Source organism: Methylobacterium sp. FF17 (genome assembly GCF_025813715.1).
GTDB classification, from domain to species: Bacteria; Pseudomonadota; Alphaproteobacteria; order Rhizobiales; family Beijerinckiaceae; genus Methylobacterium; species Methylobacterium flocculans.
The window spans coordinates 1,195,586-1,308,060 of record NZ_CP107532.1; the positions used below are offsets into that span (position 1 = coordinate 1,195,586).

Here is a 112,475-nt window from a genome sequence, read left to right on the forward strand (position 1 = left end):
GGCGTCCGGCGGCGTCGAAAGCCCCGCCACACTGTGTCGTCCCAGAGCGACGCAGCAGAACCCGAGCGCCGGAAACACAGGTTCGGCGAGGTCCCGCTCTGGCAGCGGCTCTAAACTCCGGGCTCAGCTGCGGTCCCCCCGGAATGACACCGCTTGCCATCTCCGATCGCCCTGCCTGAAAGTCTCGACGTTGCAGACCGACGGAATCGGAATCCGTAAGACTCCTCGAAAACCTCGCGCGCCAGGACATCGCGGCGGGCGTTTCCCACGCGAAAACGGCCCGCGCTCCGGCGGGTCATGCCGCGCGGCTCTGCGCGTCGGCCTCCTCCCCGGGGCGCGCTCCCGGGCAAGCGGCGCCACCGGAACCGCGCGGGCGCGGGTGCCGGCCCGGTGTGGACGCCTACTCGGCGGCCGCTGCCGGAGCCGCCGGGGCGGCCGGAGCCGCCGGGGCCTGCTTGCCCATCTTCGAAGCCGTGCGCACGATGGCGAGGACGTCGCGCCGCAGCTGGTCGTCCTCGATCAACGCGTAGGCGCGCAGCAGCTCGATGGCGCCCTGCGCACTCAGGAAGCCGAAGACGTCGGACTGCGTCCCGCCGACCTCGTCCTCCTCGAAGAAGGCCGAGACCGGCACCTCGAGGAGACGGGCGATCTCGCGCAGACGGCCGGCACCGACCCGGTTCTGGCCCTTCTCGTATTTCTGGACCTGCTGGAAGGTCACACCCACGGCAGTGCCGAGGGCGGTCTGACTCAATCCGCGCGCCTTGCGCAGGGCGGTGATCCTCAATCCGACGAGGCGATCGACGTCGGTGGTCTGCTTAGGCATCATCTCTCGGTTCAGTCCCTATAGAAAAGCTTGGCCCCGGCCCGGACCTGTCACCAGGGCAACCAGCTTTGAACGCTTTCGTACGAACTCGTGCAGGATTCCGTAAGTTCACTCGCCAGGAAATCATGGCCTCCTCCCGTCGATTGGGCAAGCGGTCACAAACTATCCTTGACAGCAATCGAGTGCCGCCGGGTGTTTTACTCCGCGTCAGCATCAAAAATGCCCGTTCTGACAGCTTGACCACACCGTCGGCCCCCAACGCAAGCCAGATGCTGCGGTTTCCCGGACCGGCGCCCGGTCCGGCCCCTTTGCGCGGCCGATGCGCCCCGGCCGTGGCCTTTGGCGTGCGCCCGCCCCAGGTTAGACCGTCGGGCGGGACGTCCCGGACAGCACAAAACCCCAGGTGGATCATGTATATCGCGATGAACCGGTTCAAAGTCGTCAAGGACGCGACGCAAGATTTCGAGCAGGTCTGGCTGGGCCGGGACTCGCATCTCGGCGAGATGCCGGGCTTCGTCGAGTTCCACCTGCTGCGGGGTCCGGAGCACGAGGACCACGTCCTCTACGCCTCTCACACGATCTGGTCGTCGAAGGCCGACTTCGAGGCCTGGACCCGCTCGGAACAGTTCCGCAAGGCCCATGGCCGGGCCCCCTCCACCAAGCCGCTCTATCTCGGTCATCCACAGTTCGAAGGGTTCGAGACCATCCAGACCGTGGCGCGGCCCGCCTCGGAAGCGGTGGCCTGACGGACCAGGCACCCGGCGGCCGGCCTCGGGTCGGCCGCCATCGGACCTGCGAACGCATCGACCGGCCCCGGAAACCGGTGATTCCGCGCCGAATAAACCGTTTCGTTCAGTTAACGTTCGGTTACGGCACGCTATCGGACAGTCCACGGCAAGGCACAGCCTCAAGGATTGGACGCTTCCCCCACGGGCCTCGCACCGGTCCCGCGCGATCTCGCGTGGGGACGGCACGGGGCCGGGCGGCGTCTTCGAGGCTGGGAAGAACCGGCGTGTTTGCGTGTCGGGGGGTCCGAACCTTGCGGATATCCCCCGGAAACCGGGTCGGGCGGGCGCTTCCGTTCCAACCCGGGACAGTCACCGCATCAGGCTGGGACATGGCGCTCCAGATGTTTCACGATCGCATTCCCGACGTCTTCGAGAAGCTTCCGGTGCCCCGGTCGCGGCGCGAAGTCTGGGCCGCGCTGCTGCCGCGCCGCCGGCGCGCCGCGTTCCGTGCCGGCCTGTCGGCGGCGACGGCGCTCGCCGACCTCGTCGGGATCCTGGGCATCGCCGCGCTGGTCGACGTCGCCTATTACCTCTCTCTGCACGGCGGGCTGCCGGCGGTGAGCACCAGCGGCAGCTTCGAGCTCGCCGCGCTCGTCGCCCTGTTCGTCCTGCTGACCAACCTCGTGCGCGAGGATTACAGCGTCGAGACGCTGCTCACGGACCGGCCGCACCTGACCCGGGTGGCGGCGGTCTGGGTCGGCGCCTGGGCCATCGCCCTGGTGATCGGCTTCGCGACGAAGACGACGCAGGATTATTCCCGCCTCGTCTCCCTCGGGATCTTCGTCACCGGCCTGCCCGGCCTGATCCTCGTGCGCGCGGCCATGCTGGGCGTGGTGCGCCGGGCGGTGACGCCGGCCTCCGCCTCGATCAACCGGGTCCACCTCGTCGGCTACGAGGAGGATATCACCCGCTTCTACGCCAACAACGACGCCGAGGCCCTCGGCCTGCGGGTGATCGGGACGAGCTACCTGCGCCGGATCGATCCGTTGGGCGACGACACCTCGCGCCGGGCCCAGCTGTCGGAGGACCTCGATCTGGCCGTCTCGGTGGTCCGCTTCCTGCGCCCCGACGACGTCTTCGTGCTGGTGCCGTGGTCGGAGGCCTCCGACATCGAGCGCTGCATCGACGCGTTCCTGCGCGTGCCCGCCGCCCTGCACCTGCGCCCCGGATCGGTGATGGACCGCTTCCCCGACCTCAAGCTCGCCCGGGTCGGCCGCCTCTCCGGCATCAATATCGGCCGCCGCCCGCTCTCGATCGGCGAATTGTTCCTGAAGCGCTGCCTCGACGTGAGCCTGGCCCTGGTGGCCCTGGTGCTGCTCGCGCCGCTGTTCCTCGTGGTGGCCGTGCTGATCCGGCTCGACAGCCCCGGCCCGGTCTTCTTCCGGCAGAAGCGCTACGGCTTCAACCAGCAGCCCTTCGGCGTGTTCAAGTTCCGCAGCATGCGCACCGACGGCGACACCGTGTTCCGGCAGGCCACCCGCAACGACAACCGCATCACGCCCATCGGGGCGCTGCTGCGCCGCTCGAACATCGACGAACTGCCCCAGCTCCTCAACGTGCTGCGCGGTGAGATGTCCCTGGTCGGGCCCCGCCCCCATGCGCTCGCCCACGACCGCAGCTTCGAGAACCGCATCGCCCTCTATGCCCGCCGCCACAACGTGATGCCGGGCATCACGGGCTGGGCCCAGGTCAACGGCCTGCGCGGCGAGACGCTGACCGATCTCGACATGGAGCGCCGCGTCCAGCACGACCTGCACTACATCGACAACTGGTCGGTCTGGCTCGACATCCGGATCATGGTCATGACCGTGTTCTCGCCCCGCGCCTACCGGAACGCCCGCTGAGGCCCGGCCGCACGGACGAATCCGCGGCGATGAACGCAACCGAAGCGTACGGCTTCCTGCGGCGAGGATGACGGTCGTGGCGAACTGGCTCTCAGGCAGCAGTGCGATGGCGCGGGACATGCGCGCCCGCGATTGGTCGGCCACCCCGTTCGGACCCATGGCGCAGTGGCCGCTGCCGCTGCGCGTCGCGCTGAGCCTGGTCCTCGACCACCCGCTCCCGATGGTGCTGTGCTGGGGGCGGGACCTCATCATGTTCCACAACGACGCCTACCGCCCCCTGCTCGGCCGAAAGCCCGACGCGCTCGGTCGTCCCTTCCTGGAGGTCTGGGACGAGGCGTCCGCAACCGTCGCCCCGCAGATGCACCGCGCCCTCGCGGGCGAGGCGACCCGGCTGGAGGACGCGGCCTTCACGCTGCAGCGGCTCGGCCATCCGGAGGACGCCTACTTCAACTACACCTTCAGCCCGGTCCGGGACGAGGCGGGGTCCGTGGTCGGCGTGCTCAACACCGCCTTCGAGACGACGGAGCATGTGCTCGCCCGGCGGCGGGGCGCCGCCGAGCAGGACGCCCTCCGCGAGAGCGAGGAACGCCAGGCCTTCCTGCTCACCCTCAGCGACGCGCTGCAACCGCTCTCGGATGCCACCGACATCCAGCAGGCGGCATCGGACCTGCTCGGCGAACACCTGGACGTCAGCCGGATCATGTACGCCGAGGTGTACGGGGTGGGCGACGATGCGGAGGTCATCATCCGCAGCCAGCACATCCGCGAGGGAGACCGCTTCCCGGAGCGCTTTCCCTACAAGATGGTCAGCGAGGGGTTCGCCGACGAGACGTTCCAGGCCAACGGGCGCGTGGTCGTCGCCGACGTCGCCTCCGACCCGCGGCTCCGTGAGGATGTGCGGCAGGTCTGGCTGGCGGGCGGCATCGCCGCGCAGGCCGCGGTGCCGCTGCTGAAGAACGGGCGGGTGGTCTGCGCGATCGGCGTGCATTCCAGCCGCCCCCGGGACTGGTCGTCCGCCGAGGTCACGCTCATCGCGGAGGTGGCCGAGCGCACCTGGGCGGCCTCCGCGCGCGCGCGCGCGGAGGCCGCCCAGCGCGAGACCAAGGCCCGCTTCGCGCAGTTTGCCGCCTCGGCCTCGGACGCGCTCTGGATGCGGAACGCCAGGACGCTCGCCATGGAGTACGGCAGCCCCGCGATCCAGGCGATCTACGGCGTGCCCCCCGAGGCGATCCTCGGCCCGCCCCGGCGCTGGGCCGCCCTCATCGTGCCCGAGGATCGCGCCGCCGCCCTGGAACGCCTGGAGCAGGCCCGGAACGGCCAGTCCGTCACGCACGCGTTCCGCATCGTGCGCGGCTCCGACGGAGCCTTCCGCTGGATCCAGGCCACGAACTTCCCCCTCTACGACGAGCAGGGCCGGATCGCGCGCGTCGGCGGCATCGAGCAGGACATCACGGACGCCCGGCAATCGGCCGAACACCAGGCGATCCTGCTGGCCGAACTGCAGCACCGGGTCCGCAACCTCCTGGCCATGATCCGCTCGGTGGTCGCCCGGACGGGCAACACCGTGGACAGCGTCGCGGAGTACCGCGACCGCCTGGAGGGCCGCCTGCGCGCCCTGGCCCGGACCCAGACCCTGCTGACCCGGACGGCCAATGCCGGCGTGGACCTCGCCACCCTGGTCCGCGAGGAGGTCGAGGTCCAGGCGGAGCACGACGGGCAGTTCCGCCTGTCAGGCCCCCCGCTCCTGCTGGCGCCGAAGGCCGCGGAGGTGCTGACCCTGGCCGTCCACGAACTCGCGACGAATGCGCTGAAGTACGGGGGCCTGGCCGAACCGAACGGCCGTGTCACGGTTGCGTGGAAGGTGGTCTACGAGAGCGGGGAGCCATGGCTGCGCTTCGACTGGATCGAGGACGGCGGCACCGCCGTCGCGCCTCCGCGGCGCCAGGGATTCGGCACGGAGCTCATCACGCGGCGCGTGCCCTACGAACTGCACGGGCGGGGCCGGCTGGATGTCGAACCGGCCGGCGTGCGCTGCCGCCTGGACTTCCCGCTGGTGTGGGGCGACAGCATCCTGGAAACCGATGCCGCGACCTTGCAGACCACGATTTCGGGAGGCGAACTGGACATGACCGGTGAAGCGAACCTTTCCGGCGCGCGGGTGCTCGTCGTCGAAGACGACTACTACCTGGCCCTCGATACCCAGCGGGCCCTGCAGCAGGCCGGCGCGGTCGTGCTCGGCCCCTGCCCGGACGAGCGCACCGCCCTGCAGGTGATCGAGCATGACAGCCCCGGCTACGCCGTGGTCGACATCAACCTGGGACAGGGCCCCGCCTTCACGGTGGCAACGGCCCTGCAGGGCCGGGGGGTCCCGTTCGTGTTCGTCACCGGCTACGACGACGTGGTGATCCCGGCCGCCTTCTCGGAGGTGGCGCGACTTCGCAAGCCCGTGGAGCTCCGCCAGGTCGTCCGCGCCATCGCCCAGAAAGCCGCCGACGCCCCGTCCTGAGACCGCTCATCGGCTGCAGGGCCCGGACCCGCTGCGGCGCCCCGGAACGACAGCGTGGTGCCATCTGCAGGCGCCCTGCCGGGAAGGAAGCGGGGACCCGCGGGTTTTTCCAGAGGTGGGGCGGCGAGAGCCTTCCGAGAGAACGTCGTCGTGCGGATCATCCCGGTTCGCTCGTGAAGCACCACCGCGCTCCCTCTCCTGGAAGGAGAGGGTTGGGGTGAGGTGTAGTCCATCTCCGAAGAGGTCACGCACCTCACCCTGTCCCTCTCCTTCCAGGAGAGGGAACCCGCGGGTGTCTCCAGAGCTGGAGCGGCGAGAGCCTTCCGGGAGAACGACGGGATGCATGCCATCCCAGTTCGCGCGTGAAGCACCACCGCGCTCCCTCTCCTTCGGGAGAGGGTTGGGGTGAGGTGTGGTCCATCTCCGAAGAGGTCACGCACCTCACCCTGTCCCTCTCCTGCCAGGAGAGGGGACCCGGGGGTGTCTCCAGAGCTGGAGCGGCGAGAGCCTTCCGGGAGAACGACGGGATGCATGCCATCCCAGTTCGCGCGTGAAGCACCACCGCGCTCCCTCTCCTGGAAGGAGAGGGTTGGGGTGAGGTGTGGTCCATCTCCGAAGAGGTCACGCACCTCACCCTGTCCCTCTCCTGCCAGGAGAGGGGACCCGCGGGTGTCTCCAGAGGTGGAGCGGCGAGAGCTTTCCGGGAGAACGACGGGATACACGCCATTCCTGTTCGCTCGTGAAGCACCACCGCGCTCCCTCTCCTTCGAGAGAGGGCACCCGCGGGTGTCTCCAGAAGTCTGGCAACGAGAGCCTTCCGGGAGAACGAGGGAAGACGCCATCCCGGTTCGGTCGTGACACGCTACAGGGCCCCCTCTCCGAGGAGAGGGAACGCGTTGCGGGCGCGGCCCCGAAGCCACGAGCCGGATCCGATCTGAGCTCCCCGCAAGCTCGGCACCGAGGCGCAGCAGGACCACGTCATCGAGGCCGCCTGCGGAGGCTGGGTGCAGCGACGATGAAGCGGCTTTGACGGCAGCGATCAAACACATCACGCGGCTCGATAAGCCGGATAGATCCTAGGATTGATCTATTCTGCTCTTCTCGGAGACAGGTCGTACGGGAGACATGACGACACTGAAATCAAGCCGGATCATCACGAGGCCTTGATCATCCGCGACCTCGAGACGCCACTCCGCACATGAACAGATATGCTCGAAGTTTTCCGAGATCATCCGCCCGGCCAGCCAGATAGCCTCAAGCTTGGCCTCGTTCAAGTTATTCAGATCCGTCCCGACCTGATCAATCGTCGTTCTTCCGTCGTAAACATTGAAATGGAAGCGCGGCATGTCCCGCCTCATCTGTGTGGAGGCGGGAGCTCTTGCGCTCTCACTCGCGAGCATGCCTTGGATGGGGCGCGCGATTGCCTGCACCATGAGCAGGTATTCTTTATGCTGCTACTTCATGCGTTGGTTCGATGGCGGGGTCGACGCTGTGTCGCACCTGGGGAGGCGAACGATATCGTCATTTGAGAAGCGTTGGTCTCACGGCGAACAGTTCGGATACGTCGCTTCGACGTCATGACCCCATTCGACCTCCGATGCGGAGGCCTCGATGATGCTCTCGCCGCTACCCACGAATCCGATAAAAGCACGGGCTATTATCAGCCGTACATCGCCTTCAGGGCCGCCATTTTCCAATCATATCGCATTCACTTCGCAGGATTGTCCTGATTTTCGACAGCTGCGCAAACCTATGAGGGTCTTTCCCAAACGAGGGTGATGACACTCATCTTCCCGTCGACATTGAATTTGAACGGCGGTGTCTTCAGAATGAGTTTTTTGTCGCTGTATTCGACCTCACGAACCTGAGACGTCCCGGTCCACACCTCGTTCCACGACGTGTCGATCTTGTGGACGACCTTCTTTCCGTCGAACGCATATTCGCCGGCATACGCGAAGAAGGTCTTGTGCAGCTTCACCCGGTCTTCGTCGGTCATCTTGTCATTCGCGACCGGCTTCTCACGCCCTTCAAAGGCGCAAACGACCATCATTCGCCCGTCCTGGCCGTAATGCAGCCAGCCGGTCGGACGAGGACCGCCGTAGGCATCGATGACCTCGTTCGTATCCACCAGTTTTCGCGTCGCCGAAGCCAGTCGCCACGTGCCGTGTATCTCTTGCGCATCGATGGCGAACGAGGGTGCCGCCGTGAGGAAAGTGGCAGCCACCGCAATGAATCGTTTCATGGAGCCCTCCCATATCGTGTGATTCGCCGACGGCGATCAACGCGATGGTATGCGCGGGGGCCGTGGCCCGCTATCGGGAACCCGATTTCGCCCGGGGTGCGGGGGGCCTCGCCGTCGCGCCCCAGGCATGCCGCGCGTGACCGCGGGCGGCCGCCTCAATCCCCGGCGGGGCGGCTCAGGCAGGCGCCGCACTCGCCCTCCACCTCGAGGATGCGGCTGATCGGCCGGAAGCCCGCCTTGGCCAGGGTCCGCCCGAGCTGGTCCTCGACCTCGGGGGCGGTGGTCTCGTCGATGGTGCCGCAGTTGCGGCAGATCAGGAAGACGAGGCCCGCCCCGTCCGTATGGGAATGCCCGCAGGACACGAACGCGTTGCGGCTGGCGATGCGGTGGACGAGGCCGTGCTCGGTGAGGAAGTCGAGCGCCCGGTAGACCGAGACCGCCGCCACCCGGCGCCCGGGCTCGCTCAGGGCCTCGGCGATGTCGTAGGCGCCCATCGGCCGGGTCTGGCCCGCCACCGCCGCCAGCACGTCCCGGCGCAGGCGCGTGAACTGCAGGTCGCGCTCCCGGCACAGGCGCTCGGCCCGCGCGAGCGCCGCCTGCGCGCCGCCGCAACCGTGGTCATGCGTCGCCGCATGGTCGTGCATGATCTGCCCCGCGAACCATCTGCCCCGCGAACCCGGCCCGTTGAACTGCCCGAGTGTTACGATGTATCATCACCAACATAGGCCGGCGCATCCGTTCGGGCAAATGATCCATCCGTGACCCGGCTCCGACGCATGCCCGCTCCCCCGCGCCCCTCGCTGTTCCAGGCCGGCGCCGCCCTGCGCTTCGCGGCGGCCCTCCTCCTGGTCCTCCTGCTCTGGGCCGCCATCCTGTGGGCCTCCCGATGAGCTGCGACCCCCCCGGTGCGATCGCCCTGCGCGGCCTGACCTTGGGCTACGACCGCCATCCGGCCGTACACCACCTCGACGGGACGATTCCGCGCGGCGCCCTCCTCGCCCTGGTGGGCCCGAACGGCGCCGGCAAGTCGACGCTGCTCAAGGGGATCGTCGGCGAGATCCCCTGCCTGGAAGGACGCATCGAGCGCCCGGGCCTGGCCGACGGCATCGCCTACCTGCCCCAGGCCGCCGAGATCGACCGGAGCTTCCCCCTGAGCGTCCTCGACCTCGTCGCCATGGGCCTCTGGCGCCGCCTCGGCCCCTGGCGCAGCGCCCGGCCCTACCGGCCCCTGCTCCTGGACGCCCTCGCCAAGGTCGGCCTCGGCGGCTTCGAGAACCGGCTGACCGGCACGCTCTCGGGCGGACAGTTCCAGCGCGCGCTGTTCGCCCGCCTCATCGTGCAGGACGCCCGCGTCCTCCTCCTCGACGAGCCCTTCACCGGCGTCGACGGGCGCACCACCGCCGACCTCCTGGCGCTGATCCACGCCTGGCACGGCCAGGGCCGGACCATCGTGGCGGCCCTCCACGACATGGCGCAGGTCCGCCGGCACTTCCCGCAGACCCTGCTCATCGCCCGCGAGCCGGTGGCCTGGGGCGCGACCGAACGGGTGCTCACGCCGCACAACCTCGCCCGCGCCCAGAGCCTGTCGGAGGCCTGGGACGAGGATGCGGCCGTCTGCGGGGGCCATGCATCGTCCGATGCGGCGCCGGGGCATGCCCACGCGCATCACGATCATGCCCACGCGCAGCATGATGCACCGTCCCATCCGGCCCGCGACCACGGACACGCCGCGTGATCGACCTCCTGTTCGGCCCCTTCATCGAGTTCGGCTTCATGCGCCGGGCCCTGGTCGGCTGCCTCGCGCTCTCGCTCTCGGCGCCCCCCGTCGGCGTCTTCCTGATGCTGCGGCGCATGAGCCTGATGAGCGACGCCATGAGCCACGCCATCCTGCCGGGCGCGGCGATCGGCTTCCTGGTGGCCGGACTCTCGCTGCCCGCGATGACCCTCGGGGGCCTCGCGGCCGGCCTCGCGGTGGCGCTGCTGGCCGGGCTCGTCACCCGCTCGACGATCATCAAGGAGGACGCAAGTCTCGCTGCCTTCTACCTGATTTCCCTGGCGGGCGGGGTGCTGCTGGTGTCCCTGCGCGGGTCGCAGGTCGACCTCCTGCACATCCTGTTCGGCAGCGTGCTGGCCCTCGACGATCCGGCCCTGTGGCTGCTCGGCGGCATCGGCACCGTCACCCTGTTCGGGCTCGCCGCCCTCTACCGGCCCCTCGTGATGGAATGCGTCGACCCGCTCTTCCTGCGCACGGTGAGCCGCGCCGGCGGACCGGTCCACTACGCCTTCCTCGGCCTCGTGGTGATGAACCTGGTGGGCGGGTTCCAGGCGCTCGGCACCCTGCTCGCCGTAGGGCTGATGCTGCTGCCGGCCATCGCCGCCCGCTTCTGGGCGTCCGACCTCTCCGGCATGATCCCGGTCTCGATGGGCATCGCGATGCTGTCGAGCGTGATCGGGCTGAGCGTCTCGTACCGGGCCGACGTGCCGACCGGTCCGGCCATCGTGCTGGCCGCCGGCGGGCTCTACCTCGCCTCGATGCTGGTGGGCCGCCGCGGCGGCCTCGTCCACCGGCTGTTCCGCGCCCGCCACCTGGAAGCCTGATCCTCCAGGAAGCCTGATCCCGCTCGGGAGCCTCCGGCGGGAATTCTACAGGTTGAACAGGCTCATGAGGCCGGAGATGATGGCGTAGACGAAGCCGGCGTTGAGGAGGACGCCGATCGCCCCGATGGCGAGGCCGCCCAGCACCACGACACCGTCACGCTCGACCAGACCGAGGCCGACGAGGCAGATCGCCAGCCCGAGGGGGATCTGCCCGACGATCGGCGCAGCCACGATCAGGGCGAGCGACAGGGTCAGCAGCAGCAGGCCCACGCCCCGCATGCCGATCCCGGTCTCGAACAGGCTCATGCGCGGGCGCGACCAATGCTCGAGGCGACGCAGCAGGGGCACGGCGCGGCTGGCTGCGCGCTCGACATCCCGGCGGGCCACCGAGCGCCGCAGCAGCGCGCGCGGAAGCCAGGGCGAGGCCATGCCCGCCGTGATCTGGATCGCGACGAGCAGGAGCAGCAGGCCGCAGACCAGCGGAATCGGCGGCGGCATCGGCAGGCAGTTCGGCAATCCGAGGATCACGATGAGGAGCGCGAAGGCGCGATCCTTCAGGACGGCGACGATGTCACCGACTGTCAGGCGCTCTCCCTCCTGCTCGGCGAGCACGGTGAGAACCTCGGAAGTTCTGGCAGCAGGTGACAAGAAAGCTCGGCCATTGGCGACTGTCCTGAGGCGGGCTGTAGCCGAGTTGACCACTCAGGCCAAGCGGCGCGTCCGCGCGTGCAGCGTCTGAACCCGCTGCGATTCCCGTGGACGATCCCCGAGGCTGGCCACGATGGCCCATCACAGAGAACGATCTGAGGCTGCACTCATATTTCCCCGACAATCCGTGAGGTTTGAATATTTGTGGAGATCGAGACACGGTCCTCGTTTATAGTTGATATATCCATAACTTAGCCTCGTTTCGACCGATCCTTGGTTGCTTATCAAGCAAAAAACCCGGACAAAAAACCATCGCATCCGCATCGATTCGGATAGGCCATGGTATCGATCGCGGCCTGGAGGTCCGGCCGGGCTTTCCGGATCGGCCTCCTCGCGGGCCTGACGAGCCTCCTCGCACCGGCCTCTCCCGGACTGGCCGGTGCGTCCTCGCCGGCCTCGCTCCTCCTATTCGGCAGCCTGGAGGCGAGCCCGTCCGTCTTCGTCACCACCGGTGCGAAGGTGGCACTGGACCGGATCGACCGGGAGGGCTTCGTCGCCCTCGGCAGCATCGGCGCCAGCCGGCGGCAGGAGGGTACGCTCAATCGCGAGATCGCGACCGGCGCCCTCGTCTTCGGCTATCAATGGTTCCAGGACTGGGGGGTCGTGTCCGCCTATGCGGGGCCGGAAGGCATGGCGGAGGCAGTGACGGGCTGCAGCTGTGCCCGCATCCTGCCGCCGCGGTTCGGACTGCGCCTTCACGGTGAGGTCTGGGCCCGGCCGAGCGACGAAACCCTCCTGACCGCCACCCTCATCCTCGGCTCAACGCGCGCCAGCGCCTGGGGTCGTCTCGCCTGGGGGTATCGGATCGGGGGCGCCTATCTCGGGCCCGAAGCGGCGCTCTACCTCGACGGCACCGGCTACACGAAATGGAACCTCGGGCTGCACGCGACCGATTTCGCCCTCGGCCGATTCAGCCTGCGTGTCTCCGCCGGGCTGCAGCAAGCCAGCGCGCGGGAGGATACCAGCCCTTACGTCGGACTTACGCTCTGGACCCCCTGGTAGGGGTACGCGAACGGCGGGGTGGCGCCTGGAGTTCGAACGTGCCCTGGCGGGGGGCGACGGGGCGGCTCAGCCCATTCAGGAAATCTTCCGCCTGCGCCCGGATCTCCGCCCGCCGCGACCGCTCCATGCGTTCGAGAGTCCGGTAGGGCATCGCCAGGCGGGGGTTTCCCGAGAGCCGGTCGGCATGCGTGATCAGGAAATTCCAATAGAGATAGTTGAATGGGCAGGCCCCCGGACCGGTCTTCTTCGCGACGTCGTGGACGCAGGACCGGCAGTAATCCGACATCCGATTGATGTAGGCGCCCGAGGCCGCGTAGGGCTTCGAGCCCATCACGCCCCCGTCCGCCCAGAGCACCATGCCGTGGACGTTGGGCAACTCCACCCACTCGTAGGCGTCGGCGTAGACGACGAGGTACCATTCCTCCACCTGAGCGGGGGCGATCCCGGCGAGCAGGGCGAAGTTGCCGGTCACCATCAGGCGCTGGATATGATGGGCATAGGCGTGGGTGCGGGTGTCGCCAATGCACTGCGCCAAGCAGTTCAGGTCGGTCTCGCCGGACCAGTAGAACCACGGCAGATCGCGGGTCGCCTCCAGCGCGTTCGAGGCCGCGTAGTCCGGCATACGCGCCCAGTAGAGCCCCCGCACGTATTCGCGCCAGCCCAGGATCTGGCGGATGAATCCCTCGACGCAGTGGAGCGGCGCCCTCCCCTCCCGGTAGGCGCGCTCCGCTGCCCGACACACCTCTTCAGGGGTGAGCAGCCCGGAATTGAGGGCCGGGGCGATCAGCGCGTGGTAGAGGAACGGAGCGCCCGCGCGCATGGCGTCCTGGTAGTCGCCGAAGCGGGGCAAGCCGACGGCAAGAAAGTGCTTGAAGGCATCGAGCGCCTCGGTGCGGGTCACCGGCCAGGCGAAGGCGTCCGTATCGCCGAAATGATCCGCGAACGTGGCCTCCACCAGGGCGATGACCTCCCGCGTGACGGCATCCGGCGGGAAGCCGATCCGCTCCGGCGGGACATGCCCCTTCGGCAGGGGCTTGCGGTTCTCGAGGTCGAAGTTCCACTGGCCGCCGGTCGGCTCCGCCCCATCCATGAGGAGGCCGGTGCGTCGGCGCATGCCGCGATAGAACGTCTCCATGCGCAGCGAGCGGCGGTCCCCGGCCCAGGCCGCGAAGTCGGCGCGTGGGCAGAGGAAACGGTTATCATCGCGGATCTCCACGGATACGGCGGCATCGGCGCGCCAATCCTGCATCATCGCCCAGACCCGCCATTCGCCGGGCTCGGTCACGACGACGCGGTCGGGCTCATGACGCGCGATGGCCCGCATCAGCTCGCCGGTGAAGGTGCCGGTATTGCCGGGCGCATCGAGGCGGACGTAATCGACGGCGATGCCTTCCGCCTCCAGCTCGGCCGCGAAGTGGCGCATGGCGGAGAACAGGAAGGCGATCTTCTGCTTGTGATGCCGGACGTAGGTCGCCTCCGCCCGGACCTCGACCATCAGGACGACGTCGTGCTCCGGGTCGAGGTCCGTGAGGCTGGCGATGCGGCAGGTGAGCTGGTCGCCGAGCACGAAGCGAAGGGTGCGGATGGGGGTCAGCCCTTGGTGCGCAGGGCCGAGCGGCCGCCGTCGACCCCGATGATCTGTCCGGTGATCCAGCCGGCCTCGTCCGAGACGAGGAATGCGGCCAGATTTGCGATGTCCTCCGGCGTTCCAAGGCGTTGAAGTGCGTGCATCGCCGCGATTCCAGAGGCGAGCGTCTCGCTCGCGGTGAGCGCGGCGGCCAGGGGCGTCCGGGTCAGAGAGGGCGCCACCACGTTCACGCGGACCTGCGGGCTGAGTTCAGCCGCGAGCGAGAGGGCAAGCCCCTCCACGGCGCCCTTGGCCATGGCGACGGAGGCGTGATGGGCGAAGCCCTGCGCCACAGCCACGGTGGAGAACAGGACGATCCCGGCGCCCGCCTCACCCGCGCCGGCCTTGAGGGGCCGCGCCGCCGCCTGGATCGCCAGGAACGCGCCGAGCGCATTGATGCGGAAATCGGTCTCGGCATCCGCGACCGTGAGCTTGGCCAGCGGACGCAGGTTGATGGTGCCCACCGCGTAGACGAGGCCGCCGATCGTCTCGCCTGCCTCGGCGGTCACGCGCGAGAAGAAATCGGGATCGCAGACGTTGCCGGCCGTGAACGTGGTCTCACCGAGGTCGGATGCCAGCGACCGGAGGCGTCCCTCGTCACGCGCCGCAAGGTGCAGAGCGTATCCACGCCGCCGCAACGCCCGCGCCGTCGCCGCACCGATCCCGCCGGTTCCCCCGTAGACGATGACCCGCTTCATGCCCGCTCCCAATCCGCTCGCGATCGACTAAGTAAGGCGCGAGCCGCAGGCGGGGACCCGTCATGGCGCGGGTTCGGTCGAGCCCTGGGGTCGCAGGCTGGTCAGGAGCGTGATGAAGTTCGCCTTTGCGGGTATCGACTTCCTCGGCGGCGTGTTCGACGCTCTGATCGGGGCGGGTTGGACACCGATCAAGCTGTTCACCCGGCCCTGCGACGGCCTCTACGATCACAACGAGTCCGTCGTCGCGCGGGCGCGTTCGCACCGCATCCCCATGCAGATCTCGCGCCTGAAGGCACCGGACCTCGCGGCCCTGGCCGAGGCGCACGGTACCGATTGGGCCCTCGTCGTGGCGGGCTATCCCTGGCTCGTGAGAGGCTGGGCCGGGAAGGCCGCCTACGGGCTCAACTTCCACCCGTCCCCGCTGCCGGTCGGCCGCGGGCCCTATCCGCTGTTCAAGGCGATCAGCGACGGGCAGGCCGAATGGGGCGTGACCGCCCATGTCCTAGCCGAGGAGGGTTTCGACACCGGTGACATCCTTGTCCAGGAGCGGTTCGCGCTCTCGCCCCTCGAAACGCACGAGACCCTGCTCGCCAAGTGCCAGATCGCCGCCCATCGCATCGCCTCCGGCCCGGTCGCGCGCACGCTGCCGGCCCTGTGGAAGGCGGCCGCGCCGCAGGGTACCGGCTCCTACTGGCCCCGCGTGACGGATGCGGACCGCACGCTGGATTTCCGGACCGAGGTCGAGGCCATCCTGCGCCGGGTGCGGGCCTTCGGCTCTATCGAGACGTTGGCAAGGGTCGGCGAGACCCGTGTCTTCGTCGCGCAGGCCGAGGGATGGCGCGAAGCGCACCGCCATACACCGGGCGCCGTCGTGCACCGGTACCGCCGCCATATCGTCATCGCGGCCCGCGACGGCTACATCCAGCTCAACCGGTGGAGCCCGGTGCCGGCGACGGAAGTAGAGCATCTCGGGCGATAGGCGCTGAGGTCCCGTGAGCAACGTCGTGGCGTTTGCGGACGATCACTTTCGAACGGCGGGCTCTGACCGCTGTCAGGAGTGACGGCAACGCGTCATCATCCTGAGCCTCCTCCGGGCTGGACGCGACTTCGTACGCGACGATGTTTCCGGCTGAGGCCGGTCAGGTTCACCGGGTTTGGAACACCATCGTCATGGCGCGGATGCGTAAGAAGGCCGACCTGCCGACAAAGACCTGCGTCCAGTGCGGCAAACCGTTCGCGTGGCGCAAGAAGTGGGAACGCGTCTGGGACGAGGTGCGCTATTGCTCCGATCGGTGCCGGGCGGAATCCAAGCGCGGCGCACCGGACGCCACGCGGCGGGATTGAGCCTCAGGCCAGTGCGGCAAGGCCAGCGGGCGTGTCGACGTCCTGCGTGACGGCGGCATCCATCGCGAGTTCGAGTACGTCGCTGCGTTCGGCGAGGAGGCGTCCGGCGCCTTGGTCCCCCTGAAGCGCGGCAAGGGCAGAGGCGAGCAGGCGCCGGTTGAGGAGAACGGGATTGCCGCGCTGACCGGCATGGACCGGAACCACCGCCGACGGGGCCGGGTCCGCCCGCCGAAACGCGTCGGCGAGTTGGTTTAGGTGGTAAGGCGTGATGCGCGGCATGTCGCCCAGGAGGACGAGGACAGCGTCCACCCGGTCCGGCAGGGCCGCGAGCCCGACCTGCAGGGAGGTCGAGAGCCCGTCGCCGTGAGCCGGGTTGGTGACCCGAGCGAGATCCAGACCGTCGAGGGCGGGCCCGACCACGTCGGCATGGGCACCGAGCACGGCCACCACCGGCCCGAGCCCGGAGTCGAAGGCGGCCTCCGCCGCGTGGCGCACGAGGGGCTTGCCCCGCCAGGACTGGAGCAGCTTCGGGCTTGCGCCGAACCGGGTCCCACGTCCGGCCGCGAGGACGACAATGCCGATGTCAGGCATCGTCGTCGGCCGTATCGCCGCCGGAGCGCGGCTGAGGGCGCGAGACGATCTCCATGAGGAGGCCACCGACACCGAGCGCAACAATGTCGGCCCGGGTGACCGCGAGCCCCGCGAGCAGCCGGTGCAGCACCCAGTCGAAGCCGTTCTCCTTGGGCGAGCGGGCGCAGCCCGGCGCGCCGATGACCGGTACCCCGGCCACCGCGCCCACGAGCAGCAGGTTGCCCGGGTCGACCGGCATGCCAAGGTGCTCCACGTGGCCGCCCGCCGCCTCAATCCCAACGGGGATCACGTCGCGTCGGTCGGCGATGGCCGAGGCGCCGAACACCACCACGAGGTCCGCGCGATCCGCCTCCACCGAGGCACGGATCGCCGCCGCCACGTCCTCGGCGCGATGAGCCACGCGCGCATCGGTGACGAGGTCCGCCCCCGTCGGGGCGAGGCGACGGCGCAGGTTGGCCAGGGTCTTGTCGATGGTCGCAGGCTTCAAGCCGGACAGGAGCGTCGAGACCACGCCGACCCGCTGCAGGCGGTAGGGTGCCACACTGAGCGACGCCGCGGGCGCGGCGCGGCAGGCCCGCTCCAGGGCCTCGCCCGGGACCGCATAGGGGATGATCTTGACGGTGGCGACCATCTCGCCGGTCACCACGGGCTTGTAGGCGGGAAGCGTAGCCACCGTGATCGCCTCGTCGACGCCGTTCACGGCGTCGATCGCTGTCCGGTCGACCTGCAGGAGGCCGGCGCGCGCCGCGTGGAGATTGCACCGGCCCGTGAAGGGCGGCGCGCGATGCAGGTGGGAGCCGGCGAGGTGCGCGGCGAGGCCCTCGGCCGCCGCATCCTCGGTGACGTCGCCGGGTTCGAGCGTGACGGCGACGAGTTCGGACAGACCCGCCGCATCGAGGCGCAGGGCATCCGCGTGAGGGATGGCTTGGCCCTTCCTCAGAACGACGTCGTGTGCCCGCACCGTATGGGCGGCGATCAGGCCGGCGGCCTCCCGGGTCGGCACGGCACCGAACTTCAAGGCGTCGCCCCGGCGCGGGGGCCGCGCAGGGCGGCGATCACCTGGGCCAGGATCGACACCGCGATTTCGGCTGGGCTGACGGCACCGATATCGAGGCCGATCGGTGCGGCGATCCTGCCGATCTGCGCCTCCGAGAAGCCCCCCTGCGCGAGCCGCGCCACCCGCGCCGCGTGGGTTTTGCGCGAGCCGAGGGCGCCCACGTAGAAGCAGTCTGCATTCAGGGCGGCCACCAGGGCGGGGTCGTCGATCTTCGGGTCGTGGGTCAGGGCCGCCACCGCACAGTAGCGGTCCAACGGCGGGATCGGCCCCTTGAGGGCATCGTCGGGCCATTGCGCCACGAGGTCGATGCCGGGGAAGCGCTCCGGAGTGGCGAAGGCGGTGCGCGGATCGATGACGCTGACCGAGAGGTCGAGGGCGCGGGCCATGGGGGCCAGGGACTGGCTGATGTGAACCGCGCCGATTACCACGAGGCGCACCGGGGGCGCTTGCACGGTCAGGAAGAGATCGCGCCCCTCGACCGAGACGCGGCCGCTCCGGCCCGTGGCGAGGTGCTTGGCCAGAAGATCGGCCAGGGGATCGGACGCGATCTCGGCCTCGGGCACCACGCGCTGCGCGCCGCCATCGAGGTCGGTCACCAGGATCGCGGCCCGGCGTGCCGCACGCTCGGCATTGAGGCGTGAGAGGGTGTCGAGTTGCATGCCGGCGCCCTCAGGTCACGGGCTCGACGAAGACGCGGATGCGCCCGCCGCAGGACAGGCCGACGCGCCACGCCGTCTCATCGGCGACCCCGAATTCGATGACCCGCGCGCGCCCCTCGGCGATCGCCTCGACGCCTTCCGTGATCACCGCCCCTTCGACGCATCCGCCGGAGACCGAGCCGAGAAAATTGCCGCCGCCGTCGACCACGAGGTGGCTTCCCACGGGACGCGGCGCCGAGCCCCAGGTTTCGATGACCGTGGCGAGCGCCACGCCGCGTCCCTCTCGGCGCCAAGTCTCCGCGGCGGCGAGGATGTCGTGATCGGTCGAGAGTATGGACATGATGAACCCTGGATCCCCACGACGCCCCGCGCGGGCACGCGTTCCGGCAAACCCCTGCCAAAGACCTAAGCTCCCCTGCGGCCGCGACAATGCCGCGTCGCGAAACGCTGGATCAGAGCGTGACTTCCCGCACCGACCAGGCAGCCCTATCCTGAGTGCTTCTCAGCGAAGACCGATGGACCTGCATCCCATGACCGCCCGCAGCGCTTCGATCTTCGTCACGGTCCTGACCCTCGCCGCATGGCTCGGCATCGGCGGTGCGCAGGCGCAGATCCGGATCGGGCTCTCGGCGCCGCTGACGGGTCCGGATGCTGCTTTCGGCCTGGGCCTGCGCCTCGGTGCGGAGCAGGCGGTGGCCGACCTCAACAGGGCCGGCGGCGTCGAGGGGCAACGCCTCGTTCTGGTGGTGGCGGACGATGCCGGCGACGGCAAGCAGGGGCTCGCGGTGGCGCGACTGTTCGCGGCCGAGCGTGTCGGGCTCGTGGTCGGTCCCTTCAACGCGGGCGTGGCGGGTCTCGTCCTGCCGGCCTACGAGGAGGCCGGCATCGTCGCGGTGCTGCCGGGGACCAGCGTCACGAGCCTGACAGCGAAGGGCCTCTGGAACGTGTTCCGCACGGGCCCGAACGATGCAGAGCAGGGCGCGCGGGCCGGTGCCTACCTCACCGAGCGCCATGCCGGCCAGCGCATCGGCCTCGTGCACGACAAGAGTCCCTATGGGCGCGGCCTCGCCGAGGCGGTCTCCCGTAGTCTCAAGGGAAAGGGCCAGCCCGAAGTCGCCTTCGAGCCTCTGGCACGCGGCGAGCGGGACGCTTCGGGACTAGCGGCCCGGCTGAAGCGAGCGCGGGTGGACGCGGTGTATTTCGGAGGGCTCGCCCCGGAAGCGATCGTGCTGCTGCGCGGCCTGCGTGAGGCCGGGATGAGCGTGGCCCTGGTGGGCAGCGATGGGCTCCGCGATCCAGCCTTCGCACAGGCAGGGCCGATGGCCGAGGGCACGGTGATGACCGTGGCGCCCGATCCGCGCCGGCTCCCCGAGACGAAGGGCGCGCGTCCCCTCCGGACACCGGAGGCAGACATGGTCGCGCCCCTCGCCTACGCGGCGGTGGAGGTCCTGCGCCAGGGCCTTGCGGGTGCGCCACCCATCACGGGCGGGGTACCGGATGGAAAAGCGGTCGCGCAGTACCTGCACCAGGGCCAACCGATCCGGACGGTGCTCGGCGAATTGGCCTACGACGCGAAGGGCGACCTCAAATCCGACCCGCGCCGCCCCGCCGCCATCCTGCAGGTTTGGAAGCGGACGCCGGACGGACGCCTCGACTACGCGGGGAACGAGGTCGCGTACTGACCAAGCGACCCGACGCGCGCATTTGGATCGGAAGGTCTCCTGCGCACGCGCGAACCAAGTTGCGATCGTTCCGCATGGATCGGGGCTGGATTCCGGAAAAGCTTGCTTCCGAACCACATGAACCTTATGTCGGGGCAACGCTCGCCGGTGTTGCGCATCCGATGGGATCGGACCCGCCGCCCGCCGCGTTTTGCCGAACGGCTTCGTTTTGTGTCCCGGGTCGCCCCTTTTCAGGCCGTCCGGCTGGAGAGTGTGGATGGCGAAAGAAGAGTTGATGCAGTTCGACGGTCTCGTGATCGAGATCCTGCCGGACGCGCGCTACCGCGTGCAGCTCGACCAGGGCCACGAGATCGTGGCCTACACGGCCGGCAAGATGAAGAAGAACCGCATCAAGACTCTGGCGGGTGACCGCGTCACCGTCGAGATGTCACCCTACGACCTGGAGAAGGGACGCCTCGTGTTCCGTCACAAGGACGAGCGTTCCTCGGGTCCCCGCCCGCCGATGCGTGGACAGTTCCGCCGCCGCTGACGCTTCCGGCGCGACACCCGCTCCGAGGACGCAGCTCTAGGACGCCACTAGGAAGGTGCGGCAAGACCGGTTTTCCCGCGTCTTGCCGTTCGTGTCTGGTCTCGGCGACGATCTCCGCATGCTGGCAACTCGGAACGTGGCCGATTGATCCCAGCATGCGTTCGCACGTCTGATCGGCGTCGCGGTCGGCATATTCCGAAGCTGCGAACCGCCTCGGCCAGCCGGAAGCGCCAGACCGGGCGCTGGCGGCGCTTCTCCAGCGAAATTTTCAGATCGCCGAGGAGACGCTTGGCCGACCGGCCTGATGTCCTCGCCCCGGCAACCTCGACACTGTCCCTATTTCCCGAATCGCTCGAATTTCGGGAAGCTGCGCGTCATCAGTGCGCCCGCATCCGAGCGGTGCCCCATCCACTTCTCCAGGATGCTCGCATTCGCGAGCCGCGCCTCGCCGCCGGTCTCGCGCCAGGGCAAGCCCTCGGCCAGAGTGAAGACGTGGGCATCGGTGAGGGTGGTCTGGCGGCAGCGCTGCAAGCGCACGCCCTTGCCGCGCACCATCTCGGGCAATTCACTGAGCGGGAAAACCAGCATCAGCCGGTCGGCGCTGCACACGGCCACGTGGTCGCCGGCAGCCGGTACCAGCACCGCAGCGGTGGCGGGTTCGTCGAGGCCCATGATGCCCTTGCCCTTGCGGGTGTTGGCCACCAGCGCGTCCGCCGGGGCCAGGAAGCCACGCCCGTCGGAGGCCGCAACCAGGAGCTTCGTGCCCGGCTGGTAGGGCAAGGCCGCGACGATCTCGGTACCGTCGTCGAAATCCACCATCAGGCGGATCGGATCGCCGAAGCCGCGCCCGCCGGGCAGCTTGGCCGCCTCCAGGGTGAAGACCTTACCGTTCGAGGCCAGCACAAGGATCTTGGCCGTGGTCTCGCTCGGAAAGGCCAGCTTCAGGCCGTCGTCGCCCTTGAAGGCGACGCCCGAGAGGTCGGCGACATGGCCCTTGAGCGCGCGGATCCAGCCCTTGTTCGAGACGATCACTGTGATCGGCTCGCGCTCGACCATGGCGGCGGCGAAATCGATGCCGGCGGTATCGGGCGGGTTCTCCAGGGTGGTGCGCCGCGCGCCGATCTTGGTCTCGGGGCCGAAGGTCTTCTTCACCGCGCGGATCTGCTTGGTGATGTCGGCCCATTGCAGCTTGTCGGAACCGAGCAGGCCCTCGATCCCCTCCTTCTCCTGCGTCAGCGCGGCGAGTTCGCGCTTCATCTCCATCTCTTCCAGCTTGCGCAACGAGCGCAGGCGCGTGTCGAGGATGGCGTTGGCCTGGATCTCAGTAAGCTCAAACCGCTTCATGAGGGAGGGCTTCGGCTCGTCCTCCTCGCGGATGATGCGGATGACCTCGTCGAGGTCGAGATAGACGATGAGGAGGCCGCCGAGGATCTCGAGGCGCCGGTCGATCTGGCCGAGGCGGTGGCGCGAGCGGCGCTGGAGCACGACACGACGGTGATCGAGCCACTCGCGCAGGGCTTCGGCGAGCCCGATGACGCGGGGGACGAGCCCACCCACCAGTACGTTCATGTTGAGGGAGATGCGCGATTCGAGCTCGGTCAGCCGGAACAGCGATTCCATCAGGATGACGGGATCGACGTTGCGGGCGCGGGGCTCGAGCACGATGCGAACGTCCTCGGCCGATTCGTCGCGCACATCGGCCAGCAGGGGCAACTTTCGCTCCTGCAGGAGCTCGGCGAGCTTCTCGATGAGGCGCGCCTTCTGCACACCGTAAGGGATCTCGGTGACCACAATAGTCCAGGTACCGCGACCCAGATCCTCCTTGGCCCAGCGCGCACGCACGCGAAATCCCCCACGTCCGGTGCGATAGGCCTCGGTAATGGATTCCGCGCTGTCGATGAGGATGCCACCGGTGGGGAAGTCCGGCCCCTTCACGAAGGTGAGGAGCTGGGCCGAGGTCGCCTCCGGATGGCCGATCAGGTAGAGCGCCGCGTCGCAGAGTTCGGCCGCGTTATGAGGCGGGATCGAGGTCGCCATGCCGACCGCAATGCCCTGGCTGCCGTTGGCGAGCAGGTTCGGGAAGGCGGCGGGAAGCACCACCGGCTCCTCCTCCTGCCCATCGTAGTTCGGGCGAAAATCCACCGAATCATCGTCGAGGCCTTCGAGCAGGAGGCGCGCGACCTCCGTCATCCGGGCCTCGGTGTAGCGCTGGGCGGCAGCGTTATCGCCGTCAATGTTGCCGAAATTGCCCTGGCCGTCGACCAGCGGATAGCGCTGCGCGAAGTCCTGGGCCATGCGCACCAGCGCGTCGTAGGCCGCGGTGTCGCCGTGCGGATGATACTTGCCGATGACGTCGCCGACGATGCGGGCGCATTTCTTGAAGGCCGAGGTCGGGTCGAGCTTCAGGAGGCGCATCGCGAACAGGATGCGGCGATGGACCGGCTTCAGGCCGTCGCGCGCATCGGGCAGCGCCCGGTGCATGATGGTCGAGAGCGCATAGGCGAGGTAGCGGTCCTCCAGCGCGGATTTCAGCTCGACGCTCTCGATGCCGTCGGACCCCGATGGCGGCTCGAAGGGCTGGCCCATGGCGAACTCCCGGGCCGTGTCCGACCCAAATCAGAACAAAACGCGAACGCAATCTAGGCGTTCCGCGTGCTCAATGCAACGAAGCGCGCACGCTCCTCCGGGGCCGGGATGGCGCGCGGCACCCAGATGTGCTGATCGAGGAAATACCCCGTCAAGGTAAACCCCTCGGTAACGGCCCGGATGTCCGGCGTCATGGGAAGCGGTGCACCGGATTCGCGCGCGCGCAGGAAATCCGGGAGAGCCAGCAGTCGGTCACGATAGGGCTCGCCGGCCGAGGCGCTGACGGCTCGACCGCTGCGGGGCGAGACGTAGATGAGCGCGTCGTTGCCCCCCGTGGCGGCGCAGACGCCGAGATCGAGTCCGAAGCCGAGCTCGGCCAGGATTGCGAGTTCGAAGCGCACCATCAGGGGTGGGGCGATGTCGGGATCGTGCAGGTGGTCGATGAGCAGGCAGGCCGCCGCGAAGAGTTCGGGATGCGGCTCGCGCTCGGAGAGCAGGCGGAGCAACCCGGAGAGATGGCTCATGCCGTAGAGTGCCAGTCCCGAGCCCATCAGCCGGGCCGCCACCGACTCGATGGGCTCCACCACGAACGCCCCAAGGCTCTCATCGAGGCGGGCCCGCCAAGTGGCGCGAACCCGGTTCCCGGGTTGCAGCACCGGCTGCATCCGCCGCGAGCGCCCGCCATGCACGAGCCCGAGGTGGCGGCCATGATCGCGGGTCATGAGTTCCAGGATGACGCTGGTCTCGCCCTGTCGGCGCAGACCGAGCACCAGCCCGTCGTCGGTCCATTGCATGAGCGTGTCTTACGGAACGCGACACGCGTTGCAAACGCGGCGGAATGGCTGCGATTGCAACAGCCTTGGTATTCCCGCTCAGGATGAAAACGGCTTAGCTCGGCGGGTTCCGATTCGAGAGCGGCCCGTGCGATGTTCCACCTCCGTCCCCGACACGTCCCGCTGCGCGCTCGTCCCGTGGCCATCGCGGGGCTTCTGGCGCTTACCGCCTGTACACCGCGGGTTTCGGTCCCCAGCCCCGCCCCGCCTGGAGCGACGGCTCCCTTGCGCGAGCGCATCGCCGCCCTCGCCCTACGGCAGGTCGCGTTCGGCGCCGTCTCGCTGATCCCGGTGCGGTTCGAGCGCAGTCGGATCTCGCAGCCCTTCCAGGACGGCGGCCGTACCCTCCACTGCATCTCCACTCGGATGAGGGGACGGAATCTCGGCGAGCCCGAGCGGCCGAAGATCGTCGTCCAGGAGCGTGGCGGCGTCCTGAGTGTCGTCAACGAGGACGACGAGGTCTGCCAGGGCCATCGCACCGAGCCCTTCCCCGAACTCGACACCCCCGTTCCCGGCAAGACCTGACGAAGGCCCGGCTTGCACCGCCCGCAACGCAATGGTTCCGTGACGGGATGCCGGACACCCCCCTCGCCCTCAGCCTCGACCTCATCGCCCGCGCGCATCCCAGCCCGGTGGCCGACGACGCCACGGCGCTGGCCCTGATGACCGATGCCGAACTGGCCCCTGGCCTCGCCGCCGCCCTGGCGGCACGGCCGATGCCGGCGGAGGGGCTCTGGGTGTTCGGCTACGGGTCCCTGATCTGGCAGCCCGAATTCGCCTATTCCGAGCGGCGGGTCGGCACGGTACGAGGCTACCATCGACGCTTCTGCCTGCTGCAGCGGCGCTTTCGCGGCAGCGCGGACAATCCCGGCCTCGTCCTCGCTCTCGATGCGGGGGGCACCTGCGAAGGCGTCGCGTTCCGCCTGACCGGCGCGGAGGCCGCCGAGACGCTGCTTCCGGTCTGGCGGCGGGAGATGCGCGGCAACGGCTATCTCGGGCGCTGGGTGCCGGTGGAGACGGCGGCCGGCACGATCCAGGCGCTGACATTCCTGGTGAACCCGCAGAGCGACCGCTACACGGGCCCAATCTCCGAAGAGGCCATCGCCGACCGGATCGCATCCGGGGCCGGCCATCTCGGCCCCAGCGCCGAGTACCTGTTCCGCACGGTCGCCGCCTGCCTCGCCGAAGGCATCCATTGCCCGCACCTGCTGACGCTGCAGGCGCTGGTGGCGGAACGGCTGGAGGACCGGCTACGCACGGAAGGCGTGCGGCCACCCGTCAGCTGATCGCCGGGGCGCACGATCCATGTCCATGCGGCGCGCCACACCGGCGCGCGGCAGCATCGCTTCATCGTGGTCGGTCCGTATGCCATCGCGCATACGGACCGGCCGGAGCTTACGCGAAGTGGAAGTCGGCGACCTTGAGGTTTTTCAAGGCGATGTTCTGCAGGGTGATGGTGTAATCGGCGTCCGCCGTGATGAGCACGTCCGATCCGACCTGAACCGCATGACTCTTCACGGCGGCGAAGTTGCTGAACACGTCCTTGTCGAACTGGATCTCGTCGAGGCCGGCCTTGAAATCCGTGACGATCGATGCGCCCGCCTGTTTCCCGAACACGAAGGTGTCCGAAGCGCCGCCGCCGGTCATCCGATTGTTTCCGCCACCCCCGATCAGCACGTCGCAATTGTTGCCGCCGATGAGGGTATCGTTGCCGTTTCCACCATCGAGGATCGCGGATTCGCTGAGGCCGAAGAACTTGCCCACCACCGTCTTGGAGGTCGAGGCTGACAACGTGTCGTTGCCATCGGTTCCCTGGACGTAGGTCTGGAAGGGGTTCGCGACCGTCATGGTGAGCGTGCTCTTGGTCGTCCCGCCGTTTCCGTCCGACGCCGTGTAGGTGAAGGTGTCCTGCGCCACCAGATCGCAGTTCAGCACCTGCTTGATCAGGCCGGCCAGATCCGTCTTGTAGGCGTAAGACCCATCCGACTTCAGCGTCAGGGTGCCGTAATCACCCCGCAACGTGCCTGCCGAACCAGCAGAGACCGTCGAGCTTCCACAATCGTTGGAGATCGCAGTCACCGAAAGGGTGTCGCGCAGGTCGGCATCCCGATCGTTCGCCAGCACCCCGGAGGCTGCGCCCACCTTCACCGTCGAGCACTGGCCGACGCCGGCGATATCCGCCAGGGCCACCGGGCCATCGTTGGCGCCCGTCACCAGGATGCTGACGGCCTGCGTGTTCGAAGAGCCGTACCCATCGGCGACCCGCACGTCGTAGCTGACGGTCAGCGTCTCGCCCTTGCCCAGGAAATCGAAGGTCTTGTCGGCGGCGCCATAGGCGAACTGAACGCTGCCTGCCCCAGTGCCCGTGCTGTCGGAGACCTGCAGGTCGAGGACGCTCGCCGTCCTCAGCACCGCGACCTAATCGACGCCCAGGGCACCCCCGGACCAGGAGAAATTGGCAGGACCGGCCGTGGCCTCGTGTGTGTCCGACAGGTCGGCATCGGTGAAGCGGAGTTCGCCGCTGGTGGACTGCCGGGCCGCGCTGCCGGTGACCTTCGCAGCCTCCACGATGGAGTGCGGCCCCGAGGCGTCGGAACCCAGCACCACCGCATCGTTCGTACCGACGACGTCGAGCGTCACGGTCGCGGTGCTGAAGCCACCCCGGCCATCACTGACCGAATAGGTGAATTGATCCGTCCCATGCTCGCCCTCGGCGAGGGCGGCCTGGTGCGAGGCCGTATAGGCCAGTTGGCCGGTGGCAGCATCGAAGGCGACGCGTCCCACGGTGCCCGTGGTGTCGACCGCCGTGATGCGGAGGGTATCGCAATCGTCGATCGCGCGATCATTGCTGAGAAGAACCGTCGAAAGCTCCGGCGTCGCGGCGTCGGCGGCGACCTGGACGAGATCGTTGCTCGCACCCGGTGTCACACGAACCGATGTTCCGTCGGCGAAGCTCAAGAGCTCGATGCCGGAAAGCGTGCTCCTCTCGCCGAGGCCATCGATCAGGACCTTGCCGTTGCTGATGGCGATTTCGTAATCCGCAGCGGTCCCGGCGAAATGCGCGGTGTCGTTGCCGCAACCGCCCGTGATCGTGTTCCGGCCCGCACCGCCCCAGATGTCGTCGTTGCCGGTACCCGTATCGATGAGGTCATCGCCAGCGCCGCCATAAACCACGTCGTCTCCCGTCCCACCGTGCACGACGTCGTTGCCGGCCCCGGCATCGATCCAGCTCTTCGTCAGGGCGCCATCGTAGGTGTCGCCGACATAGTTGCGACTGGACAGCCCCAGGGTGATCGTATCGTTCCCGGAACCCGTCACGACCTTGAACCCGATCGTCCAGTAGGGGTCGTTGTTCTCGGCGCCGATGACCACGGTGTTGTTGCCGTTGCCCAGAACGACCTCACCCCGCTTGGACCCGTCCAGTGTGATCGCATGATCCATGTTGTCGGAGAGATGAACCCAGGCATCGCTCCAGTTCTGGAGCACCAGCGACGTGCCGCTGAACTGAGCGACATCGATGCCACGGGTCGAACTCCACGCCTGATTGAGGGTGATGACCGCGCTCGCGTCACCCTGCCAATCCAGCGTCATCATGTTGGAGCCCGCTACCGTGCCGCCGACGGTGCTGTAGCTCGCGAAGCTGACATCACCGGACATCGACGAAAACGTGTTGAAGGTCGCCCCGGTGTCGTCCGTGTTGCTCGCGCTGTTTTGCAAGACGCCAGGCTTCGCATCGTCTGAATAGCTGTAGCGCACAGCAGTTCCCTGCCACAGGGCGGAATGACTCTGCTGATCCGAGGGAGAAAACACCCAGCCCGGCTCTTGAGCCGAGCGAGAAACCGTCATCGATACGAGACTCATTCCAACAATCTTCCCCGCGCTACAAGCAAGCCCCCCTTTATGAAAGCTTTACAGTTGAGTCGATGTGGCGGACTACCGATCGTTAAGCATGATTATTTATGAAATATCTATCGTCCCGAGGGACCTGCCCCCCGGAAAAATTGATGTTCAACCTTTGGAGTCAAGACGCTCATAGCTCGATACCGTACTGCCCAAAGTAGAAGGCAATACGTTCGAGCCTGTTTTGTTTCGCCGACATCTCGGTACGACCGAACACTTTCATGCAGAGGTGTTACAGGCCGGGGAGAACCAATGGTGATCGCCTGCCTCGCTCGGACACCCACGAAGGTCTCAGCCGGACTCGGCGCGCCGTTTCGCGACGCGGACGGGCGCTCTCCGGAGCGCTACGCGGGCCGGAAGATGCCGCCTCCGCTTCGATCGAGCGGAGGTGGGATCAATTCACTTCGACCTGCACCACGCCCGGCACCGCCCTGAGTGCACCGGCGATCTGCGGGGTGGCCTGGTACTTCCCCGGCAGTTTGACCTCGACCTCCCGGGTTCCGTCGAGGAGGAGGATCAGCGAGACTTCGCCCTCGCCGCGCACCTGAAGGCGCTGCTGCACGCTGGGAATAGGGCGCTCGTCGGACAGGTAGACGCGCATGCCCTTCTGGTGCCGGGCCACGGCCACGTCGAGGGGTTCGGCGGTCATGATGCGGGCGCGGACATCCTCACCTTCGAGGTTCGCCTGGAGTTGGAGCACCAGGGGACGGCCCGGTTCCAGGATCTCACGGTACTGACCGAGCCCTTCCGAGAAGATGATCGCCTCGAAATGCCCGGTCTGGTCCGAGAGGATGACGATGCCGAGCTTGTTGCCGGTCTTGGTCCGGCGCTCCGAGCGGTCGAGGACGGAGGCGGCGACGCGGCCGACGCTGGTGGTGCCGGCCCTGACCGCCCGGCAGAACTCGGCCCAGCTCTGCACCCGCAGCTTTCCCAGCAGATCGCCGTACTCGTCCAGCGGATGGCCCGACAGGAAGAAGCCGATCGCCTCGTATTCCCGCTTGAGCTTGTCGGCCATGGGCCAGGAATCGTAGGCCGGTATCCGCAGGGTGACGTCGGCGGCCGTGACGCCGCCGAACATGTCGTCGATGCCCGTGCTCGCGGCCTCCGCCGCCCCTTGAGCGAGCTTCATCATCGGCTCGATGGCCGCGCAGGCGCGCGCGCGGTCGGGCTCGATGGAGTCCATGGCGCCGGCCGCCACGAGGTTCTCAAGAGTGCGCTTGTTGAGCATGCGTGGGTTGAGGCGGCGCGCCAGGCAGGCGAGGTCCTTGAACGGACGCTGCCCCCGCGCCTCCACCAACGCCTCGACGGCGCCTCGGCCCACGCCCTTGATCGCCGCCAGGGCGTAGTGGATGCGCCCCTCATGCACCTCGAAGTTGACGCCCGACCCGTTGATCGAGGGCGGTTCGACGGTGATCTTCAGCCGCTGAGCATCCTGGCGGAACTCGGCGAGCTTGTCGGTGACGTCGATGTCGAGCTGCATCGCGGCAGCCAGGAACTCCACCGGATGGTTCGCCTTGAGATAGGCGGTCTGGTAGGTCAGCAGCGCGTAGGCGGCGGCGTGTGACTTGTTGAAGCCGTAATCGGCGAACTTGGCGAGCAGGTCGAAGATCTCGTTGGCCTTGGCCTTGGTCAGGTCGCGCTCGACACAGCCCTTCACGAAGCGATCGCGCTGGGCGTCCATCTCGGCCTTGATCTTCTTACCCATGGCGCGGCGGAGCATGTCGGCCTCGCCCAGGGAGTAACCGGCCAGGACCTTGGCCACCTCCATCACCTGTTCCTGGTAGACGATGATGCCGAAGGTCTCCTTGAGGATCGGCTCCAGCTTCTCATGCGGATACCAGCTCGCCTCGTTGCCGGCGTCGCGCCCGAGCTTGCGCTCGCAATAGACCGGGATGTTGGCCATCGGGCCCGGACGGTAGAGCGCCACCAGGGCGATGATGTCCTCGAAGCGATCGGCCTGCATCTCGACCAGCGCCTTGCGCATGCCAGCCGATTCCACCTGGAACACGCCGACGGTCTCGCCGCGCTTCATCGGAGCGTAGGTCGCTTCGTTGTCCAGCGGCAGTGAGGCGAGATCGACGATGATGCCGCGTTTCGCCAGCAGGTCGGTGCAGCACCGAAGCAGCGTGAGGGTCTTCAATCCCAGGAAGTCGAACTTCACGAGGCCCGCGGCCTCGACCCACTTCATGTTGAACTGAGTCACCCGCATGCCGGTCTTCGGATCGCGGTAGAGCGGCACGAGCTGTTCGAGGGGGCGGTCGCCGATGACGACGCCGGCGGCGTGGGTCGAGGCGTGCCGGTGCAGGCCCTCGAGCTTCTTCGAGATCTCCATGAGGCGGGCGACGATCGGCTCCTCCTCGATCGCCTGCTGCAGCTTCGGCTCGCCCTCGATGGCCTGGACCAGGGTGACGGGATTGGCCGGGTTCTGCGGTACGAGCTTGGTCAATTTGTCGACCTGCCCGTAGGGCATCTCCAGGACGCGACCGACGTCGCGCAGCACGCCGCGCGCCAGCAGCGTACCGAAGGTGATGATCTGCGCCACCTGCCGCTCGCCGTAGCGCTGCTGCACGTACTGGATCACGCGCTCGCGGCCCTCGACGCAGAAGTCGATGTCGAAATCCGGCATCGAGACGCGCTCGGGGTTGAGGAAGCGCTCGAACAGCAGGCCGAAGCGTAGCGGGTCGAGGTCGGTGATGAGGAGCGACCAGGCCACCAGCGAGCCGGCGCCCGAGCCTCGGCCCGGCCCCACCGGAATGTCGTGGTCCTTGGCCCACTTGATGAAGTCCGACACGATGAGGAAGTAGCCGGGAAACTTCATGCCGACGATGACATCGAGCTCGAAGGCAAGGCGGTCGCGGTAGACCTTCTCATCCATGCCCGGCGCGGTGCCGTGCTGGGCGAGGCGCAGTTCGAGGCCGGCTTGGGCCTGCCGGCGCAGTTCCGCCGGCTCGTCGAGGGGGGGCGCCGCCTCGGCCTCGGGGGCGGCGGCATCGAGGGCAGCCACGACGCCGAAGTTCGGCAGGATGGGCTTGCGGGTGCGCACGCGGTAGGCGCAGCGCATGGCGATCTCGACCGTGGCGTTGAGCGCGTCCGGCAGGTCGTGGAAGAGCTGGCCCATCTCCGCGCGGGTCTTGAAGCCGTGGCGTGGGGTGAGCTTACGGCGGCGATCGTCCGAGACGAGGCGCCCGTCCGCGATGGCAAGCAGGGCATCGTGCGCGTCGTAATCGCCTTCCTTGGCGAAGAAGGGTTCGTTGGTGGCCACGATCGAGAGGCCGTTGCCGTCGGCGAGCCGCAGCAACTCCCGTTCGACCATGCGCTCGTCGGCCAAGCCGTGGCGCAGGATCTCGACATAGAGGTTGTCCTCGCCGAACGCCGCCTTGAGCTGCGCGAGGCGGCCGGCGGCGAGTTCGACCCGACCCGTCCGCAAGGCGGCGTCGAGGGGGCCGGTGGAGCCGCCCGTGAGCGCGATCAGGCCGCCGGCGGATTCTGCCAGCGCCTCGACGCTGACGCGGGGGGCATCACCGAGGGGACCATCGAAATACGCCCGGCTCGCCAGCCGCAGGAGGTTGCCGTACCCGGTCTCGTCCTGCGCCAGCACGACGATATTGGCAGTGCCGGCCTGCCCCTGGCCGACGCGGGCCATCGGATCGGGCGCCTCGAAGGCGACCGTCAGCTGCAGTCCTGGGATCGGCTGGATGCCGGCGCCAGCGGCCTTCTCGGAGAATTCGAGGGCGCCGAACAGGTTGTTGGTGTCGGTGAGCGCCAGCGCCGGCTGCCGGTCGGCGAGCGCGGCCTTGACGATGTCGCCGACCTTCAATGCGCCTTCGAGAAGGGAGAACGAGGAATGGACGTGAAGGTGGACGTAAGCCGGGTCTTTGAGGATGCGCGCCATGGGATCCACCTGAGCGATTCACAGTGAACGAATCCATGCCGGCGCGCCGTCCGCCTCCCGTTTGGCTGTGGAGAGTTTCGGCCTGTGCCCGCACCGCAACGCTATCGCAACGGGCTGAGTGCGACAGCCCAGGCCGCAATGGACACCGCCAGCAGCCCGAAGGCCAGGAACTCGACCGCACCCGTCAGGATCATCCGCTTGAACATGGGCATCGCCTTTCGTTGACGCGCCGATATTTGTTCCTGTTTTGTTCTATGTAAAGTACGATCATCGTCTGGCTGACGTCGTGGTTAACAAAAGCTGACCCAGCCGATTGATTCGCTCGCCAGGAAGCGACCTGCGGTCGGGTAAACCGCGGCAGGATACGCTCACGCGATGCCGACTGAGCTACATAGATCCAGCAAGCTTTTGTTATTCCTGTGCTGAAAACTGGAAATTATGGGGTAGTTCCTACCAATAAACTCCAAAACATAGGGCGATTCCATGATTTGATGACGCGAGTACCAGGACGGTACGGTACCGCGACTGCGGGGGGGCCAGCACGCACCGCGTCGGTCCACATGCAGATTCAGCTCGTCGCTATCGGCTCCCATGGGGATGTCCTGCCCATCCTGGCGCTCGGGGTCGAGCTCACCCGCCGGGGGCGCGAAGTCGTTCTGGCGGCGCCAGCCCCTTTCGCCGCCCTGGCCGCACGGGCCGGAATTGCCTTCCACGCCCTCGGGACGCCGGTCGCCTACGACCGTGCCATCCGCCATCCCGACCTCTGGCATCCGCGACGCGGTGTGTCCGCGTTATTCGCCCAAGTCTCGGATCTCACCGAGGAGACCTACGAGTGGCTGGCGCGGCGGGGGCGCGCGCCGGAAACCCTGGTGGTAGCCTCCAGCCTCAGTCTCGGAGCGCGTGTCGCCCAGGATAAGCTCGACCTGACCGTCGTCACGGTCCACGCCATGCCGCTCCTTGTGGAAAGTCGACACGCCGCCCCCCTCCTGCCTGGCTTCGGGCTCGCTAGACTGGCGCCCTCGCGCCTCCGGCACTGGATCGGACGCGGCGCCGACCGGTACGTCATCGGACCGGCGGCCCTGCCGCGCCTGAACGCTCTGCGCGCGCGTCTCGGCCTCGGCCCAGTGCGGCGGCTTCGGCACTGGTGGAACAGCCCTTCGGAGGTGCTGCTGATGTTCCCGGATTGGTTCGCCGCGCCTCAGGCAGATTGGCTGCCCCAGGTGGTACAGACCGGCTTTCCCATCGTCGATCACCTGGGCGACACGGATACGCTCACCCCGGAGCTCACCGACTTCCTGGAGCGGGGACCCGCCCCCCTCGTTTTCACCTACGGCTCGGCGATGCGGCAGGGGCAGCGTTTCTTTGCGACCGCCATTGCCCTGTGCCGTCGCATGAACCGGCGCGGCGTCCTGATCGTCCCGCAGGGGGATCAGATTCCGGCACGCCTGCCCGACGGCCTGATCCAGGTACCCTATGCGCCTTTGAGCGCGCTCCTCCCGAAGAGCGCGGCCCTGATTCATCATGGCGGCATCGGGACCGTGGCCCAGGCACTCGCGGCCGGCATTCCCCAACTGATCGTGCCGGTGGCGTTCGACCATTTCGACGAGGGGGAGCGGGTCCGGAGACTGGGCCTCGGCGCCACCCTGAGCCGCCGCCGCTTCACCCCGGCCCGAGCGGCGCGAGCCCTCGATAGCCTGCTCGGATCACCGGAGGTGGGCCGGCGCTGCCGGGATGCCCGGTCCCGCATGGCCGGGGAGAACGGCGTGTCCTCGGCCTGCGATCGGATCGAGGCGATGATCGCAGCGTGAGGCGCCGCTTCACGCCACTTCTTCGATGAGCCCATCCCGGATGGTGACGCGCCGGTCCATGCGACCGGCGAGATCCATGTTGTGAGTGGCGATCAGCGCGGCGAGGCCGGAGGCGCGGACCAGGGAGACCAGGATTCCGAAGACGTGCGCCGCCGTGTGCGGGTCGAGGTTGCCGGTGGGCTCGTCGGCGAGCAGCAGGCGCGGGCCGTTGGCGACTGCGCGCGCGATGGCGACGCGCTGCTGCTCACCGCCGGACAGCTCGGCCGGACGGTGCACGAGGCGTTCCTTCAGGCCGAGAAAGCTCAAGAGTTCGGTCGCCCGGGCCCGTGCCTCGCGGTTGGAGAGCCCCCGAATGAGCTGGGGCATGACCACGTTCTCCAGGGCGGAGAACTCCGGCAGCAGGTGGTGGAACTGGTAGACGAAGCCCATCTCCTCGCGGCGCAGGCGGGTGCGCTCGGCATCCGCCATGCCGGCCGTGGGCGTACCACCGATATAGACCTCGCCGCCATCGGGCCGCTCCAGGAGGCCGGCGAGGTGCAGCAGCGTGCTCTTGCCCGCGCCCGACGGCGCCACCAGGGCGACGAGTTCGCCCGGCCAGATCGCGAGGTCGGCCCGGCGCAGGATCTCGAGGGCACCCGCCCCTTGCGCGTAGCGGCGCTCCACCTTGGCGAAGAACAGGGCCGGGACCGGCTGCGCGCCGGGCGCCTCGGCATTCGTGGTCATGGATGTCCTGGCATATCAGAGATGGTCTGGGCTCAGCCGTAGCGCAGGGCCTGCACCGGATCGAGCCGGGCGGCGCGCCACGAGGGATACAGCGTGGCGATCAGCGACAGGGCGATGGAGGTGACCACGACCACGGTGATCTCATTGGCGTTCATCTCTGCCGGGATTTCGGCGAGGAAGCGCACCGTGGGATCCCACGCCGATGGGAACAGCACGCGCTGGATACCCTTGATGTTGAGCGTGATGAGGATGCCGAGCGCCAGTCCGCTCAGCGTGCCCACCACGCCGATCAATGCGCCGTTGATGAGAAAGACCCGCATGATGGTGCCGGGCGTCGCCCCCATGGTGCGCAGGATGGCGATGTCGCTCGACTTGTCGCGCACCAGCAGGATCAGCCCCGAGATAATGTTCAGGGTCGCCACCACGACGATTAGGCTGAGGATGAGGAACATCACGTTCCGCTCCACCTCCAGGGCGCCGAAGAAGGTCCGGTTGCGCTGCCGCCAGTCGGTGAGGAGCACCGGCCGTTCGGCCGCCATCTCGAGATCGGGCCGCATGGCTGCCACGGTCTCGGCATTGTCGAGGTAGACCTCGATCAGGCTGACATCGGCGTCACGGTTAAAGAAGGCCTGGGATTCGGCCAGCGGCATGAACACGAAGGTCGAATCGAACTCCGTCATGCCGATCTCGAAGATCGCCCGGATGGTGTAGCCCTTGGTGCGAGGCGCCGTTCCGAACGGAGTCGAGGCGCCCTTGGGCGTCAGCAGGTTGATCTGGTCGCCGGCTTGGACGCCCAGCGATTCGGCGAGCCGCCGGCCGATGGCGACGCCCGAGCCGTCGTCGAAGCCCTCCAGGCTGCCGCCCTTGATGTTGCTGGCGATGGCGCCGACCTTGGCCAAATCCTCGCCGCGGATGCCGCGCACCAGCACGCCGCTTCCGGCGCCGCCATAGGGCGAGGAGGCGAAGGCCTGCCCCTCCACCAGGGGAATCGCCGCCCGAACGCCCGCAACCTTGGACAGGCGATCGGAGAGGTCGGCATAGTCGGTGAACAGCTTGTCGATGGGCGAGACGAAGACGTGGCCGTTGATGCCGATGATCTTCGACAGAAGTTCGGTGCGGAACCCGTTCATCACCGAGAGCACGATGATCAGCGTGGCGACGCCGAGGGCGATGCCGAGCAGCGAGAAGAACGCCACCACCGAGACGCCGCCGCCACGGCGCCGGGCCCGCAGGTAGCGCCCGGCGATGAGCCATTCGAACCCGGCGAAGGGCGGCGTGCTCCCGCGCCGGAAGCGCGCGCGCAACCCCGCCATTCTATCCGTCAGGGTTGCGGCCATGGTGCGCCTCAGACCCGCTTCAGGCGGGCGAGGAGGTCGATCGGCGCGATGGTCTCGCGCTCGGCCCCGGCGCGGCGCTTCAGCTCGACCTTGCCTTCGGCCAGCCCGCGCGGACCGACGATGACCTGCCAGGGCAGACCGATGAGGTCGGCGGTGGCGAACTTGGCGCCTGGGCGCTCGTCGCGGTCGTCGTAGAGCACGCTGAGACCGGCGGCTTCGAGGGTCGTCTGGATCTCCGCGCAGGCGGCGTCGGTGGCGGCGTCCCCGGTCTTGAGGTTGATCAGGGCTACGTCGAACGGAGCCACCGAATCCGGCCAGATGATACCGGCCTCGTCGTGGGAGGCTTCGATGATCGCCGCCACGAGGCGGCTCGGGCCGATGCCGTAGGAGCCCATATGAACGGGCCGCTCCACGCCGTCGGGGCCCGTGACCTTGGCGCCCATCGGCTCGGAATACTTCGTGCCGAAATAGAAGATGTGCCCAACCTCGATGCCGCGCGCGGCCATCTGCCTGTCGCCCGAGACCTCAGCGAAAGCAGCCGGCTCGTGCATTTCGCTGGTCGCGGCGTAGAGGGAGGTCCAGCGATCGACCGTGCCCTGCAGGCCGGCGACGTCCTCGAAATCCGTGGTCACGGGCGGAACCTCGAAATCGAGGTACTGGCTGTCGCAATAGACCTCGCTCTCGCCGGTCTGGGCCAGGATGATGAACTCGTGGCTCAGATCACCACCGATCGGGCCCGTATCGGCCCGCATCGGGATCGCCTTGAGGCCGAGGCCTGCGAAGGTGCGCAGGTACGCCACGAACATCCGGTTGTAGGCATGTCGGGCGGCGGCCTGATCGATATCGAAGGAATAGGCATCCTTCATCAGGAACTCGCGCGAGCGCATGGTCCCGAACCGCGGGCGGACCTCATCCCGGAACTTCCAAGAGATCTGGTAGAGGTTCTTCGGCAAGTCCTTGTAGGAGCGCACGCTGCCCCGGAAGATCTCGGTGACGACCTCTTCCGCCGTCGGCCCGAACAGCATCTCGCGGTCGTGCCGGTCGGAGATGCGGAGCATCTCCTTGCCGTAGGCCTCGTAGCGGCCGGATTCGCGCCAGAGCTCGGCCGATTGGATCGCCGGCATCAGAAGCTCGATGGCGCCCGCCCGGTCCTGCTCCTCGCGGATCACCGCGCAGACCTTGTTGAGGACGCGCAGGCCCAGGGGCAGCCACGCATAGATGCCGGCCGCCTCCTGGCGCACGAGACCGGCACGCAGCATCAGGCGGTGGGAAACGATCTCGGCCTCCTTGGGCGTCTCGCGCAAGGTTGGCAGGAAGTAGCGGGAGAGACGCATGGAAGGCCCTGGAAACAGCGTGCCAGCGGGTCGGCGGCGCGCCCGGGCACACAACACATTGCACCGGGAAAACACAAGCGTAGCCGGATGAAACCCGGCGCCGGGTCGGCGTTTCGCCGTCAGACCGTGCATCGACACCGAGGGACCAACCCCCGGTCCGGTAGAAAAGCGCAAGAATTTCTCACGAAGGACGTGACAATGGGAATTGTTGTTCCTATAAGCGCCTCCGTGATGGCCGCGCCGCCCAAGCAGTGGCGCCCCACGGTCCGAGTCTCGGGAGGAATTTCAGCCGCCACGCCGTCAGCAATGCGTGAGACAATCGAGGCTGAACCGATTACCATCTCTACAAAAGCAAGGCTTAGGCCTTGCTTTTTTTATGCCTGAGCGTGGCCGGAACGGGCTGCTCAAGATCTTAAATCTCAGAGACCCGCGAGTTCGAAGACTTGGATCGCCAGGAGGAAGACGACGCTCGACAGGAGCGTCGTCAAGATCGCCTTCTCGCGTAGACGCGGTAAAGCAGGGGCACCGGGGTCCTGCCCCGGCACGATGCGCTCCGGATCCTCCTCCACCTGGTTGCGCAAGGGCAGGATCACGAAGAGCAGCGTCCACCAGACGACGAAGAAAAGCGCCAGCGCCCCGAAAACCGTGAGTTTGAACAGGCTCACGGCGAGAACCACAACGACGGTCACCACCCCGGCCATCACCGCGAGGGTGCGGGGGGTGGAGACGGCGAGGGCCTTGAGGATGGGACCCATCCGGTTCAGACCTGCTCCAGCTCGACCAGTGTACCGAGGAAGTCCTTCGGATGAAGGAACAGCACCGGCTTGCCATGAGCACCGATCTTCGGCTCACCGGTCCCCAGCACCCGGGCGCCTTGAGCCTTCAGCTTGTCGCGGGCGGCCAGGATGTCGTCGACCTCGTAGCAGACATGGTGCACCCCGCCATTCGGGTTACGCTCCACGAAGGCTTCGATCGGCGAGCCCTCACCGAGCGGCGACATCAATTCGACCTTGCTGTTGGGCAGATCGACGAACACCACCGTGACCCCGTGCTCGGGCTGCGGCAGCGGGGCCGTAATCGTGGCGCCCAAGGTGTCGCGGTAGATGGCGCAGGCAGCGTCGAGATCGCGGACCGCGATAGCGACATGGTTGAGGCGTCCGATCATCGTTTGCTCCCTCTCTGCATCGTTCCGCGCGTCCAGTCTCCTCCCCCTGATGAGCGGGCAGGAGAGTGTCACGTCCGGAGAGGTTGCCCCCTCTCCCGGTCGCTCAGCGACCAACCCTCCCCCACGTTGGGGGAGGGTTCGTTCGTCACACCTCCACAACCTGGACGTGGCAGGCGGGCTTCTTGCCCCAGACTTCGTTCACGGCTGAGCGGATGCCACGGTCGACGGCCTTCTCGACCGCCTCCGCATCCTTGCGCTTGGGTTTCGACAGGCCGGACAGGGTCCGGGACACCGACTCGACCACCACGTCCAGCATCGCCTGACCGGTGCGCCCGCGATTGGGCAACCCAATGATGTCGATGGCGGGCTCGCCCAAGACCTCGCCCTGCACGTCGATCGCGATCGCCACGGAGACGAGGCCGGCCTGCGCGAGCTTGCGGCGCTCGGGGATGGCCCGGTCCTTGGCGTCGATCAGAACGTTGCCGTCCTTGAACAGGCGCCCGGCCTTGACGTGATCGACGATCTCCGGCGTACCGGGCGCGAGGCGCACGACGCTGCCATTGCGCGCCTTGACGATGTTCGGGACCCCCTGGGCCCGGGCGAAGCGGGCATGCTCGTCGAGGTGGAGCGCCTCGCCATGCACGGGGATCGCGGTCTGCGGCCGGGTCCAGGCATACATCTCCGCCATCTCGTCCCGCCGGGGATGGCCCGAAACGTGGACCAGTTTCGTGCGGTCAGTGACCACCTCGATGCCGGCATTGATGAGGTCGTTAATAATCGCGCCGACCGCCCGCTCGTTGCCGGGAATCGCCCGTGAGGAGAAGATCACGCGATCGCCGGCCGCGAGGGTAATGTCGGGGTGATCGTCGCGGGAGACCCGGGCCAGTGCAGCCCGCTCTTCACCCTGCGAGCCGGTGAGCAGCGCCACGACCTTGTCACGCGGCAGGTAGCCGTAGCTGTCGGACGAGCGGAACTCGGGCAATCCGTCGAGGAAACCGCATTCGCGCGCCACAGCGATCACCCGATCCATGGCCCGGCCGACTGCGATGACCTCGCGCCCGCAGGCCTGGGCCGCCTCGGCGACGGCCCGCATCCGCGCGACGTTGGAGGCGAACGTCGTCACGGCCACCCGGTGGGGCGCTTCCGCAATGAGTTCGCGCAGGGTCGCGGCGACTTCTGCCTCACTCGGTGAGCGCCCCTCGCGCACGACGTTGGTGGAATCGCTGATCATCGCCAGGATTCCCTCGTCGCCGAGCGCCCGGAAGGCCGCCTCCGAGGTCACGTCGCCGAGGATGGGGGTGGGATCGAGCTTCCAGTCGCCCGTATGGAGCAGGAGGCCATGCGGCGTGCGGATCGCCACCGCGTTCGATTCTGGGATCGAGTGCGAAACGGGCACGTACTCGATCTCGAAGGGGCCGACCTGGACACGGCGCCCGGCCTGGATCTCCTTGAGCACGACCTTCGGGGCGCCCGGCTCACTGAGCCGGCGAGCCTCCAGAAGGTTCTTGGCGAAGCGGGTCGCGTAGACCGGCGCCTTCAGCTTGGGCCACAGTTCACCGATGGCGCCGATATGATCCTCGTGCGCATGCGTGATAAAGATGGCGAGGAGGTCGTCCTTGCGCTCCTCGATGAAGCTGAGATCCGGGAACATCAGGTCGATGCCGGGGAATCCCTCCTCGCCGGCGAAGCCCATTCCGCAATCGACCATGATCCACTTGCGCCGCTTCGGAGGCCCGAAGCCGTAGAGCGCCGCATTCATGCCGATCTCGCCCACGCCGCCGAGCGGCACGAAGACGAGTTCGTCTTGCCCTGTCGTCATTGTCCGTCAAACCTCAAGCCGCCGTCGCGGCCGTTCCCAGATGCACCTCGCCCGCCGTCACGGTCCGTCGCGTCCCATCCTCCGATCGGACCACGAGCCGCCCTGCCTCGTCGATCGTCTCGAAAATTCCGTGTACGTGTGTGTCGCCCGATCGCACGGAGACCGGCGCGCCGATCCCGGCCGCGTCGGCGATCCAGCGCTCGCGGATTCGCAAGAATCCCCGGCCACAATCCCAGAGCCGCGCGGCCTCGACGATGGCATCCGTCAAGTGGACGAAGACATTTTCGGCGCGCGTGCCGTACCGCATCTGCCTGAGGCACGTCGCGTCATAAGGCAAGCCCCCCGGAGTCGCAGCGACGTTGACGCCGAAGCCCAGGACCACGGCGCGCCCTCCGTCGGGGCGTCGCTCCGCCTCCAGCAGAAGGCCCGCGAGCTTGGCCCCGGACGACAGGACGTCGTTCGGCCACTTCAGCCGGATGCCCGAAACTCCGGCGCTCTTGAGAGCCCCAAGAAGCGCCACGCCGGCCACGAAGCCGAGGGACGGCACGTCGCCCGGTTCCACATCGTCCACCGGCCAGAGCAGGCTCGCGGTGAGGTTTCCGGGCTCCGAGACCCAACGATTGCCGCGCCGTCCCCGTCCGGCGTCCTGCTCGTGGGCCACGACCCAGAGCGGCCCGGTCTCCCCCGCGCGGAAACAGGCGAGCGCCTCGGTGTTGGTGGAGCCGAGGCGCTCGTGAACGTGGAGGCGATGCGCAAGGGCCTGGGCCCGGGGGCCGAGGGCGTAGCCGGTCAAAGCCTAGAACAGTGACTTGGCTGCGGCGCCGGCCGCACCGACCAGCGGCGCCGGCACGATCCAGAACAGCACCACCACCACGCTGGCGAGGCCCAGGACGATGCGCAGCCCCGGCGCCATGGGCTCGTAGGCCGCCACGGGCTCATCGAAATACATCACCTTGACGAGCCGCAGATAGTAGAATGCTCCGATCACGCTCGTGACGACGCCGATCACCGCCAGGGCGACGAGGTCGGCTTTGATCGCGGCGGCGAAGACGTAGTACTTGGCGAAGAACCCGGCGAGGGGCGGAATGCCGGCCAGCGAGAACATCATCGCGGCAAGACAGAACGCGAGGACGGGATGCGTCCGCGAGAGGCCCGAGAGGTCGTCTACGGTCTCGAACATCTCCCCGCCCCGGCGCAGCGACAGCAGCACCGCGAAGGCACCTAACGTCATCGCGAGGTAGATGATCATATAGACGACCACGCCGCGCACGCCTTCCTGCGAGCCGGCGGCGAGGCCGACGAGAGCGTAGCCGACGTTGCCGATCGACGAGTAGGCCATCAGGCGCTTCAGCGACCGCTGTCCGATGGCCGCGAAGGAGCCGAGCGCCATCGAGGCGATCGCCACGAACACGATGATCTGCTGCCAGATCGCAGTCACGTCCGGGAATGCGCCGATGAACAGGCGCACCGTCATCGCCATCGCGGCCATCTTGGGCGCGGAGGCGAAGAAGGCCGTCACGGGGGTCGGCGATCCCTCGTAGACGTCCGGCGTCCACATGTGGAACGGAACGGCCGCCAGCTTGAAGGCGACGCCGGCCGCCACGAACACGATACCGAGCACGATACCGAAGCCCGCCGTCCCGTCGAGGGCTGCAACGATGCCCGGGAAGGACACGGTGCCGGTGAAACCGTAGACCAGCGAGGCGCCGTAGAGCAGCATTCCCGACGAGAGTGCGCCGAGGACGAAGTACTTCAGGCCCGCTTCCGTGGAGCGCAGGTTGTCACGGTGGAAGGCGGCGATCACGTAGGCCGCCAGCGATTGCAGCTCGAGGCCGAGATAGAGCGAGATCAGGTCGTTGGCCGAGGCCATCACCATCATGCCGATGGTGCATAGGATGAGCAGGATCGGGAATTCGAACCGATCGATGCGCGCGCGCTGGAAATAGTCGCGGGACAGCAGGATCGTGGCTGCTGAGCCGATCAGAATCAGGGCCTTCATCACCTTCGAGAAATTGTCGACGATGAAGGAGCCGTTGAGCGTGGTGATCCGCGCACCCGACTGAGACATGACAGCGAAGAGCGCGACGACCAGCAGGATCAAAGCGCCGACGTTGACGCCTTCGGCGGAGCGCTCGCCGCGGAACGCACCGTAGAGGATCAGCACCAGCACGCCGAGGCTGAGGATCAGCTCCGGGAGCGCGGGCCCGAGCGCGGGCAGGACGATCTGAGCGGCGTTCATCGGGTCAAAGCCTTCAGCGCGACGCGGGCGGCAGGGTGGCCGCTGCGGTCTGCGTGTTCGAGAGCGCGGACTTCATGCTCTGCATCAGCGCTTCCGTCGAGGGCGCGAAGGTGTCGAGCACGGGGGCCGGGTGGACGCCATAATAGATCGTCAGGGCGACCAAGGGCGCGATGATGATCTTCTCCCGCAGGTCGAGGTCGAGGATACCCTGCAGGTTGGGTTTCTCGAGCTTCCCGTAGATCACCCGTGCGTAGAGCCACAGCGCGTAGCCCGCCGACAGGATGATGCCGAAGACCGAGAAGAACGCGACGGTGGGATTGGCCCGGAAAGCGCCCATCATGGCCAGGAACTCGCCGACGAAGCCGGAGGTGCCGGGGAGGCCCACGTTGGCCATGGTGAACACCATCATGGCAGCGGCGTAGAGGGGCATGCGCTTCACGAGGCCACCATAGGCCGCGATCTCGCGGGTGTGCATCCGGTCGTAGACCACACCGACGCAGACGAAGAGCGCCCCCGACACGATGCCGTGCGAGATCATCAGGAACAGCGCACCCTGAATGCCCTGCTCGTTCATCGTGAACAGGCCCAGCGTCACGAAGCCCATATGCGCCACCGACGAGTAGGCGATGAGTTTCTTGATGTCGGTCTGCATCAGCGCGATCAGCGATGTGAAGATGATCGCGATGACCGAGAGGGCGAACACCATCGGGGCGAAGGCATGCGATGCGTCCGGGAACATCGGCAGCGAGATCCGGATGAAGCCGTAGCCGCCCATCTTCAGGAGGATGCCCGCCAGAATCACGGACCCGGCGGTGGGGGCCTCCACGTGTGCGTCGGGCAACCAGGTATGGACCGGCCACATCGGCATCTTCACCGCGAAGGAGGCGAAGAAGGCGAGCCAGAGCCAGGTCTGCATCCCCGTCGGGAAGCGGGTGTGCAGCAGGGTGGGAATGTCGGTTGTGCCGGCGTGCCAGTACATCGCCATGATGGCCAGCAGCATCAGCACCGAGCCGAGCAGCGTGTAGAGGAAGAACTTGAAGCTCGCGTAGATGCGCCGCTTACCGCCCCAGATGCCGATGATGAGGAACATCGGGATCAGGCCGGCCTCGAAGAACAGGTAGAACAGCACCAGGTCGAGCGCACAGAATACACCGATCATCGTCGTCTCGAGGACGAGGAACGCGACGAAGTACTCCTTCACCCGGGTGTTCACCGAGAGCCACGAGGCGCCGATGCAGAATGGCATCAGGAAGGTGGTCAGCAGGATCAGCGGCATTGAGAAGCCGTCGACGCCGAGCTTGAAACGGGTGGTTTCGCTCAACCACGCATGGGTCTCGACAAGCTGGAAACTGGCGGTGGTCGCATCGTAGCGGCCCCAGGCCACCAGCGAGAGCAGGAACGTCGCGATGGTGGTGGCAAGCGCAGCCCAGCGAGCATTGCGCTTCGAGGCCTCGCTCTCCTCACCCAGGGTGAGAATGAAGGCCGCGCCGCAAAGCGGCACGATGAGGAGACCGGAAAGGATGCCGAGGCCGAACATTAGCGGGCGCTCCGAGACGTGACAGCGGCCATCAATGGGCGACCTTGGGCAAGCCGGTCAGCATGTACCAGCTGATGAGGGCAGCGACGCCGACGAGCATGACGAAGGCGTAGTGATAGACGTACCCGGTTTGGAAGCGGACCACGCCGCGGGTCACGTCGAGGACGCGGGTGGCGATGCCGTCCGGGCCCATGCCGTCGATGACGCGACCGTCGGCCTCCTTCCAGAGGAACTTACCGAAATCCTTGGCCGGCCGGACGAAGATCCGATCGTAGAGTTCGTCGAAGTACCACTTGTTGAGGAGGAAGCGGTATAGGCTCGGCTGCTGAGCCGCGAGCTGTCCCGGAAGCTCGGGCCGGCGGATGTACATCCAGTAGGCCAGAACGAAGCCGATCAGCATCATGATGAAGGGTGAATAGGCCACCAGCGCCGGCACCGAATGGATGTCGTGCATGATGTGGTTGTCGGGGGCGTGCCCGAGGGAATGCCCCCAGAACGTGTCCATGCCCTCGCCGATGAAGCGGTTCTTGAAGATCAGGCCGGCGAAGAGTGCGCCGAAGGCCAGGATCGCGAGCGGAATCGTCATCACCAGCGGGCTCTCATGCGGTGTGTGCGCATGGTCGTGGTGCTCGATGGCACTGTGCGAGGCGGGCTCCACGTCGTGGCCCTTATCGTCGTGGGCGACGCCCTCGTGATGCCCGGGTGCGCCATCGGCCTGGGCCGAGGCGCCGGCATGGGCCACCGCGTGATGGTCGTCGTGGTGGGCACCGTGACCTGCCCAGCGGGCCGGTCCCTCGAAGGTCATGAAGAACAGGCGCCAGGAATAGAACGAGGTCATCAGCGCGGCGACGACGGTGCACAGGAAGGCGAGCGTGTGGCCCGGCCGCGTGGAGGCATAGGCCGCCTCGATGATCGCGTCCTTCGAGTAGTAGCCGGCCGTGAACGGGAAGCCGATCAGCGCCAGCGTGCCGATGGTCATCATCGCCGAGGTGAAGGGGATGTAGCGGCGAAGATTGCCCATATTCCGCATGTCCTGCTCGTGGTGCATCGCGTGGATGACCGAGCCGGCCCCGAGGAACAGCAGCGCCTTGAAGAAGGCATGGGTGAAGAGGTGGAACACGGCCGCCGAGTAGGCGCCGACGCCGAGGGCCACGAACATGTAGCCGAGCTGCGAGCAGGTCGAGTACGCGATCACGCGCTTGATGTCGTTCTGCACGAGGCCGATCGTGGCGGCGAAGAAGGCGGTGATGCCGCCGATGACCGTCACCACGATGAGAGCGTTCGGCGCGAGTTCGAAGATCGGCGAAAGGCGCGCCACCATGAACACGCCGGCCGTCACCATGGTGGCGGCATGGATGAGGGCGGAGACGGGGGTCGGCCCCTCCATGGCATCGGGTAGCCAGGTGTGGAGCAGGAACTGAGCCGACTTGCCCATGGCGCCCATGAACAGGAGCAAGCAAGCGAGCGTCCAGGCGCTCCAGTCGTAGCCAAGGAAGTGGAAGGTCAGATCCTTGATTTCGGGCGCCCGGGCAAAGATGCCGTCGAAGGCGACCGAGCCGGTCAGCACGAACACGAGGAAGATGCCGAGGGAGAACCCGAAGTCGCCGACGCGGTTGACAATGAAGGCCTTCATGGCGGCCGCGTTGGCCGAGGGCTTCTCGTACCAGAACCCGATCAGCAGGTAGGAGGCGAGACCGACGCCTTCCCAGCCAAAGAACATCTGCACGAGGTTGTCGGACGTCACCAGCATCAGCATGGCGAAGGTGAAGAGCGACAGGTAGGCGAAAAAACGCGGCCGATGCGGATCTTCCGCCATGTAGCCGATGGAGTAGAGGTGCACGAGGGTCGAGACCGAGGTCACGACCACCAGCATGATCACCGTCAGGGTGTCGACCCGAAAGGCCCAGTCGACCACGAGGTCGCCGGCGGTGAACCAGGTCGCCACCTGGACCCGTGTGGCATGGTCGGAGCCCGGCACCTCGAAGAAAGCGCCCCAGGACAGCAGCGCCGAGAACGCGAGCAGGCCGGTGGTGATGCCCTCGCTGAGCTTCGGGCCGAGTTGGCGGCCGAACAGGCCGGCGAGCAGCGCACCGACGAGCGGGAGGAAGACGATCGCGTGATACATCGCTGGCTTGTCCGGCCTCCTGGGGCGCCCGGACCCGCGCATCGCGCGTGAGCCGGATCAGTGCCCTGTGGGGTTCGTGTCACCGCCACGGCGGCGCGAGGGCCGCGCCGCCGGGCGTCAGATCGAATGTCGCGTCGGTCGCGCTCAGCCCTTCATCATGCTCACGTCCTCCACCGCGATGGAGCCGCGGTTTCGGAAGAACACGACCAGGATGGCGAGGCCGATGGCCGCCTCCGCCGCCGCAACCGTCAGGACGAACAGGGCGAAGACCTGTCCGGTGATGTCGTTGAGGTGCGTGGAGAAGGCGACCAGGTTGATGTTCACCGCGAGCAGGATGAGCTCGACGGACATCAGGATGACGATGACGTTCTTGCGGTTGATGAAGATGCCGAGGACGCCCAGCGTGAAGAGGATCGCGGCGACCGTCAGGTAGTGGCTCAGGCCGATCATCGGATGTGGCTCCCGGTATCTGCCGTTCGAATTCCGCCGGACATCAGACTTCCACGCCCTGGCGCGAGGGCACCTTGCGGTTCTCCACCGCCATGCCCTGGGTTCGCGCGTTCTGCACCGAGATGTTCTGGCGCTTCACGCCCGGACGGTCGCGCAGGGTGAGCACGATGGCGCCGATCATCGCGACCAGCAGGATCAGGCCGGCGAGTTGGAAGAAAAACACGTAGTCCGTGTACAGCACCCGGCCGAGCGCCTGGGTGTTGGTCACGGCCTCGGCCGCCGGAACCGGATTGAGGGGTGCCTGGACCAGACCTGGATCGATCGTCCAGGAGCCGACGACAAGCAGGAGTTCGATCAGGAAGACGGCGCCAATGAGCGCCCCGATGGGCAGGTATTGCTGGAAGCCCTGCCGCAACTGCGCGAAATCCACGTCGAGCATCATCACGACGAAGAGGAACAACACCGCGACCGCGCCTACGTAGACGACCACCAGGATCATCGCGAGGAACTCGGCGCCCATCATCACGAACAGCCCGGCGGCGTTCACGAAGGCGAGGATCAGGAAGAGCACCGAGGCCACGGGATTGCGCGAGGCGATCACCATGAAGCCCGAGGCGATGGTTACACCTGCGAACAGGTAGAAGAAGGCAGCGGCTGCGCTCATGCGATTCTAGAGATCAGCCGTCCCGAGGACGGCCCCTTCTGCCGAAACTGTGCCACGGCGCATCGGCCGCCCGTCTATAGAACCCGCCCCTGCGGTTCACAACCGCCTCGGCGCTCTGGAACCGGCTCCGTGGACACGGAATCGGCAGACTGTTCCCCTCAGCGGTACGGCGCGTCCACCGCGAGGTTGCGCGCGATCTCGCGCTCCCAGCGGTCCCCGTTCAGCAGGAGCTTCTCCTTGTCGTAGAGAAGCTCCTCGCGGGTCTCGACCGAGAACTCGAAATTCGGCCCTTCCACGATGGCATCCACCGGGCAGGCCTCCTGGCACATGCCGCAATAGATGCATTTCACCATGTCGAGGTCGTAGCGGGTCGTGCGGCGCGTGCCGTCGTTGCGGCGCGGACCGGCTTCGATGGTGATCGCCTGAGCGGGGCAGATCGCCTCGCAGAGCTTGCACGCGATGCAACGCTCCTCGCCGTTGGGATAGCGGCGCAGAGCGTGTTCTCCCCGGAAGCGCGGGCCGCGATGGCCCATCTCGAAGGGGTAGTTGATCGTGGCCTTCGGCTTGAAGAAGTACTTCATCGCCAGGGCGAACCCCGAGACGAACTCCTTCAGCAGCAGACCCTTAGCGACCTGATCGAGCTTCATGGCTCGGATCTCCGTGAGGGGTTGTCAGGCGCCCGGCGCGAGGCCGGTGAGCTTGAGGACAAAGGCGACGACGATGACCGAGACGAGCGAGAGGGGCAGGAAGACCTTCCAGCCCAGCCGCATCAGCTGGTCATAGCGGTAGCGGGGCACCATGGCCTTCACCATGGCGATCATGAAGAACAGGAAGCTGGCCTTGAGGGCGAACCAGATCAGGCCCGGCACCCAGGTGAAGGGTGCGAAGGGGATCGGCGAGAGCCAGCCGCCGAGGAACAGCACCGTGCCGAGGGCGCACATGGTCATGATGGCCACGTACTCGCCGAGCATGAACAGCAGGTACGGCGTCGAGGAATACTCGACCATGTAGCCGGCGACGAGCTCCGACTCGGCTTCCGGCAGGTCGAAGGGCGGGCGGTTCGTCTCGGCGAGCGCCGAGACGAAGAACACCACGAACATCGGGAACAGCCAGAGCCAGTACCAGCCGAGGATACCGAGGCTGGTGTCCTGCGCCATGACGATGCGTGAGAGGTTGAGCGAGCCGGCGCAGAGCAGGACGCAGATGATGACGAAGCCCAGCGAGACTTCGTAGGAGATCATCTGCGCGGCCGAGCGCAGGGCGCCGAGGAAGGCGTATTTCGAGTTCGAGGCCCAGCCGCCCATCAGCACGCCGTACACGCCGAGCGACGAGATCGCGAATATGTAGGTGATGCCGACGTTCAGGTCCGCGATGGCCCAGCCCTCGGCGAGGGGAATCACCGCCCAGGCGGCGAGCGCCAGGGTCGCGAAGACCAGGGGAGCCAGCAGAAAGAGAGCCTTGTTAGCGCCCGCCGGAATCACCGGCTCCTTCAGGACGAACTTCAACAGGTCGGCAAAGGACTGGAACAAGCCCCAGGGCCCGACCACGTTCGGGCCGCGCCGCAATTGTACCGCCGCCCAGATCTTGCGGTCGGCGAGCAACGCGTAGGCGATGAAGACGAGGAGCAGTGCCAAGAGCACGAAGCTCTTGAGCGCAAGCAGCAGGACGGTGCCGAGGACTTCCCAGAAGGTCATCGCAGGAATTCCTTATTCGGCCGCTTCGAGGCCGCGCGCGCGGGTGAGGCTCGAACATTCGGCGAGGACCCGCGAAGCGCGGGCGATCGCGTTGCTGAGATAGAAGTCCGGCACCGCGGAGGCGAAGCCGGTACGTGTCGGCTCGCCGACCATGGCCGACAGGGTCTCGACGGCGGCGACCGCATCACTCGGCGCCACCGCGTCGAGGGCTGCGAAGTGCGGGTACTCGGCATAGAGCGCGCGGCGCAGGGCGCCCAGGGAATCGAACGGCAAGCGCTGACCGAGGGTCTCGGACAGGGCGCGCAGGATCGCCCAATCCTCGCGGGCGTCGCCTGGCGGGAAGCCGGCCCGGTTGGTGGTCTGTACCCGTCCCTCGAGATTGACGAAGGTGGTGCTCTTCTCCGTGTAGGCGGCCCCGGGCAGGACTACGTCGGCTCGGGTTGCACCCCGATCGCCGTGGGTGCCCTGGTAGATCACGAAGGCGCCCGCACCGATCTCGACCTCGTCGGCGCCCAGGTTGAACACCACGTCGAGGGCACCGCCCCGCGCCATCCCGGCGAAATCGAGCCCGCCCTCCCCCGGCACGAAGCCGAGATCCAGGGCGCCGACGCGGGCGGCCGCCGTCTGGAGCACGCCGAAGCCGTTCCACTCGGGCGTGACCGAGCCGATATCCTTGGCGAGGCGGGCGGCGGCGGCGAGGATCGCCGCGCCGTCAGTTCGGGCGAGCGCGCCCATGCCGACGATGATCAGGGGCCGGCTCGCGGCCTTCAGGACCTCGGCGAAGCTGTGCTGACCGGAGGCGAGGTCGGCGAGGGTCTCGGGGCCGGCTCCGAGATAGGTGTGGGGGTAGGTCAGATCGACGGGCTCGCCGATGAGGCCGACGGCGAGCGGCCCCATGCGCCAGCGCTTGCGAATCCGCACGTTGAGAAGCGAGGCTTCGAGGCGCGGATTGGTGCCCACCAGGAGGATCGCATCCGCCTCCTCGATGCCCGCGATCGTAGTGCCGAAGGTGTAGGCGGCCCGGCCCCAGGCCGGGTCGATCGCTTCGCCGGCCTGTCGGCAATCCAGGTTCGTCACCCCGAGTGCGTTCATCAGCGTCTTGAGAGCATAGATCTCCTCGACCCCGGCGAGATCGCCGACTACCGCGCCGATCCGCTTCGGATCAGTGCCCTTCACCCCGGCGGCGATGGCAGCGAACGCCTCGCCCCAGGACGCGGGACGCAGGCGGCCGTTCTCACGTAGGTACGGTCGATCAAGGCGCTGGGTGCGCAGGCCGTCGACGGCGTGGCGAGTCTTGTCGGAAATCCACTCCTCATTGATGCCTTCGTGCACGCGGGGCTCGATCTGCATGACCTCGCGGCCACGGGCATCGACCCGGATCGCGCAGCCGACCGCGTCCATCACGTCGACGGATTCGGTCTTCGACAGCTCCCAGGGGCGGACTTCATAGCTCTGCGGCTTGTGGACGAGGGCGCCCACGGGGCAGAGGTCGGCGACGTTGCCCTGCAATTCCGATCCCATGGCCGATTCGAGGTAGCTCGTGATCTCCATGTCCTCGCCCCGCCCGATGGCGCCGAGGTCCGGCACGCCGGCCACTTCCGCGAGGAAGCGGACGCAGCGGGTGCAGTGAATACAGCGGTTCATGGCCGTGCGGACGAGGGGACCGATATACTTTTCCTCGACGGCGCGCTTGTTCTCGCCGTAGCGCGTCGAGTCGACGCCGTAGGCCATCGCCTGATCCTGCAGGTCGCAATGGCCGCCCTGGTCGCAGATCGGGCAATCGAGAGGGTGGTTGATGAGAAGGAACTCCATCACCCCTTCGCGGGCCTTCTTGGTCTGACCCGAGCGCGTCAGCACCTCCGGCGGCTCGCCGTTGGGCCCCGGCCGACAATCCTTGACCGCATAGGCGCAGGAGGCGACCGGCTTTGGGGCGCCCTTCAGCTCCACGAGGCACATCCGGCAATTGCCCGCGATGGACAGCCGCTCGTGGAAGCAGAAGCGCGGAATCTCCGCGCCAGCGACTTCACACGCCTGGAGCAGCGTGTAGTCCGCCGGTACATCGACCTCGGTGCCGTCGACGACGATCTTGGTCATGCGTGGGTCTCGGTCTCGAAACTCAAGGGTGGTGCGAGGGGCGGATTACTCCGCCGCCATCGGCACCGGATCGGAATGCGGATTGGCGCTGTAGCGGTCGATGCGGCGCTCGATCTCGGGGCGGAAGTGCCGGATCAGGCCCTGGATCGGCCAGGCCGCAGCATCGCCCAGCGCGCAGATGGTGTGACCCTCGATCTGCTTCGTGACATCGAGGAGCATGTCGATCTCGCGGCGCTGGGCGCGGCCCTCCGCCATGCGCAGCATCACGCGCCACATCCAGCCCGTACCCTCGCGGCACGGCGTGCACTGACCGCAGGATTCGTGCTTGTAGAAGTAGGCGATGCGCGCGATCGCCGAGACGATATCGGTGGACTTGTCCAGCACGATCACTGCCGCTGTACCGAGGCCCGAGCCGAGGTTCTTGAGTGTGTCGAAGTCCATCTTGGCGTCGATGATCTGCTCGGCCGGGACCAGGGGGACAGACGAGCCGCCCGGGATGGAGCAGAGCAGGTTGTCCCAGCCACCGCGCATGCCGCCGCAGTGCTTGTCGATGAGCTCGCGGAACGTGATGCCGAGCTCCTCCTCGACGTTGCAGGGCTTGTTGACGTGCCCGGAGATGCAGAACAGCTTCGTGCCCGTGTTGTTCTTGCCCCCTAACCCGGCGAACCAGGCGCCACCGCGGCGCAGGATGGTGCCCGCCACCGCGATCGACTCGACGTTGTTCACGGTCGTCGGACAGCCGTAGAGGCCCATATTGGCCGGGAACGGGGGCTTGAGGCGCGGCATGCCCTTCTTGCCCTCGAGGCTCTCGATCAGCGCCGTCTCTTCGCCGCAGATATAGGCCCCGGCGCCGTGGTGGACGTAGATGTCGAACGGATACCCGTGGACATTGTCCTGGCCGACGAGCTTCGCCGCGTAGGCCTCGTCAACGGCGCGCTGAAGCGCATGCTTCTCGGCCACATACTCGCCGCGGATGTAGATGTAGCAGGCATGGGCCGCCATCGCGAAGGAGGCCAGCATGCAGCCTTCGATCAGGAGGTGCGGATCGTGCCGCATGATTTCCCGGTCCTTGCAGGTACCCGGCTCCGACTCGTCGGCATTGACCACGAGGTAGTGCGGGCGCCCATCGGACTTCTTGGGCATGAACGACCACTTGAGACCGGTGGGGAATCCCGCACCGCCGCGCCCGCGTAGGCCCGACTGCTTCATCTCGTCGATGATCCAGTCGCGGCCCATCTCGAGCAGGAATTTGGTGCCGTCCCAGGCGCCGCGCTGCTTGGCCGCTTCCAGGCCCGGCGAGTGCAGGCCGTAGAGGTTCGTGAAGATGCGATCGCGATCGGCGAGCATGTCAGTTCCCCTTCTGCGGGGCGGCGGGGTTCTTCGGGCTGTTGTCTGTGGCGTCGGCGCTGGCGCCGGAGGTCGCGGGCTGCGGCGGCGGTTCGTTCCGCGGCAGGGCGGATTGCGTGCCCGCCTCAGCGCCTGCCGCCTCGACCTTGGCGATGGTCACGTCCGGCCCCGGCTTGTTCGGCTGGGCGGTCGATTCCTTCGTGTCGGCCGCATCGGCCCTGTCGCCGGCCTTGACCGGCGTCTCGCCGGCAGCGGCCCGCTGGGCGGGCGCGTCGGTGGCGGGCTTGCCCACCGCGCGGCCGGCATCCGGGCGGGCGGGCTTCGGCTCGGAGGCGGCGCGCTGCTCGGACGAGGCGGCTTCCGCCTTACCGGCTTCGCTGCCCTCCTCGGCTTCCTTCTCTTCGAAGCGCTTGCGCCAGGCGCCGACGCGCGACCCGTCAAACAGGGTCGCGTCGGTGAGGGTATCGGCGCCTCCCATGGGCTCGGACGAGGTCCGCCCGACCTGCGAGCCGATCTTCACCGGGCGCCCGGCGGCGAGATCGTCCATGAGCTTGCCGAGGAGGTCCGGGGTCAGATCCTCGTAGTAATCCTGGTTGATCTGCGCCATCGGCGCATTGCAGCAGGCACCCAGGCACTCCACCTCGAGCCATGAGAAGTTTCCGTCGGGGCTCACGTGACCCGGAGCGCCGAGGCGGTGGTGCAGGTAGTCTTTCAGTTCGCGGGCACCACAGGAATCGCACGGCACCGTGCCGCAGAGCTGGATCCAGAACTTGCCCACCGGCTCCAGCGCGAACATCGTGTAGAAGGTCGCGACTTCGAGCACACGGATATGCGGCATGCCGAGTTCGTCGGCCACCGCCTCGATGGCCTTCTGCGGCAGCCAGCCGCCGTTCTGCTCCTGCGCCTTCCACAGCAGCGGGATCACGGCGGAGGCCTGGCGCCCCTCCGGATACTTTTCGATCTGTCCTTTCGCCCACGTCGCGTTCTCGGGTGAGAACGCGAAGGCGGCGGGCTGCTCGGAAGCGGGGGCGAGTCTGCGGTTGGCCATCAGTTCTGAACCTTGATCCTCACCGGTCCACTTCGCCGAACACGATGTCCAGCGTGCCGAGCACGCAGGACACGTCGGCCAGCATGTGGCCGCGGCACATCCAGTCCATCGCCTGAAGGTGGGCGAAGCCTGGAGCGCGGATCTTGCAGCGGTAGGGCTTGTTGGTGCCGTCCGAGACGAGATAGACGCCGAATTCACCCTTCGGTGCTTCGACGGCGGCATAGACCTCGCCGGCCGGCACGTGGAAGCCTTCGGTGTAGAGCTTGAAGTGGTGGATCAGCGCTTCCATCGAGCGCTTCATCTCGCGGCGCGGCGGCGGCGCGACCTTGCCGTCGAGGGCCGCGATCGGCCCCTGGCCGGCCGGCTCACGCAGCTTGGCGCAGCACTGACGCATGATCTTCACGGATTCCCGCATCTCTTCCATGCGGATCACCTGGCGATCGTAGGTGTCGCCGTTCTTCCCCACGGGGATGTCGAACTCCATCTCCTCGTAGCACTCGTAGGGCTGGGATTTCCGCAGGTCCCACGGGATGCCGGAGCCGCGCACCATCACGCCGGAGAAACCCCAGGCCATGGCCTCGTCCACCGTGACGATGCCGATGTCGACGTTGCGCTGCTTGAAGATGCGGTTGCCCATGACGAGGTTGTCGAGGTCGTCGACCACCTGGAGGAAGGGGTCGCAGAACGCCTCGATGTCATCGATCAGCGCGGGCGGCAGATCCTGATGGACGCCGCCGGGGCGGAAGTAATTGGCGTGGAGGCGAGCGCCCGAGGCGCGCTCGTAGAAGATCATCAGTTTCTCGCGCTCCTCGAAGCCCCAGAGCGGAGGCGTCAAGGCACCCACATCCATCGCCTGCGTGGTCACGTTGAGGAGGTGGGAGAGCAGGCGTCCGATCTCGCAGAACAAGGTGCGGATGAGCTGGGCCCGGCGCGGAACCTGAAGGCCGAGGAGCTTTTCGATGCCGAGGCAGAAGGCATGCTCCTGGTTCATCGGCGACACGTAGTCGAGGCGATCGAAATAGGGCGTCGCCTGCAGGTAGGTCTTGTGCTCGATCAGCTTCTCGGTGCCGCGATGCAGCAGGCCGATATGCGGATCGACCCGCTCGACGATTTCGCCATCGAGTTCCAGCACGAGGCGCAGCACGCCGTGCGCAGCCGGATGCTGGGGGCCGAAGTTGATCGCGAAGTTGCGGATATTGTGCTCGGTCATGGCCTCGCTCCGCCCCTCAAGCCGACGTCTTCTCGTCGCCCGGGAGGACATACTCGGTGCCCTCCCACGGCGAGAGGAAGTCGAAGTTCCGGAATTCCTGGGTGAGTTTCACCGGCTCGTAGACCACGCGAGCCTCGTCCTGGTCGTAGCGAACCTCGACGAATCCGGTGAGCGGGAAGTCCTTCCGGAGGGGGTGCCCCTCGAACCCATAATCGGTCAGCAACCGGCGCAGATCGGGATGCCCTGAGAACAGGATGCCGTACAGGTCGTAGGCCTCGCGCTCGAACCAGTTCGCCGCCGGAAAAACCTCGATCACGGAGGGGACAGGGGTTTGGTCGTCGGTCTGCACCTTCACGCGGATGCGCGTGTTATGGCGCAGGGAGAGCAGGTGGTAGACCACGTCGAAGCGCTTCTCGCGGGCCGGATAGTCGGCTCCGCAGATGTCGATGAAGCAGCGGAAGGCGCAGGCCGGGTCGTCGCGCAGATAGGTCAGGGCGTAGACGATGTCGCTGGCCTGCACCACCAGGGTGAGTTCGCCGAACGCGATGGTGCGGGAGACGATGGCCGGCCCGAGCGCCCCGGCGACTTGATCGCTGAGCCTCTCGAGGGCGCCGAGACCGAATTCGGGCGCCGTATGGGCGAGGATGCTGATGCCGTTGGTCATACCGGGCGTCCCTCCTCAGCGCTCGATCGTGCCGGTGCGGCGGATCTTCTTCTGGAGCAGAAGGACGCCATAGAGCAGCGCCTCGGCGGTGGGCGGACAACCCGGAACGTAGATGTCCACCGGTACCACCCGATCGCAGCCGCGCACCACCGAGTAGGAATAGTGGTAGTAGCCACCACCATTGGCGCAGGAGCCCATGGAAATGACATAGCGGGGCTCCGGCATCTGGTCGTAGACCTTGCGGAGCGCGGGCGCCATTTTGTTGGTGAGAGTCCCGGCGACGATCATGACGTCGGACTGGCGCGGCGAACCGCGCGGCGCGAAGCCGAAGCGCTCGCAGTCGTAACGGGGCATCGACATCTGCATCATCTCGACGGCGCAGCAGGCCAAGCCGAACGTCATCCACATCAGGGAGCCGGTGCGGGCCCAATTGATGAGGTCGTCGGTCGAGGTGACGAGGAAGCCGCGATCGGCCAGCTCGCTGTTGATCGACAGGAAGGTCGGGTCGTTGGCACCGATCGGCAGGCCCGTGTTGGGATCGATGATCCCCTTCGGAGCCGGCGCGATCGCCGGGGCGCGGGAAAGGTCGGGGCTGAAGGCCATCGGTTTCTCGGGATCAGGCTTCGGACGGGCGGGCTTCGCGGGACAGGTGATTCGCGGTCGCTAGTCCCATTCGAGGGCGCCCTTGCGCCACTCGTAGATGAAGCCGACGGTCAGAACGCCGAGGAAGGCCATCATCGACCACATGCCGAACCACCCAAGTTCACCGAAGCTGATCGCCCAGGGGAACAGGAACGCGACTTCGAGGTCGAAGATGATGAACAGAATCGCCACGAGATAGAATCGCACATCGAACTTCATACGGGCGTCATCGAAGGCGTTGAAGCCGCACTCGTAGGCGGAGAGCTTCTCCGGATCGGGGCTATTGTAGGCCACGAGGAACGGCGCCACGAGGAGTGCTGCGGCTATGAACACCGACACGCCGATAAAGACGATGAGGGGCAGGTAATCTGCCATCAGGCCGGTCATGCGGGACCTCTCGTGTTCACAGGCGGCTGAACCACCTCGCGCGCCGCTGGCCAGATGGAATTGCTCCAATGCCAGACTGCGCAGGCGCGAGGCTTAGACGAGCGTCCGAGGTGAAACAAGGGCATCCTGCGTCGCACAAATTCGCTCATGAAGCTCAGATGGCGACCATCCCGGAACCCACAACACGACGGATGCGCGCAGGGCGGCAGCCGGCCGGGTTCTTGCAAGCGTGGCCAGGGCTTGTTTGGCATACCAGCCGCTCGCGCATCCGAGGATATCGGGGACATCTGGGGCCGATTGTCAGGCGGGGCTGGCGGGGCGGATGCTCCGGGAACCATAACCTTGGCCGTCCGTTTCGTTCATGTCCCACTCAGGCCGGATCGCGTTAGGTCGGCGCAACATTCGACCTCACAGGAGACGCTTCGTGCGCATTGCTCAGATTGCTCCGCTCTCGGAGGCGGTCCCCCCGAAGTTCTACGGCGGCACCGAGCGCGTGGTGTCCTGGATCACGGAAGAACTCGTCCGTCAGGGCCACGACGTGACGCTGTTCGCGAGCGGCGATTCCGAGACATCGGCGAAACTGGCGGCCTGCACACCTGAGGGCCTGCGCCTGCTCGGCTACCGCGATCACACCGCGAGCCACCTCGCCATGCTGCACCACGTGCACAAGCGGGCACATGAATTCGACGTGCTGCACTTCCACATCGACCTGCTGCAGTACCCGATGTTCGAAGACCTGAATCACAAGTGCCTCACGACGATGCACGGTCGCCTCGACGTACCGGATTTCATGCCGGTCTACCGCACCTTCACGGGCATGCCCCTGGTGTCGATCTCCGACAACCAGCGGGATCCGATGCCCGAGAACGTGAACTGGCTCTCGACCATCCATCACGGCCTGCCGGCGCAGAACTGCCCGTTCTACCCGGAGGCCAAGGGCGGCTACCTCGCCTTCCTCGGCCGCATCTCGCCCGAGAAGCGTCCCGACCGGGCTATCGAGATGGCCATCCGCTCCGGGGTCAAACTGAAGATCGCCGCCAAGGTCGACAAGGCGGACCAGGATTACTGGGATGAAGTCATCGAGCCGATGATCCACCATCCGCTCGTCGAGTTCATCGGTGAGATCAACGAGGAGCAGAAGAAGGACTTCCTCGGCAACGCCCTGGCGCTGGCCTTCCCGATCGACTGGCCCGAGCCCTTCGGCCTCGTGATGATCGAAGCAATGTCGGCCGGCACGCCGGTGATCGCATTCCGCAACGGCTCCGTGCCGGAAGTCATCGCGGATGGCGTTTCAGGCGTCCTCTGCGACTCGATGGATGATGCGGTCGCGGCCGTGCACAAGGTGAAGACGATGAGCCGGGCCGGCGTGCGCAAGCACTTCGAGTCGCAGTTCACGGCCGAGTGCATGGTTCGCAAATACGTGGCCGCCTACGAGCGCCTGCTCGCTGGCCCAGCCGACGTGATCAAGCTGCCTCATGCCGGTGCGTTCTCCCAGCCCTACGGCGACCTCAACGGCTCCGCCCTGCCCTCGCTTTCCGTAGCGGCCATGCCGGCCTGATCGGGTCGCGCCGGCGTCGGTTCGAATGATCGAACCGCGCGGGCGCAAAGGCGGCTAGCGCCGCAAGATTGCCGCACTACCTCTTCCTCTGAGGGCCGCCGCGCCGCATCCTGCGACCGGCGGCCCTTTTTGATTCGGCCCACACTTTCGGAGACGCGCAGGCATGGCAGCGGACACTCTCACGGCGACCTCCGAGACCGCGCAGAATGCGCGGATCCCCCAAGGCTTCCAGGACGCCGACGAAGTTCTGCCGCAGTATCATATCGAGGCCCAGACCTCTCTGGTGGAGCGCCCCCTGCGCTCGTTGAAGTACGGCGAAGCCTTCGCGGTGCTCGACAGCTACGGCGATATCGGCGTCCTGCCGGGCCCCGAGGGCCTCTACTTTCAGGACACGCGCTACCTGTCGCGCATGCACGTCACGCTCGAGGATCAGCGTCCGCTGCTGCTTTCGTCGGTGATGCAGGATGACAACGGCGCGCTCAGCGTCGACATGACCACCCCCGACATTCGGATGGACGCGCACGACGAGACCACGATCCCGCGCGAGCTGATCGCCATCGAGCGCACCAAGTTCCTGTTCAAGGGGGCGTGCTACGACCGCATCGGCCTGCGCAACTACGATTCGCGCCACAGGGTCCTGAAGGTCGCCGTGACCTTCGACGCCGATTTCCGCGACCTGTTCGAGGTGCGCGGAATGGACCGCCCGGTGCGGGGTAAGCGCAGCGTCCAAGTGGCGAGCGAGTCAGAGGTCCAGTTCCGCTATGCGGGCCTCGACGATGTGGTGCGTACCACCAGCCTGCATTTCGGGCCGACGCCGAAGCACATCGAGCCGGGCCGGGCGGAGTTCTCCGTCTCCCTGCCGCCCAGCGGGCGTGCCTCGCTGTTCCTGCGCGTCGTCTTCGAATCCCATCGCGCCTTCACCAAGGCTCCATCGACGGAGCGGGTCGGTGAGGATGCGGCTGCCGGCCTGTCCCACGCGGCGGGCAGCACCGCCGCCGCGCGCCACCCCAAGGGCTTGGCCGAGGGCCTGATCTTCGCCCGGGCCTATCGCGATTCGCGTCGAGACCTGCGCCAGCTCACCGCTGGCATCACCACGATCATCTCGTCGAACGACCAGTTCAACGAGGCGGCCTGCCGGGCCACGGCGGACCTCTACATGCTGGCGACCCGGACTCCGGAGGGCATCTACCCCTTCGCAGGCATCCCCTGGTACTCCACGGTGTTCGGGCGTGACGGCATCATCACGGCGATGATGGCGCTCTGGATCGACCCGAACTTTGGCAAGGGCGTCCTGCGCTACCTCGCCTCGACCCAGGCCAAGGCCGTCGATCCGGCCGCCGACGCGCAGCCCGGCAAGGTGCTGCACGAGACCCGGCGCGGCGAGATGGCCATGCTCGGCGAGGTGCCGTTCCGGCACTATTACGGCACCATCGACGGCACGCCGCTCTTCGTGATGCTGGCCTGGGAATACTACGCCGTGACTGGCGACCGGGATACCATCGCGGCGATCTGGCCGGCGCTCGAGCTCGCCCTCGACTGGATGAACACCTACGGCGACCGGGACGGTGACGGCTTCGTGGAATATGCCCGCGACACCGACAAAGGCCTGGAGAATCAGGGCTGGAAGGACAGCCACGACTCGATCTTCCACACCGACGGCAACCTCGCCAAGGGGCCGATCGCCCTTTGCGAGGTCCAGGGCTACGTCTACGCGGCCAAGAACGGGGCCGCGAAGCTCGCCACCCTGTTGGGGCACGACGACCTCGCGCAGCGCCTCGGGGAGGAAGCCCGAGCCCTGCGCGAAAACTTCGACAAGGCGTTCTGGTGCGAGGCGATCGGCACCTACGCCCTCGCCCTCGACGGCGAGAAGCGCCAATGCGCCGTGCGCTCGTCCAATGCCGGCCACGCGCTCTTCACAGGCATCGCCCTGCCGGAGCGGGCGGCGAGCGTCGCCGCCAACCTGCTCTCAAAAGACGGCTTCAACGGTTGGGGCGTGCGTACCATCGCGCGCGGCGAGGCCCGCTACAACCCGATGTCCTACCACAACGGCTCGATCTGGCCGCACGACAACGCCCTGATTGCCCTTGGGCTCGCTCGCTACGACCTCAAGCCGGAGGCTGCGCGCATCTTCCAGGGCATGTTCGACACCGCCCTCTACCAGGACCAGAAGCGCCTGCCGGAGTTGTTCTGCGGATTCATGCGGCGGCACCAGCGCGGTCCCGTCTCGTACCCCGTGGCCTGCTCGCCGCAGGCCTGGGCGGCCGCAGCGCCCTTCGCATTCCTGGCGGCCTGCCTTGGATTGGAGATCGACCACGATCGCAATCGGGTCCGGTTCCGGAACCCGACCCTGCCGCCCTTCCTCGACGGGGTCTCGATCTTCAACCTGAAGCTCGGCACCTCCCGGGTGGACCTGCGGCTCCAGCGCTACGGCACCGATGTGACCGTGAACGTCCTGCGTCGCACCGGCGATGCGCAGATTTCGTTGCTGAAGTGAGGCCCTGCGCCGCTGCCCCGTCTTCTCCTTCGGCTGTCCCGGCTCCGCCCGTTCGCGCGGCGACGTTCACAACGAAAAACGCCGCCTTCCTGCGGAAGACGGCGTCACCCAGCCCGAAACGACGGGGTCGCGCGATCAGCGCGGCGCCAGGATCATGATCATCTGGCGGCCTTCGAGCATCGGCTCGCTCTCGACCTTGGCGATCTCCTGGGTCTCGTTCTTCACCCGCTCCAGCAGGCGCAGGCCGATATCCTGGTGGGCCATTTCGCGGCCGCGGAAGCGCAGGGTGACCTTGACCTTGTCGCCTTCCTCGAAGAACCGGATCACGGCCTTCATCTTGGTGTCGTAATCGTGCTTGTCGATGCCAGGCCGGAGCTTGATCTCCTTGACCTCGACCGTCTTCTGCTTCTTGCGCGCTTCGTTCTGCTTCTTCTGCTCGTTGAAGCGGAAGCGGCCGTAATCGAGCAGCTTACAGACGGGAGGAACGGAGTTCGGTGCAATCTCGACAAGGTCGAGACCCGCTTCCTCGGCCAACGCGATGGCGTCGAAGAAGGCGACGACGCCACGGTTCTGCCCGGTGTCGTCGATGAGCTGCACTTCGCGAACGCCACGGATGTCCCGATTGGCGCGCGGCCCGTCCTTCTGCGGGGCCGGCATAGCTCTCATTGGTCTACGAATGGCTTTGGTCTCCTGATGAAACGACGAAACGGCAGCCCACGAACCCAAACCCCATCCGAGGTCGATCCTGGCCACCCATCGCTCGCGAAATTCGGTGCGACACCTTGGCTGAACTCTCGCCCGTGTCAACACGGCTAACGGAGGTAGGTTCAATCGGCACCTGCCGCAAGGGGCCGTTCAGGTCCGGGTCGCCGATGCCCGGCCCGCGATGAGGTCGGCATAGACGCCGAGGGTGTCGCCTACCATGCCTTCGAGGGAGAAATGCGCTTCCACGTGGGCGCGGCCGCGCCGGGTCATGGCGTCACGGGCGCTCGCCCCGAGCGACAGCGCCTCGGTGACGGCTTCCGCTAGGGCTGCGGCATCGCCGGGGGGTACGCGCCAGCCCGTGCGCTGGGTTGCGGGTACCTCCGGTGGGGCCAGGACCGTCTCGGGCACGGCTCCGAGGTCGGAAACCACCACGGGCGTGCCGAGCGCCTGCGCCTCGACCGCCGAGCGCCCGAACGCCTCAGGTTCCACTGAAGGGACCGCCACGACGGACGCCGCCCGGAAGGCCGCCGGCATGTCCGAGCAGTGCCCGACCCGATGGACGATCTGCTGCAAGCCGCGCGCAGCGATCAGGGCGTCAAGTTCCCGCTCGTAGGCCACGCGCCCCTGAGGGTCGCCCGCAAGCACGACGGCGACGTCGGTAACGCCCCGGTCCCGCATCAGCGCCGCCGCCTCGATGAGCACGCGCTGGCCTTTCCAGCCCGTGAGCCGGGCAGCGAGTAGCACCACGCGCTCATGCGGCGCGACGCCCCAGGCCCGGCGCAGAGCCTCGACCCGGGCCGGCTGTACCGCCCCCGGGGTGAAAAGCGTGAGGTCGGTGCCCCGGTGGATCACCCGGACCCGGTCCCCGGCCTGCTCGGCATGCAGGGCGCGGATCAAGTCAGCGGTATAGTGGGAATTCGCGATGACCACGTCGCCACGCGCCATCACGGAATTGTAGAGCACCTTCACGCCTGTCCGGCCTGAATAGCTGCCGTGATAGGTGGTGACGAAGGGCAGCTTGAGCCGCCGTGCCGCCCCGAGCGCCACCCAGGCTGGTGCGCGCGAACGGGCATGGACGATCTGCACGCCCTCGCGCCGGCACAGGCGCGCGAGGCGTGCGACGTTGACGGCCATGGCCAGCGGGTTCTTGGAGGCGGCGGGAAAGGGCAGCCAGATCCCGCCCTTGGCCTGCAACTCCCCGATCAGGCGCCCCCCTTCCGTGGCCACCAGAGCCCGCGCACCGGTGGCCGCCAGGGCGGCGGCCACGTCCACGGTCGTGCGTTCGGCGCCGCCCGCATCGAGTTCGGGGATGATCTGAAGGATGGTCGCGCCGGAGAGCGGCGCCCGCTCGCTCGGAAAGCCGCCGCGCGCCTCGCCGCTCATGATGCGCCGCCCGGAACCGCCGGCCGATCGTTTCGATGTCCGTCTGGAGTGTCGGTCATGGCCGTGAGCTTGAACGCCGCGCTTTACGGCCGGGTAAACGAAATGCGAATCGAACCCCGACAGTTCGATGCATCAGTGTGCGAGGGTAAACGAATGGCTGCGATTCCGGGCGAGGGCTCCGTCTCCATCACGGTCGGCAGCGGCGCGGATGCGCGACGGATCGCGGTCCGCCTACGCCCCGGCTCAGGGCCGCCGCTGGTCTGGCTCGGGGGCTTCCGCTCCGACATGGGCGCCACGAAGGCGATGACTCTGGACGCGTGGGCAAGCCGGGAAGGCCGGGCCCTGGTGCGGTTCGATTACATGGGACACGGCGAATCCGGAGGACGCTTCGCCGACGCGACGATTTCCACCTGGCTTGCCGATGCGCGTGCGGTCATCGCCACCTACGCGGCGGAACGCCCGGTGCTCGTCGGCTCGTCCATGGGTGGATGGATCGCTTGCCTCGTCGCAAGGGAATTGGCGCGGGAGGGTGCATCGGCCCCGTCGGGCCTGGTGCTGATCGCGCCGGCCCTCGACTTCACTGGGAGCCTAATGTGGGAGCGCTTCACGCCGGAAATCCGCGAGACGATCGAGCGGGACGGCGCCTGGATGCGGCCGAGCCCATACGATCCGAACCCGGTTCCCATCACCCGCGCGCTCATCGCGGACGGACGGACGCACGGCCTCCTCGACGCCCCCCTGGACCCGGGCTGCCCAGTGCACATCCTCCAGGGCATGGACGATCCCGACGTGCCTTACACCCACGCCCTCCGGGTGGTGGAACGCCTTCCGAAAGCGGGCACGGTCCTGACCCTGATTGCGGATGGAGACCACCGCCTGTCACGTCCGCAGGATCTGGCGCGGTTGCTGACGGCGGTGGCGGAGATATCGAGTTAGTGCAGGCTTACCGTATGCAGGTCGTTGGCGACGGCATTGGCCACGATAGCATCGCGGGAGTCCGCGAGGAGGATCGGCGCCCCGCTGGCGGAAAGGAGGGCGAACAGGTCGAGGCCGGGCGTCAGGTCCGGCGCCTGCGGGAAGATGCGCTTCACTTCGTCCGAGCGGATGGCGCGCACATAAGCGATGTGTCCCTCACCGAGGGCCGCGAGATCGGCGACGTTGAACTCGGCAGGGTCGAGATCGGCCCGGGTCAGCGGATTGGTGTCGAAGTCGGTCATGGACTGCCCTCCTTAGTGGCAGAGCGGTACACCGGGACGGATGCCCGGCGATTCTTAAGTGACGTGGCGAAGCCCTGAGCGTCTCAGGCCTCGTCGCGGGACGCGATGGCGATCTTTCGGACGATCCGGTCCGGCTCGGGCCGGGTCAGGTCGATCGAGAGCAGGCCGTTCGAGAGGTCGGCGCCCATCACCTCCATCCCGTCCGCGAGCAGGAAGGCCCGCTGGAACTGGCGTGCGGCGATGCCGCGGTGGAGGAACTGGCGCGACTTGTCGTCGATCTGGCGGCCGCGCACCACGAGCTGGCTTTCCTCCAGCATCACATCGAGCTGATCCCGGGTGAACCCGGCCACCGCGAGGGTGATGCGCAGGCGCTCCGGCTCGTTCTCGGTCCGGGCCAGCCGCTCGATGTTGTAGGGCGGATACCCATCGTTGGCGGCCTTCGACACACGGTCGAGGGCCTGTTCGATCTCGTCGAATCCGAGAAGGAACGGGTGTCCGAACGGAGAAGGCCGGGTCGTCACGAACGCATGTCCTTCCAGCGAAGCCCGAGAGAGAGCGAGGCACTTCGGTGAGCGGGGCCCGCCTTCGCAGCACCCCTGCCGGACGGTGTCCCGCCGGTTCCAGCGATATGGAGGTGCGAGGGGGGTGCATCAAGGGTTCGGTTCCGGAGGCCACGTGCGCTGGCCTGACGCGCCTCGGCGGCACCGCTTGGCGCCTTGATCACCCTGGCGACCAGACTTGTCCGGTCTTCCGGATGTCGGGAGAGATTGGCACTTATCGCAAGGCATTTTCGGCAAGAGAAAAGCTCGGCCAATGGGAGCCTGCGAGTAACAGTTTGGAATTCCTCTGATATTCGGGCCTGACCTTGATCTGCGCCGCCCACCTCGGATAAGTCGACCGCGCATGATGCGGCACCGGAATCGCAGGTTTCGACCTGCTTACCGAGGGTGCTGGTCGAGCCCGATTCGCGGCAAGCGCGAAACGCGCGCGCCCGGGGCGTTGCGAACAGTGGCAGCAACAGGCGTGGAGTGCACGGCGTGAGCGGGCAGCAGCTTTTGCGGACGAATGGTCTTCGGACAGGTGCGGCGGGCCTCGCATTGCTGGCGGCCTTCGGCGGCGCCATGGCCCAGGAGCCCAAAGCGCCCGGCCAGGACGGCAAGGCCCCCACCCTCAAGCTCGAACTCAACCGCTTGGAGCCGGCCGGGGAAGCCTGCCGGACCTACCTCCTCGTCGACAACAGCCGAGGGCCTGCCTTGAAGTCCCTCAAGGTCGACCTTTTCGCCTTCGACACGGAAGGCGTCGCCCAGAAACGCTTGGCGGTGGAACTCGGGCCGGTTCAGGATCGCAAGACGATGGTCCGCCTGTTCGACTTCCCGGCGCTCGCCTGTCCCAGGATCGGCCGCGTCCTGCTCAACGACGTGCTCGCCTGCGAGGGCGGCGAGGCCAGCCGCGAGAACTGCCTCGAGCGCATCGAGACCGAGAGCAAGACCCCCGCCAGCTTCGTGCGCTGACCCGCGCACGCGAATCCCAAGCCCGTCCCGCCAACACTCACCCGAAAGAGATCGCCATGGATCCGACCTCCGCGCCCGCCGAAGTCGCCCACGACCTATCCTTCCTCGGACTGTTCCTGCAGGCCGACCCGATCGTGAAGGGCGTGATGATCCTGCTCGTGGTGGCGTCGATCGCGTGCTGGACGGTGGTGTTCGAGAAGATCGTGCGGATCTCCGCCGCCAAGCGCCAGGCCAAGGCCTTCGACGCGATGGTGCGCTCGGGCGGGGCGCTGGAATCCACCGGCGGCGGCATCGATGCGCAGATCGCCGGCGCGGCCGTCGAGGCCTGGCGCGACCAGGATTCCAGCGAGACCCGCGCCGAACGGCGCGACCGCATCGAGCGCGCCATGCGGGGGGCCCTCACCACCCGGATGAAGCGACTGCAGAACGGCCTTCCGCTCCTGGCCACCTCCGGTTCGACCGCGCCGTTCATCGGCCTGTTCGGCACGGTCTGGGGCATCATGAACTCGTTCTCGTCCATCGCGAAGAGCCAGGACACGTCACTCGCCGTCGTGGCGCCGGGCATCGCCGAGGCCCTGTTCGCCACCGCCATCGGCCTCATCGTCGCGATCCCGGCGGTGATGGCCTACAACAAGCTCATCAACGACGTGGGCCGTGTGCAGGCGAGCTTCGTCTCCTCCATCGGCATTCTCGGCAATCGACTGGCCCGCGACCGGGTCGTGCATGGGCGCGCCGCGGCGGCCGAGTGATCTCCCGGGCCTGAGTCATCTCCCGGGCCTGACCGCCAACCCCGCGCTCCCGGCGCCGTCTCGGCGCACCGGGTCTCGACAGCAACTTGATCGGAGGGTTGGCCGAAAGGCCGCCCGCCCTGGCCCCGGAGGGCCGCTCCACGATGGCAATGGGTTCGATCCGCTCCGGCGGCGGCGACGACGAGGATGGCCTCGACGCGGCGCCGATGTCCGAGATCAACGTCACCCCGATGGTGGACGTGATGCTCGTGCTGCTGATCATCTTCATGGTGGCCGCCCCCCTGATGACGACCGGTGTGCCGGTGCAGTTGCCCAAGACCACGGCGCAGAAGGTGGCGCAGGCCAAGAAGCCGCTGGAGATCTCGATCGACAAGGACGGCAAGCCCTACCTCGCCAAGGAGGAGCTGACGCCGGACGCGATCATGCCGCGCCTGCGGGCCCTGGCGGCGCAGGACCCGAGCCAGGTGATGCTGGTGCGCGGCGACCGCGAGGTTCCCTACGGCAAGATCATGGAGGTGATGGGGCTCGTCGGCCAGGCCGGCTTCACCAAGGTCTCGCTGATCGCGCAGTCGCCCGGCGGCGCGCTGCCCTCCGCCCCGGCCGCAGCCCCCGCCGGCGGAACCGCGCAGTAAGCCCAGGAACGTCCAGAAGCCCAGGAACGTCCATAAGCCCATGAACGTCCATCACCCCGCAACGGCCCTGGCAGTGACCGGAGATCCGGACCGGCGCGGTCCCTCCGGGCTCGGCTATGCCTTCATCGTCGCCCTCGCGCTGCACATCGCGGCCCTTGTCGGCACGGCGCTGTACAGCGCCGCCCCGAAGGCGCCCCCCGGCGAGAACATCGTGACGATCGACCTCGCTCCGCAGATGACCGAGGCCGACACCCAGGCCCCCTCCGAGCAGGCCGCCTCCACGCCCGCCCCACCCGAGGCCAACCCGGTGGAGACCCCGGAGGCCGAGCCGGTCGCCAAGCCGCTGGAGACCACCGAGGTAGCGCCGCCCGAGGCCACGACACCGCCCCCGCCGGATGCAACCCCGGTCGCGCCCGAGGCCACCACCATGGCCGAGCCGCCGGACGCCCCCGTGACGCCGCCCGTGGAGGCGGTGGCCGAGCCTCCGCCCGAGGATCAGGTCATCACCTCGTCCGCACCGGAAGCGCCCGCCCTGGCGCCGCCGCCGCCCACCGTCGCGGTGGCCCCGAAGCCCGTGGAGGTCGAGAAGCCGAAACCCGATCCGGCCAAGATCCTCGAAGCCAAGCGGGAGGCCAAGCGCAAGGCCGACCGCGAGGCCCGGCTGAAGGCCGAGCAGGAGGAGCGCCGCGAGGCGATCGCCGAGGCGCGGCGCGAGGCCGCCAAGGAGGCCAAGGCGAAGGCCGCCAAGGACGCTGCCCGCCGGGCGGCAGCGGCGGCCAGCGAGGGCCGCGCACAGCAGAACTCGGCCTCCGCCTCGCGGCAGAGCAGTGCGGGTGCGGCGGCCGGCGGCAACGACGCGAATGCGCTGCGGGCTTGGCAGGGTATGCTGAGCTCTGCGATCAGGGGCCGGATGAACGCCAATGCGGCGGCCGGCACCAGCGGCGGCGTCGCGGTGGTGCGCTTCACGGTGTCTCGCTCTGGTCAGGTCCTGAGCGCGGGGCTCGCCAGCAGCAGCGGCGTGGGCGCCATCGACAGCGCGGCGCTCGCGACCGTGCGTGGCGCGCTGCCCGCAGCACCGGCTGGGATCTCGCTGAGCAGTCTCGCCGTCACCGTGCCGCTTCGCTTCAGCCCCGGTCGCTGAGCGCGGCGTCCCCGCCATGGCAGTCTGGTTCACCAGCGACACGCATTTCGGCGATCCGCGCATTCTGCGGATCGACAAGCGGCCCTACCCCGATCTCGCCGCGCACGACGCGGCCCTGATCGCCGCCTGGAATGCCGTGGTGGCGCCGCAGGACGAGGTCTGGCACCTCGGCGACTTCGCCCTCGGTCCGTCCGAGGTCCGCGTCGCCGAGATCCTGGCGGCCCTGCCGGGCACCAAGCACCTCATCGTCGGCAACAATGACGGCCCCGGAACGCTGGCGGCGCCCGGCTGGGCTTCCGTGGGACACTACGCCGAGATCACCGTGGAAGCGCGGCGCCTCGTGCTCTGCCACTACGCCTTCCGGACCTGGAACGGGATCGGGCGCGGTGCCCTCAACCTGCACGGACATTCGCACAACAGGCTGAAGCCGATCCCCCGCCAGTACGATGTCGGTGTCGATGCGCAGGGCCCTGCGCCGGTCAGCCTGGCAACGATCCTGACGTCAAGGCGCCGTCGAGCCGCAGCGCACAAAAAAGCGGAACCATAGCGACAGGTCCGCCGTTTTCGGTGTCTGAACGCGAGATGACCGGTCCTGAGCCTCCGGAGCCCCGGATGGGACCACGTTAATCTTTCGGATACTTCGCCTCGAACCGACTTCTGCAGACCCACTCGTTCCACCCTCCCGTGTCCACATCCCGGATATCTCCGCTCCGGGTGTCCACGTCACAGGTGTTCCCATGCGTCACTCTCTTCGGCTCTCCCTGGCCGCCAGCCTCGCGCTCGGTCTCGCGGCGCCTGCCCTCGCCGCACCTGCTTGCCTGGATGCGCAACGCAAGGTCGACGAGGCCAGCGCCTTGCGCAACCAGTTCCGACAGGAAGCCCGCCTCGGCAACCGGGACCGGGCCTGCGACATCCTCGATGAGATCGGCGATCGCTATGCCGATGCCCACGATGCTTTCGAGGATTGCGGCGCCGGCGCTGTCGCCATCGACCTGCGCAGCGAGTCTCGTGCGCTCCGCGCGGCGAAGGCAGTCAATCGCTGCGATTGAACGGGTGCGGCCACGCACCGCGTCCCGGCCCCGCTCCATCCAGTTTCATCTCACACGCGGTCGATGATTCGCCGCCGGCAAGGTCAGTCCGATGAACACCACCGCTCTCCTCGACGCCAACACCCTCGAGCGCAGCATCTCCACCGGCCCGTCCTTCGCGGCTGCCCTCTGCGGCTTCCTCAGCACCACCGTTGCGACCACGATGGTGATGTTCCTGCTCAGCAGCGTCTGACGTTCGGGCTGGAATGGACGGGCAGGCAGGCGAATCACCCGTCGAACTCTCTGCGGCGTCACGGGTTTCCAACGCAGATCCCATGGCCGTTTTCTGAAAGATCTGCTCCGCCTTAAGGGGCGACGAACCAGAACCGGCGCTTGGAGAACAACATGTCCGGTTGTCCCACGCTGGCCGTGGGGCGGCAGGGCGCTTCACGGCGCGGGGCGGCCTCAGCGCTTCGCGCAGCCGGCAGCATCAGAGCACTCGAAACGGGGAACAGCCCGAGCCGTGCCTGGACAGTGGGTTGGCGAACGGCGGATATGGTGACGAGCCCCACCAGCAGCCCCCCCGCGACCGTACCCAGAACGAAATTCATCATGGCGGTGAAATCCGGCGTCTCCCACCGCACCGGCGGGATCGCGCTCTCTCCCTCGTCGCATTTCCGGGCATGATTACGGCACGGCGGGGCATTACGATCCTTTAACGAACAAATGAATAAGGTCCGCCACCGCCGGCCCATCTTCGGGCGTCCGTGCAGTGAGGGAGGATCGAGCGATGTCGTACGGAGCCAGCGCCTATGCCCGTGTTGCACAGACCGCGCTGTCGCCGCGCGAAGCCGAGGCGGCCGTTCTGATCAAGGCTGCCGGCCGCCTTCAGGCGATCCAGGCCGATTGGGCCAACCAGGCTCCCGCCCTGAACGAGGCCCTGAACTTCAACCAGAAGGTCTGGACGATCATCGCCGGGGCCGCGACCGCGCCGGAAAGCCCGCTGCCCGTCGAGATCAAGAACAACATCGCCGAGCTCTCGACCTTCGTGTTCAAGCGGATGATCGATACGCTGATCGAGCCGAGCGCAGAGAAGCTGACCGCCCTCATCAGCATCAACCAGAACATCGCCGCCGGCCTTCGGCAGTAAGCCCTCACGGATCGATCCGGGATACACGCAGAAGCCCGCCGCTCTCACGAGCGGCGGGCTTCTGCGTTGTCGCTCACGGCTCCGGTTCGCCCGGTGAGGCCAGCCGGTCGGCGAGGCTCTGCTCGTACTGGATCAGGTCCCGGCAGCGCTTGAGCGCGCGGTAGCGTTCGCCCTCCGCGAGCCGGTCGTGGATGTCGCGCAGGTAGGGCGCCATGCTCGGCGCGGCCGCCATCAGGGCGTTGGCCTGCCGCACGAAGAGGTCCTCGGCCTCCGGCGTCGGCTCGGCGAGATAGAGCACCGTCAGCGTGAGGTAGAGGCGCTTGCAGGCCGTGTCGGCCTCGCTTTCCAGGATGATGTCGCCGCCACGCAGGAAGGTCGTCACCGTCTCGATGACGAAGCTCGACCGGCGCGGCCCGTTGCGGATGGAGGCCCCTCCGATGAGCAGGCGCTCCCCCGGCTTGAGTTCGATCTTCAGGGGCATGGCGGCTCTCGGAACGCGGAACTGTTCCCGGTGATCGCGGAACATGGTTAACAGATCATGAAGTCGTTTCGGCTCCATATAGGCTAGAACATTGATTTCATTCGATCGGTGACAAGCTCGGGAGGATTTTCCGTTCTGCCGCAAAGGTTCGTTCACGACCTCGTTTAAGGGGATGGCAAGGCCCGCGTGGTTTCTTGGCCTCGCCTCCAAAAAGGGGGCGCATCGATCAGAATGGATCGCCCCTCATGTCTTCCGGCATCACCCTTACCGCCGCCACGCGCCAGAACCTGCTCTCGCTCCAGGGCACGGCGGACCTCCTGACCCAGACCCAGAACCGCCTCTCCACGGGCAAGAAGGTCAACTCGGCCCTCGACGATCCGACGAGCTTCTTCACCTCGCAGGCTCTGTCCGGCCGCTCGGGCGATCTCGGCAACCTGCTCAACGGCATCTCGAACGGCGTCCAGACCATCCAGACCGCCAACCAAGGTATCACCTCGATCCAGAAGCTGGTCGATTCGGCCAAGTCGACGGCCAATCAGGCGCTGGCCGACAAGAGCGCCACCACCAGCGGCCTCGCCGCCACCGCCGCCACCGTGAGCGGCAGCAAGAGCTTCCAAGGCCTCGCCGGTACGTCCGACGGCACTCAGGACTTCTCGTCGCTGGGCAAGGACGGTTCGATCGATATTTCGCTCGACGGCGGCACCACCAAATCGACGATCCGTCTCGACTCGTCCACGCTGGGCAACAACAGCAGCGACCTGACGAAGGTCTCGGCTAGCCAGATCGTGTCCGCGATCAACAGCCAGATATCCAACACCGCCGCTCTGAAGGGCAAGGTTTCGGCCTCCGTCGGGAGCGACGGGCGTATCAACTTCGCGACCACCTCCGCCGGCGCAACGCAGAAACTGTCCGTGGCAGGCTCCGCCAGCTCGACGCTGGATATCGGCTTCGGCAAGGCAGCAACGGCCAAGGTCGCGACCGTGACCGCAACTGGCGCAAACGTCGGCGCATCCACCGCTTTCTCCGGCGGGAACTCAGCAGAGTTCACCATCAACGACGGTCTCAAGTCCGTTTCCGTCAAGATCGACGAGAACAGCGCTACGGATGATAGCGGCGGAACTGTCGGAACAACGGGTGATCAGACCGAAGTGCTGGCCGCCATTAACAAGCAACTCAAGGACGGTGGCTCGTCGGTCACGGCCAGCATCAATTCCAGCAACAAGCTCGTATTCTCCTCGACCGATTCCGGCCCCGACGCTCAGTTAACTGTTACGGCCGGTAACGGCGGTGTCGATTTGGGATATGGTGGTGCCTACACGACCGGTGCGGGAACGGCTGCTGGTGCCGCCGGCGCGTTCACTGTCACAGGCGGCGCGACGGTTGCTGCGCCCCCGAACTTGGCGAACGGTAACAGTGCCCAGTTCACTGTCCAGGCTACTGGCGGCACAGCAATCACGATCAAGCTCGACGCGACGAGCCTCGATGGCGCCACCCCTCCGGTCGCGCTGGGCGAGTCGCCAACCCAGGCCAGGGTAGCGGCGGCTATCAACAAGCAGCTGCAGGCCGGCGGCAACACCACAACGACAGCCACCATCACCGGTAACGCTCTGATCTTCACCGATACGAACGCTACGACTGGCCCGACGGTAACGTTCACCGCGGACTCGATCGGCCTCGGGTTTGGTTCGACTTCAGCCAACACCGCAGGCACGTTCTCGGCCGGCACCGGAACGGCCGCCACCGGCCTGTCCTCGACCGGTTCGGATGCGACCGACGGGTCGGCGAAGGCTGTCGTTAACGGCAACGTTGCCCTGACCACCGCCTCCGACCTGAGCACAAAGAACGCGAACTTCACCATCCAGATCGGCACCGGAACGGCGAAGACGATCAAGATTGACAACACCACGGGTGCGACTGCTGCATCGACCACGAAGCAGGAAATCCTCGACTCCATCAACAAGCAGATCAACGCGGATACGGGTCTTGCCGGCAACGTCGTGGCTAGCCTCGATGCGAACGACAAGCTCGTCATCAGCTCCACGGCCGCCGGCGCCAGCCAGAAGATCACCATCCAGGCGGCGCAAGGCACGACGGCTAGTCTCAATGCCGATATCGGCTTTGGCCTTCAGGCTTCGAGCGTGGCCGGTCAGGGTCCCGCAACGGCCGTCTCCGGCTTCGGCAAGGACAGCACAGGCTCCACCAACACCACTCGGCAGACCCTCGCGAAGCAGTTCAACGAAATCCTGAACCAGATCACCCAGCAGGCGAAGGATTCGAGCTACAACGGCATCAACCTGCTCTACCGCAGCGGGACGGATTCCACCGAGAACTCGCTGAAGGTGACCTTCAATGAGACAGGTTCGTCGAGCCTGACCATCGCGGGCGCCAAGCTGGACTCGGATGGCCTTGGCCTCACCGCCTCGACCGGCGGCTTCCAGACCGACACCGAGATCAACCAGACTCTGACGGCAATCACCTCCGCGACCAGCCAGCTTCGTGCTCAGTCCTCGACCTTCGGTTCGAACCTCTCCATCGTGCAGAACCGTCAGGACTTCTCGAAGAACCTGATCAACATCCTCGACACCGGCTCGGCCAACCTGACGAACGCGGACCTCAACGAGGAAGCCGCCAACTCGCAGGCCCTGTCGACCCGCCAGTCGATCGGCATCTCGGCCCTCTCGCTCGCCAACACCGCGCAGCAGGGCATCCTGCAGCTCCTCCGCTAAGGGTTGAGACCGCCGCCGGCCCTCGGGCCGGCGGTCCGTCCCGAGAGCCGACAGGCGAAAACGAAAAGGCCGGGGCACATCGCCCCGGCCTTTTCCTTTTACATCGTACGGTGTTCTAGGCGGTGCGGTCGACGGGGCGCGTCACCGGCCGGGCACGGGCCTCGGCGGCCTCGGCATAGGCGCGGGCCTTGAGCACCACCGGGTCTGGCAGTTGCACGACCACGTCGCCGGAACTCGGGTCGACCTCCTGATAGACCACCGCCTTGGTGTCCCGGTCGATCCGGATGCGGGGTTCGCGCGCGGGCGCCTCGGCCTTCGCCGCCACCGGGCGTTCCTCGGCCACGGATCGGGAAGCGGCACGAGGATCGACGCCCGGATCCGGGCTGCGGATATCGACCCGCACCGCCGGCTCGAGGGGGGCCGGCGCCTGGACGGGCTGGACTGCCGGAATCGGACCCGGCGTGGCGCCGAGGCTGCGCGCCGGCAGCGTGGCGCCTATGCTGGTGATCGACATCGCACGCTCCTGCGCTCCTTTGTGGCGGTCTCCCCTCAGACAAGCCAGGCGGCGTGAATCGGATCTTAAGGTTTTCGCGCGCACGCCGCCTTCTTCCCGAGCTTGCTCAAGGGAAGACCAACGCCATTCATCAAAATGGAACGATTCGTCAGATCTCGACGCTCGGGCCGGCCCGTCCGACGTCGTGCGGATCGAAGGCGACGCTCTTCACGATGGCGAAGACCGGCAGGCCCGGCGCGAGTCCGAGTTCCCGCGCGGAGGCCCGCGTCAGGCGAGCCGATAGAACCGCTCCATTGCAATCCACTTCCACCAGCACCGTGCCCTCGGTCAGATCGCGCAGGGCCAGAACCCGTCCCCGGAGGCGGTTGCGCGCGCTGAGCGCCACGGGATCGTCGAGCGAGAGCAGCACGTCGCGGGCGGGCACGTGGATGCGCACGCCCGTGCCGATCCGCAACGCCAGACGCGGCACGAGGAGTTGCCCGGCCCGACCCGAGAGACGCGTCAGGTCGGCGCCGACCTCGCCCTGCACCACCATGTCGAGGCGTGCACCGGCCTCCGCCGCGTGGAAGGTCCCGAGTTCGCCCCGGCGCAGGATGGACTCGGCCGGACCGGTGGCGGCGACCCTCCCGGCCTCCAGCACCACGATGGTGTCGGCGAGGCGCGCCACCTCCGGCACCGCGTGGCTCACATACACGATGGGGATACCGGCCCCGTCGCGCAGGCGCTCGATCAGCGGCAGGATCTCGGCCTTGCGCTCCGCGTCCAGGGCGGCGAGCGGCTCATCCATGAGGAGGAGGCGCGGCCGCGACAGCAGGGCCCGGCCGATCGCCACGCGCTGGCCTTCGCCGCCCGAGAGCCCCGCGGGCCGCCGGTCGAGGAGGTGCCCGATACCCAGCAGCGCGATCACCGCCTCCGGCTCCAGGCCGGTGACATCCCGGCGCCCGCGCGCGAACCAGCGGCCGTAACCGAGATTCTGCCGCACTGAGAGGTGGGGCATCAGCCGCGCCTCCTGGAACACCGTGCCGATCCGGCGGCGGTGAGCGGGCATGTCGAGGCCACGATCCGTGTCGAGTAGGATCTCGGACCCGAGCGCGATCCGGCCCCGGTCGGGCCGCGCCAGCCCGGCCATGCAGGTGATGACCGTGGATTTGCCCGAGCCGGAGCGGCCGAACAGGGCGGTGAGCCCGGCGGGCGCGGCGAAGGCCACGTCGAGGCGGAAGGCGCCGCGCGCCAGGGCGAGTTCGACCGCGACCGCCATCGTTCCTAGCCTTGCCCGAGCCGGCGCCCGAGCCGGCGGGCCAGAATCTCGGATGCGAGAAGCGCCGCCATCGAGAGCGCCACCGAGACCAGTGTGAGACGCAGAGCGCCCCCCTCGCCGCCGGGCACCTGGGTCAGGGTGTAGATCGCCGAGGGCAGGGTCTGGGTCTCACCGGGGATATTCGACACGAAGGTGATGGTGGCACCGAACTCGCCCATCGCCTTGGCGAAGGCGAGCACCGCCCCGGCGAGCACGCCCGGCAGGGCAAGCGGCAGGGTCACGGTGAGGAAGACCGCGAAGGGAGCGGCCCCCAGGGTCGCGGCGGCCTGCTCGATGCGGGCGTCGACGGCCTCGAGGGAGAGGCGCATCGCCCGCACCATCAGGGGAAAGCCCATCACCGCGCAGGCGAGCGCCGCCCCGGTCCAGCGGAACGCGAACACGACCCCGAGTTCGGCGAGCCACGCCCCGAAGGTGCCGCGCCGCCCGAAGGCGAGGAGGAGGAGATAGCCCGTCACCACGGGCGGCAGGATGAGCGGCAGGTGGACGAGCCCGTCGAGGAGGGCACGGCCCGGAAAGCGCCGGCGGGCCAGGACCCAGGCCACGGCAAGGCCCGGAAGGAGGCTCGCCAGCGTCGCAACCCCGGCCACGCGCAGGCTGAGGGCGATGGCGGTCCACTCGTCCGGGGTCAGGCCGAAGGCGTCGCGGATCGTGGATGTCACGGCCCGACGGTCAGGTCCGGTTCTCGGCGCCGATCACCGTAAAGCCCTGGCGCTCGAAGAACACCCGCGCGGCCGGACTGCGCAGATAGGCCAGCAGCGCCGCTGCATCCGGGTTGGTCGAATCCTTCGTCAGCGCGACCGGGTAGATCACCGGCGGATGGCTCGCGGCCGGGAAGGTGGCGACCACCCGCACGCTCGGGTCCGAGACCGCGTCGGTGGCGTAGACGATGCCGAGGGGCGCCTCGCCGCGCGCCACGAGCAGGAGCGCGGCCCGCACGTTCTCGGCCTGGGCGACCCGGCCCTTCACGCCGTCCCAGGCGCCGAGGTTTTCCAGGGCCGCCTTGCCGTACTTGCCCGCCGGAACCGCCTCGACATGGCCCATGGCGATGCGCCCATCCCCGAGCGTCTTCGCCAGGTCGAGGCCCGGCTTCAGCTCGACGGTGAGGGTGGAATCCTTCGGTGCGATCAGCACCAGGGCGTTGCGCAGGAGGTTCGTCCGCGTGGGCGCGCTGATGCCGTCCTTGCCCGCGAGGTAGTCCATCCAGGCCAGATCCGCCGAGAGGAACAGGTCGGCCGGCGCGCCGGCCTCGATCTGCTTGGCGAGGGCACTGGAGGCCGCGTAGGAGATCCGGGCGCTCTTGCCCGTCTCCCGGCTCCAGGCCGCGCTGGCATCGTCCAGGGCATTTTTAAGGCTGGCGGCGGCGAAGACCACCACGGGGGGTTCCGCCCGCGCGGGTGTCGCACCTGTCGCGATCGCGAGAGCCAGCATCCCGCCGAGCCACGTCCGTCTGGTCTCGATCATGAACCCGTCTCCCGCCGGATGCCGACCGCCCGCGCAAGGCGACCGCGGTCGTCGAAATCAGCCATAGCATGGAACAGGGTACACACGATCAGGCGCCCGGATCCTCATCCTCGATGGGGGGACGCTCCGAGCGGTGCAGGCGGCTCAGGAGCACCAGCATCGGGCCGGGCAGCGGGCCCGTCAGGGTCTCGGCATCGGTGAAGCCCCCGCGCTCGCGCACGAGGCGCCGGCGGGCCCTGGATTTCTCAGCGAGAACGACCGGCGTTCGACCGCCGGTTCTTCTGATTTTCATACGCACCACGCACGCTCCGACGCCAATTCGAGTCTGGAGAAGCCGCGATAAACGCGGATCGGACGCTTCGGTTCCAGCCAAGCTTGCGCCGATGGTGGCGGCCGGGCGTCGCGGATGGTAGAGCCCGGGCCATGCTCGAAGGCCTGCCTCCCCATCGCCCGACCCACGTGCTCCGCCTCCTCACCGACGAGGGCTCGGCGCGCGCGATGACCGACCTGCTGGGCGAGATGTTCGATCCGACCCAGACGGCCGTGGCCGCCTTCGAGGCGGAGGACGGAAAGACCTGGCGCCTGGAGGCCTACTTCGCCGACGCCCCCGACGAGGCGATGATCCGCGACCTGATCCGCCCCGTGGTCGGCACGCAGGCGGAGGACGCGACCTTCGAGACCATCGACCAGCAGGATTGGGTGCGGGCTTCCCTCGAAGGGCTGAAGCCCGTGCGGGCCGGGCGCTTCCTCGTGCATGGCAGCCACGACCGCGAGACCGTACGGCCCAACGACCTCGCCATCGAGATCGAGGCGGCCCTGGCCTTCGGCACCGGCCATCACGGCACGACCCTGGGCTGCCTGCGTGCGCTGGCCGACATCCTCAAGCGTGGGCGCCCCGCCCACGTGCTCGATGTCGGCACCGGAACCGGCATCCTGGCCTTCGCGGCGGCCAAAGCCCTGCACACGCCGGTGGTGGCAGGCGACCTCGACCCGGAGGCGGTGACCACGGCGGTGGGCAATGCCCGCCTCAACGGCCTCGGGCCGGTGCTGCGGCTCTACCAGGGGCCAGGCGTGCGGCATGCGCTCGCCGACCGGCCCCGCCGCTTCGACGTGGTCTTCGCCAACATCCTGGCTCGGCCGCTGAAGGGCCTCGCCCCCTCGCTGACGGCGGTGGTGGCCGACCACGGCGTGCTGATCCTGTCGGGCCTGATCGAGCGCGATGTGCCGGGCGTGCTCTCGACCTATCGCCATCGCGGCTTCCACCTCGCCCGCCATGGTTTGATCGAGGGCTGGGCGACGCTGGTGCTGAGGCGCGGCGGCGCGGCCCCGCGACCCGCTCGGTTGCGGCGCCCCTGAGGCACGCGGTATCCTGGACCTCATGAACCGCGCCCGCTTCCAGACCTTCGACGATCCGAGCCACCGCCAGGGTGCCGCGCGCATCCGGGCCCTGCGGGATGCGCTGCGCACGGTCGGCCTCGACGGTTTCGTGGTGCCTCGGGCCGACGAGCACCAGTCCGAATACGTGCCGCCCCAGGCCGAGCGCCTCGCTTGGCTGACCGGCTTCACCGGCTCGGCCGGCACCGCCGTGATCCTGGCCCAGGAGGCCGCCCTCGTCGTCGACGGGCGCTACACGCTCCAGGCCCCCGCCCAGGTCGACACGGCCGTGATCACCCCGGTGCCCCTCGCCGAGACGAGCGTAGCGGCCTGGGTCGGCGCGCACCTGCGGGCCGGCGAGGTCCTGGGCTACGATCCCTGGCTGCACACGCCGGACGGGGTGGCGCGCCTGGAACGCGCCGTGGCCAAGGCCGGCGCGACGCTGCGGGCCGTAACGGAGAACCCGGTCGATGCGGTCTGGTCCGACCGGCCGGGCCCGCCCGCCGGGGCGGTGGTGGCGCATCCGCTGGAACTCGCGGGCGAAGCCGCCGTCGACAAGCTCGCGCGCGTCCGCACCGCCCTGGCCGAAGCGGGCGACGCCGCCCTGGTGATCTCGGACCCGCACAACCTCGCCTGGACCTTCAACCTGCGCGGCGGCGACGTGGCGCATACGCCCCTGGCGCTCGGCTACGCCATCGTGCCCTGCGAGGGGCGGGCCGCGCTCTATCTCACCTCGCCGAAGCTGAGCCCGGACCTGCGCGCGGCCCTGGCACCCCACGCCGACCTCCATCCCCGCTCCGCGTTCGAGGACGGCCTCGCTGCGCGGGCGGAGGGCGCCGCGCGCATCAGGCTCGACGCCGCCACGGCCGCCTTCGCCTTGAAGCTCCGCGTCGAGGCGGCCGGGGGCGTCGCCGATCTCGGGCCCGACCCGATCACCGCCCTGAAGGCGGTCAAGAATGCGGCCGAGATCGCCGGCACCCGCGCCGCCCACCATCGCGACGGCGTCGCGGTGACGCGCTTCCTCGCTTGGCTCGACGCGCAAGGAGAGACTCTGACCGAGATCGCCGCCGTGGAGGCCCTGGAAGATTTTCGCGCGGCCGGCGGCCTGCTCCGCGACGTCTCGTTCCCGACGATCTCCGGGAGCGGTCCCAACGGCGCCATCGTGCACTATCGGGTGACGCGGGAGACCGACCGGCACATTCAGCCGGGCGAACTCTTCCTCGTGGATTCCGGCGCGCAATATGCCGACGGCACCACCGACATCACCCGCACGGTGGCGATCGGGGCAGCCACGGACGAACAGCGCGACCGCTTCACCCGGGTGCTCAAAGGTCACATCGGGATCGCCCGCGCGGTCTTTCCGAAGGGCACGACGGGTGCGCAGATCGATTCGCTGGCCCGCCTCCCCCTCTGGGAAGCCGGCCTCGATTTCGACCACGGCACCGGCCACGGCGTCGGCGCCTTCCTCTCGGTGCACGAAGGGCCGCAGCGCATCGCCAAGACCGGGACGGTCGCCCTCGAACCCGGCATGATCCTCTCCAACGAGCCGGGCTACTACAAGACCGGCGGCTACGGCATCCGCCTGGAGAATCTCGTGCTGGTGGAGGCGCGGGCGATCCCCGGGGGCGAGCGGCCGATGCTCGGCTTCGAGACTCTGACGCTGGCCCCCTTCGACCGCCGCCTGATCCGTGCCGACCTGCTCACCCCGGAGGAGACGGCCTGGATCGACGACTATCATGCACGGGTCCGCACGGCGCTGGCAGCGGATCTCGATGCCGTCACGCGGGCGTGGCTGGAGCAGGCCACCCGGCCGATCGCCGCCCCTACCGAAGGTGCGAGCGGCGCCTGAGGTCCGAGCGGCGCTTGCGACGATCCCGCCCCTTCCGGAGACTCGGAAACCCGTCAACAAGGGCGCTCGCGGCCTCGGGATTTTACGCCTGCGCCGAACGGACGTAATCTCGGTGCATCGCTCACCCAACGAGACCTGATGATCCGGCTTTTCGCCCTGGCGCTCGCGCTGTTCGGCCTCGCCCTGCCCACCGCGTCCGCGCAGGGCTTCAAGGTTCCGGCCGACCTCGTCACGGCGAGTCTCGTGGGCGAGCCCTCCGCGATCCGCCCGGGGGAGCCCTTCACGGTCGCCATCCGCATGGTGATGCGGCCGCATTGGCACGTCTACTGGCGCAATCCGGGTGATTCCGGCCTCGCCCCGGAGGTCGCCTGGACGTTGCCGGCCGGGTTCTCGGCCGGTCCGCTGCAATGGCCGAGCCCGAGCCGCATCCCGGTCGCGCACCTCGTGAACTTCGGCTACGAGGGCGAGGCCGTGCTGCTCGCCGAGGTGACCCCGCCGACCGTCCTGGCGGGGACCAAGCCGCTGACGCTTCGGGCCAGGCTGACCTATCTCGTCTGCGAGCGCGAGTGCGTGCCGGGCACCGCCGAGTTGCGCCTGACCCTGCCGGTGGCGCAGGACGCCACCAGCACGGGAATCGCCCCCGGATCGATGCGGCTGTTCGAGACCGCCCGGGCGGCCCTGCCGGTGCCGGCGCCCTGGCCGGTGCGCTACGGCGCCGAGAACGGACGCCTTCAGGTTCACCTCGCCGCACCCGGCCTCACGGCGTCGTCCGTCGCCTACTTCCCCTATGCCGAGACCGCCATCGAGAACGCGGCCCCGCAGGAATCGCGCAGCGATGCCGACGGACTGCACATCGACTTGGCGCGCGGGGACCCCGCGCAGACTACGCCCGCGGCCCTGCCGGGCGTGCTGACCTTCGACGAGGCGACGCCGGACGGGACCGTTCGACGCGCCTACGCGATCGGCGACGCACCGGGCGCGCCCCTTGTCACGGCATCGGCCGCCGTCCCGATGACGCAAGCGCCGGACGAAAGCCTGACCCTCTGGAGCGCCGCCGGCCTCGCCTTCCTGGGCGGGCTCCTGCTGAACCTGATGCCCTGCGTCTTCCCGGTGCTGTCGATCAAGATCTTGAGTCTCGTCAAGCATTCGGGCGAACCGGCCTCCCGCGTACGGCTGCACGGGCTTGCCTACACCGCCGGGGTGCTGGCGGCCTTCCTGGCACTGGCGGGCGTGCTGATCGCCCTCAAAGGAGCCGGGGCCGGAATCGGCTGGGGCTTCCAGTTGCAATCACCCCTGGTGGTGGCGGGCCTCGCCTACCTGCTGCTCACCATGGGACTGAGCCTGTCCGGCGTCGTGCATATGGGCGCGGGCATCGTGGGGATCGGCGATGGCCTGACCCGGCGGGCCGGGCTCGAGGGCTCGTTCTTCACCGGGATCCTCGCGACCGTCGTGGCGACGCCCTGCACCGCGCCCTTCATGGGTTCGGCGGTGGGCTTCGCCCTGACGCAGGAGGCGGGGGTCGGCCTCGCGGTCTTCGCCAGTCTCGGCCTCGGGCTCGCCCTGCCCTTCCTGGTGCTGACGACCTGGCCGGCGGCCCTGCGTCGCCTACCCCGGCCGGGAGCCTGGATGGACACGCTGAAGGGCGCCCTCGCCTTCCCGATCTACGCCACCGTGGCGTGGCTGATCTGGGTGCTGTCCCAGCAGGTCGGGCCGGGGGGGCTGCTCGCGGCTCTGATCGGCCTCGTCCTCGTCGGCTTCGCGGCCTGGGCCTGGGAGCGCAGGCAGGGCGCGAGCCCGGCCGGCGCCTGGTTCGCGCGGGGCGCCGCCGTGACGGCCCTCGCCGCCCTCGTGCTCCTCACCCTCGGGCTCGACCGGGACCGGGCCGAGACCCTGACCGCCCAGGCCGGACGGGACGGCTTCAGCCAGGCCCGCCTCGACGGGCTGCTCGCCGAGGGCAAGCCGGTCTTCGTCAACCTGACGGCGGCCTGGTGCATCACCTGCCAGGTGAACGAGCGCACGGCGCTGCGCTCGGATGCGGTGCAGGCCGCCCTCAAGGCACGCGGCGTCACCTACCTCAAGGGAGACTGGACCAACCAGAACCCCGAGATCACCCGCCTGCTGGAGCGGCATGGCCGCAGCGGCGTTCCGCTGTACCTCCTCTATGCGGGTCGCGGCGAACCCGCCGTGCTTCCGCAGATCCTCACCTCCGGTCTCGTCCTCGACGCCCTGAGTGCCGTGCCCGTCACCGCCACGGATCGCAGCGCCGCCCTGGCTCCGGAGCGATAGGAAGACCCTCGTACGGCCGAGGGGCGCCGAACGTGAGTGCAGCACGTTCGAGCGCGACTCCTCATCCCAGCGACGCTTGACGGCGCGAGGACCCTGCTCCAGCACGGGCCGATGAGCACCGCTTCCGCGCCGCGCTGGACCGTCTTTCGCAACGGCGACTTCCGCCTCTTCGGCACGGCGCGCTTCCTCACCGGCCTCGCCTTCCAGATGCAGGCGGTGGCGGTGGGCTGGTTCGTCTACGACCTGACCCGCTCGGCCCTGGCCCTGGGCCTCGTTGGGCTCGCGAGCTTCCTGCCCGCCATGCTCTCGGCCCTGGTGACCGGCCATGTCGCCGACACCTACGACCGTCGCCTCGTCGCCGCACTGGCCTATGCGACCCTGGCGCTCGCCGAACTCGGCCTCCTCCTGGCGGCGCAGTCCGGCACCACGACCCTGTGGCCGATCTACCTCCTCGTCATCGTGATCGGCACGGGCCGGGCGTTCGCCAACCCGGCGATGCAGGCCCTGCTGCCGACCCTGGTGCCCCGGACCCTGTTCGGCTCAGCCATCGCCTGGAATGCCTCCCTCTGGCAGACCGCCTCGATCCTCGGACCCGCCACCGGCGGTTTCCTCTATGCCCTCGGGCCGGCGGTGGTGTTCGGCGCGGCCGCCGGGAGTTTCGCCCTGGCGAGCGCGCTGATCCTGGCGATCCGCTTCCGCCCCGCCCCCGTCACCGAGCGCCCACCGGTGACCTGGGAAACCCTCTCGGCCGGCCTGACCTATATCCGCACCCATCCGGTGGTGCTGGGTGCGATCAGCCTCGACCTCGTGGCAGTGCTGCTCGGCGGCGCCACCGCCCTCCTGCCGATCTTCGCAGCGGAAGTGCTGCATGTCGGCCCCCTCGGCCTCGGGGCCCTGCGCAGCATGCCGGCGGCCGGCGCCGTGCTCACTGCGATCGCCCTTGCCTATGTCCCTCTCCAGCGCCACGCCGGCCTGCGCATGCTCCAGGCGGTGGGCGTGTTCGGCCTCGCCACCGTTGGGTTCGGCCTCTCGACCTCGCTGCCCTTCTCCATGGCCTGCCTGTTCGTCACGGGCGCGGCCGACATGATCAGCGTGTTCGTGCGCCAGACCTTCGTCCAGGGCGAGACGCCGGACGCCATGCGCGGCCGGGTCTCGGCGGTGAACTCGGTCTTCATCGGGGCCTCGAACGAACTCGGCGAGTTCGAGTCCGGCACCCTCGCGGCGCTCATCGGCGCCGTCCCCGCCGTGGTGGCGGGCGGCCTCGCCACCCTCTTCGTCGCGGCCCTGTGGGGCCGGGTGTTCCCGGCCCTGCGGACGCGGGACCGGCTGATGCCGGAGGCGTGAGGGCGGGGATTATCCCTCCAAAGCCCACTTCGTCGATCAAAAGGGATAAACCGAGCGATTTCAATCGCTTCTGCGACAAAACAGTGCCATCATCCCTCGGTCGGCCTCATCCGATCCCTTAAGGGATAAAACGATGCTGTTCAACGACTTGAACGAGGACCAGGCGCGGCAGACGATCGATGTCGAGCAGGTCTTCGCCGCCTACGACAGCGAACGGAGCGTTCTGGAACGACGCTTCTCGGGCGCCATGTCCTGGAAGACGGTTGCCGGCCGGGACTACCTCTACCGAAAGCGGGGAGAGACCTGGAAGTCCCTCGGACCACGCGCGCCCGAGACCGAAGCGATCGTCCGTCAATTCCATGACGGGCGGGCAGACCTCGCGGATCGGGTCGCCGGTCTGGCCAGACGCCTCGACGCCATGGCTCCCGTCAATCGCGCCCTGAAGCTCGGCCGCCTGCCGGTGATTGCAGGACGGATCCTGCGCGCTTTGCGCGGTGCGAAGCTGATCGGGAGCGGCATCGAGGTCGTCGGGACGAATGCCCTCTATGCCTACGAACGTCTGGCGGCCGTGCAGATCGCCGACGTGGACCTGTTGTTCGACGCGCGCCGCTCGCTCCGGCTCCTGACGCCGGACATCTCGGCGACGGGCCTCGCGGGTCTGCTGCGCAAGGTCGACCGATCGTTCGAGGTGATGGGGAAGGGTGGGTTCCGAGCCGTCAACCGCGACGGCTACGTGGTCGATCTGATCATGCCGACCACGAAGGATCGGATGGCGCGCCCGCCCAGAAGCCGCATCGGGTCGGACGGGGCCGATCTCGAGGCCGTGGAGATCGAGGGGCTGGCCTGGCTCGTGAACAGCCCGAAGGTGAATGCGACCGTGATCGATGCGCGCGGCTACCCGCTCACGATGGTCGTCCCGGACCCACGGGCCTTCGCCCTGCACAAGCTGTGGCTCGCGTCGCGGGAGGATCGCGATCCTCTGAAGCAGGCGCGCGACCGGGCGCAGGCCGACCTCCTCGTCACTCTTGTCGCCATCCGCCTGCCGCACCTGCGCCTCGACGATCCGGCCCTGGGCGCCCTGCCCCTCGCGCTACGCGAGCAGGCCGCATCCCTGGCTCCGCCGCCCCCCGGAGGACCGTCTCCGCTGGAACCGGACTGGTAGCCGCCAGCCCTACTTCCCCGCCAGCAGCGGCGACCAGGTCGGGTCCGAGGCATAGGAGGGGGTCGGCACCGGCTGCTCGACCTTGCCGGTGATGTCGACCATGTAGAGCTTGCCGCCACCCTGGCCGCCGGGGTCGCGGAAGAACAGCACGTACTGGCCGTTCGGCGCGAAGGTCGGCCCCTCGTTGTGGAAGCCTTCCGTCAGGACGCGCTCACCCGATCCGTCCGGCTTCATCACGCAGATGGCGAAGCCGCCCTTGCGCTGGCGCGTGAAGGCGATGAGGTCGCCGCGCGGCGACCAGGCCGGCTGCGAGGCCGAGCCCTCGCCGAAGGAGATGCGGGTCGGCGTCCCGCCCGAGGCGCCCATGACGTAGATCTGCTGCGAGCCGCCGCGATCCGATTCGAACACGATCTGGCTGCCGTCCGGCGAGAAGGTCGGCGAGGTGTCGATGGCGTTGCCGTTGGTGATCGGCGTCTGCGCCTTCGAGGCCAGATCCATGACCACGATGTCGGCGTTGCCGCCCTGCTGCACGCTCATCACGAGGCGGCGGCCATCGGGCGAGAACCGTGGGCTGGTGCTCATCGAGTCGGACTTGCCCAGCGCCTGGCGCCCGCCGGTCTCCAGGTTGATGACCTGGATGCGCGGCTGCTGGCCGGTGGTCTGGGTCATGAAGGCGATGTCCTGGGTCGCCGGGGAGTAGCGCGGGGCGACCACGGCGTTCTCGCCGTTCGTGAGCGCGCGCACGTTGGCGCCGTCCTGGTCCATCACCATCAGGCGCTTGCGCCGGTTCTCCTTGGAGCCGGACTCGTCCACGAAGGCGATCCGGCTGTCGAACCAGGGGCCGAGGCCGGTGATCTTGGTGTAGACCGCATCCGAGATGAGGTGGCCGGTGCGGCGCGCATTGGCCGGATCGGTGCCGTATTGCTGGCCCGTCATCTGCTGGCCGGAGGTCACGTCCCACAGCCGGAATTCGACCTTGAGCTTGCCCGAGGGATCGCGCGCGACGCGGCCGGTGATCAGGGCCTGCACCCCGGCCGCCTTCCACTTGTCGAAGCCCGGCACCGCATCGAAGCCGGGGGCTTCCGGGAATTTCGCCTTCTCGACAGGGGTGAAGTAGCCCGAGCGGCGCAGGTTGTTCGTCACCACGCTGGAGACGAGGAGCCCCAGGCTCGGATCGCCCGAGAAATCCGTGACCGCGATGGGCATCGGCTGGAACGAGCCACCGCCGATGCGCAGGTTGAGCTGCGCCTGTGCCGGGCCGATGGAGAACAGGGCGAGGGCCAGGAGGGCGAGGAGGGCTGCGAAGCGTGTGGAGGCAGTCGGAGGCATGGGCGATTCCGGAACGGGGAAGGTCGGCGGCGCGTGGCGCGCCCTCCCGGGACAGGAGGACGCCGACGCGGCCCGAAGGGGACCGAACGTCAGTTCGATGCAGGGATCATCGGCAGGCCAGGGGTTCGACGAGGCATCGCATCAGACCCGAGAGAACTCGAACTCCGCGTTGATGGCCTTCCAATCGTTGTAATACGGCGCGTACTGGGCGGGGATCTTGTAAGGCGCGCAGCGCCGGACCGCCCGCTGGGCCGCCTCGGCGATCGAGCGGTCCACCGCGTTGGCGCCGCCCCGCATGATCCGGGGCTCCGTGGTGAGCGTGCCGTCCGGGTTCAGACGGATGTCGAGCATCGGCAGGACGACACCCTGCGTCGCCCCCGGAGGAGCCACGTAGCAGCGTTCGATCTGCTGCTGGAGCATGCCCACCAGGGCGTCGCGCAGGGACGGCGACAGGCGCTGGGCATTTCCGGTGGCCGCTCCGAGGGACGCCGTGCGCTGCACCTCGCGCCCGGTGGCTCCCGTCGACTGGGACGGTGATTTGGAGGCGAGCAGCGCATGGATGTCGCCGGCGTTGAACTTGTCGGCGAGTTCGGCCTGCTTCTTGGCCTTGGCCTCCGCATCGGCCTTCGCCCGAGCATCCGCCATGGCCTTCGCCTTCGCTTTGGCGGCTGCGTCGGCCTTGGCTTTGGCGGCGGCCTCCGCCTTGGCTTTCGCCTCGGCCTCAGCTTCGGCGAGCTCCTTCTGGTGCTCGGCCTCCGCCTTGGCCTCCACCTCCTTCTCGGCCTTGGCCTCCGCGTCGGCTCTCGCCTTGGCCTCCGCCTTCGCCTTGCGGGCGGCCTCGGCTTTGACAGCCTCCGCCTTGGCGGCAGCCTCCGCCTTGGCGGCAGCCTCCGCCTTGGCGGCAGCCTCGGCCTTGGCCTCCGCCTCGGCTTCCTGCTTCTCGATCAGTTCGGCGAGTTGCTCGCGCTTGACCGCCTCGGCCTTCGCCTTCGCGGCGGACACCGCCTTGGCTTCGGCAGCCGCCTTCGCTTCCGCAGCGGCGGCGGCTTTGGCCTCGGCGGCCGCGGCGGCCTTCGCTTCGGCGGCGGCTTTGGCGGCTTCGGCCTTCGCAGCCTTCTCGGCCGCTTCCGCCTTGGCGGCCTTGGCGGCTTCGGCAGCCTCGCGCGGGTCGGGCTCGCTGGTGCGCAGGGGCATCTCCTCGGCGCTGGCCACCTTCATGTCGGCGGGACGCTTCGGGGGCGCGGGGGCATCGACCTTGGCGTTTTCCGGCTCGCGCTCCTCGGCCGCCTTGGCGAGGCGGTCGGCCCGCGGCATCGCGTTCGGCTGGGGCTTGTCGGCGTTGCGCTCGCCCTTGGTCAGCTCCGAAAACTGCTCCTCGGTCATCACTTCGACGGGCACACCCTCCTGCGCATCCGGCAGGGCCGGCGCGGCCACCGAGAGCAGGGCGACCGTCAGCAGGCCCACATGCGTGGCCGCCGAGACCCAGACACCCGGTTCATTGCGCTTGAAGGGAATCCGCACCGCCGGCGCCCGCTACTTCTGGTCCGGCTCGGTGACGAGGGCGACCTTCTTGAAGCCCCCGCCGGTCACGATCGCCATCACCTGAGCGACGCGGCCGTAATCGACCCGCTTGTCGCCACGCACAAAGACGCGCTCCTCGAAGCCGGATTTCGACGTCTCGATGAGCTTGGGCACGATGGTGTCGTCGGAGAGTTCGCTCTCGCCGAGGAAGATCTGGCCCGACTGACGGATCGAGAGGGTTACCGGCTTGGTGTCGGAGTTGAGGGGGCTCGCCTTCGATTGCGGCAGGTCGAGGGGTACGCCCACCGTCATCATCGGGGCGGCCACCATGAAGACGATGAGCAGCACGAGCACGACGTCGATGAACGGCGTCATGTTGATCTCGTTGATGGCGCCGCTGCGACGGCCGCGACGGCGCCGCTTGCCGCCGCCCTGCGCTGCTCCGTGGGCCATGCCCATGTCGGTTCCTCAGGCTATCGGGATGTAGGTCAGGCGACGAGCGAGAGCCGCTCGTCGATCTGCCGCGAGAGGATGGCGGAGAACTCGTCGGCAAAGCCTTCGAGCCGCGACTGGTTCTTGGCCACCGTCGACTGCAGCTTGTTGTAGGCGAGCACGGCGGGGATCGCGGCGAACAGGCCGATGGCGGTCGCGAACAGGGCCTCGGCGATGCCCGGCGCCACGACGGCCAGCGAGGTATTCTTGGAGGCCGCGATGGAGGTGAAGGCGGTCATGATGCCCCAGACCGTGCCGAACAGGCCGATATACGGGCCGGCCGAGCCGATGGAGGCGAGGAAGAGCAGACGCGACTCGAGACGCTCGACCTCGCGCTGGATCGTCACGTCGAGGACCTTGTCGATGCGCTGGGACAGGCTCTGAATCTGGCGGCCGGAGCCCTCGAAGGAGCGCTTCCACTCCCGCATGGCGGCGACGAACAGGGCACCCTGCCCCACCGCGGGCTTGTCGTTGAACGAGCGGTACAATTCTTCCAGCGAACGCCCGGACCAGAACGCCTCCTCGAAGGCATCCATCTCGGCCTTGGTGCGGCGGAACAGCAGGGTCTTGTCGACGATGATCGACCAGCACCAGACCGAGGCGCCGATCAGCCCGAGCATCACCACCTTCACGACGAAGTGGGCCTGAAGGAACAGGCCGAGCAACGTCATGTCGGGGGCCGGCATCGCCTGCATGGCATCGGCTGGGTTCATGACACGATCCTTGGAATAAACCCCACGCGGAGCCGTGACGGAACCGGCGGCCCGACCCTCGCGCATCAACCGGAACTTCGAGCGATTTCAACGCTCAATGCTGGGTGAATCTGTCGAAAGTATGGGCCCGACGGCGTCGTCTTGCGCGGTGCAGCACGTCGCCCGCATCGACAGTTTAAGCGCCCGTCAGGGTTAAGGATCGGTTGACATCACACGGAGAGCTGGCCGCCCAGCGCCATGCGCAGACTGTCGGGCAGGCGGATCGCCCGGCCGTCGCGGACGCAGGCGACGACGACCTCGGCCTTCACCAGGAGTTCGTCCCCGCGCCGGACCTCCTGGGCGAGGTGCATCGAGGCGCCCTTCATCGTGGCGGTCCAGGTCCGGATGTCGAGGAGGTCGTCCATCCGCGCGGGCTTGGCATAGTCGATTACCATGCGGCGCACGACGAAATGCAGGCCCGCGGCGTCCCGATGAAGGTCCGACTGGTCGCCGGCCAACCCGCGCAGCAACTCGGTGCGCCCGCGCTCCATGAAGCGCAGGTAGCTCGCGTGATAGACGAACCCGGAGAAGTCGGTGTCCTCGTAATAGACGCGCACCGGCAGGGTGTGGATGCCGGGTCTCTCGGGTTGGGTCAAGCAAGCCTCCCGGTGGGGTTCGGCGCGGAGCGCGATTGCCCGCCCATGCCAAGGCGCTCGGGCCCTAGGCCTTTGTGATTGCGGTCTGTTTTCAAGGAAACAGATCGCCTTTCGTCGACGCGACGCTCTACCAGAACCGCACGGATCGACAACCCAGCGACGGAGATCCGAGGGAGCTCCAACGGACGTTCATCCAGCGTGGTCGCGTCATTCTGGTCGTGCCGCGACGGACGGATCCCAGCGCCGGCTTGACGCCGGGCGCCGTTTCGGATGGGCAGGGAGACCCAGGCCGTGGTCTCGCCAGGGCGAGAGCGGCCTCGGCTCAGACCCGATCCCCAGCGAGTCGTTTCAGGAGAGCCCCATGCGCAAGTCTGCGTTCCTTGCCCTCGTCCTCCTGTCGGCCGGCCCGGCAAGGGCGGACTTTCCCTGCGACGCGCTGTGGGCGGAGCGCAATGCCGTCTATGCGGATGCAGGGTACTGCTTTCGCACGCCGCGCGGGATCAAGGCCTTCGGCAATGCCGGATGCCGGTTCGATGAGATCCGCGACGTGCCGCTTTCCGAACGCAAGCGACAGGACGTGGCCGACATCCTTCGCGAAGAGCGTCGGAACGGCTGCCGTGATTAGGGGGGCGCCGGACAGCCGAGTCTTCGGGCGGTGGGAGCACCCAAGACCTTAACGGTGACGATCTGTAGGGTGACGCCGAGACGCACCTGGCAAGGCCGAACGCGTGAGCGCCGGTGCCACTCCCCGGCAGGCCATACCCGCGAGCCCCTGCACCGGCGTACGCCGCGCGCCCCGGCCTCGATGGCCGGCTGTGGGACGGGCGGCGCGCTCAGGCCTCGGGATCGTCCTGGCCGCCGAACAGGCCGAACTGCCCGCTCGCCTCGCGTCGGGGCTCGGGAAACCCCATGTGGCGGAAGGCGTGGGGGGTGAGCATGCGTCCGCGCGGCGTGCGCTGGACGAAGCCCTTCTGGATCAGAAAGGGCTCGATGATGTCCTCGATGGCGTCGCGGGGCTCCGAGAGGGCGGCCGCGATGGTCTCGATGCCCACGGGACCGCCGTTGAAGGACTTCGCGATCATGGTGAGGTACTTGCGGTCCATCACGTCGAGGCCGGCTGGATCCACGTCGAGGAGTTGCAGGGCCCGGTCGGCGATGGCGCGGGTCACGGTCGGCGCATCGGCCACGATGGCGAAGTCGCGCACCCGGCGCAGCAGGCGCCCGGCGATGCGGGGGGTGCCGCGGGCGCGCTTGGCGATCTCGTTGGCGCCTTCCGGCGACATCCCGAGCCCGAGCACCCGCGCGCCCCGGCTCACGATGAGTTCGAGTTCGTCGACGTCGTAGAATTCCAGCCGGATCGGGATGCCGAAGCGGTCGCGCAACGGGGTGGTCAGCAGGCCGGCGCGGGTGGTGGCACCGACCAGCGTGAACTTCGGCAGCTCGATCTTCACCGAGCGGGCGGCGGGCCCCTCGCCGATGATGAGGTCGAGCTGGTAATCCTCCATCGCCGGATAGAGGATCTCCTCCACTGCCGGATTGAGGCGGTGGATCTCGTCAATGAAGAGCACGTCGCGCTCTTCCAGGTTCGTGAGCTGGGCCGCGAGATCGCCCGCCTTGGCGATGACCGGGCCCGAGGTGGAGCGGAAGTTCACCCCGAGTTCGCGCGCCACGATCTGCGCCAGCGTCGTCTTGCCGAGGCCGGGCGGCCCGACGAACAGCACGTGGTCGAGGGCCGAGCCGGTCTTCTTGGCCGACTCGATGAAGATGCTCATGTTGGCGCGCGCCGCCCGCTGTCCGATGAACTCGGACAGGCTCAAGGGGCGGATCGACTGCTCGAGGTCGTCCTCGCGCCGCTCCGGAGTGAGGAGCGACTCCGGCAACGGGTGCAGGGTCGGCGACTTCGGTGGCGACGCCTTCGAGGCAGGTCTGGGAGTTTTGCTCACACGGACTCTCGGTGGTGGGCGGCGGCGCCCGTGTCCATCATCTGTTCTCGTGGCCGATGTCGCATAAAGGCGCCGGTCGCGCTACATTCCGATGGCGGCGCAGGGCCCCAATGGAATGCTGGCCTGCACGAAGCGCGCGGGATTCGCCGTAGTCGGTGCATCACCGGAATTCGAACGGATGGCCCTCGACGATTTCGAGGAGCTGCTGGCCGACAAGCCCCGCAACAAGAGCTGGGAGCTGATCGGCGGCCGCGTGGTCCGGATGATGGTCGGCGCGCGCTGGGAGCATGCGCGCATCGTCCAGAACATCGCCCTGGGCCTGGAAGTCGGCTTCCGTGCCGAAGGATCGTCCTGCCAGACCTTCACCGAAACGTTTTACATGAAGAGCAAACCCCTGGAGGCCGCGATGCTTCCGGACGTGCTCGTCGTCTGCGGCGACATCGAACCGGGCGCGACCTCGGTCGAGAATCCCACGGTTCTGGTCGAGGTACTCTCACCCGGGACCGAGGAGCAGGATCGCTTCGAGACGTGGGCCGTCTATCCGCAGCTCGCCTTGCTTCAGCATGATGTGCTCGTGACGCGGGACCGACCCCATCTCGAAGTCTTCGACCGCGTCGAGGGGCGCTGGGGCGGGTTCCGGGTCATCGATGGCCTCGACGAAGTCCTCGATCTCCCGACGATCCCGGCCCTGCTGCCCCTGTGTGACATCGACTTTCGCGTCTTGGGGACGTAGGCCGTCCGCGTAAGCTGACCAAGTCAGCGCCGGGCATAGCGCCCGGCGCCCTCGACGTCCGGCCTACTCGGCTTCCGGCGCGATTGGCTCCAGGCCGCCGATGTGGCGCTGGGCGTAGAGCGGCAGGCCGATCTGCGAGATCAGCTCCAGCTGCGTCTCCAAGAAGTCGATATGACCTTCCTCGTCCTCGGCCAGATCCTCGAACAGACGCTTCGAAACGCGGTCGTTGATCGAATCGCAGTACTTCGCCGCCTCGAGGTAGAGGCTCCGCGCCTCGTTCTCGGCGGCAAGATCGCACTCGATGATTTCCTGGACGTTCTGGCCGATCCGCAGGGGATCGAGTTCCTGCAGATTCGGAAAGCCGTCGAGGAACAGGATCCGGTCGATGAACCGATCCGCGTGGTTCATCTCCTCGATCGATTCCTTGCGCCAGAACTTGGCGAGATCGATGTAACCCCAATCGTTGAGCATGCGGAAATGCAACCAATACTGGCTGACCGCCGTAAGCTCGCTGCGCAGTCCCCGATTGAGGTACTCGACGACCTTCGCATCACCCTTCATCCGCCCAATCTCCCTTGAGGCCTATCCGCCGGAGGGGAGCTTCAGCACCCGGCATGGGTGCTCAGGCGGCGACCCCCTCCTCCGCAGTTTGGACCTTGACCAAACTACAGGAGCTCGCGCAAGTCGCCGTGCACGCATGGGTGGCTTCGTCGAGGGCATTCTGCAGGATCGACCGGATGGTGCGGGCGCAGCGTCCGCATTTGGGGCTGCATCCGAGACAGGCTTGGACCTGCGCCGGGGTGCGCGGGCAATCCGGCCCCCGGTGGAGACAGGCGCGGACCGCGCGGTCGGACAGGACGTTGCAGGAACAGACGATCATGCGGGACCGTGACTCGTGCGGGGCTGTGCCGTGGGGGTGAGGCCACCGGGCTGAGGGTTCACCCGATCACTTCGTCGAATCTGGGGCGGCGGCATGCCGGACCTCGAAAGCCGAGGCCGTACATGGATTTGGAGATTACCTTAGAACTATTGAAAACTGCTGTATTATCAGCAGGTTAGCGTCCTCCCCTCCATCTGGCAACGGATATCGCCCGGGTCAAGGGCACAATTCACTCGTGGACGAGGGATCGCCCCGCGTCAGCGCGCGAGTTCCCGCAGGCCGAGGCGGATCAGGGTCTTGGCCTCCGCCCCCTCGCCGGCCCCCTTCAGTGCCTCGGCGATGGCGGCCGAGGCCTGGACCGGGGCGTAGCCGAGGTTGACCAGCGCCGAGATTGCATCGGTGACGGGTTGCGGCGCGGTCCGGTCTTCCACGGCGCCCGAGAGCGAAATCACGGCCGGGTCGATGGAGGCGAAGGCCGGGGCCTTGTCCTTGAGTTCCGCCACGATCCGGGCGGCGAGACGAGGACCGACGCCGGGCGCGCGCGCCACCCCGACCTTGTCGCCCATGGCGATGGCCGAGGCGAGGGCCGAGGGCTCGAGCACCGAGAGCAGCCCGAGGGCCACCTTGCTCCCCACCCCCTGCACGGTCTGGAGGAGCCGGAACCACTCGCGCTCGGCATCCGAGCGGAAGCCGTAGAGGCGGATCATATCCTCGCGGACATGGGTCTCGATGGCGAGATCCGCCGCCTCGCCGACACCGGGCAGGCGCTGGAGCGTGCGGGCCGAGCAATGGACGACGTAGCCGACACCCTGCACGTCGAGGATCACGAAATCCTCGCCGTAGGAATCCACCACGCCTTTGAGCTTGCCGATCATCGTCCCACCGTCATCCGTACCGGAGCCGCCTGCCTACAAGCCCGCGCGGGGGAGCGCCATGCGCGCAAACGATCGGACGGACACGGCCTTGAGGCAGGCTGGCGTTCGTGGAATCACGGGCACCCTGCTTCGACCCTCACGGATGACCGACCGATGCGTCCCATCGCGCTGCCCCTCTGCCTCGCCCTGATGCTTCCGGCCGGTTTCCTCGCCGCAGCCGAGACGCCCGCTCCCGCCGCCCCCTCCAGCGACCCGACGCAGGTGCGCGCCGGCGCCTACGTGCTCGATCCGACGCACGGCAAGATCACCTGGTCGGTGAGCCATCTCGGCTTCTCGACTTATTACGGACAGATCACGGACGTGAACGCCGAGGCGGTGCTCGACCCGAAGGAGCCGGCAAAATCCCGCCTCACGGTCACGATCGGCACCGACAGCGTCAACGGCCTCAACGACCGGCTCAACCAGCACCTCAAGAGCCCCGATTTCTTCGACACCGCGAAGTTCCCGAAAGCCACCTTCACGGCCACCAGCATCGAGCCGACGAGCCCCACCACGGCCCGGGTCAACGGCGACCTGACCCTGAAGGGCGTGACGAAGCCCGTGGCCTTCGACGCGACCTTCAACCAGGCCGGGATCAACCCCGTGAACAAGGCCTACACGGTGGGCTTCGATGGCCGCACCGTGATCAAGCGCTCGGATTTCGGGATCAGCGCCTTCCTGCCGGTGCTGGGCGACGACGTCGCCTTGCGCCTCGAGGGCGAGTTCAAGGCCGTCGAGTAAGAGCGGGATCCGGCGCGCGCAGGCGTCGGTAGATCTCCGCCAGGAGGGCTGTGACGAGAACCAGCATCCCCATCTCGATGAGGCCCGAGGCGACGACCCGGAGCGCGATCACCGGAAGGGGCAGGTCGAGGCCGGCGCGCTCCGGCGCGGTCAGGATGCGGCCGAGGAGGCCCGGCGGCAGGATCGCGGCGACGAGGATCAGGCCCAGGCGCGCGGCGGAACCGCGCGTCATCGCGACGACGCTGCGCAGGGTGGCATCGGGTGCTCCGACCGCCAGCGCCGGCGCGAGCATGCTCGTCCAGATCTGCACGACGAGGATGCCGATCCAGATCACGAGCCCCGAGGCCATGGGAATGAACCCGGCCCCGTCGTCCGCAAGCGCACGCCCCAGCAGACCTCCGACCAGCAGCCAGAACAGTTCCAGGGCCAGGAAGGCCTGGAACGGTCCGGACCGGCCCGCGACGATCTCCGGCAGACTGCCCCCGAAGCCGAGGATCCGACGGAACATCGCCATCCAGTAGGGCGCGAGCAGGATCGTGGCGGCGAGGTCCACGACGAAGACATCCTGCTGGAAGCGCGCGGGCTGCGTCGGATCGACCAGCACCGTGTGCAGTGCCTCCTTGGCGAGGATGACGAGCAGGGCGAGCGTCGTGGCCGAGCCGAGGGCCCGGGTCGCCGCGCGCCCCGATTCCAGGGCGTCCCGCACGGTCTGCGGCACGGGCAGTTTCGGGTCCATCGTCCGATCCTGTGCCATCCCGACCCGTCCTTGCCCCTCACCCGGAGGCGGACGAACAGCACGCCCGCACGGCCGAAGTCCAGGGGCTGACGCGGAAACCCGGTCCGTCGATCCGGTCAGCCCCGGGCCAGGGCCGCCGCGATGCGGGCATTGGCCAGCGCGCTGGCGCCGGGGACCGGGGCATGCGCCCGCTTCAGGGCGTGCGTGCCGCGATGGCTGTTATGGGCGATGGCAATGGCCAGCGCGTCCGCCGCGTCCGCGACCTTGAACGCGGCGGTGGGCAGCAGGAACTTCACCATGGCCTGGATCTGCACCTTCTCGGCATGGCCCGAGCCCGTCACGGTCTTCTTGATGAGGTTGGCCGAGTATTCGAACACAGGCATCCCGGCGAGCGCCGGAACGAGCAGCGCGACGGCACGGGCGTGGCCGAGCTTCAGGGTCGCCTGCGCGTCCTTGTTGACGAAGGTCTCCTCGACCGAGACCTCGTCCGGCTGGAACGCCTCCACGATGCGGGTGATGCCCTCGTAGAGTTCGCGCAGGCGCAGGGCGAGCGGGAGGTCTCCGTCCGAGGTGACGACGCCGCAATCGACATAAGCGACCTTGGTGCCCGTGGCGGTGATGACACCCCAGCCGGTCCGGCGAAGACCGGGGTCGATCCCGAGGATGCGGACGGGACCGGTCATGCGGACAGGACCATAGGAGGCTGGGTCATGGATCGGACGGCTCCGGGCGCGAGCACCGCGCCGATCTCAGCGTTAGGGACATACCGTGAACGGATCGTTATGCCAAGGCACGCGGGGAATCGGCACGCCTGATACCGGCCGCAGGGCGCCCGTGAGCCACGGCAAGTCGCTTCGACACCCACTCCATGGGCATTCGACCAAGTAGAAGGACGCTCGAATCGAGGCCTGATCCTGCGCAGACACGTCTCCGGGGAAATATCGCCAAGCACCGTCGACGCCGTTGCCTTACGGCAAGCATGACGAACGACGACATGTCCGGACGACCCGACCAAGACCGACATATCGTCGAGTCGAGACAAGTCACGGAATGAATCCGCAGAGGTTGCGACCCTAAGCGGTGAGAATAATCCGACGTCGGAATTGCGTACCTCGTGGTCCAACTCCCTTCTCGAGCGCTCCTGTACAAACTTTCCACCGGCCTTGCGGCAGCGGCGGCCATCCTGGTTCCCCTGGGCCTCCTAGCGGCGCCGACATCCGGAACGGTCGCGGTGATCGGCCCACCCGGTCGGGACATGATCGCGGTCGTCGCCCGCGCGGGCGGGTCCATCCTCCGCGCGGGCGGGTGGGCCGACATCCTCGTGGCCACCGCCGGTCCATCGGACCTCGTCGCCCGCCTCAACGCGTCCGGCGCCGGGCCGGTTGTCGATGCCCGCTTCGCGCGCGGCTGCGCACCGCTACCGGCCCTGTGAGTCCCGTATCTCTGAAGGAGACGCACCTGTCATGACGAACCTCGACACGCTCCGGCGGACCTTCGGCAAAGTCCTGATCGCCTTTCTCTGGCTGCATCTGCCGGTCGTCGCACTCGGTGCTTGGTTCTGCTGCAACGCATTGGCCCCCCGCTCCTGGTCGCGGCCTGTCTCGCGGGGCTGCGTACGCTGACGCGGTGGTGCTCCCCCACCGGGACGACGACACGCCTCGTCAGCAGTCTGTCCCTCATCGGCATGGCGGCGGTCCTGCTCTCCGCGTTCGCCGGACATCCGTGGCAGATCGACCTGCACATGTACTTCTTTGCCTGCATGGCCTTCACCGTGGCTTGGTGCGACCGGCACGTCCTCGTCGCCTGCGCGACCGCCACGGCCGGCCATCACCTCGCCCTCGACCTCCTGATGCCGATCCTGATTTTTCCGCAGGGCGTCGCAAGCTCCAGCCTCGCACGGGTGGTGCTGCATGCCGTCATCCTGATCCTCGAGACCGGTGTGCTGGCGTGGGTCGCGAACACCATCGCGACGACCCTCATCGCGCAGGCGGAGTCCGAACACGCCGTCCGAACGCAGATGGACCAGTTGCGGGTGCTCGAAGCGGAGACGGCCCTGGCAAGGGTCGGTGTCGAGGCGCAGCGCAAGGCCGCAATGCAGGACACCGCCCAGTACTTCGAATCGACGGTGGTCGGCATTCTCGGACGGGTTACGGAAGCGGCAGGCGCGCTGGGTGTGACCGCCCGCGCCATGGCGGTCACGGCGGGCGGCACGACCGGAGAAGCGAGTGCGGTCGCGAGTGCGGCCTCCAACGTCACCACGGTCGCCAGTACCGCCGAAGAACTCGGCGCGTCGGTTCAGGAGATCGGGCGGCAGGTCGGAGAATCAGCACGCATGGCGCAGGGCGCGGTGGTTGAGGCCGATGCCACCGGACAGCTGGTCCGGGCTCTGAGCACCGGAGCCGCTCGAATCGGCGACGTCGTCGGGATGATCACGGGGATTGCCGAGCAGACCAACTTGCTGGCCCTCAACGCAACGATCGAGGCGGCGCACGCCGGTGAGGCCGGACGGGGCTTCGCCGTGGTCGCCGCGGAGGTGAAGGAACTCGCCAATCAGACGGTCAAGGCCACCGAGGAGATCACGCAGCAGATCAATGCGATCCAGGCCACGACCGGCGAAGCGGTGACCGCGATCGAGGGCATCGCTGCGCGCATCCGCACCATGAGCAGCGCCACGGACGCGATCGCCGTGGATCAGCAGGGAACGGCGACCCAGGCCATCATCCGCAGCGGGGCCACGCCGCCACGGGCAATGGCGCGATCACCACCACCATCGACGGCGTCGCGCGCTCGGCCGAGGAGACGGGGGCGGCCGCCGCCGAGGTGCTCACGGCGGCGGCGGCACTCGCCGGCGAAGCGGATCAACTCGGCGCCGAGGTCAACCGGTTCCTCCACACGGTCAGGGCTGCCTGAGGGGGTCCAGGGCGGTCAGCCCTGGAGCTTCTCCATCAAAGCATCGGACAGGGCGAAGTTGACGAAGACGTTCTGGACATCGTCCTGGTCCTCGATCACCTCCACGAGGCGCAGCAGCTTCTCGCCGGTCTCGTCATCGACCTCGATGGTGTTCTGGGCCTTCCACACGAGCGCCGTGCGGCGCGGCTCGCCGAAGCGGGCTTCGAGCGCCTTAGAGACCTCACCATAGGCGTCCTGTGCGCAGGTAACCTCGTGGCCGGTCTCGTCCGAGCGCACGTCGTCGGCGCCTGCCTCGATGGCGGCCTCCAGCATGGTGTCGGCATCCGCGACCTTGGCGTCGAACTCCACCACGCCGACATGGTCGAACATGAAGGAAACCGCCCCCGTCTCGGCGAGGCTGCCGCCGGACTTGGTGAAGGCCGAGCGTACGTCCGAGGCCGTGCGGTTGCGGTTGTCGGTCTGCGCCTCGACGATGAGCGCGGCGCCGCCCGGGCCGTAGCCCTCGTAGCGGATCTCGTCGTAGCTCTCGGCGTCGGCGCCCGAGGCCTTCTTGATCGCGCGCTCGATGTTGTCCTTGGGCACGTTCTCGGCGCGGGCCGCGATGATGGCGGCGCGCAGGCGGGCGTTCATCGCCGGATCGGGCAGGCCGAGCTTGGCCGCGACCGTGATTTCGCGCGCGAGCTTGCCGAACAGCTTCGAGCGGACCGCGTCGACGCGGCCCTTGCGGTGCATGATGTTCTTGAACTGGGAATGGCCGGCCATGACGTGACTCTGGAGGTAAGGAGGCCGAATCGCGCCGGCCGCGGACCGGGTGGCGCGTCCGCGATGCGGGGAGACGAGGTTGCCGGCTTATAGGACGCAGGTCGCACCGATGACAACGCTGCGCCGCAGCGTCGGAGTGCCGGGTAAAGGGATCGGGGCGAGGGCTCGGTCCACGGTGGCCATCGGCGGCAGAGCGACTATCCTGGCGCTTATGATCCACGACGCATCCCGGGACCGCCCCGATCCCCACGCCCGCTCCGAGGCGCCGGCAGGAGCAGCGCCCCCCTCTTCCTGGCTCAAGCTCGGTCTGGCCGGCGCCATCGGCTTCGTCGCCGGCGCCATGCTGTTCCCCACGCCCGCCGAGGGAGACTCACGCCGGTCGCGTGCGCCGACGCTTCCGGTCAGGCGAGAGCTCAGGCAGGAACTCAGGCAGAAATCTGGGCGTGCCAGTCGCGCAGAGCCCTCAGGGTGACGTGCCCCTCCGGCCAGACATGGCCGGAAAGGTGCCGATGCGGCGCCCCGGCCTCGCCGAGATCCGACACGGCCGAGAACGCCCCGTCGAGGCGGTGGCTCTCGGTGTAGCGGCTGCGCGTGGCGATGACGGGCAGGCCCGCATCGAGCGCCGAGCGGATGCCGGCGGCCGAATCCTCGAAGGCCACGGCCTCGGACGGCGCCACCTCGAGGCGCCGGAGCGCGAGGTCGAACACGTCCGGGGCCGGCTTCTTGCGCGCCGCCTCGTCGCCACAGGCGATCACGTCGAAGGGGACGTCACTGCGCGGGAAGTTGATCCGCAACAGGGTGTCGACGTTCGGGCGGCTCGTGGTGCTGGCCACCGCGAGCTTGAGACCCTCCGCCCGCGCCTCCCCGATCAACCGCGCGACGCCGGGCCGGAGCGCGAGGCCGCCCCCTTCCACCAGGTCGCCGTAAAGGCGGGTCTTGCGGTCGTGGATCTCGCCCATGAGCGGGCGGAGGGCATCGAGCTGCCCCGCATGCTCGGTCTCGACGTAGTGGCGCAGGCGCTCCTTGCCGCCCATCACGGTCAGGAGGTCGGCATAGAGCGCGGGCGACCACACCCAGGGAAGACCGAGTTCCGCGAAGGCACCGTTGAAGGCCCGACGATGCAGGTCCTCGGTCTCGGCGAGCGTCCCGTCGACGTCGAAGATCAGCGCCCTCAGCATGAGAGGGTGCCGCCTCCCACCGATGCGGCTCCCGCCCGGATCGCCGCGATGCGCTCGGCGTAGCCCGCCGGACCGCCCTTGAACACGGCGTTGCCGGCCACGAAGGCATTGGCGCCGGCCCGCGCCGCCCGGACCACGGTCTCGGGATCGATCCCACCATCGACCTCGATGTCGATGTCACGCCCGGCCGTCATCGCGCGGATTCGTGCGATCGTCTCCAGGGTCGAGGGGATGAAGCTCTGGCCGCCGAAACCCGGATTGACGGTCATCACCAGGACGAGGTCCACGATGTCGAGGAGCGGCTCGATCGCCGAGGCCGGCGTGCCCGGGTTGAGGGCGATGCCTGCGCGCTTGCCGAGGTTCCGGATCGCCTGGAGCGAGCGGTGGATGTGCGGGCCCGCCTCCACATGGACCGAGATCGTATCGGCCCCGGCCTCCGCGAAGGCGGCGAGGTAGGGGTCGGCCGGCGCGATCATCAGGTGGACGTCGAAATGCTTGGCCGAGTGCGGACGCAGAGCCTTGATCACCGCCGGCCCGAAGGTGAGATTCGGCACGAAGTGCCCGTCCATCACGTCGAGGTGGATCCAGTCGGCCCCCGCCTCGGAGACGGCACGCACCTCCTCGCCGAGCTTGGCGAAATCCGCCGAAAGGATCGAGGGCGAGATGATCGGGCCGTTCATGGGTCTGGGTCCTCTTGCGTGCATCGCCGACGGCCTCAAGCCATCCGGCGCTTGCGCTCGACGAGTTGCATGATGATCGGCGTCAGGATGAGCTGCATGGCGAGATCGAGCTTGCCGCCGGGGATCACGATGGAATTGGCCCGGCTCATGAACGAGCCCTGGATCATCGAGATCAGGTAGGAGAAGTCGATGCCCTTGGGGTCCTTGAAGCGGATCACCACCATCGATTCGTCCGCCGTGGGGATCCAGCGGGCGATGAACGGGTTCGAGGTGTCCACCGTGGGCACCCGCTGGAAGTTGATGTCCGTCCAGGTGAATTGCGGGCAGATGGTCTGCACGTAATCGGGCATGCGCCGCAGGATCACGTCGGTGACGGCCTCGGTGGAATAGCCCCGGAACGAGCGGTCCCGGTGCAGCTTCTGGATCCATTCGAGGTTGATCACCGGCACTACGCCGATCTTGAGATCGGCGTAGCGGGCCATGTCGACGTTGTCGTCCACGACGCAGCCGTGCAGGCCCTCGTAGAACAGCAGGTCTGAGCCCGGGGGAAAAGCCTCCCAGGGCGTGAAGGTACCGGGCTCGGTGCCGTAGAGCGCGGCGTCCGCCGCATCGTGCGCGTAATGGCGCGTGCGACCGCCCCCCGATTCGCCGTAGGTCCGGAAGACCTCCTCCAACTCGGGCAGGAGGTTGGCGCGCGGGGCGAAGTGACTGAGGTTCGGCTCCTCCGCCATCTTCCGGCGCATGGTGTCCCGGTCATAGGCGTGGAAGGCATCGCCCTCGATGTAGACCGCGCTCACGTCCTCGCGGCGGAAGATCTGCTCGAAGGTATTGCGGACCGACGTGGTCCCGGCTCCCGAGGAGCCGGTGACCGAGATGATGGGATGACGCGCCGACATGGATGTGCGTGGTGCCCCGGAGGCGCTAGCTGCGCATCAGGCCGCGCTGCCCGAACAGGGGCGAGCGTCCGGCGGCGGCATTGCGTCCGCCATAGTATTTGGCGACGCAGGCGACCTCGTCCACCGACCCGAAGATCAGCGGCACGCGCTCGTGGATGCCGGTGGCGCTGATGTCGAGGATGCGGCGCTCGCCGTCGATGGCCCCGGCCCCGGCCTGCTCCATCAGCATGGCGATGGGGGCGGCCTCGTAGAGAAGGCGCAGCCGCCCCTGGGCATAACCCTTGCGGTTGTCGCCCGGATACAGGAACACGCCGCCGCGCAGGAGCACCCGCTGGGCATCGGCCACCAGGGAGCCGAGCCAGCGCATGTTGAAGTCCTTGTCCAGCGGGCCTTCCGAGCCGCGCAGGCAATCCTCGATATAGGCCTTCACCGGGGCGTCCCAGTTCCGGGCGTTCGAGGCGTTGATCGCGTATTCCTTGGCCGCGGCCACCACCTCGATCCGAGGATGGGTGAGCCGGAAGGTCCGTGCCGCCCGGTCGAGGGTGTAGATCTGCGTGCCGTGGCCGAGCGTGACCACGAGGGAGGTCGCCGGACCGTAGGTGACGAAGCCGGCGGCGATCTGTTCGGTGCCCGGGGTGGTGAAGGAGGCGATCGAATCGGTGTCGCCCGCGACCACCGGGCGGATGCCGAAGATCGAGCCCACCGCCATGTTGACGCCGATGTTCGACGAGCCGTCGAGGGGGTCGATCGCCACGGCGAGCGGCGCGGCAGGATCGAGCACCATCATCCCCTCGGCCTCTTCCGAGGCGACCACCGCCACGGGCGCGCCGCGCAGAGCCTCGGTGAAGCGCTCGTGGGCCAGCACGTCGAGGGCCTTCTGGACGTCGCCGTCGCTGTTGTGCTCGCCGGTGGCCGCGAGGTCGGCTCCGCCGAGCATGCCCCGGCCGATCACCTCACTGACATCGACGGCCGCCTCGGCGCAGGCCGCCACGACGGCGGCGGCATCGGCGAGCCGCGCATCGGCGGCGACCGCCTGCGCAAGGCAGTCCGCGAGGGTGGACCCGAACTCCAGAGACACCGTCGACATCAACGTCCGTCCTTCTTCCATTGCCCGCCGACCTGACATCCCAGCGGACCGTCATCTTACCCTGCCCTTGGCACGAGAGCGCCCGGCGGCACCAGGGGGTATGGGCGCATCGCACCCGCGAGCCCTCGCATCGTACCACCGAAAGAATTCTGAAAAAACTTGCGAGCTATTCCAAAAAAACTAGAACCGCCTCATGCGCAACCTGTCCCTCAAACAGCTCCAGGCCGTCGCCGCGGTCGCCCGTCTCGGCACCATGACCCGCGCCGCGCAGGAGCTCAACGTCACCTCGGCCGCCCTCTATGCCCGCATCCGCCAGCTGGAGGAGGAGGCGGGGCTGATGCTGTTCGACCGCACGCCCACGGGGCTGAAGCCCACGGATGCCGGGCGCGAGATGCTCTGGGCGATCAACAGCATCAACACCGTGCTGGAAACCTGCGCCGACCGTCTGGAGACCCTCAAGGGCGGCAGCGGCGGACGCGTGGCGATGGGCGTGGTCTCGACGGCGAAGTACTTCGCGCCGGGCGTGATCTCGGGCTTCGTCGGGCTGCATCCGGGCGTGGAGATCAACCTCACGGTGGGCAATCGCGGCCACATGGTGGAGGCCCTGCGCAACTACGAGATCGATTTCGCGATCATGGGCCGGCCGCCGCGCGACTTCGCCATCGAGGCGGAGATCTTCGGGCCTCACCCGATTGTCATCATCGCGGCCCCGAACCATCCTTTCGCCGGCCGCAGCGGGCTGACGCGGGCGGATCTGGCGCAGGAATCCTTCCTGGTGCGCGAGGAGGGCTCCGGCACCCGGACGGTGTTCGAGGAGTTCATGGCCGGGATCATGATCAAACGGGCGCGCCTCGGGATCGATTCGGGCTCGAACGAGACGATCAAGCAGGCGGTGATGGCGGATCTCGGCATCGCGCTTCTCTCCGCCCACACCGTGGCCGCCGAGCTGGAGAGCGGCCGCCTCGTGGTCCTCGACGTCCAGGGCTTGCCAATCCGGCGCGACTGGTACGCGGTGCGCCGGGCCGACAAGGTGCTGGGCCCTGCGGCGGCGGCCTTCTGGGACTATATCGTCAAGGATGGCGGGCGCTGGCTGCCGCAACTGCGGCTCTCGCCCGAGCCGTCGCCCGTCACGGTGGAGTTCGAGACGTGAGCGAACAGGGTAGGCGCGCGGCGGGCGTCGTCATCCTCGGCGCCGGGCAGGCTGGCTTCCAGGTCGCCGCGTCCCTCCGCGAGGCGGGCTTTGCCGATCCCATCACCCTGGTGGGGGACGAGGGCCTGCCCTATCAGCGCCCGCCGCTGTCGAAGGCCTATCTGGCCGGCAAGACCGATGCGGCGGGCCTGTCCCTGCGTCCCGCCACCTTCTTCGCCGAGCACCGGATCACGCACCGACCGCACGTCACCGCCACCGCCATCGCCCGCGAGGCCCGTCGCGTCGCCTTGAGCGACGGGACCGATCTCGCCTACGACCACCTCGTCCTCGCCACCGGCGCGCGTAACCGGGCGTTGCCGGTGCCGGGGGCGAGCCTGGCGGGCGTGCATCAGTTACGCTCGCTGACCGATGCCGATGCACTCAAGGCCGCGCTCGCCGGCGCACGGGCGATCGCCATCGTCGGCGCGGGCTTCATCGGCCTCGAATTCGCCGGGATCTGCGCCGGACGCGGCCTGCCCGTCACGGTGGTCGAGGCGGCAGACCGGCCGATGGCCCGTGCAGTCTCGGCGGAGATGGCCGGGTTCTTCACGCGGGCCCATACCGACGCCGGGATCCGCTTCGCCTTCGGAGCCGGCGTTCAGGCGGTGGAGGGAGAGGCCGGGCGGGCGGTTGCGGTCCGGCTCGGCGACGGCTCGGCCATTGCGGCCGACCTCGTCCTCGTCGGGATCGGCGTGGTGCCGAACCAGGAACTCGCCGAGGCCGCCGGCCTCGCGGTCGGGGACGGCATCCATACGGACGCGTTCCTGGCAACGTCCGACCCGGCGGTCTCGGCGCTCGGCGATTGCGCCCGGGTGCCGAGCCGCTTCCTGGAGGGCAGTCCCGTACGCATCGAGTCGGTGCAGAACGCCGTCGACCAGGGCCGCTGCCTCGCCGCCCGCCTGACCGGGCGACCGACCGCCTACGCGGCAGTGCCCTGGTTCTGGAGCGACCAGGGTCCGCACAAGCTGCAGATCGCCGGACTGGCCCAGCCCGGCGATGCCAGCGTGGCACGCGCCTCCGAGACGGGGCTCTCGGTCTTCCGGTATCGCCAAGGCCAACTCGCCGCCGTCGAATCGGTCGATCGCCCGGCGGATCACATGGCGGCGCGCCGCATCCTCGGCCTTGGCCTCGCCCTCGCGCCGGAGCAGGCGGCCGACCCACACTACGACCTCAAGGCGCTCGTCAAAGGCGCTTGAGCGGGCGCTCCAGTCTTCAGCGATCGTTCTCGGTGGTGAGGGCATCCACCCGTGTGCCTTCGCCCTGGCCTTGCTGGCTCAGGCGGACCTCTTCCGTTCCGGCTCCGCCGAAGACGACGCCATGGGCCATCAGGGTGCTGCGCAAGGCCTCGACCTGGCCCGAGGGAGGCTCACGGCCGCCGGATTCGAAATCCCGCACGAAGCCTTCACCGAGTCCGAGCTTGCCGGCGAGATCGGCTTCCGACCAGCCGAGCAAGGCCCTGGCCGCCCGCGACTGGGCGGCGCTGATCGTGTTCGGGCCGAGCTCCTCGGGTTGCAGGCCACTCGGAGCCCCTTCATCCGATCCCGCCACCCTGCATCTCCCTGGTGATGTCCGTTCGGGCGGACAACGGCGGTATCACGGGTTCGTTCAACGCAAACATGTGTCGCGCGGTGGTTTACCGGGGATCCGCTCAAGAACCGCACCGATCGGGGCGTCCGGCGTCTTGACCATATTTGTGCTGGAATCTTATCCGAAGGGGCCAAACGCACAGTCCGATCGGTGGGTTCCGCCGGAGTGGGATGACACGGTCGCAGGGTTCGACGCCCTGCGCGTTCGGGCGGGGACCAGACCTTGAAGGGGAGCCAGACGATGAGAGCGATCCGAATCGCTGTGGTAGCCGGCGCCATCGCGGCCGGAGCGACGAGCACCGCCGCGACCGCGCAGATGGGTGGCAACGTTACGGGCTTCGGCCGTGATGCCCGCGAGAAGCCCGAGAAGAAGCAGTATGTCCCGGCCGCCAAGCCCCAGGAGAAGATCTTCCCCCTGGATGCCACCTGGACCGCCGTGAGCCTGAACGGAAAGCCGTTCGGCGGCAACGATCGTCCGAGCTTCATGGTCGACAAGCAGTACCGGGCGCGCGGCTATGGCGGCTGCAACACCTTCGCGGCGACCGCCTTTCCCCTGCGCGAGCAGCACCTCGCCGTCGGTCCCCTCGCCCTGACGAAGAAGCCCTGCGACAAGGGCCTCGGTGCCAGCGAGCAGGACTTCTTCATCGCCCTGCGCACGGCGGCCCAATGGGATCTCGTCGGCTCGCAGCTGGTGATCAAGAGCCAGAAGGGTGAACTGCGCTTCGACCGCGCGCTCTGACCCGCTCCGAATCGGCCCATCTCGCGTCTTAAGCGTCCGTTGACGACGATCCGCGGTCACCGCCGCGGGTTTACGCCCTGTTCAAGGCCACCAGCGCCTCCTGCCCCGGATGGCCCGCCACCGTGGCGGGCATGGGGAGCGCGATGGGCACACGGCTCGAAGGCACCACCGGCGGCGACGGCCTGCGGCACGGATTCCGGGAGGAGGCGCGCTACGCCTGGCCGGCGCACCTGCATGCGGGGGCGGCGGCGCTCGCCGCGACCTGCCCCCTTCTCGCGACCATGATGATCCTCTGTACTGCGCTGCTGACCGCCTGAAACTCGGCGGTGCACCGGCCCGCGGGCCCAGAACAATCTTCTCTCTTGTTAGTCGGAAACAATAGAGAGTTTCTCCGATCGTCACACACTCCCGGGATTGAAGAAGATTTGTCTTTGATCACGGGGCTTTGTCGATTGCCTCGGCAGAACCGACACGATATCTCCCGGCCCTGAATTTGTTCCCGGCGGACACCGGCACGACATTCTCAGCCGATCAGGAGACCCCCATGGCCGATACGCAGAGCCCCGCTTCCACCCGCACGCCCGGCCACGGCCATATCTTCGGCTCGATCACCGAGACGATCGGCAACACGCCGCTGGTGCGCCTCAACCGCATCACCAAGGAGCGCGGCGTCGAGGCCGAGATCCTGCTCAAGCTCGAGTTCTTCAACCCGATCGCGAGCGTGAAGGACCGCATCGGCGTCAACATGATCGACGCGCTGGAGGCCTCCGGCAAGCTGAAGCCCGGTGGCACCCTGGTGGAGCCGACCTCCGGCAACACCGGCATCGCGCTGGCCTTCGTGGCGGCCTCGCGCGGCTATCGCCTCATTCTGGTGATGCCCGAGACGATGTCCCTCGAGCGCCGCAAGATGCTGGCCTTCCTCGGCGCGGAGCTGGCGCTGACCCCCGGCCCCCAGGGCATGAAGGGCGCCATCGCCAAGGCGGAGGAACTCCTCAACGAGATCCCGGGCTCGATCATGCCCCAGCAGTTCTCGAACCCCGCCAACCCCGAGATCCATCGCAAGACGACGGCCGAGGAGATCTGGAACGACACGCAGGGTCACCTCGACGCCTTCGTGGCCGGTGTCGGCACCGGCGGCACCATCACGGGCGTCGGCTCGGTCCTGAAGCCCCGCCTGCCCGGCCTGAAGGTCGTCGCCGTGGAGCCCACCGACTCCCCGGTGATCTCCGGCGGTCAGCCCGGCCCGCACAAGATCCAGGGGATCGGCGCCGGCTTCATCCCGGACAACCTCGATAAGTCGATCATCGACGAGGTCATCACGGTCTCGAACCAGGAAGCCTTTGACACCTCGCGCCTGCTCGCGCGCCTGGAAGGCATTCCCGGCGGCATCTCCACCGGCGGCAACGTGGCCGCCGCCCTGAAGCTCGCCGCCCGGCCCGACTTCCGGGGCAAGCGGATCGTCACTGTCGCCTGCTCGTTCGCCGAGCGCTACATCTCCTCGGCGCTGTTCGAGGGCCTCTGAAGCTCAAGGCGCGATCCGGGATACGCGCCCGGATCGCGCTTCGGGACGCTCCATCCCCCTGACGAAAACGGCTTCCCGGGCTGCGCCGGGACGCCGTTCTCCTGTTTGCCGAGGCCGGTGCCCCGCCCCGAAAGGCAACCCCACGGCCGGTGACGGGTTGAGCCTCCAAGATCAGGAGGACACCATGACCGACGAGCCGCGCGAGCGCCCCTCGCTGAAGGATTTCGACGCCTATACCGACCGGAACGGCCAGGATCTCGGCCAGGACAACGCCCGGGACGTCGGACGGCCGGCTCAGCTTCGGAGCGACCTCAAGGGCAATCCGATGGGCGAAGCCGAGACCGCCCGGATCGCCTCCGGCACACCCGGCTCGGATGCCACGGACGAGACCGAAGCCGAGACGCCCGACGCCAACCTGAACCGAATCCGCGATGCCGGGGCCCGAGCCGGCGCCGCCCCCGCCGGCGCGGCCGCGGAGGCGATCGAGCGGGCGACCGCGCCCAACGGCAAGGACGCGGGAGAGTAGCCATGCCGAACGACCACATCCCCATCGTCGGCACCCGCAAGCCCGATGCCGACGTCGGCAAGCCGGGAGCGCCCGCCGTCGCCGGCGGCAAGCAATCGCCCGAGCAATCCGCCCTCACGCAGCAGGGGTCCGGCGGGCAGACCGACGCGGCGCGTAACGCGGACTGGGAAGGGTCGCCCGAGGGGCGCAATCCGGCTCCGGTCGGCGTTTCCTCCGACGGCCAGTCCGACAGGCCCCGTTCCCCCAACACAGCCGGTAAGGAGTGACTCCATGGGAAGCGCCGACGATCAGGACCCGCAGCAGGACACACCGCAGCGCAAGCCCGCCAACGTGGCACCGGATGCGGTGAAGGACCCGAACGAGAAGACGGACGGAAAGCCCGGCCAGGGCCCGAAGGGCGGCGCCCAACCGGACGGCGAAACCGACCCCGGCGGCTCCTGACGCTCCCGGTACCGTAATCCAAGACAAGAGAGTTCACGTCGACGAGCCGGCCTTCTCGCGTGCGAGGAGGTCGCGCTTGCGTGCCACGCTCCAGCGGTAGCCGGATAGGGAGCCGTCCGTGCGTACCACCCGGTGGCAGGGAATCGCCACCGCCAGCCTGTTGGCGGCGCAGGCCTGGGCCACCGCACGCACGGCCATCGGCTCCCCGATGGCCCGCGCGACCTCCGCGTAGGTCACCGTGGCGCCCACCGGGATGGCGCACAGGGCCGCCCAGACCCGCTGCTGGAAGGCGGTGCCTCCGATGTCGAGGGGCAGGTCAAGACCACGGGCGGGCGCCTCCACGAAGCCGACCACCTCGGCGACCCAGCGCTCGAATTCGATGTCGCCGGCCGAGAGGGCCGCGCGTGGGAAGCGATCCTGAAGGTCCCGCACCAGGACGTCGGGATCGTCGCCGAGCAGGATCGCACAGAGCCCCGCCTCGGTCGCCGCCACGAGGATGGCGCCGAGGGTGCATTCGCCGACCGCGAAGCGGATCGCCGCGCCGAGGCCGCCCTTGCGATAGGCCGTCGGCGACATTCCGAGCCGCCCCGGTGCCGTGGCGTAGAACCGGCTCGCCGTGCCGTAGCCCGTCTCGTAGACCGCCTCGGTGACGGAACCCGCCTGCTGAAGGCGGGCGGCAAGGCGCGCAGCGCGCCGGGCCGCCGCGTAGGCCCTCGGCGTGACGCCGGTGGTCGCCCGGAACACGCGATGGAAGTGGAACGGGCTCATGCCCACGGCGTGCGCGAGGGTTTTCAGGTCCGGCGCCTCCTCGGCCGCGTCGATGCGCCGGCAGGCCTCGGCCACGGCACCCGCCCGTCGCTCGGCCAGGGCCGGTGCGTTCGGCCGGCAGCGCTTGCAGGCCCGGAAGCCCGCGGCCTCTGCCTCCGCGCAGGTGGCATGGAAGGTGACGTTCTCCGGCTTAGCAGCCCTCGCGGCGCAACTCGGGCGGCAATACACCCCAGTGGTGCGGACCGCGTAGACGAACCGGCCGTCGGCGCGCGCATCGCGGGTGGCGAGGGCCGCCCACCGAGCCGCCTCGTCCCACGCCGACGGACCCGGCCCGTGCCGGCCGCTCTCGGCTTCGCCAAAGTCCATGATGGACACTCCTCCGGCCGCGGGGACACCGACCGGGCCGCTCACCCGGGATCGCTCCGAACCCTTGCACCCGTCCGACCGGGGATGCATCCCGTGGCTTGCTCTGGAATCCGTGCAACGTGTCGACCGTCGGGCCCCTGCCAATCCTGCCATGAAGGCAGTAGCCGGGCGTCGGATTTCTCGTCTTCCCCTTTCGGCACCACGTCCGCCGAGTTCACCACCAGGACGCGTTCGCGCCGCCCATCGGTGATTTCGAAGGCGCGATCGAACCGATTGCAGAGCCTGACGTACCGGGTGCGCCGGAATATGCCCTCCGCCACGTCGAGCGCATGCGCCGAACCGAGGCCGGCGAAGTCGTCCCTCTCCGCGCCCTGCGCCAATCCTCGCGGTCCGCGTCGATCCCGAGCGCTAAAGAGAGCCGTGCCACATCAGGCACCCTCGATCAGGCGAGCGTATTCGGCCTCCGCGATGCCGTAGCTGCCGTCAGCGACTTCCAGCAGGCTCTTCCGGTTCACGATCGTGATCCGACCGCGCCGGGCCTTGATCAGCAGGTTTCCCTCCAGCATCTGCACGGCGAGGGTGGCTCCGGAGCGCTGAACGCCGAGCATCAGGGCGAGGAATTCATGCGTGATGGCGATCTCGTCGCCGTCGACGCGGTCGTGGCACATCAGCAGCCAGCGCGCGAGGCGAACCTCCATGTTGTAGGTCGCGTTGCTGTGAACGGATCGTCCGAGATGGATGATCTGCACCTGGATGAAGCGCAGCAGCAGGCGCCGCAACGTGGCGCTCTGGCCCACGGCGGCGTTCAGGGCCACGGCCGTGATCGCAAACATCTGCCCGGCATTCTGCACGAAGGCGTGATTGGGTGTGCGATCCGTGCCGAGCAGGACCGGTGTGGCGCCGACGAGCCCCTCGCGGCCGATGATGCCGATCTCGACGCGGTTCCCGCCGGAGCCGTAGGTGATGATGGACGCAAAGCCGGATTCCGGAAAGTAGAGTTGCGTGATCGGCTCATTGGGCACCACCAGGGTCTGGCGAAACTCCATATCGACCAGTTCGAGGTGCGGGCTGAGAAGCGCGAAATCGCTGGCCGACAAGGCACGCAGGAGCCTGTTGCGGACGTCCGACTGTCGAGGATGGAAGGTCACGATGCACGCTCCCAGCACTGGCGAGAGCGTGGGCCGTCGCTCAAGCGCTCGAGGGCAATGAATCAACGAATCGAATACGGAATGTATGAAAGATAAACGTTCACGCAAGACACACGAAACACGCAGATCTCGGCCCCGTCGCTTACAGCACTCGACATTCGATTACGGCTGTGAACGCTCCTGTCGACGGACCATAACTCGCCCTCGCGAATAGCTTATGTAAGTCTGCTCGCGGTACGGGCCGCACGTGAGGGGCGATACGCGGCTCGGTCCGACGACATATCGACGAGGGGCGTGTAGGCCACGATGACGGGCGACGTGCGCTGATCAAGCCCTTGCGCGCGAGCCTCGTGCGCGCGAGCCTCGGCCTTCGCGGCACGGCAACGCCCCGCGCGCACAGCCGTCGCGATCATCGTCAAAATCGTATTGGGAGATGAAGTCTTGCCGGGAGGAATGGTGGACGGTGCAGGGATCGAACCTGCGACCTTTCCCGTGTGAAGGGAACGCACTACCGCTGTGCTAACCGTCCTGACCCGTCTTCCGCCGGCCCGGTGGGCTTCCGCTCCGCCGGACATCCGCGTGTGCGGCGAATGACTGTCCGGCGGAGCAGCGCCGCCGGGACGAGGGCCTTCTAGGGCTATGGGCGCGGCTCAGTCAAGCGTCGATCTGCATGGTCCGCGCGGGGCGTCCCGAGCCGCAGGAGGACCACCACCGGCACGAGGCCGACGGCGACGATGAGAAGGGCGGCCACGGTGCCGTCCTCGTAGGTGCCGCGCGCGGCCTCGCCGTAGAGGTGGGTCGCGAGGGTCTCCACATTGAGGGGACGCAGCAGGAGGGTGGCGGGCAATTCCTTGACGCAATCGACGAAGACGAGGAGCGCGCCGCTGACCACGGCCGGCCAGGCCAGGGGAAGCTGGACCCGGGCCAGGGTGGCGCCGGGGCCCCGCCCGAGCATCCGCCCCGCGTCGGGCAGACTGCGGGGCACCCGGCCGAGGCCGGCCTCGCAGGTGCCGATGCTGACGGCGAGGAAGCGCACGAGATAGGCCGTGACCAGGGCTCCGCCGGTGCCGAGGCCGATCAGGGCCGGCGCGACCCCGAAGAGTTGCATCGTGCCCGCCGCCAGGGTGGCATCGGCCAAGGCCAGGGGGCCGAGGAGGCCGATGGCGAGGATCGCGCCCGGCAGGGCGTAGCCGAGGCTCGCCACCCGGATCAGCGCCCGCCCGAACCGGCGCGAGAGCAGGCCCGGCCCGGCCGCGACGACGAAGCCGAGCGCCGCCGCGATCACCGTCGCGACGCCCGCGTAGAGCAGGGTGTGACCGATCTCGGCCAGGATCGTCTCGGGAAGGCCACTGCGCATCACCCGCCGCAACGCGGAGTGGACGAGGTAGCTCGCCGGGATCGCGAAGCCGATCGCCACCGGCATCAGCCCGAGGCCGAGCGCGCCCCAGGCGCGAAAACCCGTCAGCCGCCGCCGGGCAAGCCTGCGTGGACGCTGGGCGGTGCCGGCAAAGCCCCGTCCGGCCCGCGCCCAGCGCTCGACGGCCACGAGGGCCACCACGGCCACCAGCATGACGAGGGCGATCTGCGCCGCGCCCGCGAGGTCCGAACGGTTGACCCAGGTGGCGTAGACCTGGACCGTGAGGGTGCGGACGCCGAGGAACTCCGCCGCCCCGATGTCGTTCAGGGCCTCCATCAGGGCCAGGCTCGCCCCCAGCGCGATGGCGGGGCGCGCCATCGGCAGGGCGATGCGGAAGAAGGTGG

111 protein-coding genes, 1 tRNA gene and 1 pseudogene (1 of these 113 cut by a window edge) are annotated in these 112,475 nt (G+C 68.1%); 45 read left to right on the forward strand and 68 right to left on the reverse strand.

Translation table 11 applies throughout. The features are described 5' to 3' along the window. Nucleotides 1-400: 400 nt before the first annotated feature. A complete protein-coding gene (locus tag OF380_RS05440; RefSeq protein ID WP_264049748.1) occupies nt 401-826 on the reverse strand; it encodes a helix-turn-helix domain-containing protein in 426 nt (141 codons plus the stop codon). A gap of 407 nt (nt 827-1,233) precedes the next feature. On the opposite strand from OF380_RS05440, the gene OF380_RS05445 reads away from it, so the two are divergent. The 3 genes from OF380_RS05445 (at nt 1,234) to OF380_RS05455 (ending at nt 5,961) form a co-directional block, all read left to right on the forward strand. Next, nucleotides 1,234-1,569, forward strand: coding sequence for an antibiotic biosynthesis monooxygenase family protein (locus OF380_RS05445; protein WP_264049749.1), 336 nt, complete (start codon nt 1,234-1,236; stop codon nt 1,567-1,569). A 383-nt stretch (nt 1,570-1,952) separates the two neighbouring features. Continuing rightward, nucleotides 1,953-3,455 (forward strand): exopolysaccharide biosynthesis polyprenyl glycosylphosphotransferase, encoded by a 1,503-nt coding sequence (locus OF380_RS05450; protein ID WP_264049750.1) that lies wholly within the window; start codon nt 1,953-1,955, stop codon nt 3,453-3,455. A 76-nt stretch (nt 3,456-3,531) separates the two neighbouring features. Then, nucleotides 3,532-5,961: an HWE histidine kinase domain-containing protein gene (locus OF380_RS05455; RefSeq protein ID WP_264049751.1), complete on the forward strand. Its 2,430-nt coding sequence runs from the start codon at nt 3,532-3,534 to the stop codon at nt 5,959-5,961. A 1,076-nt stretch (nt 5,962-7,037) separates the two neighbouring features. On the opposite strand, the gene OF380_RS05460 is transcribed toward OF380_RS05455, so the two are convergent. The 3 genes from OF380_RS05460 to OF380_RS05470 form a co-directional block, all read right to left on the reverse strand. Next, the gene (locus OF380_RS05460; RefSeq protein WP_264049752.1) at nt 7,038-7,307 is read right to left on the reverse strand and encodes a DUF6894 family protein; all 270 of its coding nucleotides are present in this window, start codon (nt 7,305-7,307) and stop codon (nt 7,038-7,040) included. 404 nt (nt 7,308-7,711) lie between these two features. After that, nucleotides 7,712-8,203 carry a lipocalin-like domain-containing protein gene (locus OF380_RS05465; RefSeq protein ID WP_264049753.1) on the reverse strand — a complete coding sequence of 164 codons (492 nt, stop codon included), beginning with the start codon at nt 8,201-8,203 and terminating at the stop codon, nt 7,712-7,714. Between the two features lie 155 nt (nt 8,204-8,358). Further along, nucleotides 8,359-8,847 (reverse strand): Fur family transcriptional regulator, encoded by a 489-nt coding sequence (locus tag OF380_RS05470; RefSeq protein WP_264049754.1) that lies wholly within the window; start codon nt 8,845-8,847, stop codon nt 8,359-8,361. A 114-nt stretch (nt 8,848-8,961) separates the two neighbouring features. On the opposite strand from OF380_RS05470, the gene OF380_RS05475 reads away from it, so the two are divergent. From OF380_RS05475 to OF380_RS05485, 3 genes are read left to right on the forward strand one after another with little or no spacing between them, the layout of a single operon-like run. Continuing rightward, nucleotides 8,962-9,093: a hypothetical protein gene (locus tag OF380_RS05475; protein ID WP_264049755.1), complete on the forward strand. Its 132-nt coding sequence runs from the start codon at nt 8,962-8,964 to the stop codon at nt 9,091-9,093. Next, entirely contained in the window at nt 9,090-9,938 is an 849-nt protein-coding gene (locus OF380_RS05480; RefSeq protein WP_264049756.1) for a metal ABC transporter ATP-binding protein, read from the forward strand. Before OF380_RS05475 ends, OF380_RS05480 begins: the two co-directional genes overlap by 4 nt. 38 nt (nt 9,939-9,976) lie before the next feature. Beyond that, nucleotides 9,977-10,801, forward strand: coding sequence for a metal ABC transporter permease (locus tag OF380_RS05485; RefSeq protein ID WP_264051206.1), 825 nt, complete (start codon nt 9,977-9,979; stop codon nt 10,799-10,801). Nucleotides 10,802-10,846: 45 nt separating this feature from the next. On the opposite strand, the gene OF380_RS05490 is transcribed toward OF380_RS05485, so the two are convergent. Further along, the gene (locus OF380_RS05490) at nt 10,847-11,413 is read right to left on the reverse strand and encodes an exopolysaccharide biosynthesis protein (protein ID WP_264051207.1); all 567 of its coding nucleotides are present in this window, start codon (nt 11,411-11,413) and stop codon (nt 10,847-10,849) included. 375 nt (nt 11,414-11,788) lie between these two features. On the opposite strand from OF380_RS05490, the gene bcsS reads away from it, so the two are divergent. Then, complete coding sequence (gene bcsS / locus OF380_RS05495; protein ID WP_264049757.1) at nt 11,789-12,511, forward strand: cellulose biosynthesis protein BcsS; 723 nt, start codon at nt 11,789-11,791, stop codon at nt 12,509-12,511. On the opposite strand, the gene OF380_RS05500 is transcribed toward bcsS, so the two are convergent. Next, complete coding sequence (locus OF380_RS05500; RefSeq protein WP_264051208.1) at nt 12,489-14,096, reverse strand: cryptochrome/photolyase family protein; 1,608 nt, start codon at nt 14,094-14,096, stop codon at nt 12,489-12,491. The two genes, bcsS and OF380_RS05500, sit on opposite strands and share 23 nt — an antisense overlap. Before the next feature lie 5 nt (nt 14,097-14,101). Continuing rightward, on the reverse strand, nt 14,102-14,836 hold the full coding sequence (locus tag OF380_RS05505) for an SDR family NAD(P)-dependent oxidoreductase (RefSeq protein ID WP_264049758.1): 735 nt from the start codon (nt 14,834-14,836) through the stop codon (nt 14,102-14,104). 112 nt (nt 14,837-14,948) lie between these two features. Between OF380_RS05505 and OF380_RS05510 the strand changes: the two genes are divergently transcribed. Next, nucleotides 14,949-15,815: a methionyl-tRNA formyltransferase gene (locus OF380_RS05510; RefSeq protein WP_264049759.1), complete on the forward strand. Its 867-nt coding sequence runs from the start codon at nt 14,949-14,951 to the stop codon at nt 15,813-15,815. Between the two features lie 191 nt (nt 15,816-16,006). After that, the gene (locus tag OF380_RS05515) at nt 16,007-16,180 is read left to right on the forward strand and encodes a DUF2256 domain-containing protein (RefSeq protein WP_264049760.1); all 174 of its coding nucleotides are present in this window, start codon (nt 16,007-16,009) and stop codon (nt 16,178-16,180) included. Nucleotides 16,181-16,183: 3 nt separating this feature from the next. Here OF380_RS05515 and OF380_RS05520 read toward each other — a convergent pair whose 3' ends face one another. From OF380_RS05520 to OF380_RS05535, 4 genes are read right to left on the reverse strand one after another with little or no spacing between them, the layout of a single operon-like run. Then, a complete protein-coding gene (locus tag OF380_RS05520) occupies nt 16,184-16,771 on the reverse strand; it encodes a nucleotidyltransferase family protein (RefSeq protein ID WP_264049761.1) in 588 nt (195 codons plus the stop codon). Next, entirely contained in the window at nt 16,764-17,789 is a 1,026-nt protein-coding gene (locus OF380_RS05525) for a molybdopterin-binding protein (protein WP_264049762.1), read from the reverse strand. The genes OF380_RS05520 and OF380_RS05525 overlap by 8 nt, the downstream gene beginning before the upstream one ends. Then, nucleotides 17,786-18,487, reverse strand: coding sequence for an XdhC family protein (locus tag OF380_RS05530; RefSeq protein WP_264049763.1), 702 nt, complete (start codon nt 18,485-18,487; stop codon nt 17,786-17,788). The genes OF380_RS05525 and OF380_RS05530 overlap by 4 nt, the downstream gene beginning before the upstream one ends. A 10-nt stretch (nt 18,488-18,497) precedes the next feature. Beyond that, nucleotides 18,498-18,821, reverse strand: coding sequence for an XdhC family protein (locus OF380_RS05535; protein ID WP_264051209.1), 324 nt, complete (start codon nt 18,819-18,821; stop codon nt 18,498-18,500). A gap of 196 nt (nt 18,822-19,017) precedes the next feature. Here OF380_RS05535 and OF380_RS05540 point away from each other — a divergent pair, with 196 nt between their 5' ends. Both OF380_RS05540 and infA read left to right on the forward strand, forming a co-directional pair. After that, nucleotides 19,018-20,169 carry a branched-chain amino acid ABC transporter substrate-binding protein gene (locus OF380_RS05540; RefSeq protein WP_264049764.1) on the forward strand — a complete coding sequence of 384 codons (1,152 nt, stop codon included), beginning with the start codon at nt 19,018-19,020 and terminating at the stop codon, nt 20,167-20,169. 256 nt (nt 20,170-20,425) lie between these two features. Beyond that, a complete protein-coding gene (infA, locus tag OF380_RS05545; RefSeq protein WP_056178999.1) occupies nt 20,426-20,698 on the forward strand; it encodes a translation initiation factor IF-1 in 273 nt (90 codons plus the stop codon). A gap of 336 nt (nt 20,699-21,034) precedes the next feature. Here the strand turns inward: infA and parC are convergent, their stop codons facing one another. Continuing rightward, the gene (parC, locus tag OF380_RS05550; protein WP_264049765.1) at nt 21,035-23,284 is read right to left on the reverse strand and encodes a DNA topoisomerase IV subunit A; all 2,250 of its coding nucleotides are present in this window, start codon (nt 23,282-23,284) and stop codon (nt 21,035-21,037) included. A gap of 53 nt (nt 23,285-23,337) precedes the next feature. Next, nucleotides 23,338-24,078 (reverse strand): DNA repair protein RecO, encoded by a 741-nt coding sequence (gene recO, locus OF380_RS05555; protein ID WP_264049766.1) that lies wholly within the window; start codon nt 24,076-24,078, stop codon nt 23,338-23,340. Nucleotides 24,079-24,342: 264 nt separating this feature from the next. On the opposite strand from recO, the gene OF380_RS05560 reads away from it, so the two are divergent. After that, nucleotides 24,343-24,642 carry a hypothetical protein gene (locus tag OF380_RS05560; protein ID WP_264049767.1) on the forward strand — a complete coding sequence of 100 codons (300 nt, stop codon included), beginning with the start codon at nt 24,343-24,345 and terminating at the stop codon, nt 24,640-24,642. 47 nt (nt 24,643-24,689) lie between these two features. Continuing rightward, a complete protein-coding gene (locus tag OF380_RS05565; protein WP_264049768.1) occupies nt 24,690-25,403 on the forward strand; it encodes a gamma-glutamylcyclotransferase in 714 nt (237 codons plus the stop codon). A gap of 109 nt (nt 25,404-25,512) precedes the next feature. Here the strand turns inward: OF380_RS05565 and OF380_RS05570 are convergent, their stop codons facing one another. The 3 genes from OF380_RS05570 to dnaE form a co-directional block, all read right to left on the reverse strand. Then, nucleotides 25,513-26,529, reverse strand: coding sequence for a VCBS domain-containing protein (locus OF380_RS05570; protein WP_264049769.1), 1,017 nt, complete (start codon nt 26,527-26,529; stop codon nt 25,513-25,515). Nucleotides 26,530-26,535: 6 nt separating this feature from the next. After that, nucleotides 26,536-27,978, reverse strand: a complete 1,443-nt coding sequence (locus OF380_RS05575) for an Ig-like domain-containing protein (protein ID WP_264049770.1) — start codon at nt 27,976-27,978, stop codon at nt 26,536-26,538. Nucleotides 27,979-28,411: 433 nt separating this feature from the next. Beyond that, the gene (gene dnaE / locus OF380_RS05580) at nt 28,412-31,909 is read right to left on the reverse strand and encodes a DNA polymerase III subunit alpha (protein ID WP_264049771.1); all 3,498 of its coding nucleotides are present in this window, start codon (nt 31,907-31,909) and stop codon (nt 28,412-28,414) included. Nucleotides 31,910-32,469: 560 nt separating this feature from the next. Here dnaE and OF380_RS05585 point away from each other — a divergent pair. Beyond that, complete coding sequence (locus OF380_RS05585) at nt 32,470-33,717, forward strand: nucleotide disphospho-sugar-binding domain-containing protein (protein ID WP_264049772.1); 1,248 nt, start codon at nt 32,470-32,472, stop codon at nt 33,715-33,717. Between the two features lie 9 nt (nt 33,718-33,726). Here the strand turns inward: OF380_RS05585 and OF380_RS05590 are convergent, their stop codons facing one another. The 21 genes from OF380_RS05590 to OF380_RS05690 form a co-directional block, all read right to left on the reverse strand. Next, on the reverse strand, nt 33,727-34,440 hold the full coding sequence (locus OF380_RS05590) for an ABC transporter ATP-binding protein (protein ID WP_264049773.1): 714 nt from the start codon (nt 34,438-34,440) through the stop codon (nt 33,727-33,729). 32 nt (nt 34,441-34,472) lie between these two features. Continuing rightward, nucleotides 34,473-35,777, reverse strand: a complete 1,305-nt coding sequence (locus OF380_RS05595; RefSeq protein WP_264049774.1) for a lipoprotein-releasing ABC transporter permease subunit — start codon at nt 35,775-35,777, stop codon at nt 34,473-34,475. 8 nt (nt 35,778-35,785) lie between these two features. Continuing rightward, nucleotides 35,786-37,111, reverse strand: coding sequence for a proline--tRNA ligase (gene proS, locus OF380_RS05600; protein WP_264049775.1), 1,326 nt, complete (start codon nt 37,109-37,111; stop codon nt 35,786-35,788). Nucleotides 37,112-37,530: 419 nt separating this feature from the next. Next, nucleotides 37,531-37,866, reverse strand: coding sequence for a DUF1467 family protein (locus OF380_RS05605; RefSeq protein WP_264049776.1), 336 nt, complete (start codon nt 37,864-37,866; stop codon nt 37,531-37,533). A gap of 5 nt (nt 37,867-37,871) precedes the next feature. Further along, nucleotides 37,872-38,276: a methylmalonyl-CoA epimerase gene (mce, locus tag OF380_RS05610; RefSeq protein WP_264049777.1), complete on the reverse strand. Its 405-nt coding sequence runs from the start codon at nt 38,274-38,276 to the stop codon at nt 37,872-37,874. A 145-nt stretch (nt 38,277-38,421) separates the two neighbouring features. Then, nucleotides 38,422-40,095 (reverse strand): ribonuclease J, encoded by a 1,674-nt coding sequence (locus OF380_RS05615; RefSeq protein WP_264049778.1) that lies wholly within the window; start codon nt 40,093-40,095, stop codon nt 38,422-38,424. Nucleotides 40,096-40,108: 13 nt separating this feature from the next. Further along, on the reverse strand, nt 40,109-40,888 hold the full coding sequence (locus OF380_RS05620) for a biotin--[acetyl-CoA-carboxylase] ligase (protein ID WP_264049779.1): 780 nt from the start codon (nt 40,886-40,888) through the stop codon (nt 40,109-40,111). Nucleotides 40,889-40,891: 3 nt separating this feature from the next. Further along, entirely contained in the window at nt 40,892-42,334 is a 1,443-nt protein-coding gene (gene nuoN / locus OF380_RS05625; RefSeq protein WP_264049780.1) for an NADH-quinone oxidoreductase subunit NuoN, read from the reverse strand. Nucleotides 42,335-42,347: 13 nt separating this feature from the next. Next, on the reverse strand, nt 42,348-43,871 hold the full coding sequence (locus OF380_RS05630; protein ID WP_264049781.1) for an NADH-quinone oxidoreductase subunit M: 1,524 nt from the start codon (nt 43,869-43,871) through the stop codon (nt 42,348-42,350). A 31-nt stretch (nt 43,872-43,902) separates the two neighbouring features. Beyond that, entirely contained in the window at nt 43,903-45,996 is a 2,094-nt protein-coding gene (gene nuoL / locus OF380_RS05635) for an NADH-quinone oxidoreductase subunit L (RefSeq protein WP_264049782.1), read from the reverse strand. 144 nt (nt 45,997-46,140) lie between these two features. Then, on the reverse strand, nt 46,141-46,446 hold the full coding sequence (gene nuoK, locus OF380_RS05640; RefSeq protein WP_003598182.1) for an NADH-quinone oxidoreductase subunit NuoK: 306 nt from the start codon (nt 46,444-46,446) through the stop codon (nt 46,141-46,143). Between the two features lie 43 nt (nt 46,447-46,489). Continuing rightward, nucleotides 46,490-47,110, reverse strand: a complete 621-nt coding sequence (locus OF380_RS05645; protein ID WP_264049783.1) for an NADH-quinone oxidoreductase subunit J — start codon at nt 47,108-47,110, stop codon at nt 46,490-46,492. Nucleotides 47,111-47,268: 158 nt separating this feature from the next. Next, nucleotides 47,269-47,757: an NADH-quinone oxidoreductase subunit NuoI gene (gene nuoI, locus OF380_RS05650; protein ID WP_264049784.1), complete on the reverse strand. Its 489-nt coding sequence runs from the start codon at nt 47,755-47,757 to the stop codon at nt 47,269-47,271. A gap of 24 nt (nt 47,758-47,781) precedes the next feature. Next, nucleotides 47,782-48,804 (reverse strand): NADH-quinone oxidoreductase subunit NuoH, encoded by a 1,023-nt coding sequence (gene nuoH, locus OF380_RS05655; RefSeq protein ID WP_108035454.1) that lies wholly within the window; start codon nt 48,802-48,804, stop codon nt 47,782-47,784. A gap of 12 nt (nt 48,805-48,816) precedes the next feature. Then, a complete protein-coding gene (gene nuoG, locus OF380_RS05660; protein WP_264049785.1) occupies nt 48,817-50,898 on the reverse strand; it encodes an NADH-quinone oxidoreductase subunit NuoG in 2,082 nt (693 codons plus the stop codon). Nucleotides 50,899-50,943: 45 nt separating this feature from the next. Then, nucleotides 50,944-52,245, reverse strand: a complete 1,302-nt coding sequence (nuoF, locus tag OF380_RS05665; protein WP_264049786.1) for an NADH-quinone oxidoreductase subunit NuoF — start codon at nt 52,243-52,245, stop codon at nt 50,944-50,946. A gap of 1 nt (nt 52,246) precedes the next feature. Further along, the gene (gene nuoE, locus OF380_RS05670; protein ID WP_404810542.1) at nt 52,247-53,293 is read right to left on the reverse strand and encodes an NADH-quinone oxidoreductase subunit NuoE; all 1,047 of its coding nucleotides are present in this window, start codon (nt 53,291-53,293) and stop codon (nt 52,247-52,249) included. A 19-nt stretch (nt 53,294-53,312) separates the two neighbouring features. Next, the gene (locus OF380_RS05675) at nt 53,313-54,503 is read right to left on the reverse strand and encodes an NADH-quinone oxidoreductase subunit D (protein WP_264049787.1); all 1,191 of its coding nucleotides are present in this window, start codon (nt 54,501-54,503) and stop codon (nt 53,313-53,315) included. 16 nt (nt 54,504-54,519) lie between these two features. Further along, nucleotides 54,520-55,167, reverse strand: coding sequence for an NADH-quinone oxidoreductase subunit C (locus OF380_RS05680; RefSeq protein WP_264049788.1), 648 nt, complete (start codon nt 55,165-55,167; stop codon nt 54,520-54,522). 15 nt (nt 55,168-55,182) lie between these two features. After that, the gene (locus tag OF380_RS05685; protein ID WP_264049789.1) at nt 55,183-55,770 is read right to left on the reverse strand and encodes a NuoB/complex I 20 kDa subunit family protein; all 588 of its coding nucleotides are present in this window, start codon (nt 55,768-55,770) and stop codon (nt 55,183-55,185) included. A gap of 60 nt (nt 55,771-55,830) precedes the next feature. Beyond that, nucleotides 55,831-56,196 (reverse strand): NADH-quinone oxidoreductase subunit A, encoded by a 366-nt coding sequence (locus OF380_RS05690; protein WP_264049790.1) that lies wholly within the window; start codon nt 56,194-56,196, stop codon nt 55,831-55,833. A gap of 424 nt (nt 56,197-56,620) precedes the next feature. Here OF380_RS05690 and OF380_RS05695 point away from each other — a divergent pair, with 424 nt between their 5' ends. Both OF380_RS05695 and OF380_RS05700 read left to right on the forward strand, forming a co-directional pair. Further along, a complete protein-coding gene (locus OF380_RS05695; protein ID WP_264049791.1) occupies nt 56,621-57,754 on the forward strand; it encodes a glycosyltransferase family 4 protein in 1,134 nt (377 codons plus the stop codon). A gap of 163 nt (nt 57,755-57,917) precedes the next feature. Continuing rightward, nucleotides 57,918-60,248, forward strand: a complete 2,331-nt coding sequence (locus OF380_RS05700) for an amylo-alpha-1,6-glucosidase (RefSeq protein ID WP_264049792.1) — start codon at nt 57,918-57,920, stop codon at nt 60,246-60,248. Nucleotides 60,249-60,383: 135 nt separating this feature from the next. Here the strand turns inward: OF380_RS05700 and infC are convergent, their stop codons facing one another. Then, nucleotides 60,384-60,905: a translation initiation factor IF-3 gene (gene infC / locus OF380_RS05705; protein ID WP_244476923.1), complete on the reverse strand. Its 522-nt coding sequence runs from the start codon at nt 60,903-60,905 to the stop codon at nt 60,384-60,386. Between the two features lie 198 nt (nt 60,906-61,103). After that, complete coding sequence (locus tag OF380_RS05710) at nt 61,104-62,336, reverse strand: glycosyltransferase family 4 protein (RefSeq protein WP_264049793.1); 1,233 nt, start codon at nt 62,334-62,336, stop codon at nt 61,104-61,106. A gap of 153 nt (nt 62,337-62,489) precedes the next feature. Between OF380_RS05710 and OF380_RS05715 the strand changes: the two genes are divergently transcribed. Further along, nucleotides 62,490-63,272: an alpha/beta fold hydrolase gene (locus OF380_RS05715; RefSeq protein WP_264049794.1), complete on the forward strand. Its 783-nt coding sequence runs from the start codon at nt 62,490-62,492 to the stop codon at nt 63,270-63,272. On the opposite strand, the gene OF380_RS05720 is transcribed toward OF380_RS05715, so the two are convergent. Both OF380_RS05720 and OF380_RS05725 read right to left on the reverse strand, forming a co-directional pair. After that, nucleotides 63,269-63,553: a BQ00720 family protein gene (locus OF380_RS05720; RefSeq protein WP_264049795.1), complete on the reverse strand. Its 285-nt coding sequence runs from the start codon at nt 63,551-63,553 to the stop codon at nt 63,269-63,271. The genes OF380_RS05715 and OF380_RS05720 overlap by 4 nt on opposite strands. Nucleotides 63,554-63,636: 83 nt before the next feature. Continuing rightward, a complete protein-coding gene (locus tag OF380_RS05725) occupies nt 63,637-64,074 on the reverse strand; it encodes an Hsp20 family protein (protein WP_243913663.1) in 438 nt (145 codons plus the stop codon). A gap of 600 nt (nt 64,075-64,674) precedes the next feature. On the opposite strand from OF380_RS05725, the gene OF380_RS05730 reads away from it, so the two are divergent. The 8 genes from OF380_RS05730 to flaF all read left to right on the forward strand — a co-directional run bounded on the left by OF380_RS05730 (nt 64,675) and on the right by flaF (nt 69,764). Beyond that, nucleotides 64,675-65,064, forward strand: coding sequence for a Tat pathway signal protein (locus tag OF380_RS05730; protein WP_404810599.1), 390 nt, complete (start codon nt 64,675-64,677; stop codon nt 65,062-65,064). A gap of 56 nt (nt 65,065-65,120) precedes the next feature. After that, on the forward strand, nt 65,121-65,813 hold the full coding sequence (locus OF380_RS05735) for a MotA/TolQ/ExbB proton channel family protein (RefSeq protein WP_264049797.1): 693 nt from the start codon (nt 65,121-65,123) through the stop codon (nt 65,811-65,813). Between the two features lie 143 nt (nt 65,814-65,956). After that, nucleotides 65,957-66,445 carry a protein TolR gene (gene tolR / locus OF380_RS05740; protein WP_264049798.1) on the forward strand — a complete coding sequence of 163 codons (489 nt, stop codon included), beginning with the start codon at nt 65,957-65,959 and terminating at the stop codon, nt 66,443-66,445. 40 nt (nt 66,446-66,485) lie between these two features. After that, nucleotides 66,486-67,586: a TonB family protein gene (locus tag OF380_RS05745; protein WP_264049799.1), complete on the forward strand. Its 1,101-nt coding sequence runs from the start codon at nt 66,486-66,488 to the stop codon at nt 67,584-67,586. A 16-nt stretch (nt 67,587-67,602) separates the two neighbouring features. Further along, a complete protein-coding gene (locus tag OF380_RS05750) occupies nt 67,603-68,133 on the forward strand; it encodes a metallophosphoesterase family protein (protein ID WP_264049800.1) in 531 nt (176 codons plus the stop codon). A 190-nt stretch (nt 68,134-68,323) separates the two neighbouring features. Beyond that, a complete protein-coding gene (locus tag OF380_RS05755; RefSeq protein WP_264049801.1) occupies nt 68,324-68,635 on the forward strand; it encodes a hypothetical protein in 312 nt (103 codons plus the stop codon). 91 nt (nt 68,636-68,726) lie between these two features. Then, nucleotides 68,727-68,867 carry a hypothetical protein gene (locus OF380_RS05760; protein ID WP_264049802.1) on the forward strand — a complete coding sequence of 47 codons (141 nt, stop codon included), beginning with the start codon at nt 68,727-68,729 and terminating at the stop codon, nt 68,865-68,867. A 537-nt stretch (nt 68,868-69,404) separates the two neighbouring features. After that, nucleotides 69,405-69,764: a flagellar biosynthesis regulator FlaF gene (gene flaF, locus OF380_RS05770; protein WP_264049805.1), complete on the forward strand. Its 360-nt coding sequence runs from the start codon at nt 69,405-69,407 to the stop codon at nt 69,762-69,764. A 73-nt stretch (nt 69,765-69,837) separates the two neighbouring features. Here the strand turns inward: flaF and OF380_RS05775 are convergent, their stop codons facing one another. Then, nucleotides 69,838-70,245, reverse strand: coding sequence for a flagellar biosynthesis repressor FlbT (locus OF380_RS05775; protein WP_264049806.1), 408 nt, complete (start codon nt 70,243-70,245; stop codon nt 69,838-69,840). Between the two features lie 245 nt (nt 70,246-70,490). Between OF380_RS05775 and OF380_RS05780 the strand changes: the two genes are divergently transcribed. Then, nucleotides 70,491-72,971: a flagellin N-terminal helical domain-containing protein gene (locus OF380_RS05780; RefSeq protein WP_264049807.1), complete on the forward strand. Its 2,481-nt coding sequence runs from the start codon at nt 70,491-70,493 to the stop codon at nt 72,969-72,971. A 115-nt stretch (nt 72,972-73,086) separates the two neighbouring features. Here OF380_RS05780 and OF380_RS05785 read toward each other — a convergent pair whose 3' ends face one another. The 5 genes from OF380_RS05785 to OF380_RS05805 form a co-directional block, all read right to left on the reverse strand. Continuing rightward, the gene (locus tag OF380_RS05785) at nt 73,087-73,485 is read right to left on the reverse strand and encodes a hypothetical protein (RefSeq protein WP_264049808.1); all 399 of its coding nucleotides are present in this window, start codon (nt 73,483-73,485) and stop codon (nt 73,087-73,089) included. A 148-nt stretch (nt 73,486-73,633) separates the two neighbouring features. Then, nucleotides 73,634-74,743 (reverse strand): molybdenum ABC transporter ATP-binding protein, encoded by a 1,110-nt coding sequence (modC, locus tag OF380_RS05790; RefSeq protein ID WP_264049809.1) that lies wholly within the window; start codon nt 74,741-74,743, stop codon nt 73,634-73,636. 5 nt (nt 74,744-74,748) lie between these two features. Then, nucleotides 74,749-75,462: a molybdate ABC transporter permease subunit gene (modB, locus tag OF380_RS05795; protein ID WP_264049810.1), complete on the reverse strand. Its 714-nt coding sequence runs from the start codon at nt 75,460-75,462 to the stop codon at nt 74,749-74,751. Between the two features lie 10 nt (nt 75,463-75,472). Beyond that, on the reverse strand, nt 75,473-76,264 hold the full coding sequence (gene modA, locus OF380_RS05800) for a molybdate ABC transporter substrate-binding protein (RefSeq protein WP_264049811.1): 792 nt from the start codon (nt 76,262-76,264) through the stop codon (nt 75,473-75,475). 88 nt (nt 76,265-76,352) lie between these two features. Next, nucleotides 76,353-76,556 carry a hypothetical protein gene (locus OF380_RS05805; RefSeq protein WP_264049812.1) on the reverse strand — a complete coding sequence of 68 codons (204 nt, stop codon included), beginning with the start codon at nt 76,554-76,556 and terminating at the stop codon, nt 76,353-76,355. Nucleotides 76,557-76,687: 131 nt separating this feature from the next. Between OF380_RS05805 and OF380_RS05810 the strand changes: the two genes are divergently transcribed. From OF380_RS05810 to OF380_RS05830, 5 genes are all read left to right on the forward strand, one after another. Beyond that, nucleotides 76,688-77,620: a 50S ribosomal protein L11 methyltransferase gene (locus OF380_RS05810; RefSeq protein WP_264049813.1), complete on the forward strand. Its 933-nt coding sequence runs from the start codon at nt 76,688-76,690 to the stop codon at nt 77,618-77,620. Nucleotides 77,621-77,642: 22 nt separating this feature from the next. Further along, complete coding sequence (locus tag OF380_RS05815; RefSeq protein WP_264049814.1) at nt 77,643-79,487, forward strand: aminopeptidase P family protein; 1,845 nt, start codon at nt 77,643-77,645, stop codon at nt 79,485-79,487. Between the two features lie 138 nt (nt 79,488-79,625). Continuing rightward, nucleotides 79,626-81,773 (forward strand): protein-disulfide reductase DsbD family protein, encoded by a 2,148-nt coding sequence (locus OF380_RS05820; RefSeq protein WP_264049815.1) that lies wholly within the window; start codon nt 79,626-79,628, stop codon nt 81,771-81,773. Between the two features lie 111 nt (nt 81,774-81,884). Further along, nucleotides 81,885-83,117, forward strand: coding sequence for an MFS transporter (locus tag OF380_RS05825; protein WP_264049816.1), 1,233 nt, complete (start codon nt 81,885-81,887; stop codon nt 83,115-83,117). Nucleotides 83,118-83,250: 133 nt separating this feature from the next. Continuing rightward, entirely contained in the window at nt 83,251-84,279 is a 1,029-nt protein-coding gene (locus tag OF380_RS05830) for a nucleotidyltransferase domain-containing protein (protein ID WP_264049817.1), read from the forward strand. 9 nt (nt 84,280-84,288) lie between these two features. Here OF380_RS05830 and tolB read toward each other — a convergent pair whose 3' ends face one another. From tolB to ybgC, 5 genes are all read right to left on the reverse strand, one after another. Continuing rightward, nucleotides 84,289-85,608 (reverse strand): Tol-Pal system beta propeller repeat protein TolB, encoded by a 1,320-nt coding sequence (gene tolB / locus OF380_RS05835; protein WP_264049818.1) that lies wholly within the window; start codon nt 85,606-85,608, stop codon nt 84,289-84,291. A 141-nt stretch (nt 85,609-85,749) separates the two neighbouring features. Beyond that, on the reverse strand, nt 85,750-87,129 hold the full coding sequence (gene tolA, locus OF380_RS05840) for a cell envelope integrity protein TolA (protein WP_264049819.1): 1,380 nt from the start codon (nt 87,127-87,129) through the stop codon (nt 85,750-85,752). A 12-nt stretch (nt 87,130-87,141) separates the two neighbouring features. Beyond that, a complete protein-coding gene (locus tag OF380_RS05845) occupies nt 87,142-87,588 on the reverse strand; it encodes an ExbD/TolR family protein (RefSeq protein ID WP_264049820.1) in 447 nt (148 codons plus the stop codon). A gap of 29 nt (nt 87,589-87,617) precedes the next feature. After that, nucleotides 87,618-88,334, reverse strand: a complete 717-nt coding sequence (tolQ, locus tag OF380_RS05850; protein WP_264049821.1) for a protein TolQ — start codon at nt 88,332-88,334, stop codon at nt 87,618-87,620. 209 nt (nt 88,335-88,543) lie between these two features. Beyond that, on the reverse strand, nt 88,544-88,969 hold the full coding sequence (gene ybgC, locus OF380_RS05855) for a tol-pal system-associated acyl-CoA thioesterase (RefSeq protein WP_264049822.1): 426 nt from the start codon (nt 88,967-88,969) through the stop codon (nt 88,544-88,546). Between the two features lie 361 nt (nt 88,970-89,330). On the opposite strand from ybgC, the gene OF380_RS05860 reads away from it, so the two are divergent. Further along, the gene (locus OF380_RS05860; protein ID WP_264049823.1) at nt 89,331-89,594 is read left to right on the forward strand and encodes a YARHG domain-containing protein; all 264 of its coding nucleotides are present in this window, start codon (nt 89,331-89,333) and stop codon (nt 89,592-89,594) included. 208 nt (nt 89,595-89,802) lie between these two features. Here the strand turns inward: OF380_RS05860 and ruvB are convergent, their stop codons facing one another. Further along, on the reverse strand, nt 89,803-90,858 hold the full coding sequence (gene ruvB, locus OF380_RS05865) for a Holliday junction branch migration DNA helicase RuvB (RefSeq protein ID WP_318784664.1): 1,056 nt from the start codon (nt 90,856-90,858) through the stop codon (nt 89,803-89,805). A 232-nt stretch (nt 90,859-91,090) separates the two neighbouring features. On the opposite strand from ruvB, the gene OF380_RS05870 reads away from it, so the two are divergent. Then, complete coding sequence (locus tag OF380_RS05870; protein ID WP_264049825.1) at nt 91,091-91,645, forward strand: Uma2 family endonuclease; 555 nt, start codon at nt 91,091-91,093, stop codon at nt 91,643-91,645. A 63-nt stretch (nt 91,646-91,708) separates the two neighbouring features. Here the strand turns inward: OF380_RS05870 and bfr are convergent, their stop codons facing one another. From bfr to ruvA, 3 genes are all read right to left on the reverse strand, one after another. Further along, nucleotides 91,709-92,206 carry a bacterioferritin gene (gene bfr, locus OF380_RS05875; protein WP_264049826.1) on the reverse strand — a complete coding sequence of 166 codons (498 nt, stop codon included), beginning with the start codon at nt 92,204-92,206 and terminating at the stop codon, nt 91,709-91,711. A 61-nt stretch (nt 92,207-92,267) separates the two neighbouring features. After that, on the reverse strand, nt 92,268-92,525 hold the full coding sequence (locus OF380_RS05880) for a (2Fe-2S)-binding protein (RefSeq protein WP_264049829.1): 258 nt from the start codon (nt 92,523-92,525) through the stop codon (nt 92,268-92,270). A gap of 257 nt (nt 92,526-92,782) precedes the next feature. Beyond that, nucleotides 92,783-93,400 (reverse strand): Holliday junction branch migration protein RuvA, encoded by a 618-nt coding sequence (ruvA, locus tag OF380_RS05885; RefSeq protein ID WP_264049830.1) that lies wholly within the window; start codon nt 93,398-93,400, stop codon nt 92,783-92,785. Between the two features lie 153 nt (nt 93,401-93,553). Between ruvA and OF380_RS05890 the strand changes: the two genes are divergently transcribed. Beyond that, on the forward strand, nt 93,554-94,180 hold the full coding sequence (locus OF380_RS05890) for a YceI family protein (RefSeq protein WP_404810543.1): 627 nt from the start codon (nt 93,554-93,556) through the stop codon (nt 94,178-94,180). Here the strand turns inward: OF380_RS05890 and OF380_RS05895 are convergent. Together OF380_RS05895 and ruvC are read right to left on the reverse strand one after the other, a co-directional pair. Then, on the reverse strand, nt 94,164-94,916 hold the full coding sequence (locus OF380_RS05895) for a hypothetical protein (protein WP_264049831.1): 753 nt from the start codon (nt 94,914-94,916) through the stop codon (nt 94,164-94,166). The genes OF380_RS05890 and OF380_RS05895 overlap by 17 nt on opposite strands. A 116-nt stretch (nt 94,917-95,032) precedes the next feature. Continuing rightward, complete coding sequence (gene ruvC / locus OF380_RS05900; RefSeq protein ID WP_264049832.1) at nt 95,033-95,599, reverse strand: crossover junction endodeoxyribonuclease RuvC; 567 nt, start codon at nt 95,597-95,599, stop codon at nt 95,033-95,035. Nucleotides 95,600-96,147: 548 nt separating this feature from the next. On the opposite strand from ruvC, the gene OF380_RS05905 reads away from it, so the two are divergent. The 3 genes and pseudogenes from OF380_RS05905 to OF380_RS05915 all read left to right on the forward strand — a co-directional run. After that, nucleotides 96,148-96,348 carry a hypothetical protein gene (locus tag OF380_RS05905; RefSeq protein WP_264049833.1) on the forward strand — a complete coding sequence of 67 codons (201 nt, stop codon included), beginning with the start codon at nt 96,148-96,150 and terminating at the stop codon, nt 96,346-96,348. A 31-nt stretch (nt 96,349-96,379) separates the two neighbouring features. Further along, on the forward strand, nt 96,380-96,538 hold the full coding sequence (locus tag OF380_RS05910; protein WP_264049834.1) for a hypothetical protein: 159 nt from the start codon (nt 96,380-96,382) through the stop codon (nt 96,536-96,538). Between the two features lie 710 nt (nt 96,539-97,248). Beyond that, nucleotides 97,249-97,533, forward strand: a pseudogene (locus OF380_RS05915) (methyl-accepting chemotaxis protein); the annotation flags it as partial. A gap of 308 nt (nt 97,534-97,841) precedes the next feature. Here the strand turns inward: OF380_RS05915 and OF380_RS05920 are convergent. The 5 genes from OF380_RS05920 to OF380_RS05940 form a co-directional block, all read right to left on the reverse strand. Then, the gene (locus OF380_RS05920; protein ID WP_264049835.1) at nt 97,842-98,588 is read right to left on the reverse strand and encodes a YebC/PmpR family DNA-binding transcriptional regulator; all 747 of its coding nucleotides are present in this window, start codon (nt 98,586-98,588) and stop codon (nt 97,842-97,844) included. Nucleotides 98,589-99,013: 425 nt separating this feature from the next. Next, entirely contained in the window at nt 99,014-99,766 is a 753-nt protein-coding gene (locus tag OF380_RS05925) for an HAD-IA family hydrolase (RefSeq protein WP_264049837.1), read from the reverse strand. Beyond that, the gene (gene rpe / locus OF380_RS05930; protein WP_264049838.1) at nt 99,760-100,446 is read right to left on the reverse strand and encodes a ribulose-phosphate 3-epimerase; all 687 of its coding nucleotides are present in this window, start codon (nt 100,444-100,446) and stop codon (nt 99,760-99,762) included. Before rpe ends, OF380_RS05925 begins: the two co-directional genes overlap by 7 nt. A 35-nt stretch (nt 100,447-100,481) precedes the next feature. Further along, on the reverse strand, nt 100,482-101,342 hold the full coding sequence (locus OF380_RS05935; RefSeq protein ID WP_264049839.1) for a phosphoribulokinase: 861 nt from the start codon (nt 101,340-101,342) through the stop codon (nt 100,482-100,484). Between the two features lie 25 nt (nt 101,343-101,367). Next, nucleotides 101,368-102,429, reverse strand: a complete 1,062-nt coding sequence (locus OF380_RS05940) for a class 1 fructose-bisphosphatase (protein ID WP_264049840.1) — start codon at nt 102,427-102,429, stop codon at nt 101,368-101,370. 193 nt (nt 102,430-102,622) lie between these two features. Here OF380_RS05940 and OF380_RS05945 point away from each other — a divergent pair, with 193 nt between their 5' ends. Together OF380_RS05945 and OF380_RS05950 are read left to right on the forward strand one after the other, a co-directional pair. Then, nucleotides 102,623-103,579, forward strand: coding sequence for a LysR family transcriptional regulator (locus OF380_RS05945; protein ID WP_264049841.1), 957 nt, complete (start codon nt 102,623-102,625; stop codon nt 103,577-103,579). After that, entirely contained in the window at nt 103,576-104,814 is a 1,239-nt protein-coding gene (locus tag OF380_RS05950) for an NAD(P)/FAD-dependent oxidoreductase (RefSeq protein WP_264049842.1), read from the forward strand. Before OF380_RS05945 ends, OF380_RS05950 begins: the two co-directional genes overlap by 4 nt. Before the next feature lie 16 nt (nt 104,815-104,830). Here the strand turns inward: OF380_RS05950 and OF380_RS05955 are convergent, their stop codons facing one another. Beyond that, nucleotides 104,831-105,166 (reverse strand): helix-turn-helix domain-containing protein, encoded by a 336-nt coding sequence (locus tag OF380_RS05955; RefSeq protein ID WP_264049843.1) that lies wholly within the window; start codon nt 105,164-105,166, stop codon nt 104,831-104,833. Nucleotides 105,167-105,445: 279 nt separating this feature from the next. Here OF380_RS05955 and OF380_RS05960 point away from each other — a divergent pair, with 279 nt between their 5' ends. The 6 genes from OF380_RS05960 (at nt 105,446) to OF380_RS05985 (ending at nt 108,432) form a co-directional block, all read left to right on the forward strand. Continuing rightward, nucleotides 105,446-105,943 carry an META domain-containing protein gene (locus OF380_RS05960; protein ID WP_264049844.1) on the forward strand — a complete coding sequence of 166 codons (498 nt, stop codon included), beginning with the start codon at nt 105,446-105,448 and terminating at the stop codon, nt 105,941-105,943. A 143-nt stretch (nt 105,944-106,086) separates the two neighbouring features. Next, nucleotides 106,087-106,260, forward strand: coding sequence for a hypothetical protein (locus tag OF380_RS05965; RefSeq protein WP_264049845.1), 174 nt, complete (start codon nt 106,087-106,089; stop codon nt 106,258-106,260). A 227-nt stretch (nt 106,261-106,487) separates the two neighbouring features. Continuing rightward, nucleotides 106,488-107,465, forward strand: coding sequence for a cysteine synthase A (cysK, locus tag OF380_RS05970; protein WP_264049846.1), 978 nt, complete (start codon nt 106,488-106,490; stop codon nt 107,463-107,465). Between the two features lie 184 nt (nt 107,466-107,649). Next, entirely contained in the window at nt 107,650-107,991 is a 342-nt protein-coding gene (locus OF380_RS05975; RefSeq protein WP_264049847.1) for a hypothetical protein, read from the forward strand. 2 nt (nt 107,992-107,993) lie between these two features. Continuing rightward, entirely contained in the window at nt 107,994-108,257 is a 264-nt protein-coding gene (locus tag OF380_RS05980; RefSeq protein ID WP_264049848.1) for a hypothetical protein, read from the forward strand. Nucleotides 108,258-108,261: 4 nt separating this feature from the next. Next, entirely contained in the window at nt 108,262-108,432 is a 171-nt protein-coding gene (locus tag OF380_RS05985; RefSeq protein ID WP_264049849.1) for a hypothetical protein, read from the forward strand. A 33-nt stretch (nt 108,433-108,465) separates the two neighbouring features. Here the strand turns inward: OF380_RS05985 and ada are convergent, their stop codons facing one another. From ada to OF380_RS06005, 4 genes are all read right to left on the reverse strand, one after another. Continuing rightward, nucleotides 108,466-109,566: a bifunctional DNA-binding transcriptional regulator/O6-methylguanine-DNA methyltransferase Ada gene (gene ada / locus OF380_RS05990; protein ID WP_264049850.1), complete on the reverse strand. Its 1,101-nt coding sequence runs from the start codon at nt 109,564-109,566 to the stop codon at nt 108,466-108,468. Nucleotides 109,567-109,994: 428 nt separating this feature from the next. Then, entirely contained in the window at nt 109,995-110,714 is a 720-nt protein-coding gene (locus OF380_RS05995) for a Crp/Fnr family transcriptional regulator (protein ID WP_264049851.1), read from the reverse strand. Between the two features lie 454 nt (nt 110,715-111,168). Beyond that, a tRNA-Val gene (locus tag OF380_RS06000) sits at nt 111,169-111,243 on the reverse strand. 108 nt (nt 111,244-111,351) lie between these two features. Beyond that, a protein-coding gene (locus tag OF380_RS06005; protein WP_264049853.1) for an ABC transporter permease crosses the window boundary here: on the reverse strand, nt 111,352-112,475 show its 3' portion. 577 nt of this gene lie beyond the right edge of the window; only the last 1,124 of its 1,701 coding nucleotides appear in the window; its start codon lies beyond the right edge, outside the window; the stop codon is at nt 111,352-111,354.

Bases quoted from the DNA above. Each gene is read 5' to 3' on its own strand.
- OF380_RS05440 (WP_264049748.1), bottom strand. From the start codon at position 826: ATGATGCCTAAGCAGACCACCGACGTCGATCGCCTCGTCGGATTGAGG.
- OF380_RS05445 (WP_264049749.1), top strand. From the start codon at position 1,234: ATGTATATCGCGATGAACCGGTTCAAAGTCGTCAAGGACGCGACGCAA.
- OF380_RS05450 (WP_264049750.1), top strand. From the start codon at position 1,953: ATGTTTCACGATCGCATTCCCGACGTCTTCGAGAAGCTTCCGGTGCCC.
- OF380_RS05460 (WP_264049752.1), bottom strand. From the start codon at position 7,307: ATGCCGCGCTTCCATTTCAATGTTTACGACGGAAGAACGACGATTGAT.
- OF380_RS05465 (WP_264049753.1), bottom strand. From the start codon at position 8,203: ATGAAACGATTCATTGCGGTGGCTGCCACTTTCCTCACGGCGGCACCC.
- OF380_RS05470 (WP_264049754.1), bottom strand. From the start codon at position 8,847: ATGCACGACCATGCGGCGACGCATGACCACGGTTGCGGCGGCGCGCAG.
- OF380_RS05480 (WP_264049756.1), top strand. From the start codon at position 9,090: ATGAGCTGCGACCCCCCCGGTGCGATCGCCCTGCGCGGCCTGACCTTG.
- OF380_RS05485 (WP_264051206.1), top strand. From the start codon at position 9,977: ATGCGCCGGGCCCTGGTCGGCTGCCTCGCGCTCTCGCTCTCGGCGCCC.
- bcsS (WP_264049757.1), top strand. From the start codon at position 11,789: ATGGTATCGATCGCGGCCTGGAGGTCCGGCCGGGCTTTCCGGATCGGC.
- OF380_RS05505 (WP_264049758.1), bottom strand. From the start codon at position 14,836: ATGAAGCGGGTCATCGTCTACGGGGGAACCGGCGGGATCGGTGCGGCG.
- OF380_RS05510 (WP_264049759.1), top strand. From the start codon at position 14,949: ATGAAGTTCGCCTTTGCGGGTATCGACTTCCTCGGCGGCGTGTTCGAC.
- OF380_RS05515 (WP_264049760.1), top strand. From the start codon at position 16,007: ATGGCGCGGATGCGTAAGAAGGCCGACCTGCCGACAAAGACCTGCGTC.
- OF380_RS05520 (WP_264049761.1), bottom strand. From the start codon at position 16,771: ATGCCTGACATCGGCATTGTCGTCCTCGCGGCCGGACGTGGGACCCGG.
- OF380_RS05530 (WP_264049763.1), bottom strand. From the start codon at position 18,487: ATGCAACTCGACACCCTCTCACGCCTCAATGCCGAGCGTGCGGCACGC.
- OF380_RS05540 (WP_264049764.1), top strand. From the start codon at position 19,018: ATGACCGCCCGCAGCGCTTCGATCTTCGTCACGGTCCTGACCCTCGCC.
- infA (WP_056178999.1), top strand. From the start codon at position 20,426: ATGGCGAAAGAAGAGTTGATGCAGTTCGACGGTCTCGTGATCGAGATC.
- parC (WP_264049765.1), bottom strand. From the start codon at position 23,284: ATGGGCCAGCCCTTCGAGCCGCCATCGGGGTCCGACGGCATCGAGAGC.
- recO (WP_264049766.1), bottom strand. From the start codon at position 24,078: ATGCAATGGACCGACGACGGGCTGGTGCTCGGTCTGCGCCGACAGGGC.
- OF380_RS05565 (WP_264049768.1), top strand. From the start codon at position 24,690: ATGCCGGACACCCCCCTCGCCCTCAGCCTCGACCTCATCGCCCGCGCG.
- OF380_RS05575 (WP_264049770.1), bottom strand. From the start codon at position 27,978: ATGAGTCTCGTATCGATGACGGTTTCTCGCTCGGCTCAAGAGCCGGGC.
- dnaE (WP_264049771.1), bottom strand. From the start codon at position 31,909: ATGGCGCGCATCCTCAAAGACCCGGCTTACGTCCACCTTCACGTCCAT.
- OF380_RS05585 (WP_264049772.1), top strand. From the start codon at position 32,470: ATGCAGATTCAGCTCGTCGCTATCGGCTCCCATGGGGATGTCCTGCCC.
- OF380_RS05590 (WP_264049773.1), bottom strand. From the start codon at position 34,440: ATGACCACGAATGCCGAGGCGCCCGGCGCGCAGCCGGTCCCGGCCCTG.
- OF380_RS05595 (WP_264049774.1), bottom strand. From the start codon at position 35,777: ATGGCCGCAACCCTGACGGATAGAATGGCGGGGTTGCGCGCGCGCTTC.
- proS (WP_264049775.1), bottom strand. From the start codon at position 37,111: ATGCGTCTCTCCCGCTACTTCCTGCCAACCTTGCGCGAGACGCCCAAG.
- OF380_RS05605 (WP_264049776.1), bottom strand. From the start codon at position 37,866: ATGGGTCCCATCCTCAAGGCCCTCGCCGTCTCCACCCCCCGCACCCTC.
- mce (WP_264049777.1), bottom strand. From the start codon at position 38,276: ATGATCGGACGCCTCAACCATGTCGCTATCGCGGTCCGCGATCTCGAC.
- OF380_RS05615 (WP_264049778.1), bottom strand. From the start codon at position 40,095: ATGACGACAGGGCAAGACGAACTCGTCTTCGTGCCGCTCGGCGGCGTG.
- nuoN (WP_264049780.1), bottom strand. From the start codon at position 42,334: ATGAACGCCGCTCAGATCGTCCTGCCCGCGCTCGGGCCCGCGCTCCCG.
- OF380_RS05630 (WP_264049781.1), bottom strand. From the start codon at position 43,871: ATGTTCGGCCTCGGCATCCTTTCCGGTCTCCTCATCGTGCCGCTTTGC.
- nuoL (WP_264049782.1), bottom strand. From the start codon at position 45,996: ATGTATCACGCGATCGTCTTCCTCCCGCTCGTCGGTGCGCTGCTCGCC.
- nuoK (WP_003598182.1), bottom strand. From the start codon at position 46,446: ATGATCGGCCTGAGCCACTACCTGACGGTCGCCGCGATCCTCTTCACG.
- OF380_RS05645 (WP_264049783.1), bottom strand. From the start codon at position 47,110: ATGAGCGCAGCCGCTGCCTTCTTCTACCTGTTCGCAGGTGTAACCATC.
- nuoI (WP_264049784.1), bottom strand. From the start codon at position 47,757: ATGAAGCTCGATCAGGTCGCTAAGGGTCTGCTGCTGAAGGAGTTCGTC.
- nuoH (WP_108035454.1), bottom strand. From the start codon at position 48,804: ATGACCTTCTGGGAAGTCCTCGGCACCGTCCTGCTGCTTGCGCTCAAG.
- nuoG (WP_264049785.1), bottom strand. From the start codon at position 50,898: ATGACCAAGATCGTCGTCGACGGCACCGAGGTCGATGTACCGGCGGAC.
- nuoF (WP_264049786.1), bottom strand. From the start codon at position 52,245: ATGCTCGCCGATCGCGATCGCATCTTCACGAACCTCTACGGCCTGCAC.
- nuoE (WP_404810542.1), bottom strand. From the start codon at position 53,293: ATGGCCAACCGCAGACTCGCCCCCGCTTCCGAGCAGCCCGCCGCCTTC.
- OF380_RS05675 (WP_264049787.1), bottom strand. From the start codon at position 54,503: ATGACCGAGCACAATATCCGCAACTTCGCGATCAACTTCGGCCCCCAG.
- OF380_RS05680 (WP_264049788.1), bottom strand. From the start codon at position 55,167: ATGACCAACGGCATCAGCATCCTCGCCCATACGGCGCCCGAATTCGGT.
- OF380_RS05685 (WP_264049789.1), bottom strand. From the start codon at position 55,770: ATGGCCTTCAGCCCCGACCTTTCCCGCGCCCCGGCGATCGCGCCGGCT.
- OF380_RS05690 (WP_264049790.1), bottom strand. From the start codon at position 56,196: ATGACCGGCCTGATGGCAGATTACCTGCCCCTCATCGTCTTTATCGGC.
- OF380_RS05700 (WP_264049792.1), top strand. From the start codon at position 57,918: ATGGCAGCGGACACTCTCACGGCGACCTCCGAGACCGCGCAGAATGCG.
- infC (WP_244476923.1), bottom strand. From the start codon at position 60,905: ATGCCGGCCCCGCAGAAGGACGGGCCGCGCGCCAATCGGGACATCCGT.
- OF380_RS05710 (WP_264049793.1), bottom strand. From the start codon at position 62,336: ATGAGCGGCGAGGCGCGCGGCGGCTTTCCGAGCGAGCGGGCGCCGCTC.
- OF380_RS05715 (WP_264049794.1), top strand. From the start codon at position 62,490: ATGGCTGCGATTCCGGGCGAGGGCTCCGTCTCCATCACGGTCGGCAGC.
- OF380_RS05720 (WP_264049795.1), bottom strand. From the start codon at position 63,553: ATGACCGACTTCGACACCAATCCGCTGACCCGGGCCGATCTCGACCCT.
- OF380_RS05730 (WP_404810599.1), top strand. From the start codon at position 64,675: ATGGCCCAGGAGCCCAAAGCGCCCGGCCAGGACGGCAAGGCCCCCACC.
- OF380_RS05735 (WP_264049797.1), top strand. From the start codon at position 65,121: ATGGATCCGACCTCCGCGCCCGCCGAAGTCGCCCACGACCTATCCTTC.
- tolR (WP_264049798.1), top strand. From the start codon at position 65,957: ATGGCAATGGGTTCGATCCGCTCCGGCGGCGGCGACGACGAGGATGGC.
- OF380_RS05745 (WP_264049799.1), top strand. From the start codon at position 66,486: ATGAACGTCCATCACCCCGCAACGGCCCTGGCAGTGACCGGAGATCCG.
- OF380_RS05750 (WP_264049800.1), top strand. From the start codon at position 67,603: ATGGCAGTCTGGTTCACCAGCGACACGCATTTCGGCGATCCGCGCATT.
- OF380_RS05755 (WP_264049801.1), top strand. From the start codon at position 68,324: ATGCGTCACTCTCTTCGGCTCTCCCTGGCCGCCAGCCTCGCGCTCGGT.
- OF380_RS05760 (WP_264049802.1), top strand. From the start codon at position 68,727: ATGAACACCACCGCTCTCCTCGACGCCAACACCCTCGAGCGCAGCATC.
- flaF (WP_264049805.1), top strand. From the start codon at position 69,405: ATGTCGTACGGAGCCAGCGCCTATGCCCGTGTTGCACAGACCGCGCTG.
- OF380_RS05775 (WP_264049806.1), bottom strand. From the start codon at position 70,245: ATGCCCCTGAAGATCGAACTCAAGCCGGGGGAGCGCCTGCTCATCGGA.
- OF380_RS05780 (WP_264049807.1), top strand. From the start codon at position 70,491: ATGTCTTCCGGCATCACCCTTACCGCCGCCACGCGCCAGAACCTGCTC.
- OF380_RS05785 (WP_264049808.1), bottom strand. From the start codon at position 73,485: ATGTCGATCACCAGCATAGGCGCCACGCTGCCGGCGCGCAGCCTCGGC.
- modC (WP_264049809.1), bottom strand. From the start codon at position 74,743: ATGGCGGTCGCGGTCGAACTCGCCCTGGCGCGCGGCGCCTTCCGCCTC.
- modA (WP_264049811.1), bottom strand. From the start codon at position 76,264: ATGATCGAGACCAGACGGACGTGGCTCGGCGGGATGCTGGCTCTCGCG.
- OF380_RS05805 (WP_264049812.1), bottom strand. From the start codon at position 76,556: ATGAAAATCAGAAGAACCGGCGGTCGAACGCCGGTCGTTCTCGCTGAG.
- OF380_RS05810 (WP_264049813.1), top strand. From the start codon at position 76,688: ATGCTCGAAGGCCTGCCTCCCCATCGCCCGACCCACGTGCTCCGCCTC.
- OF380_RS05815 (WP_264049814.1), top strand. From the start codon at position 77,643: ATGAACCGCGCCCGCTTCCAGACCTTCGACGATCCGAGCCACCGCCAG.
- OF380_RS05820 (WP_264049815.1), top strand. From the start codon at position 79,626: ATGATCCGGCTTTTCGCCCTGGCGCTCGCGCTGTTCGGCCTCGCCCTG.
- OF380_RS05825 (WP_264049816.1), top strand. From the start codon at position 81,885: ATGAGCACCGCTTCCGCGCCGCGCTGGACCGTCTTTCGCAACGGCGAC.
- OF380_RS05830 (WP_264049817.1), top strand. From the start codon at position 83,251: ATGCTGTTCAACGACTTGAACGAGGACCAGGCGCGGCAGACGATCGAT.
- tolB (WP_264049818.1), bottom strand. From the start codon at position 85,608: ATGCCTCCGACTGCCTCCACACGCTTCGCAGCCCTCCTCGCCCTCCTG.
- OF380_RS05845 (WP_264049820.1), bottom strand. From the start codon at position 87,588: ATGGGCATGGCCCACGGAGCAGCGCAGGGCGGCGGCAAGCGGCGCCGT.
- tolQ (WP_264049821.1), bottom strand. From the start codon at position 88,334: ATGAACCCAGCCGATGCCATGCAGGCGATGCCGGCCCCCGACATGACG.
- OF380_RS05860 (WP_264049823.1), top strand. From the start codon at position 89,331: ATGCGCAAGTCTGCGTTCCTTGCCCTCGTCCTCCTGTCGGCCGGCCCG.
- OF380_RS05870 (WP_264049825.1), top strand. From the start codon at position 91,091: ATGGCCCTCGACGATTTCGAGGAGCTGCTGGCCGACAAGCCCCGCAAC.
- bfr (WP_264049826.1), bottom strand. From the start codon at position 92,206: ATGAAGGGTGATGCGAAGGTCGTCGAGTACCTCAATCGGGGACTGCGC.
- OF380_RS05880 (WP_264049829.1), bottom strand. From the start codon at position 92,525: ATGATCGTCTGTTCCTGCAACGTCCTGTCCGACCGCGCGGTCCGCGCC.
- ruvA (WP_264049830.1), bottom strand. From the start codon at position 93,400: ATGATCGGCAAGCTCAAAGGCGTGGTGGATTCCTACGGCGAGGATTTC.
- OF380_RS05890 (WP_404810543.1), top strand. From the start codon at position 93,554: ATGCGTCCCATCGCGCTGCCCCTCTGCCTCGCCCTGATGCTTCCGGCC.
- OF380_RS05895 (WP_264049831.1), bottom strand. From the start codon at position 94,916: ATGGACCCGAAACTGCCCGTGCCGCAGACCGTGCGGGACGCCCTGGAA.
- ruvC (WP_264049832.1), bottom strand. From the start codon at position 95,599: ATGACCGGTCCCGTCCGCATCCTCGGGATCGACCCCGGTCTTCGCCGG.
- OF380_RS05910 (WP_264049834.1), top strand. From the start codon at position 96,380: ATGACGAACCTCGACACGCTCCGGCGGACCTTCGGCAAAGTCCTGATC.
- OF380_RS05920 (WP_264049835.1), bottom strand. From the start codon at position 98,588: ATGGCCGGCCATTCCCAGTTCAAGAACATCATGCACCGCAAGGGCCGC.
- OF380_RS05925 (WP_264049837.1), bottom strand. From the start codon at position 99,766: ATGCTGAGGGCGCTGATCTTCGACGTCGACGGGACGCTCGCCGAGACC.
- rpe (WP_264049838.1), bottom strand. From the start codon at position 100,446: ATGAACGGCCCGATCATCTCGCCCTCGATCCTTTCGGCGGATTTCGCC.
- OF380_RS05935 (WP_264049839.1), bottom strand. From the start codon at position 101,342: ATGTCGGCGCGTCATCCCATCATCTCGGTCACCGGCTCCTCGGGAGCC.
- OF380_RS05940 (WP_264049840.1), bottom strand. From the start codon at position 102,429: ATGTCGACGGTGTCTCTGGAGTTCGGGTCCACCCTCGCGGACTGCCTT.
- OF380_RS05945 (WP_264049841.1), top strand. From the start codon at position 102,623: ATGCGCAACCTGTCCCTCAAACAGCTCCAGGCCGTCGCCGCGGTCGCC.
- OF380_RS05960 (WP_264049844.1), top strand. From the start codon at position 105,446: ATGAGAGCGATCCGAATCGCTGTGGTAGCCGGCGCCATCGCGGCCGGA.
- OF380_RS05965 (WP_264049845.1), top strand. From the start codon at position 106,087: ATGGGCACACGGCTCGAAGGCACCACCGGCGGCGACGGCCTGCGGCAC.
- cysK (WP_264049846.1), top strand. From the start codon at position 106,488: ATGGCCGATACGCAGAGCCCCGCTTCCACCCGCACGCCCGGCCACGGC.
- OF380_RS05975 (WP_264049847.1), top strand. From the start codon at position 107,650: ATGACCGACGAGCCGCGCGAGCGCCCCTCGCTGAAGGATTTCGACGCC.
- OF380_RS05980 (WP_264049848.1), top strand. From the start codon at position 107,994: ATGCCGAACGACCACATCCCCATCGTCGGCACCCGCAAGCCCGATGCC.
- OF380_RS05985 (WP_264049849.1), top strand. From the start codon at position 108,262: ATGGGAAGCGCCGACGATCAGGACCCGCAGCAGGACACACCGCAGCGC.
- ada (WP_264049850.1), bottom strand. From the start codon at position 109,566: ATGGACTTTGGCGAAGCCGAGAGCGGCCGGCACGGGCCGGGTCCGTCG.